Source organism: Streptomyces olivaceus, assembly GCF_000721235.1.
Taxonomy (GTDB): domain Bacteria; phylum Actinomycetota; class Actinomycetes; order Streptomycetales; family Streptomycetaceae; genus Streptomyces; species Streptomyces olivaceus.
This window is the reverse complement of record NZ_JOFH01000013.1, coordinates 57,672-173,014: the sequence shown is the minus strand read 5'-3', so window position 1 is coordinate 173,014 and position 115,343 is coordinate 57,672. Positions and strand designations below refer to the sequence as shown.

Annotated in this window: 79 protein-coding genes, 3 tRNA genes and 1 pseudogene (1 of these 83 only partly in view); 25 read left to right on the top strand and 58 right to left on the bottom strand. The window is 74.0% G+C overall.

From position 1 onward, the window contains the following. From IG94_RS0115925 to IG94_RS0115895, 7 genes and pseudogenes are all read right to left on the bottom strand, one after another. On the bottom strand, positions 1 to 6,349 hold the 5' portion of the coding sequence (locus IG94_RS0115925; protein ID WP_398106504.1) for a type I polyketide synthase. Its footprint begins 185 nt before the window's first position; the window shows 6,349 of its 6,534 coding nt (coding positions 1-6,349); it begins with the start codon at positions 6,347 to 6,349; its stop codon lies off the left edge, out of view. A gap of 116 nt (positions 6,350 to 6,465) precedes the next feature. Beyond that, on the bottom strand, positions 6,466 to 9,066 hold the full coding sequence (locus tag IG94_RS44330) for an SDR family NAD(P)-dependent oxidoreductase (RefSeq protein ID WP_428837406.1): 2,601 nt from the start codon (positions 9,064 to 9,066) through the stop codon (positions 6,466 to 6,468). Continuing rightward, a pseudogene (locus tag IG94_RS44075) lies at positions 8,957 to 21,447 on the bottom strand (SDR family NAD(P)-dependent oxidoreductase). Before IG94_RS44075 ends, IG94_RS44330 begins: the two are co-directional and overlap by 110 nt. 269 nt (positions 21,448 to 21,716) lie before the next feature. Beyond that, complete coding sequence (locus tag IG94_RS0115910; protein WP_031036156.1) at positions 21,717 to 22,775, bottom strand: 3-dehydroquinate synthase family protein; 1,059 nt, start codon at positions 22,773 to 22,775, stop codon at positions 21,717 to 21,719. Next, positions 22,759 to 23,424: an HAD-IA family hydrolase gene (locus tag IG94_RS0115905; protein WP_031036152.1), complete on the bottom strand. Its 666-nt coding sequence runs from the start codon at positions 23,422 to 23,424 to the stop codon at positions 22,759 to 22,761. Before IG94_RS0115905 ends, IG94_RS0115910 begins: the two co-directional genes overlap by 17 nt. After that, positions 23,409 to 24,473 (bottom strand): Gfo/Idh/MocA family protein, encoded by a 1,065-nt coding sequence (locus tag IG94_RS0115900; protein ID WP_031036149.1) that lies wholly within the window; start codon positions 24,471 to 24,473, stop codon positions 23,409 to 23,411. Before IG94_RS0115900 ends, IG94_RS0115905 begins: the two co-directional genes overlap by 16 nt. Continuing rightward, positions 24,470 to 25,633 carry a DegT/DnrJ/EryC1/StrS family aminotransferase gene (locus IG94_RS0115895; protein WP_031036145.1) on the bottom strand — a complete coding sequence of 388 codons (1,164 nt, stop codon included), beginning with the start codon at positions 25,631 to 25,633 and terminating at the stop codon, positions 24,470 to 24,472. The genes IG94_RS0115900 and IG94_RS0115895 overlap by 4 nt, the downstream gene beginning before the upstream one ends. 147 nt (positions 25,634 to 25,780) lie before the next feature. On the opposite strand from IG94_RS0115895, the gene IG94_RS0115890 reads away from it, so the two are divergent. The 4 genes from IG94_RS0115890 to IG94_RS0115875 all read left to right on the top strand — a co-directional run bounded on the left by IG94_RS0115890 (position 25,781) and on the right by IG94_RS0115875 (position 30,237). Next, a complete protein-coding gene (locus IG94_RS0115890) occupies positions 25,781 to 26,215 on the top strand; it encodes a type II 3-dehydroquinate dehydratase (protein WP_031036143.1) in 435 nt (144 codons plus the stop codon). A gap of 20 nt (positions 26,216 to 26,235) precedes the next feature. After that, the gene (gene mhpA / locus IG94_RS0115885; protein ID WP_043483751.1) at positions 26,236 to 27,774 is read left to right on the top strand and encodes a bifunctional 3-(3-hydroxy-phenyl)propionate/3-hydroxycinnamic acid hydroxylase MhpA; all 1,539 of its coding nucleotides are present in this window, start codon (positions 26,236 to 26,238) and stop codon (positions 27,772 to 27,774) included. A 112-nt stretch (positions 27,775 to 27,886) separates the two neighbouring features. Continuing rightward, positions 27,887 to 29,266, top strand: a complete 1,380-nt coding sequence (gene ccrA, locus IG94_RS0115880) for a crotonyl-CoA carboxylase/reductase (protein WP_031036137.1) — start codon at positions 27,887 to 27,889, stop codon at positions 29,264 to 29,266. Next, entirely contained in the window at positions 29,263 to 30,237 is a 975-nt protein-coding gene (locus tag IG94_RS0115875; protein WP_031036133.1) for a zinc-dependent alcohol dehydrogenase, read from the top strand. The genes ccrA and IG94_RS0115875 overlap by 4 nt, the downstream gene beginning before the upstream one ends. Positions 30,238 to 30,328: 91 nt before the next feature. On the opposite strand, the gene IG94_RS0115870 is transcribed toward IG94_RS0115875, so the two are convergent. Beyond that, positions 30,329 to 30,402 (bottom strand) — tRNA-Pro (locus tag IG94_RS0115870). An 85-nt stretch (positions 30,403 to 30,487) separates the two neighbouring features. On the opposite strand from IG94_RS0115870, the gene IG94_RS0115865 reads away from it, so the two are divergent. Next, positions 30,488 to 31,504 (top strand): bile acid:sodium symporter family protein, encoded by a 1,017-nt coding sequence (locus tag IG94_RS0115865; protein ID WP_372459459.1) that lies wholly within the window; start codon positions 30,488 to 30,490, stop codon positions 31,502 to 31,504. Between the two features lie 36 nt (positions 31,505 to 31,540). Here the strand turns inward: IG94_RS0115865 and IG94_RS0115860 are convergent, their stop codons facing one another. The 6 genes from IG94_RS0115860 to IG94_RS0115835 all read right to left on the bottom strand — a co-directional run bounded on the left by IG94_RS0115860 (position 31,541) and on the right by IG94_RS0115835 (position 37,254). Next, positions 31,541 to 32,857, bottom strand: a complete 1,317-nt coding sequence (locus IG94_RS0115860; protein ID WP_043483721.1) for an MFS transporter — start codon at positions 32,855 to 32,857, stop codon at positions 31,541 to 31,543. Positions 32,858 to 33,058: 201 nt separating this feature from the next. Continuing rightward, positions 33,059 to 34,009, bottom strand: a complete 951-nt coding sequence (locus IG94_RS0115855; protein WP_031036126.1) for a VOC family protein — start codon at positions 34,007 to 34,009, stop codon at positions 33,059 to 33,061. Next, positions 33,990 to 35,102: a 4-oxalomesaconate tautomerase gene (locus tag IG94_RS0115850; protein WP_031036124.1), complete on the bottom strand. Its 1,113-nt coding sequence runs from the start codon at positions 35,100 to 35,102 to the stop codon at positions 33,990 to 33,992. The genes IG94_RS0115855 and IG94_RS0115850 overlap by 20 nt, the downstream gene beginning before the upstream one ends. Next, positions 35,099 to 35,806 (bottom strand): 4-carboxy-4-hydroxy-2-oxoadipate aldolase/oxaloacetate decarboxylase, encoded by a 708-nt coding sequence (locus IG94_RS0115845; protein WP_031036122.1) that lies wholly within the window; start codon positions 35,804 to 35,806, stop codon positions 35,099 to 35,101. The genes IG94_RS0115850 and IG94_RS0115845 overlap by 4 nt, the downstream gene beginning before the upstream one ends. Then, positions 35,803 to 36,555, bottom strand: a complete 753-nt coding sequence (locus IG94_RS0115840) for a PIG-L deacetylase family protein (RefSeq protein ID WP_031036120.1) — start codon at positions 36,553 to 36,555, stop codon at positions 35,803 to 35,805. Before IG94_RS0115840 ends, IG94_RS0115845 begins: the two co-directional genes overlap by 4 nt. A 48-nt stretch (positions 36,556 to 36,603) precedes the next feature. After that, positions 36,604 to 37,254, bottom strand: a complete 651-nt coding sequence (locus IG94_RS0115835) for a GntR family transcriptional regulator (protein ID WP_031036118.1) — start codon at positions 37,252 to 37,254, stop codon at positions 36,604 to 36,606. Positions 37,255 to 37,484: 230 nt separating this feature from the next. Between IG94_RS0115835 and IG94_RS0115830 the strand changes: the two genes are divergently transcribed. Together IG94_RS0115830 and IG94_RS0115825 are read left to right on the top strand one after the other, a co-directional pair. Further along, positions 37,485 to 38,642: a Gfo/Idh/MocA family protein gene (locus tag IG94_RS0115830; RefSeq protein WP_031036116.1), complete on the top strand. Its 1,158-nt coding sequence runs from the start codon at positions 37,485 to 37,487 to the stop codon at positions 38,640 to 38,642. Positions 38,643 to 38,869: 227 nt separating this feature from the next. Beyond that, positions 38,870 to 39,874, top strand: coding sequence for a Gfo/Idh/MocA family protein (locus tag IG94_RS0115825; protein ID WP_031036113.1), 1,005 nt, complete (start codon positions 38,870 to 38,872; stop codon positions 39,872 to 39,874). Positions 39,875 to 39,907: 33 nt separating this feature from the next. On the opposite strand, the gene IG94_RS0115820 is transcribed toward IG94_RS0115825, so the two are convergent. From IG94_RS0115820 to IG94_RS0115800, 5 genes are all read right to left on the bottom strand, one after another. Further along, positions 39,908 to 40,321 (bottom strand): VOC family protein, encoded by a 414-nt coding sequence (locus IG94_RS0115820; RefSeq protein WP_031036112.1) that lies wholly within the window; start codon positions 40,319 to 40,321, stop codon positions 39,908 to 39,910. A gap of 115 nt (positions 40,322 to 40,436) precedes the next feature. Beyond that, positions 40,437 to 41,339, bottom strand: a complete 903-nt coding sequence (locus IG94_RS0115815; protein ID WP_031036108.1) for a sugar phosphate isomerase/epimerase family protein — start codon at positions 41,337 to 41,339, stop codon at positions 40,437 to 40,439. A gap of 1 nt (position 41,340) precedes the next feature. Continuing rightward, positions 41,341 to 42,414, bottom strand: coding sequence for an ATP-binding cassette domain-containing protein (locus IG94_RS0115810; protein WP_224326335.1), 1,074 nt, complete (start codon positions 42,412 to 42,414; stop codon positions 41,341 to 41,343). 5 nt (positions 42,415 to 42,419) lie between these two features. Further along, the gene (locus tag IG94_RS0115805; protein WP_031036104.1) at positions 42,420 to 43,496 is read right to left on the bottom strand and encodes an ABC transporter permease; all 1,077 of its coding nucleotides are present in this window, start codon (positions 43,494 to 43,496) and stop codon (positions 42,420 to 42,422) included. Beyond that, on the bottom strand, positions 43,496 to 44,518 hold the full coding sequence (locus IG94_RS0115800; RefSeq protein ID WP_031036101.1) for a sugar ABC transporter substrate-binding protein: 1,023 nt from the start codon (positions 44,516 to 44,518) through the stop codon (positions 43,496 to 43,498). The genes IG94_RS0115805 and IG94_RS0115800 overlap by 1 nt, the downstream gene beginning before the upstream one ends. A gap of 238 nt (positions 44,519 to 44,756) precedes the next feature. On the opposite strand from IG94_RS0115800, the gene iolC reads away from it, so the two are divergent. From iolC to IG94_RS0115770, 6 genes are all read left to right on the top strand, one after another. Further along, positions 44,757 to 45,719 (top strand): 5-dehydro-2-deoxygluconokinase, encoded by a 963-nt coding sequence (gene iolC, locus IG94_RS0115795; RefSeq protein WP_031036096.1) that lies wholly within the window; start codon positions 44,757 to 44,759, stop codon positions 45,717 to 45,719. A gap of 14 nt (positions 45,720 to 45,733) precedes the next feature. Beyond that, the gene (locus tag IG94_RS0115790) at positions 45,734 to 46,630 is read left to right on the top strand and encodes a Cgl0159 family (beta/alpha)8-fold protein (protein WP_031036080.1); all 897 of its coding nucleotides are present in this window, start codon (positions 45,734 to 45,736) and stop codon (positions 46,628 to 46,630) included. Positions 46,631 to 46,718: 88 nt separating this feature from the next. Next, on the top strand, positions 46,719 to 47,615 hold the full coding sequence (gene iolB / locus IG94_RS0115785; protein ID WP_031036078.1) for a 5-deoxy-glucuronate isomerase: 897 nt from the start codon (positions 46,719 to 46,721) through the stop codon (positions 47,613 to 47,615). Next, the gene (gene iolD, locus IG94_RS0115780) at positions 47,612 to 49,483 is read left to right on the top strand and encodes a 3D-(3,5/4)-trihydroxycyclohexane-1,2-dione acylhydrolase (decyclizing) (RefSeq protein WP_031036076.1); all 1,872 of its coding nucleotides are present in this window, start codon (positions 47,612 to 47,614) and stop codon (positions 49,481 to 49,483) included. The genes iolB and iolD overlap by 4 nt, the downstream gene beginning before the upstream one ends. 61 nt (positions 49,484 to 49,544) lie before the next feature. Continuing rightward, the gene (locus IG94_RS0115775; RefSeq protein ID WP_031036072.1) at positions 49,545 to 50,330 is read left to right on the top strand and encodes a GntR family transcriptional regulator; all 786 of its coding nucleotides are present in this window, start codon (positions 49,545 to 49,547) and stop codon (positions 50,328 to 50,330) included. 155 nt (positions 50,331 to 50,485) lie between these two features. Further along, the gene (locus tag IG94_RS0115770) at positions 50,486 to 51,847 is read left to right on the top strand and encodes a hypothetical protein (protein ID WP_031036070.1); all 1,362 of its coding nucleotides are present in this window, start codon (positions 50,486 to 50,488) and stop codon (positions 51,845 to 51,847) included. A 21-nt stretch (positions 51,848 to 51,868) separates the two neighbouring features. On the opposite strand, the gene IG94_RS0115765 is transcribed toward IG94_RS0115770, so the two are convergent. The 24 genes from IG94_RS0115765 to IG94_RS0115650 form a co-directional block, all read right to left on the bottom strand. Beyond that, entirely contained in the window at positions 51,869 to 52,660 is a 792-nt protein-coding gene (locus IG94_RS0115765; RefSeq protein WP_031036067.1) for a dimethylarginine dimethylaminohydrolase family protein, read from the bottom strand. Positions 52,661 to 52,760: 100 nt separating this feature from the next. Next, positions 52,761 to 53,708: a methionyl-tRNA formyltransferase gene (locus IG94_RS0115760; RefSeq protein WP_031036065.1), complete on the bottom strand. Its 948-nt coding sequence runs from the start codon at positions 53,706 to 53,708 to the stop codon at positions 52,761 to 52,763. 71 nt (positions 53,709 to 53,779) lie between these two features. Further along, positions 53,780 to 54,835 carry a 3-deoxy-7-phosphoheptulonate synthase gene (locus tag IG94_RS0115755; RefSeq protein WP_043483719.1) on the bottom strand — a complete coding sequence of 352 codons (1,056 nt, stop codon included), beginning with the start codon at positions 54,833 to 54,835 and terminating at the stop codon, positions 53,780 to 53,782. Further along, positions 54,835 to 56,259 carry a DHA2 family efflux MFS transporter permease subunit gene (locus IG94_RS0115750; RefSeq protein ID WP_078892316.1) on the bottom strand — a complete coding sequence of 475 codons (1,425 nt, stop codon included), beginning with the start codon at positions 56,257 to 56,259 and terminating at the stop codon, positions 54,835 to 54,837. Before IG94_RS0115750 ends, IG94_RS0115755 begins: the two co-directional genes overlap by 1 nt. Then, a complete protein-coding gene (locus tag IG94_RS0115745) occupies positions 56,256 to 66,356 on the bottom strand; it encodes a non-ribosomal peptide synthetase (protein ID WP_031036057.1) in 10,101 nt (3,366 codons plus the stop codon). The genes IG94_RS0115750 and IG94_RS0115745 overlap by 4 nt, the downstream gene beginning before the upstream one ends. Before the next feature lies 1 nt (position 66,357). Then, positions 66,358 to 67,143: an ABC transporter ATP-binding protein gene (locus tag IG94_RS0115740; protein ID WP_031036054.1), complete on the bottom strand. Its 786-nt coding sequence runs from the start codon at positions 67,141 to 67,143 to the stop codon at positions 66,358 to 66,360. After that, on the bottom strand, positions 67,140 to 68,162 hold the full coding sequence (locus IG94_RS0115735) for a FecCD family ABC transporter permease (protein ID WP_052410705.1): 1,023 nt from the start codon (positions 68,160 to 68,162) through the stop codon (positions 67,140 to 67,142). Before IG94_RS0115735 ends, IG94_RS0115740 begins: the two co-directional genes overlap by 4 nt. After that, positions 68,159 to 69,175 (bottom strand): FecCD family ABC transporter permease, encoded by a 1,017-nt coding sequence (locus IG94_RS0115730; protein ID WP_031036048.1) that lies wholly within the window; start codon positions 69,173 to 69,175, stop codon positions 68,159 to 68,161. Before IG94_RS0115730 ends, IG94_RS0115735 begins: the two co-directional genes overlap by 4 nt. Positions 69,176 to 69,180: 5 nt before the next feature. Then, positions 69,181 to 70,191 carry an ABC transporter substrate-binding protein gene (locus IG94_RS0115725; protein ID WP_031036044.1) on the bottom strand — a complete coding sequence of 337 codons (1,011 nt, stop codon included), beginning with the start codon at positions 70,189 to 70,191 and terminating at the stop codon, positions 69,181 to 69,183. 177 nt (positions 70,192 to 70,368) lie between these two features. Continuing rightward, positions 70,369 to 71,295, bottom strand: coding sequence for a siderophore-interacting protein (locus IG94_RS0115720; RefSeq protein WP_052410703.1), 927 nt, complete (start codon positions 71,293 to 71,295; stop codon positions 70,369 to 70,371). Next, the gene (locus IG94_RS0115715) at positions 71,292 to 71,606 is read right to left on the bottom strand and encodes a phosphopantetheine-binding protein (RefSeq protein WP_078892315.1); all 315 of its coding nucleotides are present in this window, start codon (positions 71,604 to 71,606) and stop codon (positions 71,292 to 71,294) included. The genes IG94_RS0115720 and IG94_RS0115715 overlap by 4 nt, the downstream gene beginning before the upstream one ends. 110 nt (positions 71,607 to 71,716) lie before the next feature. Beyond that, positions 71,717 to 72,913 (bottom strand): isochorismate synthase, encoded by a 1,197-nt coding sequence (locus tag IG94_RS0115710; protein WP_031036036.1) that lies wholly within the window; start codon positions 72,911 to 72,913, stop codon positions 71,717 to 71,719. A 142-nt stretch (positions 72,914 to 73,055) separates the two neighbouring features. Next, complete coding sequence (locus tag IG94_RS0115705; protein ID WP_031036033.1) at positions 73,056 to 73,274, bottom strand: MbtH family protein; 219 nt, start codon at positions 73,272 to 73,274, stop codon at positions 73,056 to 73,058. A 73-nt stretch (positions 73,275 to 73,347) separates the two neighbouring features. Then, positions 73,348 to 74,736, bottom strand: coding sequence for a lysine N(6)-hydroxylase/L-ornithine N(5)-oxygenase family protein (locus IG94_RS0115700; protein ID WP_031036029.1), 1,389 nt, complete (start codon positions 74,734 to 74,736; stop codon positions 73,348 to 73,350). 165 nt (positions 74,737 to 74,901) lie between these two features. Then, on the bottom strand, positions 74,902 to 75,534 hold the full coding sequence (locus tag IG94_RS0115695) for an isochorismatase family protein (protein WP_031036026.1): 633 nt from the start codon (positions 75,532 to 75,534) through the stop codon (positions 74,902 to 74,904). 16 nt (positions 75,535 to 75,550) lie between these two features. Beyond that, positions 75,551 to 77,236, bottom strand: a complete 1,686-nt coding sequence (locus IG94_RS0115690) for a (2,3-dihydroxybenzoyl)adenylate synthase (protein ID WP_078892314.1) — start codon at positions 77,234 to 77,236, stop codon at positions 75,551 to 75,553. 118 nt (positions 77,237 to 77,354) lie between these two features. Then, complete coding sequence (locus tag IG94_RS0115685; RefSeq protein WP_031036021.1) at positions 77,355 to 78,158, bottom strand: 2,3-dihydro-2,3-dihydroxybenzoate dehydrogenase; 804 nt, start codon at positions 78,156 to 78,158, stop codon at positions 77,355 to 77,357. Positions 78,159 to 78,525: 367 nt separating this feature from the next. Then, positions 78,526 to 78,599: transfer RNA gene (locus IG94_RS0115680), tRNA-Pro, on the bottom strand. A gap of 67 nt (positions 78,600 to 78,666) precedes the next feature. Further along, the gene (locus IG94_RS0115675) at positions 78,667 to 80,118 is read right to left on the bottom strand and encodes a class I adenylate-forming enzyme family protein (RefSeq protein ID WP_031036018.1); all 1,452 of its coding nucleotides are present in this window, start codon (positions 80,116 to 80,118) and stop codon (positions 78,667 to 78,669) included. Continuing rightward, positions 80,111 to 81,658 carry an NAD(P)-binding domain-containing protein gene (locus IG94_RS0115670; protein ID WP_031036014.1) on the bottom strand — a complete coding sequence of 516 codons (1,548 nt, stop codon included), beginning with the start codon at positions 81,656 to 81,658 and terminating at the stop codon, positions 80,111 to 80,113. The genes IG94_RS0115675 and IG94_RS0115670 overlap by 8 nt, the downstream gene beginning before the upstream one ends. Before the next feature lie 19 nt (positions 81,659 to 81,677). After that, positions 81,678 to 83,012 carry a cation:proton antiporter gene (locus tag IG94_RS0115665; RefSeq protein WP_052410702.1) on the bottom strand — a complete coding sequence of 445 codons (1,335 nt, stop codon included), beginning with the start codon at positions 83,010 to 83,012 and terminating at the stop codon, positions 81,678 to 81,680. Between the two features lie 424 nt (positions 83,013 to 83,436). Next, entirely contained in the window at positions 83,437 to 84,936 is a 1,500-nt protein-coding gene (locus tag IG94_RS0115660; RefSeq protein WP_078892317.1) for a cytochrome P450, read from the bottom strand. Next, positions 84,933 to 86,003 (bottom strand): alpha-hydroxy acid oxidase, encoded by a 1,071-nt coding sequence (locus IG94_RS0115655; RefSeq protein ID WP_031036008.1) that lies wholly within the window; start codon positions 86,001 to 86,003, stop codon positions 84,933 to 84,935. The genes IG94_RS0115660 and IG94_RS0115655 overlap by 4 nt, the downstream gene beginning before the upstream one ends. After that, the gene (locus tag IG94_RS0115650) at positions 86,000 to 87,664 is read right to left on the bottom strand and encodes an NAD(P)-binding domain-containing protein (RefSeq protein ID WP_078892312.1); all 1,665 of its coding nucleotides are present in this window, start codon (positions 87,662 to 87,664) and stop codon (positions 86,000 to 86,002) included. Before IG94_RS0115650 ends, IG94_RS0115655 begins: the two co-directional genes overlap by 4 nt. A gap of 62 nt (positions 87,665 to 87,726) precedes the next feature. On the opposite strand from IG94_RS0115650, the gene IG94_RS0115645 reads away from it, so the two are divergent. Continuing rightward, the gene (locus IG94_RS0115645; protein WP_031036004.1) at positions 87,727 to 89,253 is read left to right on the top strand and encodes an aromatic amino acid ammonia-lyase; all 1,527 of its coding nucleotides are present in this window, start codon (positions 87,727 to 87,729) and stop codon (positions 89,251 to 89,253) included. Here the strand turns inward: IG94_RS0115645 and IG94_RS0115640 are convergent. Next, positions 89,234 to 90,490 (bottom strand): sensor histidine kinase, encoded by a 1,257-nt coding sequence (locus tag IG94_RS0115640; RefSeq protein ID WP_224326337.1) that lies wholly within the window; start codon positions 90,488 to 90,490, stop codon positions 89,234 to 89,236. The genes IG94_RS0115645 and IG94_RS0115640 overlap by 20 nt on opposite strands. Further along, positions 90,487 to 91,167, bottom strand: a complete 681-nt coding sequence (locus tag IG94_RS0115635; protein ID WP_031035998.1) for a response regulator transcription factor — start codon at positions 91,165 to 91,167, stop codon at positions 90,487 to 90,489. Before IG94_RS0115635 ends, IG94_RS0115640 begins: the two co-directional genes overlap by 4 nt. Positions 91,168 to 91,386: 219 nt before the next feature. Here IG94_RS0115635 and IG94_RS0115630 point away from each other — a divergent pair, with 219 nt between their 5' ends. The 3 genes from IG94_RS0115630 to IG94_RS0115620 all read left to right on the top strand — a co-directional run bounded on the left by IG94_RS0115630 (position 91,387) and on the right by IG94_RS0115620 (position 94,967). After that, complete coding sequence (locus tag IG94_RS0115630; RefSeq protein ID WP_052410701.1) at positions 91,387 to 91,938, top strand: DUF309 domain-containing protein; 552 nt, start codon at positions 91,387 to 91,389, stop codon at positions 91,936 to 91,938. A 62-nt stretch (positions 91,939 to 92,000) separates the two neighbouring features. Beyond that, on the top strand, positions 92,001 to 92,774 hold the full coding sequence (gene cobF / locus IG94_RS0115625; RefSeq protein ID WP_031035994.1) for a precorrin-6A synthase (deacetylating): 774 nt from the start codon (positions 92,001 to 92,003) through the stop codon (positions 92,772 to 92,774). Between the two features lie 72 nt (positions 92,775 to 92,846). Next, the gene (locus IG94_RS0115620; RefSeq protein ID WP_031035992.1) at positions 92,847 to 94,967 is read left to right on the top strand and encodes an MDR family MFS transporter; all 2,121 of its coding nucleotides are present in this window, start codon (positions 92,847 to 92,849) and stop codon (positions 94,965 to 94,967) included. Here IG94_RS0115620 and IG94_RS0115615 read toward each other — a convergent pair. The 3 genes from IG94_RS0115615 to IG94_RS0115605 form a co-directional block, all read right to left on the bottom strand. Further along, complete coding sequence (locus tag IG94_RS0115615) at positions 94,894 to 95,703, bottom strand: sulfite exporter TauE/SafE family protein (protein WP_031035990.1); 810 nt, start codon at positions 95,701 to 95,703, stop codon at positions 94,894 to 94,896. The genes IG94_RS0115620 and IG94_RS0115615 overlap by 74 nt on opposite strands. Positions 95,704 to 95,765: 62 nt before the next feature. Next, positions 95,766 to 97,295 carry a long-chain-fatty-acid--CoA ligase gene (locus tag IG94_RS0115610; protein WP_031035987.1) on the bottom strand — a complete coding sequence of 510 codons (1,530 nt, stop codon included), beginning with the start codon at positions 97,293 to 97,295 and terminating at the stop codon, positions 95,766 to 95,768. Positions 97,296 to 97,391: 96 nt separating this feature from the next. Beyond that, complete coding sequence (locus tag IG94_RS0115605) at positions 97,392 to 98,579, bottom strand: thiolase family protein (protein WP_031035985.1); 1,188 nt, start codon at positions 98,577 to 98,579, stop codon at positions 97,392 to 97,394. Between the two features lie 142 nt (positions 98,580 to 98,721). On the opposite strand from IG94_RS0115605, the gene IG94_RS0115600 reads away from it, so the two are divergent. The 8 genes from IG94_RS0115600 to IG94_RS0115555 all read left to right on the top strand — a co-directional run bounded on the left by IG94_RS0115600 (position 98,722) and on the right by IG94_RS0115555 (position 105,361). After that, positions 98,722 to 99,531, top strand: coding sequence for an alpha/beta hydrolase (locus tag IG94_RS0115600; RefSeq protein WP_031035983.1), 810 nt, complete (start codon positions 98,722 to 98,724; stop codon positions 99,529 to 99,531). A gap of 187 nt (positions 99,532 to 99,718) precedes the next feature. Further along, a complete protein-coding gene (locus IG94_RS0115595) occupies positions 99,719 to 100,051 on the top strand; it encodes a DUF3140 domain-containing protein (protein WP_031035980.1) in 333 nt (110 codons plus the stop codon). Between the two features lie 2 nt (positions 100,052 to 100,053). After that, complete coding sequence (locus tag IG94_RS0115590) at positions 100,054 to 100,704, top strand: HhH-GDP family DNA glycosylase (RefSeq protein ID WP_031035978.1); 651 nt, start codon at positions 100,054 to 100,056, stop codon at positions 100,702 to 100,704. Between the two features lie 683 nt (positions 100,705 to 101,387). Then, on the top strand, positions 101,388 to 102,188 hold the full coding sequence (locus IG94_RS0115580; RefSeq protein WP_031035976.1) for an SAM-dependent methyltransferase: 801 nt from the start codon (positions 101,388 to 101,390) through the stop codon (positions 102,186 to 102,188). 372 nt (positions 102,189 to 102,560) lie between these two features. Further along, positions 102,561 to 103,019 (top strand): peptidoglycan-binding domain-containing protein, encoded by a 459-nt coding sequence (locus IG94_RS39670; RefSeq protein ID WP_031035974.1) that lies wholly within the window; start codon positions 102,561 to 102,563, stop codon positions 103,017 to 103,019. A gap of 398 nt (positions 103,020 to 103,417) precedes the next feature. Beyond that, complete coding sequence (locus tag IG94_RS0115565; RefSeq protein ID WP_157852257.1) at positions 103,418 to 103,606, top strand: hypothetical protein; 189 nt, start codon at positions 103,418 to 103,420, stop codon at positions 103,604 to 103,606. 1 nt (position 103,607) lies between these two features. After that, entirely contained in the window at positions 103,608 to 104,753 is a 1,146-nt protein-coding gene (locus IG94_RS0115560) for an amidohydrolase family protein (protein ID WP_031035970.1), read from the top strand. 80 nt (positions 104,754 to 104,833) lie between these two features. Further along, positions 104,834 to 105,361: an NUDIX hydrolase family protein gene (locus IG94_RS0115555; RefSeq protein ID WP_031035968.1), complete on the top strand. Its 528-nt coding sequence runs from the start codon at positions 104,834 to 104,836 to the stop codon at positions 105,359 to 105,361. Positions 105,362 to 105,391: 30 nt separating this feature from the next. Here IG94_RS0115555 and mnhG read toward each other — a convergent pair whose 3' ends face one another. The 10 genes from mnhG to IG94_RS0115505 form a co-directional block, all read right to left on the bottom strand. After that, positions 105,392 to 105,763: a monovalent cation/H(+) antiporter subunit G gene (gene mnhG, locus IG94_RS0115550; protein ID WP_031035966.1), complete on the bottom strand. Its 372-nt coding sequence runs from the start codon at positions 105,761 to 105,763 to the stop codon at positions 105,392 to 105,394. Continuing rightward, entirely contained in the window at positions 105,760 to 106,047 is a 288-nt protein-coding gene (locus IG94_RS0115545) for an MrpF/PhaF family protein (RefSeq protein WP_263435399.1), read from the bottom strand. Before IG94_RS0115545 ends, mnhG begins: the two co-directional genes overlap by 4 nt. 26 nt (positions 106,048 to 106,073) lie before the next feature. Next, on the bottom strand, positions 106,074 to 106,673 hold the full coding sequence (locus tag IG94_RS0115540; protein ID WP_031035962.1) for a Na+/H+ antiporter subunit E: 600 nt from the start codon (positions 106,671 to 106,673) through the stop codon (positions 106,074 to 106,076). Continuing rightward, complete coding sequence (locus IG94_RS0115535) at positions 106,670 to 108,352, bottom strand: Na+/H+ antiporter subunit D (RefSeq protein ID WP_031035960.1); 1,683 nt, start codon at positions 108,350 to 108,352, stop codon at positions 106,670 to 106,672. Before IG94_RS0115535 ends, IG94_RS0115540 begins: the two co-directional genes overlap by 4 nt. Further along, on the bottom strand, positions 108,349 to 109,113 hold the full coding sequence (locus tag IG94_RS0115530) for a Na(+)/H(+) antiporter subunit C (RefSeq protein WP_031035958.1): 765 nt from the start codon (positions 109,111 to 109,113) through the stop codon (positions 108,349 to 108,351). The genes IG94_RS0115535 and IG94_RS0115530 overlap by 4 nt, the downstream gene beginning before the upstream one ends. After that, positions 109,110 to 112,055, bottom strand: coding sequence for a Na+/H+ antiporter subunit A (locus IG94_RS0115525; protein WP_031035956.1), 2,946 nt, complete (start codon positions 112,053 to 112,055; stop codon positions 109,110 to 109,112). Before IG94_RS0115525 ends, IG94_RS0115530 begins: the two co-directional genes overlap by 4 nt. 116 nt (positions 112,056 to 112,171) lie before the next feature. After that, positions 112,172 to 112,245, bottom strand: a tRNA-Pro gene (locus IG94_RS0115520). Between the two features lie 114 nt (positions 112,246 to 112,359). Further along, a complete protein-coding gene (locus tag IG94_RS0115515) occupies positions 112,360 to 113,718 on the bottom strand; it encodes an MFS transporter (RefSeq protein ID WP_043483713.1) in 1,359 nt (452 codons plus the stop codon). A 191-nt stretch (positions 113,719 to 113,909) separates the two neighbouring features. Then, complete coding sequence (locus IG94_RS0115510; RefSeq protein WP_031035951.1) at positions 113,910 to 114,269, bottom strand: MmcQ/YjbR family DNA-binding protein; 360 nt, start codon at positions 114,267 to 114,269, stop codon at positions 113,910 to 113,912. Between the two features lie 125 nt (positions 114,270 to 114,394). Further along, positions 114,395 to 115,297 (bottom strand): LysR family transcriptional regulator, encoded by a 903-nt coding sequence (locus IG94_RS0115505; protein WP_031035949.1) that lies wholly within the window; start codon positions 115,295 to 115,297, stop codon positions 114,395 to 114,397. Positions 115,298 to 115,343: the final 46 nt, after the last annotated feature.

Here is a 115,343-nt window from a genome sequence, read left to right as displayed (position 1 = left end):
TCAGGCGGTCCAGCTCGGCCAGCAGGGTCTCCGTGCCGTCCGCCCCGGCGCCCAGCTCGCCGAGCAGGAAGCGGGTGATCGCGGCCGGGGTGGGGTGGTCGAACACCAGGGTGGCGGGCAGCCGTACGCCGGTCCGCCCGGTCAGCCGGTTGCGCAGCTCCACGGCGGTCAGCGAGTCGAACCCGATGTCGCGGAACGGCCGGTCCGGCTCGACCAGGTCGGGCGAGCCGTGGCCGAGGATCGCCGCCGCCTCCTGCCGTACCAGGCCGAGTACGAGGTGTTCCCGCTCGGCCGGGCCGGACCGGGCCAGCAGGGCGGCCAGCTCGTCCACGTCCGCGGCGGCGCTCCGGGCGGCCCGCCGCCCCGGCCGGACCAGCGTGTGCAGCAGGGCGGGCAGCGCGCCGGAGGCCGCCTGCGTGCGCAGCGCCCCGAAGTCCATCGCCGCCGGCACCAGTACGGCGTCGGGTTCGGCCAGCGCGGCGTCGAGGAGTTCCAGTCCCTCGGCCGCCGTCAGGCCGGTCATGCCGCCGCGGGCCATGCGTTTCTGGTCCACGTCGTCCAGGTGGGCGCTCATCTCCGTGACCTGCGACCACAGGCCCCAGGCCAGCGACGTGGCCGGAAGGCCGGCGGCCCGCCGCTGCTGGGCCAGGGCGTCCAGGGCCGCGTTGGCGGCGGCGTAGTTGCCCTGACCCGGCGCGTCGAAGGTGCCGGCCGCCGAGGAGAACAGGACGAACCGCGCGAGGCCCATGTCCCGGGTGAGGTCGTGCAGGTTGCGCGCGGCGTCGATCTTCGGCCGCAGCACGGCGGCCAGCCGCTCGGAGGTGAGCGCGGTGAGTACGCCGTCGTCGAGGAGCCCCGCGGCGTGCACGACCCCGGTCAGCGGGGCGTCGGCGGGAAGCGACGCCAGCAGGCCGGCCAGCGCCGTGCGGTCGGCGGCGTCGCAGGCCACCACGCGCGCGGTCGCGCCGAGGGCGGCCAGTTCGGCGGTCAGCTCCGCGGCCCCCTCGGCCGCCGGGCCGCGCCGGCCGGCGAGTACCAGGTTGCGCACCCCGTGCTCGGTGACCAGCCGTCGGGCCACCTGCCGCCCCAGCGATCCGGTGCCGCCGACGACCAGTGTCGTGCCGTCGGGGTCGGGGTCGCGCGGCAGCGTGAACACGTTCTTGCCGATGTGCCGGCCCTGGCTCATGTGGCGGAACGCCGCCGGGGCGAGCCTGGCGTCCCACACGGTCAGCGGCAGCGGGGTCAGTACCCCCTGCTCGAACAGGGCGACCAGTTCGCCGAGCATCTCGCCGATGCGGTCGTTGCCCGCCTCGAACAGCGAGAACGCCGAGTAGTCCACGCCCGGGACGGAGGCCGGGTCCCGCAGGTCGGACTTGCCCATCTCCAGGAACCGGCCGCCCTCACCGAGCAGCCGCAGCGAGGCGTCCACGAAGTCGCCGGCCAGCGAGTTCAGCACCACGTCCACGCCCCGGCCGCCGCTGGCGTCGCGGACGCGTTCCTCGAAGTCCAGGCTGCGGGAGCCGGCGATCCGGCCCGGGTCGACCCCGCACGCGGCCACGGCCGCCCACTTGCCCGGGCTCGCCGTCGCGTAGACCTCCACGCCCCAGTGCCGGGCCAGCTGCACGGCCGCCATGCCGACGCCGCCGGCCGCGGCATGCACCAGCAGCGACTCGCCCGCGGCGACCTCACCGAGGTCGCGCAGCGCGTAGTAGGCGGTGAGGAACGCCATCGGCACCGAGGCCGCCTGCTCGAAGGTCCACTCCCGCGGCATCCGGGCCACCGTGCGGTGATCGGCCACGGCCAGCGGTCCGACGGCGTCCGGGAACAGCCCCATCACCCGGTCGCCGACGGCCAGTCCGGCGACGTCCGGCGCCACCTCGACCACGATGCCGGAGCCCTCGTTGCCCAGGCCCGCCTCGTCCCGGACCCCCAGGGCCACCAGGACGTCCAGGAAGTTCAGTCCGGCCGCCCGCACCTCGACCCGTACCTGTCCGGGGTCCAGCGGCGCCGTCGCCGCCGGGGCCTCGACGGCCGCCAGGTGTTCGAGGGACCCGTCGCCGCCGGGCCGCAGCCGCCACGGCGCCGGCCCGTCCGGGACGCGCAGCCGTTCGGGACCGGCGGCCCGCACCAGCCGTCGCGCGTACGCCTGCCCGTCCCGCAGGGCCAGTTGCGGTTCGTCGGTGCCGGCGGTCGCCGCGAGAGCGGTGGCCGAGGCAGGTGTCCCGTCGCTGTCGACGATCACGACCCGGCCGGGGTTCTCGGCCTGCGCGGAGCGCAGCAGCCCGTACGCGGCGGCGGTGGCCACGCTGGTCAGCTCGCGTTCGTGGTGCACCGCGACACCGCCCTCGCCGAGTACGAGGAGGCGGCTGTCGTCGAGCAGCGGCTCCGCCAGCCAGGCCTGGAGCAGGCCGAGGACGCGGGTGGTCAGCGCCGTCACGTCGTCGCCGGGTCCGTCGCCGGGTCCGTCGCCGGGTCGGTCGCCGGGGAGTTGGAGCAGCAGCAGTTCCGGCAGTCCGAAGTCGGCGGTCTCGGCCAGTTCCCGGATGTCGTCGGCGCCGTGCACCGGCACGGGGTCGAACGCGGCGTCGGCCACCGCGTCGGGCGCCCCGGCGGCGACGGGCTCCCACCCGACCCGGAACATGCGCTCCCGCACCGGCTGCGCTTCGGGCGCCGCCTGCTCGACGGCGCGCGACACCACGGCCCCGACGGTGGCCACCGGCGCGCCGGTGGCGTCGGCCAGGCGCAGGGTCGCCGCGTCGGTGCCGGCGTCGGCCGGGGCGATGTGCACCCGCAGTGCCGCGGCCCCGCCCGCGTGCAGGGCGACGTCCCGGTACGCGAACGGCAGCGCCAGGCGGGCGTCGGCGCCGGGCCCGAAGGCGATCGCGTGCATGGCCGCGTCCAGCAGCGCGGGGTGCAGTCCGAAGGCCGCCGCGTCCCCGCGGACCGCCTCGGGCAGTTCGACCTCCGCGAACACGTCGGCACCGGCCGTCCACACCGCCTTCAGGCCCCGGAAGGCGGGCCCGTAGCCGTAGCCGAGCGCCGCGAGTTCCTCGTAGGCGCCCGTGACGCGGTCGCCGTCGACCGGGACCGCCCCGGCGGGCGGCCATTGTTGGAAGCCGGTCCCCGGCCGGGGTGCCGTCGCGGCCAGCGTGCCGCCGGCGTGCCGGGTCCAGGCGGCGCCGGGTCCGCCGTCCTCGGGCCGCGCGTGCACGGTCACCGGCCGGCGGCCGTCGGCCTCGGGTGCGCCGACCGCGATCTGCAGCCGCACCGCGTCCCGGGCGCCGAGGACGAGTGGCGCCTCCAGCACCAGCTCCTCGACGACTCCGCAGCCCACCTCGTCACCGGCGCGCACCACCAGCTCCACGAAGGCCGCGCCGGGCAGCAGCACGGTCCCGGCCGCCGCGTGGTCCGCCAGCCACGGATGCGTCCGCAGCGACAGCCGCGACGTCAGCACCACACCGCCGGACTCGGGCAGTTCGGCGACCGCGCCCAGCAACGGGTGCCCGGCGCCGCCGAGTCCGAGGCCGCCCGCGTCCACCGCGCCGCCGGCCGGTTCCAGCCAGAGGTGCTGACGGTGGAAGGCGTACGTGGGCAGCTCGACGCGCCGGCCGCCGCCGAGCACCGCCGCCCAGTCCACCGGCAGACCGCGTACGAAGCCCTCGGCGAACGAGGTCAGCAGCCGCCGGGCGCCTCCCTCCTGGCGGCGCAGCGAGCCGACCGCGACGGCTTCCGCGCCGAAGTCCTCGGACGTGGCCTGCGTCGCCACGGTGAGCACCGGGTGCGCGCTGCACTCGACGAAGTGCTGGTGCCCGTCCGCCAGCAGGGCCCGGACGGTGCGGTCGAACTCGACCGGGAAGCGGGCGTTGCGGAACCAGTACTCGCCGGTCAGCGACTCGGTGTCGACCTCGGCGGCGTCGACCGTCGAGTAGAAGGGGACACGCGCCGGCTTGGGGGCGATGCCGGCCAGCATCTCCACGATGCGGTCGTGCAGCGGGTCGACCTGCGCGCAGTGCGAGGCCACCGTGGAGCCGACGACCTGCGCGCGGATCCCGTCGGCCTTGCACCGCGCGACGAACTCCGTCAGGGCCTCCGTGTCGCCGACGACGGTCGAGGCGGCGGGGCTGTTCCGGCCGCCCAGCGCCAGCCGCCCGTCGTGGGCGGCGATCCGCCGCTCCACCTCCTCGGACCCCAGGGCCACCGAGACGACCGCGCCCCTGCCGACGAGTTCCGCGGCGAACAGCGCGCTGCGCAGCACGACGGTCCGCGCCGCGTCCTCCAGGCTCAGCGCCCCGGCCACGAACGCGGCGGCGACCTCGCCCTGGCTGTGCCCGACGACGGCCGCCGGTTCGACACCGGCCGCCTGCCACACGGCGGCCAGTGAGACGTTGACGGCGAACAGCACCGGTTGCAGGATCTCGATCCGCTCCGGTGACGGGGCGCCCGCGGCACCGGTCACCACGTCCAGCACCGACCAGTCGACCAGTTCGCCGACGGCGCGGTCGCACTCGGCCATCCGGTCGGCGAACACCGGTGATTCGTCCAGGAGTCGGGCTGCCATGCCGGGCCACTGGGAGCCCTGCCCCGGGAACACGAACACCACCTGCGGATCGGCGTCGGGGGCGCTGCCGGGCACGAGGGACGGCGAGGGAGTGCCCTCGGCCAACGCGGTCAGTGCGGCCAGAGCCTCGTCCCGGTCGTCGGCCAGCACCACCGCCCGCCGGTCGTGCACGGCGCGGGTGGTCGCCAGCGACCAGGCGACGTCGCCGAGTTCGACGCCACCGGGTTCGAGGCCACCGGGGCCGAGGTCACCGGGGCAGACGTCCGACGCGCCGTCCGGACGCGGGTCCGGGTGCGGGTCGAGGTGCGTGTCGAGGTGCGCGTGCAGGCGGCGGGCCTGGGCGCGCAGCGCGGACTCCCCGCGGCCCGACACCAGCAGCGGGGCCGGCGCGGTGGCGAACACCGGCCGGTTGTCCGCCGGTTCGGGACCGGCCGGACCGGGCGAGACCGGTTCCGCGACGGCGGGTCCGGGAGCGGCGGGTTCCAGGGCGGCCGGTTCGGGAGCGGCGGGTTCCGGGGCGGCCGGTTCGGGCGCCTGCTCGACGATCACGTGGGCGTTGGTGCCGCTGATGCCGAACCCGGAGATCCCGGCCCGGCGCGGCCTCCCGGTCGCCGGCCACGGCTGCTGCTCGGTCAGCAGCTCCACGTCGCCGGCCGTCCAGTCCACCTGCGGGGTCGGCTCGTCCACGTGCAGGGTCCGGGGCAGCACCCCGTGCCGCATCGCCAGCACCATCTTGATCACGCCGGCCGCGCCCGCCGCCGCCTGGGTGTGGCCGATGTTCGACTTGAGGGAGCCCAGCCACAGCGGCCGTTCCCGGTCCTGGCCGTAGGTGGTCAGAATCGCCTGTGCCTCGATCGGGTCGCCGAGCGCGGTGCCGGTGCCGTGCGCCTCGACGGCGTCCACCTCGGACGGTTTCAGACCGGCGCCCGCCAGCGCGCGCCGGATGACCCGCTGCTGCGACGGGCCGTTGGGCGCGGTCAGGCCGTTGGAGGCGCCGTCCTGGTTCACCGCGGAGCCGCGTACCACCGCCAGGACGTCGTGTCCCAGCCGCTGGGCGTCGGAGAGGCGTTCCACCAGCAGGACGCAGGCGCCCTCGGCGAACCCGGTGCCGTCCGCCGCCGCGGCGAACGCCTTGCACCTGCCGTCCGGGGCGAGCCCGCGCTGCCGGGAGAAGCCCACGAACGCGTCGGAGGCGGCCATCACCGTGACGCCGCCGGCCAGCGCCATCGAGCACTCGCCGGAGCGCAGCGCCTGTACGGCCAGGTGCAGGGTCACCAGCGACGACGAGCAGGCGGTGTCCAGGGTGACCGCCGGTCCCTCGAAGCCGAAGACGTAGGAGACGCGGCCGGACAGCACGCTGCCCGCCCCGCCGGTGAGCACGAACCCCTCAAGGCCCTCGGGCACCGCCGAGAGGTCCGCGCCGTAGTCGTGGAACGCGATCCCGGAGAACACCCCGACGTCCTTGCCGCGCAGCGCCGTCGGGTCGACGCCGGCCCGTTCGAAGACCTCCCACGAGATCTCCAGCATCAGCCGCTGCTGCGGGTCCATGGCCAGCGCCTCGCGCGGCGAGATCCCGAAGAAGCCCGGGTCGAACTCGCCGGCCCCGTGCAGGAAGCCGCCCTCGTCGGCATAGCTGGTGCCGGGATGGTCGGGGTCGGGGTGGAACAGGTTGTCCAGGTCCCAGCCCCGGTTGTCCGGGAAGCCGGTGATGCCCTCGCCGCCGCTCGACACCAGCCGCCACAGGTCCTCCGGCGACTCGACACCGCCGGGCAGCCGGCAGGCCATGCCCACGATCGCGACGGGCTCGGCCGCGGCGGCCCGCAGGCTGTCGTACCGGTGCGTGAGCCGCGCGTTCTCCTTCAGCGAGGCCCGCAGGGCGTCGACGAGCTGTGCGTTCTCGGTGGTGCTCATGGCTGCGTGCCCTCCAGCGCTTGTTGCAGCAGGTCCGCGACGTCCATCCGGTCGATCTGCTCGATCTTGTCCGTCACCTTGTCCACCACCGCCCGGGCGGGGGCCGGTGCGCCGTCGGTGCGGGCCAGGTCCAGCAGGACGTCCAGCACACCGGCCTCGCGCAGCCGGCTCGCCGGTACGGTGGCCAGCGCCCGGCGCAGCTCGGCCTCGTCGACCTCGGCCTCCGGCGGCCCGGCCAGTTCGGTGCGCAGGTGCTCGACCAGCGCGGCCGGTGTCGGGTGGTCGAAGACGAGGGTGGCGGGCAGGCTGATGCCCAGTGCCGCGCCGAGCGCGTTGCGCAGGCTCACCGCGGCCAGCGAGTCGAACCCCATCTCCTGGAACGCCCGGCGCGGGCCGATCGCCCCGGCGCCCTGGTGTCCGAGCGCCGTCGCGGTGGTCTCGCGCACCAGTCGGGTGAGCGCCCGGTCCCGTTCCGCCTCGGGCAGATCGGCCAGGCGCCGGGCGGCGCCCTCGTCCGGTTCCGGCCGCGCGGCCTCGATCGCCGCCCGCACGCCGGGGATGTCGCCGATCAGCGGGCTCGGCCGCAGTGAGGCGAACGCGGGGGCGAACGCGGGCCAGTCGATCCGCGCCATCGCCACCACCGGGTCGCCGCCGGTGACGTGGGCCAGCGCGGCGACCGCCGCTTCGGGAGCGATCGGCAGCACACCGCGGCGGCGCAGCTGCTCCCGGGCTTCGGGGTCGGCGGCCACCCCGAACCCGTCGATCACTCCCCAGGCCACCGACGTGGCGGGCAGCCCGCGCGCCCGTCGGCGCCGCATGATCGCGTCGACGACGGCGTTGGTGGCGCCGGGCGTGCCCTGGCCGCCGCCGCCCCAGACGCCGGCCACGGAGGAGAACGCCACGAACAGCTCCGGCGGCCGGTCGCCGAGCGCGTCGTCGAGGGCGGTCAGCCACCCGGTCTTGGCGGTCAGTACGGCGTCGAGTTCGGCCGTGGTGATGCCGGTGACCGGGCCGGTGCGGACCAGGTCGGCGGTGTGCACCACCCCGGTCACTCCCCCGTCCAGCAGGGCTGCGACGGCCTCCCGGTCGGTGGGGTCCGCGGTCGTCAGCGTCACGCCGACGCCTCGTTCGCCGAGTTCGTCCGCCAGGGCGGCCACGTCCGGCGCGCCCGGGTCGCCGTCCAGCGTCAGCACGAGGTGTTCGGCGCCCGCGCCGGCCAGCCACCTGGCCACGTGCCGCCCCAGGCCCTCGGTACCGCCGGTGACCAGCACGGTGCCGTGGATGTGCGCGGGCGGGGCGGTGGGTTCCGCCGGCGCCGGCACGACGCGCCGCACGTGCAGGCCGGTCGTCCGGACGGCCACCTGGTCCTCGTCGGCCAGGCCGGCGAGCGCGGCGACCAGCGCCCGTGCCGACCGGTCGTCCAGCCGGGCCGGCACGTCGATGAGGCCGGCCCAGCGGTCGGGGTGCTCCAGGGCGGTGGCGTGGCCGAGGCCCCAGACGAGCGCCTGCTCGACGGCCGGCGCGGGGTCGTCGGTGCCGACGCTCACGGCGCCGCTGGTGACGCAGCACAGTCGTTGCCGGGCCTTGAGCTCCGCGAGGGCCTGGACCAGTTCCAGTGTCGCCGCCGTGCCGACGGTCAGCAGGGGCGATCCGGGTCGCCTGCGGTCGTCCAGGGCCAGCAGGCTGAGCACACCCGTCACGGTGTCGTCGGCCAGCGCGGCGCCGAGCTGTTCGGTCAGCGGACCGGCGCCGGGTTCGACCTGCACCGTGACGGTGCGCAGGCCCTGCCGGGCCAGCAGCGGCGCCGGGTCCTCCACCCGCGCCGTCGTGACCACGAGCCAGGTGCCGTCCGGCGCCGCCGGACCGTTGCCGCGGTGCGGTTTCCAGCTCACCCGGTAGCGCAGGTCGTCCACGGCGGACCGTTCGGCGCGGCGGCGCCGCCAGTCGGCCAGCACGCCGATGGCCGGGGCGAGTTCGGGGGCGGCGTCGACGCCGAGCGCCTCCGTCGCCGCGGCGAGGTCCTCCGCCTCCACCGCCGCCCAGAAGCGCCCGTCGGTGTCGTCGGTCCGCCGGGCCTCCGGTGCGGCGGGCTCCAGCCAGTACCGGTCGCGCTGGAAGGGGTAGGTCGGCAGTTCGAGCGCGTCCGCGGGGCGGACGGAGCCGCCGAGCAGGGCCGGGACGTCGATGTGGCGTCCTCGCGCGAGCAGCGTGCCGACGGCCGCCAGCAGGGTGCGTACGCCGTCGCCGGTGCGACGCTGCGCCGCCGCGAACACGACGTCCTCGTCGGGCTGCCCGGTCAGGCAGTCCGGTCCGGCCGCCGTCAGCACCGCGTCCGGCCCCAGTTCGAGAAAGGTGTCGACGCGTTCGTCCAGCAGCGTCCGGATGCCGTCCGCGAACCGTACCGGCGCCCGCACGTGCTCGGCCCAGTAGTCGGCGGTGAAGCGACCGGCCCCGGCGATCCCGCCGGTCACGTTGGACACCACCGGCTCACCGGCCGCCACCGCCGCCATCGCCCCGCCGCCCGGCAGAGCGTCCATCAGCCGGCCCCGCGCCGCCACCAGCACCGCCGCGTCCGGCAGCGACAACACCCCGGCCACGTGCGCCGCCGTCAGCTCCCCGAGGGAGTGCCCGGCCACGTAGTCCGCACACGTCGTCGAAGGCCGCGCGGAACACCGGGTACCGCTCGTACAGCGCGCGGCCCATGCCGACCCGCTGACTGCCCTGACCGGTGAACAGCACCGCGGTCGACCCCCGGGTGACGGAGCCGCGCACGGTGTCCGGCGGCGTCTCGCCGCGGGCCAGCGCCGCCAGCCGGTCGCGCAGTTCGGCCCGGTCGCCGGCGAGTACGACCGCCCGCTGGGGCAGCGTCGCCCGCGACGCCGCCAGCGCCCTCGCCAGGGCCGCCGGATCGGCGTCCAGGGCCAGCAGCCGCTGCGCCTGGGCCGCCACCGCCGCCGCGCCCTTGGCCGACACCACGACCATGGCCGGTTCGGTCGCCGCCGGTTCACCAACGGCCGGTTCGGTCGCCGCCGGTTCTGTGGCCACCGGCTCGGCCACCACCGGTTCGGGCACCGCCTGTTCGGGCACCGCCGACCCGCCCGCCGCCGGTTCGGTGGCCGTCGGCCCGCCCGCCGCCGGTGCCGGCGCCGCCTGTTCCAGGATCACGTGCGCGTTGGTCCCGCTCACCCCGAACGCCGACACCGCCGCCCGCCGCGGCCGGTCCAGCTCCGGCCACTCCCGTTCCTCGGTCAGCAGTTCCACCGACCCCGCCGACCAGTCCACCTCGGCCGTCGGCTCGCCGACGTGCAGGGTGCGCGGCAGGACCCCGTACCGCAGCGCCTGCACCGTCTTGATCACCCCGGCGACACCGGCCGCCGCCTGCGCGTGCCCGATGTTCGACTTCAAGGACCCCAGCAGCAGCGGCCGTTCGCGGCCCCGGCCGTAGGCGGCGATCAGGGCCCGCGCCTCGATCGGGTCGCCCAGCGCGGTGCCGGTGCCGTGCGCCTCGACGGCGTCGACGTCGGCCGGTTCCAGTCCGGCCGTGGCCAGGGCGCGGCGGATCACCCGCTGCTGCGCCGGACCGCTCGGCGCGGTCAGGCCGTTGGAGGTGCCGTCCTGGTTCACGGCCGAGCCGCGGACGACCGCCAGGATCCGGTGGCCCAGCCGTTCGGCGTCCGAGAGCCGCTCCACCAGCAGCACTCCGGCGCCCTCGGACCACCCGGTGCCGTCCGCCGACGAGGAGAACGACTTGCACCGGCCGTCCGGGGACAGGCCGCGCTGCCGGGAGAACTCCACGAAGGCGTCCGGGCTCGGCATCACCGTCACGCCGCCGGCCAGCGCCATGGAGCACTCGCCGGCCCGCAGCGACTGCGCCGCCAGGTGCAGCGCCACGAGCGACGAGGAGCACGCCGTGTCGACGGTGACGGCCGGCCCCTCCAGGCCCAGTACGTAGGAGATCCGGCCGGAGAGGACGCTGCCCGCGCCGCCGGTCATCAGGTGGCCCTCGGCCTCGGCGGGGACACGGCCGGCGCGCACCCCGTACTCGTGGTTGACCACACCGGCGAAGACGCCGACGTCGCTGCCCCGCTTGGAGGTCGGGTCCACCCCGGCGTGCTCGAACGCCTCCCACGCGATCTCCAGCATCAGCCGCTGCTGCGGGTCCATGGCCAGCGCCTCGCGCGGCGAGATCCCGAAGAAGTCCGCGTCGAACCCGGCGGCGTCGTGCAGGAATCCGCCGGTGCGGGCGTACGTCGTGCCGGGGTGGTCCGGATCGGGGTGGAACAGGTTCTCCAGGTCCCAGCCGCGGTCCGTCGGGAAGTCGCCGATGCCGTCCCGGCCGTCGAGCACCAACCGCCACAGCTGGTCGGGGGATTCGACACCGCCCGGCAGCCGGCAGGCCATGCCCACGACGGCGACCGGTTCGTCGGCTGCGCCGGCCGGCGCCGGTACGGCGGCGGCGTCCCCCTCCCTCTCGCTCCCGCCGTCGCCGTCGGCCAGGAACGCGGCGAGCGCGGCCGGTGTGGCATGGTCGAACGCCAGCGTGGTCGGCAGGGAGCGGCCCGTCTCCTCCTGCAGCCGGTTGCGCAGCCGCACCGCGTTCAGCGAGTCGAACCCGAGGTCCTGGAACGACCGGTCCAGGTCGATGTCCCGGCCGTCGCCGTGCCCGAGCACCTCGGCGACCAGGGCGGGCACCAGCTCCGGGCCCGTCCGCCGGGGCCCGGTCCGCTTGGCCGTCTCCGGCGCCGGAAGCACCGCTTCGGCCCGCGCGGGCAGCACGTCGCCCGGCAGGTCGATCCAGTACCTGCGGTGCTGGAAGGCGTAGGTCGGCAGGTCGACGTGGGGCGCGGGGCCGCCGCCCAGGAACGCCGGCCAGTCGACGTCCACGCCGCGCACGTGCAGCCGGGCCAGCGCGGTGACGAGGTCGAGCGCCTCGTCCTCGGCGCGGTGCAGGGCCGGGACGAACGCCGCCCGGTCGCCGTCGGCCTCCTGCGCGACAGCGGTCAGTACGCCGCCGGGTCCCAGCTCCAGGAAGGTGGCCGCGCCGGCCTCCCGCAGCGCCGTGACGCCGTCGTGGAAGCGCACCGCCGCCCTGACGTGCTCGGCCCAGTAGTCGGCGGTGAACCGGTCCGCCCCGGCGATCCCGCCGGTCACGTCGGACACCACCGGGATCCTCGGCTCGTGGAAGGTGAGCCCGGCCGCCACCGACCGGAACTCGGCGAGCATCGGCTCCATGCGCGCGGAGTGGAAGGCGTGGGAGACCGCCAGGCGCGCTCACCGGCCGCCACCGCCGCCATCGCCCCGCCGCCCGGCAGAGCGTCCATCAGCCGGCCCCGCGCCGCCACCAGCACCGCCGCGTCCGGCAGCGACAGCACACCGGCCACATGCGCCGCCGTCAGCTCCCCGACCGAATGCCCGGCGACGAAGGCGGGCCGCACGCCCCAGCACACGTCGTCGAAGGCCGCGCGGAACACCGGGTACCGCTCGTACAGCGCGCGGCCCATGCCGACCCGCTGACTGCCCTGACCGGTGAACAGCACCGCGAGCTTCCCGGGCACGGCGACGCCCCGGACGACGCCGTCGTCCAGCGACCGCAGCAGCTGCTCCCGGTCGGCGCCGACGGCGACCGCCCGGTGCCGGAGCACGGCGCGGGTCTCCACCAGGGCGCGTGCGACGGCGGCGGGACCGACGTCCGGGTGTGCGGCCGCGTACGCTGCCAGGCGCTCGGCCTGGCCGCGCAGTGCCGCCTCCGACCGGGCCGACAGCACCCACGGCACGATCGCCGTCCCCGTCGCGGCCTCCCCCGCGTCGCCCTGCTCCGGTCCGGTGCCGGCGCCCTGCTGCTCCGGGCCGGTGCCGGCCGCCTGCTCCGGTACGGCGTCGGCCGCCTGCTCCAGGATCACGTGCGCGTTGGTCCCGCTGACCCCGAACGCCGACACCGCGGCCCGCCGGGGCCGGTCCCGCTCCGGCCACTCCCGTTCCTCGGTCAGCAGTTCCACCGACCCGGCCGACCAGTCCACCTCGGCCGTCGGCTCGTCGACGTGCAGGGTGCGCGGCAGCACGCCGTGGCGCAGGGCCTGCACCGTCTTGATCACCCCGGCGACACCGGCCGCCGCCTGCGCGTGCCCGATGTTGGACTTCACCGACCCCAGCCACAGCGGCTCGGGCCGCTGCTGCCCGTAGGTGGCGATGAGGGCCTGGGCCTCGATCGGGTCGCCGAGCACCGTGCCGGTGCCGTGCGCCTCGACCGCGTCGACGTCCGCCGCGGAGAGCCGCGCGTTGGCCAGCGCCCGGCGGATCACCCGCTGCTGCGCCGGACCGCTCGGCGCGGTGAGGCCGTTGGAGGCGCCGTCCTGGTTGGTCGCCGAACCGCGCACCACCGCCAGCACCCGGTGGCCCAGCCGCTCCGCGTCGGAGAGCCGCTCCACCACCAGCACGCCGGCCCCCTCGGACCAGCCGGTGCCGTCCGCCGACGAGGAGAACGACTTGCAGCGGCCGTCCGGGGACAATCCGCGCTGACGGGAGAAGTCCACGAAGGGATCGGCGCTCGACAGCACCGTGACACCGCCGGCCAGCGCCATCGAGCACTCGCCGCCGCGCAGCGCCTGCGCCGCCAGGTGCAGCGCGACCAGCGACGACGAGCAGGCCGTGTCCACGGTCAGCGCCGGGCCCTCCAGACCGAACTCGTAGGCCACCCGGCCGGAGAGCACGGCGTTCGACGCGCCGGTGATCCGGTGTCCCTCCACCAGTTCCGGCGCGAGGTGCAGGCGCAGCGCGTAGTCCTGGACGTTCACGCCGGTGAACACGCCGACGGGGGTGCCCCGTACCGCGGTCGGGTCGACTCCGGCGTGTTCCAACGCCTCCCAGGAGATCTCCAGCATCAGCCGCTGCTGCGGGTCCATGGCCAGCGCCTCGCGCGGCGAGATCCCGAAGAAGTCCGCGTCGAATCCGGCGGCGTCGGCCAGGAAGGCACCCTTGTCGGTGTAGCTGGTGCCCTCGTGGTCCGGGTCGGGGTCGAACAGGGTGGCGGTCGCCCAGCCCCGGTCCTCGGGGAACGGTCCCACGGCGTCCCGGCCGTCCCGTACGAACCGCCACAGGTCGTCGGGGCCGTCCACACCGCCGGGGAACCGGCAGGCCATGCCGACGATCGCGATCGGCTCGTCGGCCGCGTCACCGGCGGAGATGCGGTGCCCGGCGGCCGGGGCGGGCTGCTCGGCGGGCGACTCGGCGGCCGTGCCGGTCAGCCGGGCGCCGAGGTGCCGGGCCAGCCGGAGCGGGTCGGGATGGTCGTAGAGCAGGGTCGCGGGCAGGCGCAGGCCGGTCGCGGCGACGAGCCGGTTGCGCAGCTCCACGGCGGTCAGCGAGTCGAAGCCCGCTTCCCGGAACGGCCGCCGGGCCGGGACGGCGGTGCCGTCGGTGTGGCCCAGCACCTGCGCGGCGTGCTTGCCGATGAGGCTGAGCAGCGCCTCCTCGTCCAGCACCGCGTCCGCGGCGGGCCGCACCGCGCGGGGGCGGGGCGCGACGAGTCCGCGCAGCAGCGCCGGGACCTCGTCGCGCGGCCGGAGCAGGTCGAGCTTCGCGGCCACGACCGTCCGCCCGCGCTCCGCCAGGGCGGCGTCGAACAGCGCCAGCCCCAGCTCGTCGGAGAGGGCGAGCATGCCGGTGCGGCGGGTCCGTTCGAGGTCGGTGTCCGTGAGCCGCGCGGTCATCCCGGACCGGTGGGCCCAGAACCCCCAGGCGACGGACGTGGCCCCCCATCGGACCGCCAGCGCGTCCAGGGCGGCGTTCGCGGCGGCGTAGTTGCCCTGGCCGGGGTTGCCGAACACCGACGCGGCCGACGTGAAGACGACGAACGCGTCGAGGTCCAGGCCCGCGGTCAGGTCGTGCAGGACGGTCGCCGCGTCGGTCTTCGCCCGCATGACGGCGTCGATCCGGTCCGGGGTCAGCTCCGTGATCACGCCGTCGTCCAGGACGCCGGCCGCGTGCACGACCGCGCTCAGCGGCGGTTCGACCGTGGCGAGCAGGCGGGCGGTCGCGTCCCGGTCCGCCGCGTCGCACGCCACCGTGCGTACCGAGGCGTCGAGGCCGGCCGCGAACTCGGCGGCCCCCGGGGCGTCCGGGCCGCTGCGGCTGACCAGCAGCAGGTTCCGGACGCCGTACGTCTCGACCAGGTGCCGGGCCACCAGGCGCCCCAGCGTTCCGGTGCCGCCGGTGACCAGTACGGTGCCGGCGGGCGGGCGGACGTCCTGGGCCGCCGCACGGGTGCGGGCCAGTCGCGGCACGGTGAACTGCCCTGCGGTGAGGGCGAGTTGTGGCTCACCGGTGGCCACGGCGCGGGCGGGTACGTCGGGCCCGGCGGGCGCGTCGGCGGCGACCAGCACGAACCGGTCCGGATGCTCCGACTGCGCGGACCGGACCAGCCCCCAGACCGCGGCGCTCGCCGGTTCGGTGACCGGCGGCGTCAGGATGACGAGCGGGTCCTCCGCCTGCCCGGCCAGCCTCTGGCGCACCACCGCCAGCGCCCGGTGCGCGGCGTCCCGGACGTCCGGCGACCCGGTGCTCAGGTCGACGGTGTCGAACGCGCGCGGCGGCCGGGCGGCGTCGGCGACGGGCTGCCACACCACCTCGAACAGCGCGTCGCGCAGGTCGACGCCGCCCTCCGGCTCGCCCGGCCGCACGGCCTCGGCGTACGCGACGGTCTCGTCCCCGGTGTCCGTCAGCCACAGCGCGCCGCCGGCGCCGCGTACCCGCACCCTGGCCGCGCCCGTGGCGAGGACCCGCACGCCCCGGAACTCCGCGACCGGGCCGAGGAGTTCGAGCGCGGAGGCGAACAGCCCGGAGTCGACGTCCGCCTCGCCCAGTACCTCACCGGCCGGGGCCGGGGGCGGTGCCGAGCCCGCCGCGCTCGCGAGTGTGCCGGTGGCGTACCGGACCCAGCCGTCCTCGGCGGAGGGCCGGCCGTGCACGGTGACCGGCCGGCGGTCCCGTTCGTCGGCGGCGCCGACGACCACGCGTACCTCCGCGCCCGCCGGGTCCGGCGCGTTCTCCACGACCAGCTGCTCGACCAGCGTGCTCCCGGCCCCGTCCCCGGCCCGGACGACCAGGTCGAGCAGGCGCGCCGTACCGGCCGACGGCGGCAGGGCCGAGGTGAGCACGGCCCCGTCCGGGAGCGCCAGGACGGCGTCGGCACCGGCCGGGGCCAGCCAGTAGTGCTCGTGCTGGAACGCGTACGTCGGCAGTACGTGCGTCCGCGGGCTGCTGCCGAACGCGGCGCGCAGGTCGGTGCCGACGCCCCGCACGTGGAGTTCGGCCAGCGACGTGAGGAACCGGCGCAGGCCGCCGTCGTCGCGGCGCAGCGTGCCGGCCACGGTCACCGGCCGCTCGTCGCCGTCGAGCAGGTCCAGCACGCTCGTGGTCAGCACCGGGTGCGGTCCGACCTCGACGAAGACGTCGTGCCCCTGGTCGGCCAGTGCCCGGACGGCCGGGGCGAACCCGACGGGCCGCCGCAGGTTCTGGTACCAGTACCGCGCGTCCGGCACGCCGGTGTCCAGCCACCCGCCGGTCACCGTCGAGTAGAAGGGCACCGTCGCGGGGCGCGGGGCGATCCCGTCCAGCGCGGCCAGCACCTCCCGCTCGATCCGCTCGACGTAGGAGGTGTGCGAGGCGTAGTCGACCGGGATCCGGCGCGCCCGTACGCCCCGCCGCCCGCAGACCGCCAGCAGCTCGTCCAGTGCGGCCGGGTCACCGGCCGCCACCACGGCGGCCGGTCCGTTCACGGCGGCCAGCTGCACCGCTCCGTCCCACTGTCCGATCAGCGTCGTCGCGTCCTCGGGGCTCAGCGCGAGGGACACCATGCCGCCGAGCCCGGAGAGTCCGGCGGCGATCGCGCGGCTGCGCCCCACGACCACGGTCGCGGCGTCGCGCAGCGACAGCGCCCCCGCCACGCAGGCCCCGGCGATCTCGCCCTGCGAGTGCCCCAGCACCGCGTCCGGCACGATTCCCACGGACTCCCAGAGCGCGGCCAGTGCCACCATCACCGCGAACGAGGCCGGCTGCACCACGTCCACGCGGTCCAGCGACGGCGCGCCGGGCGCCCCGGCCAGGACGTCCAGGAGCGACCAGCCGGTCAGCTCGTCGAGCACTGTCGCGCAGTCCCGCAGCTTCGCCTCGAACACCGGGGATTCGGCGAGCAGTTGCGTGCCCATGCCGGTCCACTGGGCGCCCTGGCCGGGGAACACGAACACCGTGCGGCCGGTCTGCTCGGCCACGACCCCCGTCACGACGCCGGCCGCCGGTTCCGACGCCGCCAGGGCGTCGAGGCCGGCCAGCGCCTCGCCGTGGTCGGCGGCGACGACCACGGCGCGGTCGGACAGCGCGGCGCGACCGGTCGCCAGCGACCAGCCGACGTCGGCCAGGGAACGCTGCGGCCGGGTGGCGAGGAAGTCCCTCAGCCGCCGGGACTGGGCGGCGAGCGCCGCCGGCCCCTTGGCGGATAGCAGCAGCGGCACCGCGCCCCCGGCTGCGGGTGCCTGCCCCGCTTGACCGACCGGCTCCACCGGGGCTACCGGCTGCACAGGCTCCACCGGCCCCGCCTGCTCCAGGATGACGTGCGCGTTGGTGCCGCTCACGCCGAAGGCCGACACCCCGGCGCGGCGCGGCCGGTCCAGCTCCGGCCACTCGCGCTGGGCCGTCAGCAGCTCGACCGCGCCCGCCGGCCAGTCCACCTGCCGCGTCGGCTCGTCGACGTGCAGGGTCCGCGGCAGCACGCCGTGGTGCAGGGCCAGCACCGTCTTGATCACACCGGCGACGCCGGCCGCCGCCTGCGCATGACCGATGTTCGACTTCAGCGACCCGAGCCACAGCGGCCGGTCCGCCGGCCGGTCCCGGCCGTACGTCGCCAGGAGCGCCTGCGCCTCGATGGGGTCGCCGAGCACCGTGCCGGTGCCGTGCGCCTCGACCGCGTCGACGTCCGCGGCGGAGAGCCGGGCGTTGGCCAGCGCCCGGCGGATGACCTGCTGCTGTGCCGGACCGCTCGGCGCGCTCAGGCCGTTGGAGGCGCCGTCCTGGTTCACCGCCGTCCCGCGCACGACGGCCAGCACCCGGTGGCCCAGCCGCTCGGCGTCGGACAACCGCTCCACCACCAGGACGCCGACGCCCTCGGACCACCCCGTGCCGTCCGCCGACGAGGAGAACGACTTGCACCGGCCGTCCGGGGACAGGCCGCGCTGCCGGGAGAAGCCGACGAACGAGTCGGGCATCGCCATCACCGTGACGCCGCCGGCCAGCGCCATCGAGCACTCGCCGTTCCGCAGCGCCTGTGCCGCCAGGTGCAGCGCCACCAGGGACGACGAGCACGCGGTGTCGACCGTCAGCGCCGGTCCCCGCAGGCCGAGCGCGTACGACACGCGCCCGGACAGGACGCTCTCGGACAGCCCGGTCGGCAGGTAGCCCTCGACGCCGTCGGTGGCCGCGCCGACCCCGTAGTTCTGGTGCATCGCGCCGGTGAAGACGCCGACCGGCCGGCCCCGCAGCGAGGCCGGGTCGAGACCGGCCCGCTCCACGGCCTCCCAGGACACCTCCAGCATCAGCCGCTGCTGCGGGTCCATCGCCAGCGCCTCACGCGGCGAGATCCCGAAGAACGCCGCGTCGAACCCGCCGGCGCCGTCGAGGAACCCACCGTGCCGGCTGTAGCTCGTGCCGGGGTGGTCCGGATCCGGGTGGAACAGCGCGTCCAGGTCCCAGCCGCGGTCCGCCGGGAACTCGCCTATGGCGTCACCGCCGGCCAGCACCAGCTCCCACAGCTGTTCCGGCGACTCGATGCCGCCGGGCAGCCGGCAGGCCATGCCGACGATCGCGACCGGCTCGTCCGCGTCGGCCGGCGGCAGCGGGGCGTCGGCGGTGTGCTCCGGCTCGCCGCCCAGTCGCCGGTGCAGGAACTGGGCCAGCGCGTCCGGGGTCGGGTGGTCGAAGGCGACGGTCACCGGGAGCCGCAGCCCGGTGGCGTCGCCCAGGCCGTTGCGCAGGGCCACGGCGCTGAGCGAGGTCAGCCCCAGCTGGGTGAAGGCCGTCGTCGCGGCCACCGCGCGCGGCCCGTCCAGCCCGAGCAGGGCCGCCGTCCGTTCCCGTACCAGGTCGAGGAGTTCGCGGGCCCGGTCGGCCGCGGCGAGGTCGGCCAGCCGGTCCCGCAGCTCCGCCGGGTCGGGGGTGTCCGCGGACGTGCCGGGCGGGTCCGCCACGTCCCGCAGTACGTGCGGCACCCGGTCCCCGGCCGGGGGGCCGGTGTCCGGTTCGGCCGCGATCAGGTGCGGCCGGTTCAGGGCCAGGGCGGTGTCGAGCACGCCGAGGCCCCGGCGTACGTCGAGCGCGGCCGCCGTGTCGTCCGGCCCGTGTTCCCGCGTCTCCCAGGCCAGGGAGGACGCCGCCACGCCGCGGAAGCTGAGCCGCTGTGCGTAGGCGTCGAAGTAGGCGGCGACGGCGGCCGACTCCCAGGACTCCGGGGCTCCGAGCACGCCGCCCGCGGCGGAGAACACCACGAACGCCCCGGACCCCGGCCGGGCCACCAGCTCTCCGAGGGCCCGGACCTCCGCGACGGCCTGCTCGACCGGGGCACCGCCCTGCGGATCCCACGCGTGCAGGACGAGACCCACCGGTCCGCCGCCCCTGGCCACCGCCCGTCGCAGCTGCGGCCGGTCGGACAGGTCGCACTCGACCACGTCCACCGCGGCCCCGGCCTCGGCCAGCCGGGTGCGCAGCTCCGCGGTGAGGTCGGCCGTCCTCGGCGGCACGATCAGCAGCAGCCGGCGGACACCCCGGGCCGCGACCAGGTGGTGTGCGACCGCCGTGCCCCGCTCGGTGTGCGCGCCGGTGACGATGGCGCCACCGGCCGGCTCGCCGGCGTCGTCGCGCCCGGCCGCGTTGTCCACCAGCAGCCGGTGCAGCCTGGGCACGAGCACGGTGTCCGGGCGGACGGCGGCCTGGCCCTCCCCGCTGTGGAGGACGAGCGGCAGCTTCGCCACCGCAGCCGCGTCGTCGTAGTCGTCCAGGTCCACCATCACGACCCGGTGGCCGCCGGCGGCCTGCGCCGACCGGAGCGCACCCCACAGCGCCGCCTGGTCCAGGTTCCCGACGACCTCGCCCGCGCCCGTGGCGACCGCGCCGCTGGTCAGCACCAGCACCGTGGCCGCCTCCGGGCGGTCCTCGGCGAGTGCCGCGCGCAGCCACGCCACCTGTCCGGCGGCCGGTGCCCGGTCGTCGGCCACCAGGACCACGACGTCCGGCCCGGCGTCCGTCGACACCTCGACGCCGGCCGCCCGCAGGCCGGCGGCCAGACCGTCCGGTGCGTCGCCCGGGACCGACCAGCGGCCGGGCGCGGGCGGGCCGCCGGACACGGACGGCAGCGGGACCCAGTCCAGCTGGAGCAGGGCCTCGTGGTAGACGTTGCCCACCGCACGCAGCCGGGCCGGGCCGTCCAGCAGCCTGCGCCGGGTGACCTTGCCGGACGCGGTGCGCGGCACCTGCTGGATCTCGTAGAGCTCCTCGGGCACCTTGAAGTAGGACAGCCGCTCCCGGCACAGCGACAGCACCTGCGCCGGGTCGAAGCCGTTCGGGCCGGGCACCACGTACGCCACCGGCACCTCGCCGAACACGTCGTGCGGCTTGCCGGCGACGGCGACGTCCGCCACTCCCGGCGCCCGCCGGACCACCTCCTCCACCTCGCCCGGGTGGATGTTCTCACCGGCCCGGATGATCAGCTCCTTGATCCGGCCGGTGACGGTGAGGTGGCCGGCCCGGTCGCGGCGGGCCAGGTCGCCGGTGTGGTACCAGCCGCCGGCCAGCGCCTCGGCGGTGGCGGCGGGCTGGTTGTGGTAGCCCACCATCACGTTCGGACCGCGGACCCAGACCTCGCCCTCCGCCCCGTCGGCCACGTCCTGCCCCGACGCGTGGTCCACCAGGCGCACCGCCAGTCCCGGCACGGGCAGCCCGCACGAGCCCTCCGGCCGGGCCCCGGTCGGCCAGTTGATGGCGATCGAGCCCGCGGTCTCGGTGCTGCCGTAGGCGTCGACGAGCGGCGCGCCGAAGGCGTCCTCGAAGGACCTGCGCAGCGCGGCCGTGGCCACCGCGCCGCCGACCAGGCCGACGCGGACCGGGGGTGCGGTGAAGCCCGGGGCCCCGGCGGCGCGGGCGAGGTAGTGGTAGAGCGTCGGCACACCGGCGACGACGGTGGACTCCTCCTCCCGCCACACGTCAAGGACGTCCGCGGCGGACAGGCCGTCGGTGATGCGGGCCGTCGCGCCGACGGAGGTCACCGCCAGCACACAGGCGATGTGCGCGAGGCTGTGGAACAGCGGCAGCGGCCACAGCACGCGGTCGGCGTCGGTCAGGCCCAGCGCGGGTACGTAGGAGGCGGCCACCGACCAGAGGCAGCTGCGCTGCGTGGTCAGCACGCCCTTGGGCTTGCCGGTGGTGCCCGAGGTGTAGAGCATCCACGCGATGTCGTCCAGGCCCTGGTCGTCCGGGGCCGGGACGGCCGGTTCGGTGGTGGCGAACCGCTCGTACGAGAGGCAGCCGGGCGGCGTCGGTCCGTCTCCCACGACCAGGACGGTCATCCTGTGGTGCAGCGACGGGAGACGGGCGAGCCAGGCCCGGTCGGTGACGATCACGGTGGCGCCGCTGTCGGTGAGGATGTGCTCCAACTCGGCGACGGAGACCTGCGGGTTGACCGGCACGCCCACGCCGCCGGCGCGGACCACCGCGAAGTAGCTCTCCACCATCTCCACGCGGTTGCCCAGCAGCATCGCCATCCGGTCGCCCGGCCGCAGTCGCGCCTGCGCGAGATGTCCGGCCAGGCGGCGGGTGCGCGCCTCCAACTCGGCGTAGCCGACTGCCCGGTCGGCGTCCCGGAAGGCGGTCTTGTCGCCGAATCGAGCGCTCTGGTCCCGCAGGAGTTCGTGGAGAGGACGGATCAACTCGGCGCGCAGCATGCCACCCACACTTTTCGTCGAGATGCTTGAGTCGAGATGCTTGAATCGAGGTGTTGCGTCGAGGTGTTGCGTCGAGGTGATTGGCATTTGTGGACGAAGCCGGCCGGGAATTCCATCGGCCACCGAATGCTAACTACGGGCACCGCGGGGACAGCCACCCCTCATTTCCGCTTCCGCACCCCCTACCCCTCGAAACCGGCAGCTCAGGCGCGTGCCGGAGGGCAGCCCTGCGGCGCCCGCCGACTGCCTTCCGGACTGCCTCCCGGAATTCACCGGCGCTTTCCGGCTGCCTTTTCGGCGCGTGGCATCGCGGCCAGCGCTTCGGTGACCGCCCGTTCGGGCACGCCGCGTACCAACTCCGCCCCGTCCGGGCCGTCCAGCACGAACGCCAGACCCACGGTCACCTTCTTGTCCTGCCGCATCAGGTTCACCAGCGCGCCATCGTCCACGCCCGCCGGCAGTGCGGTCGGCAGCCCGTAGTGGCCGACCACGGCCTCGTGTTCGGCCACCCGGTCGGGCGGGACGCGGCCCAGTACGCCGGCGAGCCGGCCCGCGAACACCGTGCCGATCGCGACGGCCTCGCCGTGGCGCACCGCGAAGTCGGTCGCCTTCTCGATCGCGTGCCCCAGGGTGTGGCCGTAGTTCAGCAGGTGGCGCAGGCCGCCGTCGCGTTCGTCGGCCGCCACCACGGACGCCTTCAACCGCACGCTGCCCACGATCTGCTCCGGCAGCGGCAGCCCGCGCAGGCCGTCGGCGCCGATGAAGTGGCAACGGGCGATCTCGCCGTAGCCGTTGAGCAGTTCACGGGGCGGCAGTGTGTCGAGGAACTCGCTGTCGCACAGCACCGCGGCCGGCTGCCAGAACGCGCCGACCAGGTTCTTTCCGGTGGGCAGGTTGACGGCTGTCTTCCCGCCGATGCTCGCGTCCACCTGGGCCAGCAGCGAGGTCGGCAGGTGGATGACGGCCGTGCCGCGGTGGTAGAGCGCCGCGGCCAGACCGACCACGTCGGTCGTGGTGCCACCGCCGCACGAGACGATCACGTCCGAGCGGGTCAGGCCGAACTCGGCGAAGCGCCGGCACAGCCGCTCCACCTCGGCGAGCGTCTTGTGGTGCTCGCCGTCCACGGCGTCGAGCCGCAGCGTCGGCCGGCCGCAGTCGGGGACCCAGCCCTCGGGCCGTGCCGACACCACCGCCACCCGGCGCGCGCCGGTGCCGGCGACGAGGTCCGGCAGCAGCCCGCGCACGCCGGGACCGATGTGCACGTCGTACGAGCGGTCGCCGAGGTCGACGGCGACCCGCTCGGCAGTCCCGTCACGCGAGGGGACCACCCCCGCACAGCGCGACCAGTTCACCGGGCTTGTGCAGGACCGCGTCCGGCTCGGCCGCCAGCAGGTCGGAGGGATCGCTCTCGCCCCACAGCGCCGCGACGGCCGTGACGCCCGCCGCACGGGCGCTGGCCAGGTCGGTCACCGCGTCGCCGATCATCATCGTCTCGTCCGGGCCGGCACCGAGCAGTTCCATCGCCCGCAGCACGATGTCCGGCGCCGGCTTGGCGTTCGCCACCTCGTCCGACCCCAGCACGTGCTCGAACTGCTTCAGCACGCCGAGCCCGTCCAGCAGGGACCTGGCCCGCGGCCCGCTCTTGCCGGTCGCCACCGCCAGGCGGTACCCGTCGGCCCGCAGCGAACGCAGCAGGTCCGGCACGCCGTCGAACATCCTGACCCGGTGGGCCAGCCGGTAGCTCTCCCGCACGAACGGTTCCTGCAGGGCGAGCGGCAGCCCCATGATGCGCATGATGTCCGGGAAGTAGCGTCCGAGGTGCTTGCTGTACTCGGCGAACGGCGGCTCGCCGGGTCCGACGACCTCGCGGTAGGCCACCGTGAACGCCTCCCGCATCACGCCGACGCTGTCCACCAGCACACCGTCCAGGTCGAACACGATCGCCCTGGTGGGCAGGGGGGTCAGGCCACCGCGCATGACGTCCTCCCCCGTGCCGACGCGTAGAGCCGTTCGATCAGCCGCACCGTCCAGCGTGCGTCGTCCACGGCCCGGCCCCTGCTCGCCGGGTCCGCGAGGAGCGCGGTCAGCGCGGCCACCTGCCGGTCGTACTCGGCGCCGACGGGCTCCGCCGCGAAGGGCACCGCGTCGCTCGCGCCGTCCCGGGTCAGCGTGAGTACCGGCTCGGCGACCCGGTTCGGACTGAAGCCGAAGGTGCAGGTCAGCCTGGCCGTACCGGCGTTCCCGTGCAGTTCGACGGTGGTCGTGTCGCGCGTGGCGTGGGACGCCCAGCTCGCGTGCAGCGCGACCGACGTGCCGTCGGCGGCGACCAGGAAGCCGCGCACCGTGTCCTCGACGTCGGCGACCGCGCCCGTGGCGGCCGCGTCCTTCCAGGCCGCCTGTGCCGAGGAGCGGCCGACGAAGTCCGTGCCGGTCGTGCCGACCACGTCGTCGAACTCCACGGGGCCCAGCACGGCCAGCAGCACGTCGAGCAGATGCCAGCCGAGGTCGACCAGTACGCCGCCGCCGGACAGGTCCTGCCGCGTGAACCACCCGGTGCCGGGGACTCCACTGGCGCGCACCCAGTCCAGGCGGACGTGCCGGATCGGGCCGATGTCCGCCGCCAGCCCGCCCAGCGCGCGTACGTCCGGGCGGTGCCGGGCGGCGCTGCCCGCGATCAGTACGGCGCCGCCCTCCTTCTCCGCCGACGCCAGCTCCTCGGCCTCCGTCTCGGTCAGGCACACCGGCTTCTCCAGGAAGACGGCGATGCCGCGGCGCAGCAGGGCGGCCGCCACGGCGCAGTGGGCGTGGTTGGGTACGGCGACGACCGCCAGGTCGACGTCGGCCGCGGACAGGGTGTCGGGGCGGTCGAGCACCGTCCCGACTCCGTCGTCCTCGGCCGCCGCCCGGGCCGCCGCGTCCGGGTCGACGACCGTCGTCACCGCCAGGCCCGGCTGCCGCCGCAGTCGCGGCAACCAGATCGAGCGGGCCGCCCAGCCGAAGCCGACCATCGCGAGCCGCAGCGTCACGACGCCGCCAGCGCGTCGGAGACGACCTCGGCGACGGCGTGCATCTGCTCCTCGGTGCCGAGCAGGGTCCGGTGGTGCAGCCAGACGCAGTCGGTGGACAGCGCCTCGCTGTTCGGGCACCGACGGGCGATCGCCTCGACCGGTTCGTCGGGCGCCCCGGTCTCCCAGAACGCCTTGGTGCGATGGATCGCGCGGAACGCCGCGAAGGCCGGCAGGCCGCGGGCCACCAGCGCGTCGACCAGTTCGTTGCGCCGCTGTTCGGAGATGCCGGGCACCCGGAACATGGCCATGTAGTGCGGGTTGCGGGTGCACCGGTCGTCGGTGGCCTGCGGCAGCACGCCCGTGATCCGCGCGAGTTGTCCGGCCAGCACCGGCCAGCGCTGCTCCCGGGTGTCGATCTGGCCGTCGAGCCGGGCCAGTTGGGCGCGCAGCACGCTCGCGGTGAACTCGTTCATCCGGAAGTTGGAGCCGGAGGTCTGGTGCCGGTAGGTGCGGTCCGTGCGGGGGCGGCCGCAGCTGTGCCGGAGGAACGCCGTCTCGTACTGCTCGATGTCCGGGAAGGTGACCGCTCCGCCCTCGCCCGCGGTCATCAGCTTGCCGTTCTGGAAGCTGAACGCCGCCATCGTGCCCAGCGCCGACACGCCCTGGTCGCGCCACCGCCCGCCGTGCGCGTGCGCGGCGTCGTGCAGCAGCGGGACGCCGGAGTCCGCCGACAGCTTGCCGAGGGCGTCCATGTCGCAGATCTGACCGGCCATGTGCACCGGCATGATCGCCGCGGTGCGCGGCGTGATCGCCGCCGCCACCGCCTCGGGGTCCAGGCAGTACGTGTCCAGGTCGACGTCGACCGGGACGGCCACCGCGCCCAGTCGCTGCGCGGCCTGCGACGACGAGATGAAGGTGAACGCCGGCACGACGACCTCGGTGCCGGGGCCGACGCCGAGCACCTGCAGTGCCAGTTCCAGGGCGTGCGTCCCGGTCGTCACCGCGAGCGCGTGCGGGGCACCGTTCGCCTCGGCGAACTCGCGCTCGAACTCGTCCACCTCACTGCCGCCGATACGCCACCACTGTCCCTGCTCCAGGGCACGGACGAGCCCGGCACGCTCGGTGTCGTCGTACTGCGGCCACGCCGGGAAATCCAGGTCGAGTTCCTTGTCCAGCATTGTTCGCCAGCCCTCCTCGAATGATTCTCGGCCCGCACGATAACCAGGGTGAAAACCTCTCGTCATGCCCCCTTACCTGCCCCCGTAAGACCCCCTGTTCCATGCAGTCCCGGCATTTCGAGGACAGCCGGGTGCTACGTTCACGGGGTGCGCAAATTACTTCTTCTCAACGGACCCAATCTGGGAATTCTCGGCCGCCGGGAACCCGAGGTGTACGGCACGGACACACTGGCCGACATCGAGGACGCGGTGGCCGAGGTCGTGTCGGAGCGCGGTTGGAAGGTGCGGTCGCACCAGTACGACTCCGAGGGTGATCTGGTGCGGACCGTCAACGCGAATCCGGACACGGCCGGCGCCGTGGTCAATCCGGGGGCGCTGATGATGGCCGGCTGGAGCCTCCGGGACGCGCTGGCCGCCTATCCGCGGCCGTGGATCGAGGTGCACATCTCGAACGTCTGGGCGCGGGAGCAGTTCCGGCACGCGTCGGTGACCGGTCCGGTGGCGTCCGGTGTGATCTTCGGGCTGGGCACCGAGGGCTACCGGCTGGCCGCGCGGGCGCTGCTCGGCCTGGTCGCCGACTGACCGCGGTGCGGGACCGCGGGGTGGACGCCGACGTGGTGGTCGTCGGCTACGGACCGATCGGCCAGACCCTGGCGCTCCTGCTGGCCGGCGCCGGGCGGCGGGTGGTCGTGCTGGAGCGGCAGCGTCGGCCCTACCCGCTGCCGCGCGCCACCAGCTTCGACGGGGAGACCGCGCGCAGCCTCGCCCGGGCCGGCGCGGGCGGGGCGTTCGCGCGGATCGGCGAGGCCGCCGACGGCTACGACTGGCGCACCGCCGACGGCCGGACGCTGATCGGGGTGGACTTCGCCGCCACCGGCCGGTACGGCTGGCCCGACGTGACGACCATGCACCAGCCCGCCCTCGAGGCGGTGCTGCGCGAGCGTGCCGCCGCGCTGCCCGGCATCGAGGTCCGGACGGGGTGCACCGTCACCGACGTCACCGAGGACGGCGAGGTCACCTACACCGCCGCCGACGGCGCGACCGCCGGCGTCACCGGTTCCTGGGTCGTGGGGTGCGACGGCGCCAACAGCACCGTGCGGCGGCGGACGGGCGCCGGCGTCACCGACCTCGGCTTCTCCTACGACTGGCTGCTCTGCGACGTGGTCCTGGCCGCACCGCGGACCTTCTCCCCCACCAACCTGCAGATCTGCGACCCCGCCCGCCCCACCACCGTCGTCGCCAGCGGGCCCGGCCGGCGGCGGTGGGAGTTCATGCGGCTGCCCGGAGAGGACCTCGGCGACCTGGACCGTGACGAGACCGCCTGGCGGCTGCTGAAGGCTTTCGACGTCCGGCCGGACAACGCCGCTCTGGAGCGCAGGGCCGTCTACCGGTTCCGGGCGTCGTGGGCGGACCGGTGGCGCCGCGGGCGCGTACTGCTCGCCGGCGACGCCGCCCATTCCATGCCGCCGTTCACCGGGCAGGGCATGTGCTCCGGCATCCGGGACGTCGTGAACCTGGCATGGAAACTGGACCTGGTGCTGCGCGGCGTCGCCTCCGGCGCGCTGCTGGACACCTACGCGGAGGAACGCGTCCCGCACGTCCGCGCCACCGTCGAGACCGCCGTCGCCCTCGGGCGCGTCGTCTGCGTCACCGGGGAAGCGGACGCCGCCCACCGCGACGCCGCCCTCGTGCCCGGCCCCCGGTCCGGCGCGCCCGAGCCGGTCCCGCTCCGCGCCGGTGTGCTCCATCGCGCGCCCGGCGGCGCCTCTCCCCCACCGGTCGGCGAGCCGGTGCCGCAGGGCCGGGTCACCGCCGGCGCCGTCACCGGCCTCTTCGACGAGGTCGTGGGCCACGGCTTCGTCCTGCTCAGCACCGCCGATCCGGTCCCGGCGCTCAGTGACGCGGACCGCGCGTTCCTCGCCGCGATCGGGGCCCGCGTCGTCGTCCTCGCTCCGGCCGGAACGTCTTCCCCGGACCCGGTCGACACCGACGGAACGTATTACGCCTATCTGCGGTCGGTCCGAGCACGCGCCCTTCTCGTCCGCCCCGACCACATCGTTTTCGGCGCCGCTCGCACCGTTTCCCAGATTCCGGGAATCATCGGCCGCCTGCGCGATCTCCTTCATCTCGCCGAGGCCTGAATCACCGGCGCGGATCAACAGCGCGGAAAAGCGAAAAGAAGGGGGTACCCCCTCAGCGGGCCGATGAGGACTGGGGTTCACACGGCGGCGGCGCCTCTCTAGTGTTCCCGGCGTGAACGAATTGACCAGCGCGATCCTCACCGAGGGCGTTTCCGGGCGGGACTGGCTCGGTGTGCGCCTTCCCGAATTCGCTCGCGGTGTCGTCATCCGGAAGGATGAGACCGGAATCTTCGAGGGCACGGCCTCGGCCGAGAAGGATCCGAGGAAGTCGCTGCATGTCGAGGAGGTACCGGTTCCCCGGCCGGGACCGGGCGAGGCCCTCGTGGCCGTCATGGCCTCCTCGGTCAACTACAACACCGTGTGGTCGGCCCTCTTCGAGCCACGGCCGACCTTCGGCTTCCTGGAGCGCTACGGCAGGCTGTCCGCTCTGGCCAAGCGTCACGACCTGCCGTACCACGTCCTCGGCTCCGACCTCGCGGGTGTGGTGGTGCGCACGGGGCCCGGCGTGAACGCCTGGCAGCCCGGTGACGAGGTGGTCGCCCACTGCCTGTCGGTGGAGCTGGAGTCCGCCGACGGCCACGGCGACACCATGCTCGACCCCGAGCAGCGCATCTGGGGCTTCGAGACCAACTTCGGCGGGCTGGCGGAGATCTCGCTGGTGAAGTCCAACCAGCTGATGCCCAAGCCCGCCCATCTCACCTGGGAGGAGGCCGCCGCGTCCGGACTGGTGAACTCCACGGCCTACCGCCAGCTCGTCTCCCGCAACGGCGCCGGCATGAAGCAGGGCGACAACGTCCTGATCTGGGGCGCGAGCGGCGGACTCGGCTCGTACGCCACCCAGTTGGCGCTCGCCGGCGGCGCCACTCCGGTCTGCGTCGTCTCCAGCGAACGCAAGGCCGCCGTCTGCCGCAGCATGGGCGCCGAGCTGGTCGTCGACCGCTCGGCCGAGGACTACCGCTTCTGGAAGGACTCCCACACCCAGGACCCCAAGGAGTGGCAGCGCCTCGGCAGGCGCATCCGCGAACTCACCGGGGGCGAGGACCCCGACATCGTCTTCGAGCACCCCGGCCGCGACACCTTCGGCGCCTCCGTCTACGTCGCCCGCAAGGGCGGCACCGTCGTCACCTGCGCGTCCACCACCGGCTACGAGCACACCTACGACAACCGCTACCTGTGGATGTCCTTGAAGCGCATCGTCGGCTCCCACTTCGCCAACTACCGCGAGGCTTGGGAGGCCAACCGCCTCATCGCCAAGGGAAGAATCCATCCCACGCTCTCCGAGGTCTACCCCCTGGCGGACACCCGGCAGGCCGTGTACGACGTCCACCGCAACCTCCACCAGGGCAAGGTCGGTGTCCTGTGTCTCGCTCCCGAGGAGGGCCTGGGCGTGCGCGACGAGGAGATGCGGTCCCGGCACCTCGGGGCCATCAACCGCTTCCGGGTCCCGCAGGAGGGGACGGGGACGACGACGGCACCGCGGGTGGCGCCGTGAGGGCCGCCGTACTGACCGGGCCCGGCGCGCTGTCGGTGGTGTCCGTGCCGGAGCCGGCCTGCGGCCCCGGTGAGGTGCTCGTCCGCATGCGCGGCACGGGGCTGTGCGGCTCCGACCTCGCGGTGTACGCGGGGCGCAGGCCGGCGCCGTACCTCCCGTGGATCCTCGGTCATGAGGGGACCGGCCGCGTCGAGGCGGTGGGCGCCGGGGTCGGTGGCCTGCGTGCCGGTCAGGACGTGGTCGTCGAACCGGACTACTGCTGTCTGGCCTGCGCCGACTGCCTGGCCGGGAGGACGTCGGCCTGTGCCGGCCGGGCCGCGGTCGGACTGACCGTCCCCGGTCTGCTCAGCGAGTACGTCGTGGCTCCCGCGGAGTTCGTGTGGCGGGTCCCCGCGGGCCTGCCGCCGGAGGACCTGGTCTGCGTGGAACCCGCGACCGTGGCCCGGGCGGCGCTGCGCCGCTCGGGCATCTCCCCCGGGCAGAGCTGCCTGGTGACCGGTGCCGGCTCCCAGGGCCTGCTGCTGTGCCGGGCCCTCGTCGAGCACGGTGCGACGGTCTTCGTCCAGGAGCCCAACCCGGCCCGGCTGGACCGCGCCCGCGCACTGGGAGCGACACCGCTGCCGCCGGACGGGGACGGCGTCCCCTACTTCTTCGAGACGTCCGGTGCCCCCGGGGTCGCCGAACAGGGACTGCGGCGACTCGCCCGGCAGGGCACCGCCGTGCTCATCGGGATGAACACCGCACCGCTCGGTGTCTCCCCCCGCGACGTGGTGGCGGGGCAGCTCAGGATCGTCGGCAGCATGATCTATGACCACCCGGGTGACTTCGCGGGCACGATCGCCGCCCTCGGGTCCGGCACACGGCCCCGGCTGGGCGCGGTGGTCAGCGACCGCTACCCCCTGGACGACGTACGGGCAGCCTTCGAGGCCGCCGCCGACGCGCCAGGGAAGGTCTGGATCGACCTCTCCTGAGGTGCCTCGAAACACTCCGGGAACCCCGGGAAAGGCGAGAGGTCCGGTTTCGGATGTCTCCGAAACCGGACCTCTCCGCGACCGTCTCCAGTCGGGACGACAGGATTTGAACCTGCGACCCCTTGACCCCCAGTCAAGTGCGCTACCAAGCTGCGCCACGTCCCGGTGCGCGATCCGCGTTCCGCCGTGATCGCGCTGGTCAAGCCTACCCCATCCGGTGCGCGGGACGGGCCCCCGCGGAACCCGGTGGATGATCACATCGCGAGACGGCTTTGCGTCCCGCCGTCCGGAGGCGTTACCTCGCACGGTGCGAACCGAACGACCCGAACGCCCCAGTAACGACGTCACCGCCGACCGCAACGCCCGGCGGGCCGTGACCGTCTTCCCGATCCTCGTCCTGGTGGCCGGCGCCCTGGGCCTCCTCCTCCCCGGGAGCTTCAAGGGGTGGAGCGAGTCGGTGCCGTACCTGCTGGGCGTCGTGATGTTCTGCATGGGCGTCACCATGACCCCGGAGGACTTCCGCGGGGTCGCCAGGCGTCCCTGGGCGGTGGCCCTGGGCCTGGTCGCCCACTACGTCATCATGCCGGGGCTCGGCTGGGCCATCGCCCACCTGCTCGACCTGCCCCCTCAGCTCGCGGCCGGTGTGATCCTGGTCGGCTGCGCGCCCAGCGGCACGGCCTCCAACGTGGTGACCTACCTGGCCCGCGGCGACGTGGCCCTGTCGGTCTCCGTCGCCACCGTCTCCACGCTGGTCGCCCCGCTGGTCACCCCGCCGCTGACGCTGCTGCTGGCCGGCGAGTACCTCCCGGTGGACGCCGGGTCCATGGTGACCGACATCCTGAAGACGGTGCTGCTGCCGGTGCTGGCCGGTGTCGTCGTACGGCTGGTCGCGGGGCGGTACGTGCAGCGGGCGCTGCCGGGGCTGCCCTGGCTCTCCGCGCTGACGATCGCCGTGATCGTGGCTGTCGTGGTGGCGGGCAGCGCGGACGCCATCAAGTCGGCCGCCGGACTGGTCTTCGTCGCCGTGGTGCTGCACAACGGCCTGGGCCTCGCCCTCGGGTACGGGGCGGGGCGCCTGGGCCGGCTCGGCGAGCCCGGCAGCCGCGCGATGGCCTTCGAGGTCGGCATGCAGAACTCGGGCCTCGCCGCGTCGCTGGCGACGGCCCACTTCAGCCCGCTGGCGGCGCTGCCGGCCGCGGTCTTCTCGGTCTGGCACAACGTCTCCGGCGCGGTGACGGCCGCGTGGCTGTCCCGCCGGGGGCGGTGACCCGCGGCCGGCCCGTCGGGGCGGGCGCCGTCGCGCTCAGTGGGCCGGGGCGAGCTTCGGCCCGGCGGGGCCGGCGGCAGCCGTGCGCAGGGCCGCCACGCCGATGAAGACCATCGAGGAGAGCCCGGCGAGCGCGAACGCGGTGAAGCCCCAGTCGCCCTTGTCCGCGGCGAGCAGCTGACCGCCGAGCCAGGGGCCGAAGACCGCGCCGAAGCGGCCCATGCCGGAGGTCCAGCCGACCGCGGTGGCACGGTGGGCCGGGGCGGAGCCGATGGAGACGGTGGCGTAGATCATGGTCTGGGCGCTGTTGAGGAAGACGCCGGTGAGGAAGACGACCGCGAAGGTCAGCGCCGGCGGCATGTGGACGCTGAGCAGGAAGACCCCGGCCGCGGTCAGCGCGAACCAGATCGCCGAGATGCGCGGGGCGCCGAACCGGTCCGAGGCCCGGCCCGCGACCAGCATCCCGACGATGCCGCCGAGGTTGAACAGGACGACGAAGGTGAGCGCCGAACCCAGTTCGTAGCCCTCGCCGCGCATCAGGGTGGGCAGCCAGGTGGCGACACCGTAGACGAGGAGCAGTCCGCCGAAGGACGCCAGCCAGTACAGCAGGGTCTGGATCCACTCGCGGCCGCGGAAGAGGCCGGCGAGGCTCTCCCAGCGGGCGGTGGCGGGCCGGCCGGCCGGTGCGGCGGGGAGTTCGACGTCGTAGCGGCCGGCCAGCGCCCGGGCCTCCTCGGTGCGGCCCCGGGCGAGGAGGAAGCTCAGCGACTCGGGCAGGTACCTCAGCAGCACCGGGACGAAGAGCAGCGGAACCACGCAGACCCAGAAGGCGGCGCGCCAGCCGAGCGGCTCGACGATCCACAGGGCCACGTAGGCGGAGAGGATGCCGCCGGCGTGGTGGGCGGTCATCAGCAGGCCGATGGTGAGGGCGGCCCGGCCCCGGGGGGCGTAGTCGGAGACCATGCTGATCGCGGTCGGCAGCAGGCCGCCGAGGCCGACGCCGGCCAGGGTCCGGCCGAGGCCGAAGACGGCGACGCCGCCCGAGACGGCGCAGAGGCCGGAGGCCAGTGAGAAGAGCGTGACGCAGGAGAGCATCAGCTTCCTGCGGCCGATGCGGTCGGCCACCGTACCCGCCGCCAGTGCGCCCACCAGCATGCCGAACGTGGCGTAGCTGCCGAGGTCGCCGGCCCGGCCGGACGTGAGGCCGAGCGCCTTCTGCTCCAGCATGTGGGGCAGCACCGAGCCGTAGATGAACATGTCCAGGCCGTCGAAGAGCACGGCCAGCCAGCAGAGGCCGACGACCAGCAGAGCCAGTCCGCTGCCGCGGGCGGAGAGCGCGGGTGAGGAGGACATCGTTGTTCCCTCTCGCCGGGGACGTGTGATGGAGCGACGCTAAGGACCCCGCGGGAGAGTGTCAACGCTTTTGTTGACAATCGTTGCGGCCATGCAGGGGCGACAACGGAGGGCGGGTCCCCGCGCGGTGGTGTGCGCGGACCCGCCCCTCGTCGAGGTTGGTCGTGGCCCGTCGGCCCGGTGCCTTGTCGGCCGGCCGGTTCAGTCGACCGGCGGGGTCCCGTGCGTGTGGAAGGACCGGATGGTCTTCAGGCCCCAGGCCTGGCCCTTGGCGCGCTCGGCCTCGGTCCAGGTGACGAGCGGCCAGTCGGGTGCCAGCACCAGCCGGGTGAGCGGGTTGCACAGCTCGATCCGGTTGCCGCCGGGCTCGTAGACGTACAGGAAGAACGTCTGCTGGATGGCATGCTTGTGCGGGCCCGTCTCGATGAACACGCCCGTGTCGATGGCGAGATCGGCGGCGCGCAGGATGTCCTCGCGGGTGTCGGTGGCGAACGCGATGTGGTGCAGCCGCCCCGACGATCCGGTCCAGTCCTCGGTGTAGACGACGTCGTACGACTTGTTGGTGAAGGTCAGCCAACGGCCCGCGATCCGGCCGGAGTCGAGCCGGATCTGCTCGGTCGGGCGGGCGCCCAGGAGCTGTTCCTGGAACTCGGCGTTGGCGAGGACGTCGGCGGCGAGGAAGTTGACGTGGTCGAGGCGGCGTACGCCGACTCCCCGGTTGGGCTTGGCCTGCGGCTGGTTCTTCAGCGCCGGCCTCAGCGCGTCGGGGGCCCGGTAGTGCTCGCTCTCCCAGTACAGGGCGTGCTCGTGCCCGTCGGGGTCGGCGGTGAGGTAGAGCCTGCCGATGCCCGGCTCGTCCTCGACCCACTTCCCGGGCCGCCCCGCGGCCTCCAGGGCCGCCACCCGGCGCCCGAGGGCCTCCTCGCTCGACGTGCGCAGCGCGAGACGGCCGAGGCCGGGCCGGTCGCGGGCGGTGAGGACCAGGCTGTGGTGCTCGTAGTCGTCGTAGCTGCGCAGGTAGACCGTGTCGCCGTCCCGGCCGTTGACCGTGAGGCCGAGGTAGTCCGTGCAGAAGGCGGCACTCGCGTCCAGGTCGGGCGTGAACAGCTGGGCGTGGCCGACGTGGGCGATGTCACCGAGCGGCGGGGTCATGGTCGCCTCCGGAGCGGGTCGCGGGGGCCGCCGTCGCGGCGGGCCGGGGGAAGACGGTGCCGTCGAAGATCTTGCGCGCGGTGCGTACGACGGCGGTGCGCCGGACCACGGGGGAACTCGGGTCGAGGTCGACGTCGACCTCCAGGAACCCGGTGGGGTGCTCCACCCGCACGCGGTCCCCGGAGCCGGGGAGCCGGGCGATGCCCTCCCCCACCCCGCCGGTCACCCGCAGGCCCGCGGCCACGCTCGCGGCGCCCAGGACGCCGATCGAGGTGTGGCAGCGCACGGGGATGAAGGTGCGGGTGGCGACCGCGCCGCCGTCCCGGGGCGGGGCGAGCAGGGTCAGTTTGGGCACGGTGGAGTTCTCGACGTCGCCGAGGCCCATGAGCCGTCCGGCGGCCAGCCGGATCTCGCGGAGGCGGCCGGCGAGCGCCGTGTCCTGCTCCAGGTCGGCGGGCGTCCCGTAGCCGTCGGCACCGAGCGCGGCGGCGGGGATCAGGACGACCGGCATGCCGTTGTCGACGCAGGTCACCTCGGTGCCGGCGACGGTGTCGCGGACGTTGCCGGTGGGCAGCAGAGGGCCGGCCCCCTGCGGGAACTCGATGACGACCGCGGCGGCGGTACCCGGCACGCCGGATATGGCGGCTTCTCCGGTGTAGTCGACGCGCCCGCCCGGGGTCGGGAAGGTGGCGACGGCGAGTTCACCGGTGTTGCGCATGCGGATGCGTACGGAGGTCTCGGTGTCGCCGGCCGGGACGAGTCCGCGTTCGACGGCGAACGGGCCCACCCCGGCGAGGATGTTGCCGCAGTTCTGCCGGTCGGTGACCTCGGGGGCGTCCACGGCGACCTGGAGGAACAGGTAGTCGACGTCCGCTTCCGGGTCGGCGGAGCGGGAGACGACGGCGACCTTGCTGGTCAGCGGGTGGGCGCCGCCCAGGCCGTCGATCTGGCGCGGGTCGGGGCTGCCCATGATCCGCAGGAGCAGGCCGTCGCGGTCGCCCGGGTCGGCGGGCAGGTCGCCGGCGAGGAAGTAGGCGCCCTTGGAGGTGCCGCCGCGCATCAGCGTGCAGCGCACCTCCCCGGTGCCGGTCACGACCGCTCCCCGGCGGTGTACTCGTCGTACGACTGGTAGGTGACGCCGAGTTGCTTGAGCTTCTCGCGCAAGCCGTAGCGGTCCAGGCCGAGTTGGCCCTCCACGAAGGCGGCGCGGGTGGCGGCCTCCTTCTGTTCGCGGGCCTCGGACGCCTCGGCGACCTGCCGGGCCTGTTCGCGGGGGACGACCACCACGCCGTCGTCGTCGGCGACGATCACGTCGCCGGGGCGGATCACCCGGCCGTCGACGGCGACCGGCACGTTGACCGAGCCGCCGGTGGCCTTGACCGTGCCTTGCGCCGAGACGGCCCTGGACCAGGCGGCGAAGCCCATCTCCCGCAGTTCCTGGGTGTCGCGGATACCCGTGTTGATGACGATGCCGCGGACACCGCGCCGCTGGAGCGCGGTGGCGAACAGTTCGCCGAACAGGCCGTCGGTGGACGGGGAGGTGGTGGTGACGACCAGGATGTCGCCCTCGCCGCACTGCTCGACGGCGGCGTGGATCATCAGGTTGTCGCCGGGCCAGCCGAGCACGGTGACCGCGGTGCCCGCGGTCCGTACGCCCTGCTGGACGGGGCGGATGCCGGGCCCGAGCAGGCCGGTGCGGCCCATGGCCTCGCTGACGGTGGCCACGCCGTAGGCGGCGAGCGCCTCGACGTCCTCGGCGGACGCCTTGGGCGGGTTGGTGACGATGACGCCGCTCATGCCAGCTCCTTCGTGATCTGCGGGTACGGGCGCATGTACGCCTCGGCCAGGGTGGTGTGGGCGAGCCCCAGGTTGGGGCCCGCGTTGCGCCTGAGCTGCACGCCGCGGCGGACGGCCAGGTCGGTGTAGTAGTCCCAGAGGTGCCGCTGGGCGGCGAGGCACTCCATCGCCGCGCGCTTGGTCTCCCACACCTCGGTGATGTCGAGCAGCACCTCGGGCCGGAAGCCGCTCATCTCGGGCTGGTGCGGCTCGAAGCAGAAGACGGGCGGGGCGCCGATGACTCCGCCCTCGCCCGGGTAGCCGACGGCCTGGGCGAGGATGCGGGCCTGCAGCGCCATGCGGTGCGCGGCCGGGTGGTCGCCGTTGTAGGGGTCCTCGGCCGGGTGGGTGAGGACCACGTCGGGCTGGGTGGCGCGGTAGACGCCGACGAGCCGGTCGGTCAGTTCGGCGGTCTCGGTCAGCGGGTAGTCGCCGGCGTCGAAGAAGCGGACCTCGGCGCCGAGGACCGCGGCGGCCCGCTCGGCCTCGTCCCGGCGCAGTGCCTTGATCTCCTCCAGCTGCCTGCCCTCGCGCCAGGCCTTCGCGGACTCGCCGCGCTCGCCGAAGGTCAGGCACGCGAGGGTGACCTTCTCGCCGCGCGAGGCGGCCAGGGCGACGGCGCCGCCGGCCCGCCACACGAAGTCTCCGGCGTGCGCGGTGACGACGAGGGTCGAGCGCGGGACGGCGGCGGGCGCGTTGCCGTGCGTCATGCGTGAAATCTCCTTGGTGGACAGGTGACGCCCGCCTCGTCGCGCGGGTCAGTCCCGCAGCGCCTCGATCACGCTGGTGAGGTGGGCGCGGACGGCCGCCTCGGCCGCCTGCGGGTCTCTGGCCTCGATCGCCTCGACCATGGCCAGGTGCTCCTTCAGGGACTGCTGCGGACGCCCCGGGCGCAGCGCCAGCTGGAAGCGGTGCCGCACCAGTTGGGCGTTGAGGCGCTCCAGCAGTTCCACGGCCGTCTGCTGGCCGGAGAACTCCCGGATGCGGGCGTGGAGTTCGTGGTTGAGGTCCGAGTAGGTCAGCGGCTCCCCGGCGGCCACGGCCGTGCGCATCGCCGAGCCCAGGTCCCGCAGCCGGGCGACCTGTCCGTCGTCGACGGCGGCGGCGGCCTTGGCCGCGCACAGCCCTTCGAGGACCAGCCGGCATTCGGTGATGGCGACCGCCTCCTCCACGGTCACCACCCGCACCCGTGAACCGCGGTTGCGGATCCGCTCGACGAGCCCCTGGGCCTCCAGGTCGATCAGCGCGGCCCGGATGCTGGCCCGGGTCACACCGAACTGCTCGGCGAGTTCGTTCTCCACCAGCCGCTGCGCGGGTGCCATCTCGCCGCGCAGGATCGCCTGCCGCAGCTGCCCGAGCGCAAGCTGTTTGGCCTGCTCCCCGGTGCCCGGACGGGCCTGGTTCGGCATGGTTGCCCTCCCTGAGTGAGTGCCTGACGAACGTAAATCTAGCCAGACAGAATTGTCAACAATTTTGTTGGCGAGGCGGTCGGCGGCAGGATGGGCGACGAGACCTGCGGGTGAGTGACCGGCGAGAGAGCAGTGCGGCAAGTTTGTCCTGTCAAACGGTTGACATGATGCCGTCGTCCGAACAGGGTTGCCTGGACAGAATCACGGACCGGTCCGAAGAGGGGCTCTCAATGGTCGATGCGCTCGGTGTCGCCGTCGTCGGGTTCGGCTGGATGGGCCGGGTGCACACGCAGGCGTACGCCCGTGTCCGGCACCACTACCCACGGCTCGCCCTGCGGCCGGAGCTGGTGGCGGTCGCGGAGGAGGTGCCGGGTCGGGCCGAGGAGGCCGCCGAGCAGTTCGGCTTCGCCTCGACGACGCGCGACTGGCGCGAGGTGGCCGCCGATCCCCGGGTGGGCGCGGTCAGCATCACCGCGCCGAACTTCCTGCACCGCGAGATCGCCGTGGCGATGGCCGAGGCCGGCAAGCACATCTGGATCGAGAAGCCCGTCGGCCTGAGCGCCGAGGACGCCCGCGCGGTCGCGGACGCCGTCGCCAAGGCCGGTGTCCAGGGCACGGTCGGCTTCAACTACCGCAACGCACCCGCCGTCGAGGCCGCCCGGGACCTGATCGCCGCCGGTGAGATCGGCGCCGTCACGCATGTCCGCATCCGCCTCTTCAGCGACTACGCGGCCCATCCCGAGTCCGCCCTGACCTGGCGCTACGAACGTGCACGCGGCGGCAGCGGCGTCCTGGGCGACCTGGCCTCGCACGGCGCCGACCTGGCCCGCTTCCTGCTCGGGGACATCGCGTCCCTGACCGCGGACACGGCCGTCTTCCTGCCTCGGCGGGCCCGCCCCACCACCGCGGCCGCGGGCCACTCCCGTGCCGCGGGGGGCGAGTTGGGCCCGGTCGAGAACGAGGACTACGTCAACTGCCTGCTGCGCTTCGCCTCCGGCGCGCGCGGCGTCCTGGAGGCGTGCCGGGTCTCGGTCGGCGAGCAGAACAACTACGGCTTCGAGGTGCACGGCACCCGGGGCGCGGTGTCCTGGGACTTCCGCCGGATGAACGAGCTGGCCGTCAGCCGCGGCACGTCGTACCAGGACCAGCCGGTCAGCACCGTCTACGTCGGCCCGGAGCACGGTGAGTTCGCCGCCTTCCAGCCGGGCGCCGCGAACGCCATGGGCTACGACGACCTCAAGGTGGTGGAGGCCTACCGCTTCCTGCGCTCGGTCGCCGAGGGCACCCCGTACGGTGCCACCCTGTCGGACGCCGTGCACAGCGCGGCCGCGCTGGACGCGATGGCGCACTCGGCGGAGCGGGGCGCCTGGGCCGAGGTGCGCCCCTAGGGTCTGTCGTCACCTTCCCGTCTGCCCGGCGGCGCCATGCACGCCGAGAGCGGCACCCGACGCCGCCGGGCCCGCCCCTCGGGCGGACGACGGGAAGGTGACGACAGACCCCGGGCGTGAGGGCGCAGCACCCGGCGGAGTGCCGCCGCAACCGTCCCCGCACCGCGCGGCGCGACCCGTTCCGGTCACTCGCCGGGCGGACGGACCCATCAAGGAGCACAGCACGCATGCGTATCGGAATCCTCGGCCTCGGCCGCATCGGCGCCTTCCACGCCGAGACCCTCTCCGCACTGGACGCCGTCGGCTCGCTGGTCGTCGCCGACCCGTTCGCGGACGCCGCGCGGGCCGCCGCCGAGCGGTTCGGTGCCGAGGTCGCCGACTCGCCGGAGGCGGTGCTGGCCGCCGGAGTGGACGGCGTGGTGATCGCCGCGGCCACCGACGCCCACCCGGCCCTGATCCTGGCCGCCGTCGAGGCCGGGGTGCCGGTCTTCTGCGAGAAGCCGGTCGCCCGCACCATCGCCGAGGGCGTGGACGTGCTCAAGGCGGTCTCGGGCCGTGACGTGCCGGTCCAGATCGGCTTCAACCGCCGCTTCGACGCCGGGTTCGCCGCCGCGCGGGCGGCGGTGCGGGGCGGTGAGCTGGGCAAGCTGCACACCGTGCGGTCGACGACGCTGGACCCGGCGCCGCCGCCCGCCGCGTACATCGCCGCCTCCGGGGGCATCTTCCGGGACTGCTCCGTGCACGACTTCGACGTCGTCCGCTGGGTCACCGGCCGCGAGGTGAGCGAGGTGTACGCCGTCGGGGGGAACCGGGGCGCCGACTTCATCCGGGAGGCGGGCGACGCGGACACCACCGGTGCGGTGCTCACGCTGGACGACGGCACGATCGCGGTGATCTCCAACAGCCGCCACAACGCGCGCGGCTACGACGTCCGCATGGAGATCCACGGCTTCGACGACTCCATCGCCGTCGGCCTGGAGGACAAGCTGCCGCTGCGCTCGGTCGAGCCGGGCACGGCCTTCCCGGCGGGCACCCCGCACGACTTCTTCATGGACCGCTTCGCGGCCGCCTACCGCGCCGAGCTGACCGCCTTCACCGAGGTCGTCGCGGGCGCCCGTCCCTCGCCCTGCACCATCGAGGACGCGCTGGAGGCGGGGTGGATCGCGGAGGCCTGCACCCTGTCGCTGCACGAGCACCGTCCCGTGACGATCGCGGAGGTACGGCGCGGGTGAGAGGGGCGTGCGCGGGGACCGCGGGCCGGACGGTCAGCCGGCCGGCTCGCTGATGTTCACCATCCAGGGGATGCCGAAGCGGTCCCTGCACATGCCGAAGACGTCGCCCCACATCTGCTTCTCCAGCGGCACGTCGACCGTGCCGCCGGCGGACAGCTTCTCCCAGTAGCCGCGCAGCTCGGCGGCGTCGTCGCCGCTGAGGCTCACCGAGAAGTTGCTCCCCGCGCCGTGCTCCATGCCGGGCGGGGTGTCGGCGCCCATCAGGGTGAAGCCGCTCGGCGTCTCCAGCATGCCGTGCATGATCTTGTCGGTGTACGCGCCGTCGGGCATGCCGGCCGCGCCGAAGGTGTTCAGCGCCAGGGTGCCGCCGAACACCTGCTCGTAGAACTCCATCGCCTGTCGGGCGTCGCCGTCGAAGCTGAGGTACGGGTTGAGACGCGAGGTCATGACTGCCTCCCGGGACGGGGCGAAGTGCCAGTACCGGGAACGCTAGCGCGCACCACCGACAACGGCCCGCCGGGCGGTGCGCCGGCGGGCCCCGTCCTCCGCCGGCGCGACCGGCTCAGGCGCCGCAGGAACGCAGGAACTTCCGGGTGCGCACCGCGATGGGCAGGGGCTTGTCCGGCTCGCAGGGGTACATGTCCTGCTCGACGATGGCGAACAGGTCGACGCCGAGGTCCTGGGCGGCCGTGAGGACCGGGCCCAGCTCCGGCACTCCCTCCGGCGGCTCGCACATCACGCCGCGCTGCACGGCCGGCCCGAACGGCACCCCGCCCTCCCGCACGCCGGCGAGGATCTCCGGGTCGACCTGCTTGAGGTGCAGGTAGCCGATGCGCTCGCCGTAGGTCTCGATCAGCTTGACGCTGTCGCCGCCGCAGTAGGCGTAGTGGCCGGTGTCCAGGCAGAGGTTCACGAGGCCGGAGTCGGTGGCGTCGAGGAAGCGCTCCACGTGCTCCTCGGTGTCGATGTGGGTGTCGGCGTGCGGGTGGACGACGATGTCCAGGCCGTAGGTGTCCCGCACCTCGCGGCCGAGCCGCTCCATGCCCTCGGTCAGGTGGGTCCACTGCTCGCCGGTCAGCTCCGGCGGCTCCAGGATCTCGGCGGTCTTGTCGTCGCGCCAGAAGGACGGGATGACGACCAGGTGCCCGGCGTCCATGGCCTTGGTCAGGGCGGCGACGCGGCTGACCTGTTCCCAGGTCGCGTCCCACTCGGAGGGGCCGCGGTGCAGCCCGCAGAAGATGGTGCCCGCGGAGACCTTGAGGCCGCGCCGGGTCACCTCGTCGGTGAGCCGGGCCGGGTCGGTGGGGAGGTAGCCATAGGGGCCCAGCTCGATCCAGTCGTACCCGGCCTCGGTGACCTCGTCCAGGAACCGTTCCCACGGCACCTGCTGGGGGTCGTCGGGGAACCAGACGCCCCAGGAATCGGGGGCCGAGCCGACGCGGATGCGATCGAGGGCAGAGGGCATGTCAGACCTTCCCTTCGGTACCGGATGTGGCGTTGTCGGGCTTCTCGGTTTCGGAGGGCGTGTCGGAGGACTTCCCGGAGCCGGAGGACTTCCCGGAGCCGGAGGACTTCCCGGAGCCGTCGGGCTCCTCGGTCCCGGAGGTCCGCTCGGTGCCGTCGGCCTTCCCGGCGGCCGGCCTCCCGGCGTCGGCCGGCTCGGACGCGGCCCGCGCGTCGTCCGGGAGCGCGCCCGTGTCGACCCCGCCGACCTGCGCCAGCTCGTGCTTGAGCGCCGCGAGCTCGGCCCCGCCCGCCATGTGGTTGGTGAGTTCCTCCAGGGTGATGTCGGCGCGGGGCGCGCTCAGTTCGAGGGTGCCCAGGCGCAGCACGCTGAAGTGGTCGCCGACCATGTAGGCGTGGTGGGGGTTGTGGGTGATGAAGACGACGCCGAGGCCGCGTTCGCGGGCGGCGGCGACGTACTTCAGGACCACGCCGGACTGCTTGACGCCGAGCGCGGCGGTGGGCTCGTCCAGGATGAGGACGCGGGCGCCGAAGTAGACGGCGCGGGCGATGGCGACGGACTGCCGCTGGCCGCCGGAGAGCGTGCCGATGGGCTGTTCGAGGTCGTCCAGGACGATGCCCATGTTGCGCAGTTCCTCGTCGGCGGTGCGCTTCATGCGGGCGATGTCGAGGCGCCGCACGGGCCAGGGCCCCTTGGTCATCTCGGAGCCCAGGAAGAAGTTCCGCCACACCGGCATCAGCGGGATGGTGGCGAGGTCCTGGTAGACCGTGGCGATGCCGCGGGCGAGGGCGTCGCGCGGGGTGGCGAAGCGCACGGTCTCGCCGTCGACGAGGAACTCGCCCTCGGTGTGCTGGTGCAGCCCCGAGATGATCTTGATGAGGGTGGACTTGCCGGCGCCGTTGTCGCCGAGCACGCAGGTCACCCGGCCGGGACGGACGGCGAGGTCGACGCCGTGCAGCGCGCGGACGTTGCCGTACGCCTTGCCCGCGCCGCGCAGTTCGACGAGCGGACTCTCCTGCTCGGGCGCGGAGTCGGCGAGGACGGCGCCGTGGGTGCCGGGGGTCTTGCTGGTCACTGCGATCACCTCCGGGTCGCGGCGCGGCGGACGTACAGGTTGATGAGGACGGCGCCGAGGAGCATCACACCGAGGAAGGCCTTGAACCAGTCCGGGTTCCAGCCCGCGAAAACGATGCCCTGGTTCACCATGCCGAACATGAAGGCGCCGAACACCGGCCCGATGGCGGAGCCGTAGCCGCCGGTGAGCAGGCACCCGCCGATCACCGCCGCGGCGATGTAGATCAGCTCCTGGCCGACGCCCTGCCCCGACTGCACCGTGTTGAAGGAGAACAGCTGGTGCATGCCGACGAACCAGGCGCCGAAGCCGACCAGCATGAACAGCGTGATCTTGGTGAAGGTGACGGGGACGCCGACCGCGCGGGCGGACTCCTGGCTGCCGCCGACGGCGAAGATCCAGTTGCCGTACTTGGTGCGCAGCAGCACCCAGGTGGCGAGCGCGGCGAAGACCACCCACCACACGACCGTGATGTTCACCTGGACCCCGCCGACGTCGAAGGACGAGGCGAACAGGGCCTTGGCCTGGTCGAAGCCGTCCATGTCGCTGATGTCGTCGGTGGCGACGTTGCCGGTGACGAGCTTGGTGACGGCGAGGTTGACGCCCTGGAGGATCAGGAAGGTGGCGAGGGTGACCAGGAAGCTGGGCAGCCCGGTCTTCACCAGCACCCAGCCGTTGAGGGCGCCGACCGCGAGGGAGACCACGAGGGCGACGGCCACGCCCATCCAGGCGTTCAGCGTCAGTTGGTAGCTGAGCATGCCGGCGGTGAGCGCCGAGGCGGTCACGGCGACACCGGCCGACAGGTCGAACTCGCCGCCGATCATCAGCAGCGCGACGGGCAGCGCCATGAGGCCGATGGTGGACGACTGGTACAGCACCGTCGCCATGGAGCTGCCGTCGCGGACCGCGGGGGCGGCGATCAGGAAGAAGACGAACACCGCGACGGCGCCGAGGAAGACCCCGACCTCGGGGCGGGCGAGCAGACGCAGCGCCACGGGGCGCTCGCCGGTCCGCCCGTCGGTCTGCCGGGGGCCGGGGGCCGGCGGTGTGGTCACCGCCGGTTCAGCCTGTTGGGTCATGCTCATCACCGGGTGCCCTTCGAGGCGAACTCGGCGACGGCCTTCACGTTGGTCTTGTCGACGAAGGCCGGGCCGGTCAGCACCGGCTGCTCACCGCCGCCGCTGTAGTTGCCGTTGTTCTGGTAGAGCCACAGGCCGTCGACCGCGAGGTAGCCCTGGAGGTAGGGCTGCTGGTCGACGGCGAAGGCGATGTCGCCCTTGTCGATGGCGCCGGTCAGCTCCTTGTTGAGGTCGAAGGTGGCGACCTTCGCCTCGCTGCCGGACTCGTCCACCGACTGCACGGCCGTCATGGCGAACGGCGCGCCCAGCGTGACGAGATGGTCGATGTCGGCGTCCTGCTTGAGCTTGGCGGTGATGGTGGACTTCACCGAGGGCATGTCGGTGCCGTCGACGTAGAGGTTCTCGATCGAGCCCTCGAAGGTCTTCTTCACGCCGTCGCAGCGCTGCGTCAGACCGACGTTGCCCTGCTCGTGGAGGACGCACACGGCGTTCTTGGCGCCGTCCTCGTTGAGCCGCTTGCCGAGCGCCTCGCCGGCCACGGTCTCGTCCTGGCCGAAGAACTCCATCAGGCCGAGCTTCTTCCAGTCCGCCACGCCGGAGTTGAGCCCGACCACGGGTATGCCGGCCTTCTGGGCCTTGCCGAGGACGCTGCGCAGGGCGTCCGGCTTGGCCAGGGTGACGGCGATGCCGTCGACCTTCTGGTCGATCGCGTTCTGCACCAGGTTGGCCTGGCTGCCCGCGCTCGGGTCGGCCGAGTAGACGAGCTTGACGTTGTCCTTGTCGGCGGCGGCCTGGGCGCCCTTGCGGACGATGTCCCAGAAGGTGTCACCGGCCCCCGAGTGGGTGACCAGGGCGACGGTCATGCGCGGAGTGTTCGCCTTGCCCGCGGAGGCACCCGAGTCCGCCTCCTCGTCGGCCTTCTTCCCGCCCGAGCTGCTGGAGCAGCCGGCGAGGGTCAGGGCCGCCGCGGCGGCGAGGGCCACGGCAGGGGCGAATCTGCGGGAGCGGGCGTGCGAAGAGCGGTCCATCTTTTCCTGCACCTCACTGTGCGACTGTGCGACGGGGAAGGCCGTGGGCCAGACCGGGAGAACGGCTGTTGCTGCGCTGGGACCGGATACAAGTCCTTGAGACGCGTGCTGTCAATGGTTTGTCAAGACATCATTTCACTCTCAGGTCCGAATGTAAGTACAAAGTATTGACAGCGTCGTCCAGGAGTCATACACCTGGGAGGCGGCAGGCCCCCGCCCAGCCCGAGGAGCGTCGCACATGGCCGAGTCAGTCCCCCATTTCGATCTGATCACGATGGGCCGCATCGGGGTCGATCTCTATCCCTTGCAGACCGGTGTACCTCTGGCGGAGGTGGAGACCTTCGGCAAGTTCCTCGGGGGTTCGGCCAGCAACGTGGCGGTCGCCGCGGCCCGGCTGGGCCGCACCTCGGCCGTCGTCACCCGCACGGGCGACGACCCGTTCGCAGCCTATCTGCACACGGCGCTCAAGGAGTTCGGGGTGGACGACCGGTGGGTCACTCCGGTCGCCGCCTACCCGACGCCCGTGACGTTCTGCGAGATCTTCCCGCCGGACGACTTCCCGCTCTACTTCTACCGCCGCCCCAAGGCGCCGGACCTGGAGATCCACCCGGAGGAACTGGACCTCGACGCGATCCGGGCGGCCTCGATCTTCTGGATGACCGGCACGGGGCTGAGCGAGGAGCCGAGCCGTACGGCGACCCTGGCCGCCCTCGCCCACCGCGCGAAGTCCGGCACCACGGTCTTCGACCTCGACTGGCGCCCCATGTTCTGGGCCGACCCGGACCAGGCCCGCCCGCACTACGCCGAGGCGCTGCGGCACGCGACCGTCGCCGTCGGCAACGTGGCGGAGTGCGAGGTGGCGACGGGCGTGCGCGAACCCCGGGCCTGCGCCGAGGCACTGCTCGCCGCCGGCGTGGAGCTGGCCGTCGTCAAGCAGGGCCCGAAGGGCGTGCTGGCCGTGCACCGCGACGGCCGGTCGGCCGAGGTGCCGCCGGTGCCGGTGGACGTGGTCAACGGCCTGGGCGCGGGCGACGCGTTCGGCGGCGCCCTCAGCCACGGCCTGCTCGCGGGCTGGGAGTTGGAGCAGATCATGCGGTACGCCAACGCGGCCGGCGCCCTCGTCGCCTCCCGCCTCGCCTGTTCCTCCGCGATGCCCACCGGGGCCGAGGTCGACGACCTCCTCGCGCGCACGTCTGCCTGAACGGAGCTTTCGCCTTGTCCCCCACCATCCCCAGCATCCCGGACCTCACCTCGGTCAGAGTCCGGCATCCGGAGGCGATCGCCGAGGCCGCGGCCCGCCGGGTGCGCCGACCGCTGATCGGCGACTCCGGCCGCCTGATGATCGTGGCCGCCGACCATCCGGCGCGCGGCTCGCTCGGCGTCGGCGACCGCCGGCTCGCCATGGCCAACCGGGCCGACCTCCTGGAGCGCCTGTGCACCGCGCTGTCCCGGCCGGGCGTCGACGGGGTGCTCGCCACCGCCGACATCCTCGAGGACCTGCTGCTGCTCGGGGTGCTGGAGAACAAGGTCGTCATGGGTTCGATGAACCGCGGCGGTCTCGCGGGCGCCGCCTTCGAGATGGACGACCGCTTCACCGGCCACCGCGCCGAGGACATCGCCCGCCTGCGCTTCGACGCGGGCAAGCTGCTGCTGCGCATCGACTACGACGACCCCGGCTCGCTGGCCACGATGGAGGCGAGCGCCCGTGCCGTCGACGCCATGGCCGCCCGCGGACTGCCGGTCTTCGTCGAGCCGTTCCTCTCCCGCCGCGTCGAAGGCCGGGTCCGCAACGACCTGTCCGCCGAGGCCGTCACCCGCTCGATCGCCATCGCGTCGGGCCTCGGCGGCACCTCGTCCCACACCTGGCTGAAACTGCCCGTCACGCACGATCCGGACGACATGGCCGAGGTCCTGGAGACCTCCACGCTCCCCGTGGTCCTGCTCGGCGGCGACATAGGGGGCTCCCCCGCCGACCAGAGCGCCGCCTACGAACGCTGGCGCAAAGCCCTGCGGCTGCCCACCGTGCAGGGCATGGTCGTCGGCCGCTCGCTGCTCTACCCGGCCGGGGGCAGCGTGGAGGAGGCGGTGGACACCGCCGTCGGACTGCTGTGACCGGGCAGGGGCACGGGAGAGACACCGGAAGAGACCCGACGGACAAGAGGCGCGAGAAGAGACGCGCAGGGACGCCGAGGAGCAGACGATGACGTACCACCTTCCCGCGGGCAGGGCCGCGGCGGACGCCCCGTACGCCGTGGACGTGACGCCCGAGAGCGCCGGCTGGGGCTACAGCGGCCTGCGCGTGGTGAACCTGCCGCCCGGCGGCAGCCACCGCTTCGACAGCGGCGAGAGCGAGTGGATCGTCCTGCCGCTGAGCGGCGGCTGCACGGTCTCCACCGCCGACGACTTCGGCCGGGACACCTTCGAACTGACCGGCCGCGACAGCGTGTTCGACGGCGTCACCGACTTCGCCTACGTGCCGCGCGACGCCCGTACGACGGTGACGTCCGCCGGCGGCGGCCGGTTCGCCCTGACCGGCGCCCGCTGCACCCGCCGGCTGCCGGCCCGCTACGGCCCGGCGTCCTCGGTCCCGGTGGAGCTGCGCGGCACCGGATCCTGCTCGCGGCAGGTCAACAACTTCGGCGCGGCGGGCGTGTTCGAGTGCGACAGGCTCATCGCCGTCGAGGTGCTCACCCCCGGCGGCAACTGGTCCTCCTTCCCGCCCCACAAGCACGACGAGCACCGCCCGGGCGAGGAGTCGGTGCTGGAGGAGATCTACTACTTCGAGTTCGCGGACCACGACGGCACTCCCGGCCTCGGCTACCAGCGGGTCTCCCCCTCCGGGCAGGGGCGCGGCACGGACGTGCTCGCCGAGGTGCGCGACGGGGACGTCGTACTGATCCCGGACGGCTGGCACGGCCCGTCGATGGCGGTCCCCGGCCACCACATGTACTACCTCAACGTCATGGCCGGTCCGGAGCCCGAACGCGCCTGGCTGATCTGCGACCACCCCGACCACGCCTGGATCCGGGACACCTGGTCCGGCCGCACGGTCGACCCCCGACTCCCGCTCTACACCGCACCGGAGAGGTCCGCATGAGCGCCGCCACCCGCCGACTGACCACCGCCCAGGCCCTGGTGCGCTTCCTGGCCGCCCAGTACACCGAGCGGGACGGCGTACACCACCGCCTGATCACCGGCACCTGGGGCATCTTCGGCCACGGCAACGTGGCCGGTCTCGGCCAGGCCCTCGTCGAGTACGCGGACGTGATGCCGTACCACCAGGGCCGCAGCGAGCAGGCGATGGTGCACGCGGCCGTCGGTCACGCCCGGCAGCTGAACCGCCTCCGCGTGCAGGCGGTGACGACGTCCATCGGCCCCGGCGCCACCAACCTGGTCACCGGCGCCGCGCTCGCCACGGTCAACCGCCTGCCGGTCCTGCTGCTGCCCGGCGACTACTTCGCCTCGCACGCCGCCGACCCGCTGCTCCAGCAGCTGGAGCACCCCGTCGAGGCCGACGTCTCCGTCAACGACGCCCTGCGGCCCGTCTCCCGCTACTTCGACCGCGTCACCCGCCCCGAGGCCCTCGTCGCCTCCGCGCTGAAGGCCGTACGGGTCCTCACCGACCCGGCGGAGACCGGCGCGGTCACCCTGGCGCTCCCGCAGGACGTGCAGAGCGAGGCCCACGACTGGCCCGAGGAGTTCTTCGCCGACCGCGTCTGGCACGTACGCCGCCCCGCGCCCGACCCGGAGGAGCTGGCCGAGGCCGTCCGGGCGGTCCGCGCCGCCGAGCGCCCGCTGATCGTCGCGGGCGGCGGCGTCCACCACAGCGAGGCCGAGCAGGCCCTGAAGGCGCTCGTGGACGCCACCGGCATCCCGGTCGCCTCCACCCAGGCGGGCAAGGGCGCGCTGCGCCACGACCACCCGGCCGACCTCGGCGGCATCGGCCACACCGGCACCGCGGTGAGCGACGAACTCGCCCGCACCGCCGACCTGGTGATCGGCGTCGGCACCCGCTACTCGGACTTCACCACCGCCTCCGGCACCCTCTTCCAGCGCCCGGACGTCCGCTTCCTGAACCTCAACATCACCGCCTTCGACGCCCACAAGCTCGCCGCCCGCACCCTGGTCTGCGACGCCCGGTCCGGGCTCACGGCACTGGCGGAGGCGCTGTCCGGCCACCGCGTGGACGCGGCGTACGAGGCGGAGTACCGCGCGGGGAAGGCCCGGTGGGAGGAGACGGTCCGGGCGGCCCTCCGGGCCGACGACGACGGCGCGGTGCCGACCCAGACGCAGGTGCTCGGCGCCCTGGACGCGGTGGTCGGCGACGAGGACGTGGTGATCAACGCGGCCGGTTCGCTCCCCGGCGACCTGCACAAGCTGTGGCGGGCCCGGTCCCCGCGCCAGTACCACCTGGAGTACGGCTACTCCTGCATGGGCTACGAGATCCCGGCCGCGCTCGGCGTCCAGCAGGCCGCTCCGGACACCCCGGTGTGGGCCCTGGTGGGTGACGGCACGTACCTGATGAACCCGACGGAGATCGTCACGGCCGTCCAGGAGAACCTGCCGGTCAAGCTGGTCCTGGTGCAGAACCACGGCTACGCGTCCATCGGCGGCCTGTCCGAGTCGGTGGGCGCCGAGCGCTTCGGCACCGACTACCGCCACCGCGCGGCCGACGGCTCCTTCACCGGTGCTCCGCTCCCCGTCGACCTCGCCGCCAACGCGGCCAGCCTCGGCATGGACGTGCTGCGCGCCAAGACGGTGCGCGAGCTGCGCGAGGCGCTGGTCGCGGCCCGCGCGGCGACCCGCCCGACGTGCGTGTACGTCGAGACGGCGCCGCCGTCGGCGGCGCTCCCCGCCGAGGCCTGGTGGGACGTGCCGGTGGCCGAGGTGTCCGCCCGCGAGGCCGCCACCGCCGCCCGGACGGCCTACGAGCGTTCGGTCGCCGACCGCCGCCACCACCTCTGACGCCGCCCCGGACTGCCCGGATTCCCGGACAGCCAGTCGCCTACGCAAGGGAGGTCCGTCCATGGCGAAGACCGGCGGCCCCGCACGTGCCGTGACCGCTCCCGCGCTCAGCACCCTGGACTTCGCCCTGGACCGGAGCACTCCGGTGCCGCTCTACCACCAGCTCGCCCAGCAGTTGGAGGCGGCGATCGAGCACGGCGTCCTCGCCCCGGGCAACCTGCTGGGCAATGAGGTGGACCTCTCCGTCCGCCTGGGCCTGTCCCGGCCGACCGTCCGCCAGGCCATCCAGTCGCTGGTCGACAAGGGGCTGCTGGTCCGGCGTCGGGGGGTGGGCACCCAGGTGGTGCACAGCCAGGTCAGGCGCCCCCTGGAGCTGAGCAGCCTGTACGACGACCTGGAGAAGGCCGGGCAGGGCCCCGGCACCCGGGTGCTGCGCCACGAGACCGTCCCCGCACCCGCCGGCGCGGCGGCCGCGCTCGGCGTCGCAGAGGGCGCCGAGGCCGTGGTCCTGGAGCGGCTGCGGCTCACCCACGGCCGGCCCGTGGCGCTGCTGTGCAACTACCTTCCGGCGGGCCTGCTGGAACTCGACGACGCCCGTCTGGAGTCGACCGGCCTGTACCGCCTGCTGCGCACCTCCGGCGTCGTCCTGCACAGCGCCCGCCAGACCGTCGGCGCCCGCGTCGCCGACGGCGAGGAGGCCGCCCGCCTCGACGAGCCGGAGGGCGCCGCGCTCCTCACCATGAGCCGCACCGCGTACGACGACACCGGCCGCCCGGTCGAGTACGGCACGCACATCTACCGCGCGTCCCGGTACGCGTTCGACTTCCAGCTGCTGGTCAGATCCTGACCACAACCGGTCACTCCCGTCACTCCAGCCACTCGATCGGGTGACTTCCCGAGAGCCCCCGCAACCGCACAACATCTCCACAGGTCGTACCTGCGAGCGCGACAGGCGCTCCGTCCGACGCGGGGCTCGGACGGCCGTCGACGGGAAACGACTCTGTGGCAATCACCACCGGCACCACCGGCACGAAGCGGCGCAATGCCGTGCTGGGTCTGTACGACAGCCCGCTGCACAGGGACTGGGCGTTCTGGATGACGTCCGGCTGGGGTGTCCTCACCGGCCTGGCCATCGGCACGAGCGACGAGCCGAGAACGATGCCCGCGTGGCTCGACACATCACTCGCCGTCCTGATGTTCGCCGGCCTCTTCGGCGTGCTTCCGAGCTGGATCCGGCGGCTGTTCCGGCAGTGGCGGGCGCGCGGCCGCCGCCGCGCGCCGCACGCCCGGGTCCGTACGCACGCCGGTACGGCCTCCGGCGCACCCGGACCGCCCGAGCCGCCCGAGCAGCCCTTCCTGCCACCGCCCCGGCCCCCGGGCCCGCGGCAGGCACCTCCGGCGGGCGGCCCCGACGGAACCCGGGCGAGGGGTGCGGCTGCGGGCGGCGGCGAGGACACGACGCTCTCCGCCTCCGCGATCCTGGCCCGGGCCCGGAACACCATGCCCCACCCCGTGGCCCGCGCCGTGCGCACACTGCAGCAGGCGCACTCCGGCAAGGAGCAGTACGAGGCACTGCTCGACGCGGCCGAGACGCTCTCGATCTGCGTCGGTGTCACCACCGCGGCGCTGCTGCGGGCCCGGGGCGAACAGAGCGGCGACGGTGCCGTGCCGGGGGACGAGAAGGCCCTCCGGCAGGTGTCGGCGCTCCGCGGTTCGCTGCTCAGGAGCAGTGCCACGTTCGGCACCTGGACCAACTGGCTGGAGGCCGTCGTCCGCCTCGCCGTCAGCCGCCCCGCCGCGATGCCCGCGGCGCTCACGGCCCTGTACGACGGCACGTCCGGACCGGCCCTGGTCGGGCATCTCAACGCCCTGCGCGTCGAGCGGAATCGGGCCGCGCACGGCGACAAACCCCAGAGCAGGGGCGAGTCCGCGCTGCGCGTGCGCGAGATCAGGCCCCACTTCGAGCAGGCACTGGTGCGGGCTGGATTCCTCACCGAGTCGCCCTGGGTACTCACCGTCTCGTCCTCGTACCGGCCGGCGACGCGCACCTTCGACGTCGTCGCGCGCGACGTGATGGGCGACCACCCCGACTTCGAGCGACGGAGGTTCACCTGGGCCGAGCCCGTGGCCACGGAGGTGTTCTACCTTCTGTCCGCCGGTACTCCGGTGATCCTCTCCCCGTTCGTGGCCAGCCTGTTCTGCCCGCAGTGCCGGCAGATGGAGGTCTGTTACGCCGCGTGGGCGGGCAAGGACACCGGACCGGCGCACCTCAAGAGCTTCGACCGCGGCCACACCGTCCACTCGCCGGAGCTCGGCGACGAGATCCGCGCCCTGCCCGGCCTGAGGCGGGACACCGCCGGCTGACCGGGTCCCGTGTGCTCGCACTCAGGGCCCGTCCAGCGTCAGCGCCGTGCAGCGGATACCGCCGCCGCCCTTGGCCAGTTCCGTGGTCGCCAGCTCGACCACCTCGAGTCCGCGGTCCCGCAGCTCGGCCGCGAGCCGTGGGGCGCCTCGTGCCATGGTCACCGTGGTCCCGTCGCTCACGAGGTTGAGGGCGAACCGCCCGGCCTCCTCCACACCCACCTCGACGAGGTCGGCGCCCAGGGCCCGCAGGGTGTCCCGGCTCCGGGCGTCGAGGGCCTCGGGGCAGTACGCCAGGGTGCCGTCACCGATCACCCCGACGGCCAGGTCGAGGTCGTACCACCGCGCGCCGGCCGTACGCAGGGGCACCACTTCCCGGCGGAGCTCGCGGGCGAGCACGGGGAGCATCCGCTCGTCCGTCCGCTGCCCGTGCCCCACGAGGAGCAGCGGGCCGAAGGCGAGGGCGTCGCCCTGGCCGCTAAAGGCGTAGGGCGCCTCGACCGCCTCGATCCCGCGGCCGGTCAGCCACTCCCGGAAGTGCGGTATCTCCGCCCGGCGCTCCGGCGGAGGGCTGCCCAGCACGGCCCGGCCGCCGCCGACCGCGGCGGCGTTCGCCGTGAACACCATGTCGGGGCACTCGGGCACCGACGGCAGGTACTCGACCTTGCGGCCGGCCGCGAGGTGCGCGGCCACGATGGCCCGGTGCTCCGCCGCGGCCGCCTCCGGCCTGGGCTGCGCCCCGATGTGCATGTAGGGGTTGATCTCGTAGTCGACGCGGAAGTGTGCCGTGTCGGAGACGAGCAGCTCGCTGTTCACGATGCCTCTCTGCGGTCTGCCGGGGCCCGCGGGGTGTGCGGGCGCCGGCGGTGTCCCGGGACGGGGCGTGGTACGGCCCGGCCCGGCTTCCCGGCGGTGGTCAGGGGCGGTCGGTGAGGTATCCGCCCATCCTGGTGAAGTACTCGGCGGCGGGCAGCTCCCGGCCGTCCTCGGTGCGTACGCGCGTGACGGCGAGGCCGTGGTTCCGGCCCGTCCGGGCGTCCGCGCCGGCGACGATCACGACCCCTTCGCCCTCCCGGTAGAAGATGCGGCCGGGGGTCCCGCCGTAGCGCTTCTCGGAGACCACGGCGGCGAGGATCTCCAGCCGCTTGCCCTTGTGGTGGGTGAAGGCCGCGGGGTAGGGCGCCGACTGTGCCCGGATCAGCCGGTGGAGCTCCTCGGCCTGCCGGCTCCAGTCGATCCGGATGTCGTCCTCGGCGCGCTTGTGGAAGAAGGTGGCCTGCGACCGGTCCTGCGGGGTGAACTCGGTGCGCCCGGACGCGATCAGGTCCAGGGAGCCGACGGTGACCGGGGTGATGAGGTCGACCGTCTTGTGGAAGAGGTCGGTGGCCGTGTCGTCGGGGCCCACCGGGACGGAGCGCTGGAGGACGATGTCGCCGGCGTCCAGTTCCTCGTCCATCAGGTGCCCGGTGACCCCTACCTCGGACTCGCCGTTGATGAGCGCCCAGATGATCGGCGAGAAGCCCGCGTACTTCGGCAGCAGGGAGTCGTGGACGTTGAGGGTGCCGTGCCGGGGCAGGTTGTAGACGCGCGGTGGGATCCAGGTACGCCAGTTGTTGGCCACGATGATGTCCGGGTCGGCGTCCTTCAGGAGCTGGAAGAGCTCCTCGTCGTCCGGCCGGTCGCGGATGACCACCGGCACGCCGTGCTCGGCGGCCAGGTCGGCGACGGAGTCGCTCCAGATCCTCTCGTAGGCGTGCTCGCTCTTCGGATGGGTCACCACCGTCACCACTTCGTGCGGGGAGTCGAGCAGTGCCTGCAGGGTGCGGTGGCCCCAGGTCTGGTAGCCGAACATGACGACGCGCATCAGGTCGTCCCTTCTGAATGTCTGAATGGTGCGGATACATGTGGGGGGGAAGGTGCGGTGGGGCCGTCGTCTCAGACGGGTGCCGCGGTGGCGAGCGTCGCTGTGGGCGTGTTCCGGCCGCGGTGCCGGGAGGCCAGGGCCAGGGCCAGGGCGTCGAGCATGGGTTCCGTGCGTGCCCAGCCCAGGCAGGAGTCGGTGACGCTGAGGTCGCGGCGCAGTGGCTCCGCGGTGGGCTCCTGCCGGCCGTCGGAGAGGTAGGACTCGATCATCACGCCGGTGAGGGCCGGTTCCCCGGCGCCGACCCGCCGGGCCAGTTCGGCGACCACCTCCGCCTGGCGGTTGTGGTCCTTGCCGCTGTTCCCGTGGGAGGCGTCCACCACGACGGTCCGCGGCAGGCCGGACGCCGCGAGCAGCTCCGCCCCTCTCGCCACGTGGTCCGCACCGTGGTTGGGGCCGGCGCCGCCCCGCAGCACGAGGTGCGGGTGGGGGTTGCCGACGGTTTCGGTGACCGTGAGCCGCCCCTGGGGGGAGAGCATCGGCAGGCTCTGGGGGTGGGCGGCGACCCGGGCAGCGGCCACCGCGGGGGCGAGGTCGCCGGAGACGCAGTTCTTCATTCCGACCGGCATGGGCAGCCAGGAGGCCAGGCCCCGGTGCGGCTGGCTGGCGACGGTCCGGGCGCCGATGGCGGCCCAGGAGACGGTGTCCGCCACGTACGGGGCGAGTACCGGGTCGACGAACTCGTAGGCGAGGGGCAGTCCCCGGCCCGCGGCCTCGACGAGGAAGGAGCGGCCGGTCCGCAGTCCCGTGGCGAGGTCGCTCTTCCCGTCGAGGGAGGGCGCGTCGAGCAGGCCCCTCCAGCCGAGCCCGGTCCGGGGCTTCTCCAGGTAGGCGCGGAGGACGATCACGAGGTCGTCGGCGAGACGGCGCGCGGCGCCGGCGAGCAGGTCGGCGTAGTCCAGGGCGGCCTGCGTGTCGTGGACCGAGCAGGGGCCGACGACCACGAGCAGCCGCGGGTCCCGGCGGTCGAGGACCGCGGCGACGGTGTCCCGGTGGGCGGCGACGGCCTCGGCCGTGGCCGGCGGGAGCGGAACGGCCGTGTGGAGCTCGGCCGGGGTGGGCAGCAGCATCACGTACTACTCCTGACGGCATGGGTTCTGGGCAGCCGGGTGGTCCCGGCCGCGGCGAGCAGCCCGAGACCGACCACCCACCAGAAGGTGTCGGAGAACGCCGCGGTGGCGTCCTGGTGCCGGGCGTCGAGGCGGCTCTGCAGGACCACGGCGAGGGCCGCGGTGCCGAGCGAGCCGCCGACGGTGTTCAGCAGGTTGAGGGCGCCGGAGGCACGGGCGACGTGTGCGGACTCCATCCGGCTGTAGACGATGTTCATCAACGGGGCGCTGATCATGGCCATTCCGAAGCCGCGCACCGCCAGGGAGGCGATCAGCACGGCGTCCGGCAGTCCGTGGTCGAGCTGGGTGAACGGGACGGTCCCGGCGAGGACCAGGCCGACCCCGGTGACGACCAGGGTCCGGGGAGGCACGGCGTTGACGGTCCGGTTGACCAGTACGGCGCCCGCCGCCGCGCCCACGCCCTGCGGCGCCAGCACCAGCCCCGCCTGCCAGGCCGACAGCCCCTCCCCCGTCTGCAGGTAGAGCGGGAGCAGGAAGGCCGTGCCGAACACCGAGGCGCCGAGGACGAGCAGGGCGAGCGCGGCCGGCCCGAACGGCGGACGCGCGAAGAGCCGGGGGTCGATCAGCGCGGTGCCTCGGGTCCGCAGTCCGTGCGTCACGAACGCGGCCAGCATCAGCGCGCCCGCGCCGATGCCGAGGACGGCCGGCAGCCGGCGTCCCTCGGCGGCCTCGGTCAGCCCGTAGACGAGGGCGGCGAGGCCCGGAGAGAGCAGCAGCGCGCCGCGTACGTCGAAGGGCACGCCCTTGGCCGCGGGCGCCACGACGGGTACGTACCGCCGCGCGAGCAGCAGGGCGAGCGCGCCGATCGGCAGGTTGACCAGGAACAGCCACTCCCAGGACGCCGCCGCGAGCAGCGCGCCGCCCGCCACGGGGCCGAGCACCGGGGAGAGCAGCGGCACGACGGCCACGACACTGATCACCTTCCCGATGCGGGAGGGGCCGGCGATGCGGGCGAGCAGTGCCTGTCCGGTGGGCGGCAGCAGTCCGCCGCCGAGGCCCTGGACCACCCGGAAGACGATCAGGCTGGTCGCCGACCAGGACAGGGCGCACAGCGCGGAACCGGCCAGGAACAGGGCGACGGCGGCCAGCCAGACCCGCCGGCCGCCGAAGCGGTCGGCGAGCCAGCCGGAGGCCGGCACCGCGGTGACGACGGCCAGCAGGTAGGCGGTGCCGACCCACTGGATGTCCCCGACGGTGGCGTCGAACTCCCGCGCCAGGGTGTCGATGCCGACGTTGACGATGGTGGCGTCCAGGGTGGCCATGAAGGTGCCGAGCACCAGGACGAAGGCGATGCGCAGCAGGCCCGTGCCGGTCTCCTCCGCCGCCGGCGGCGGGGCTTCGGGCGGCCCGGGCGGCTTGCTCACTCTCCCTCCAGCAGGGTGCGGATGTCGCGGTCGAGGTGGTCGCCGAGTGAGCGCAGCGTGGTGAGGAACTCGTCGGCGAGCGCCTGCGCGTCCACCCCGGCCCGGTGGCCCAGGACGCAGGTCCAGCCCTCGCCCTCGGGCATGACGGTGAGGGTGACCGGGTGGTGGGTGGCCTCGCGGAAGCGGGTGCCGACGAGGGTGAGGCCGGGGGCGGGTTCGCGCAGTTTCTCCCGGTCTACGGGGTAGTTCTCGAAGACGACCATGCTGTCGAAGAGCCGCTGCCTGCCCGTCAGCCGCTCCAGCTCGTGCAGGGCGACGTGCTGGTGGTCCAGCAGCGCCCGCCGGCCGTCCTGGAGGGCGGTGAGCACCTCGGCGACGGTGCCGGTGAGCCTGGCCCGTACCGGGACGGTGTTGGCCAGCAGGCCGATGACCTCCTCGACGCCCTCCAGCTCCGGAGGGCGGCAGGCGACCATGGCACCGAAGCAGACGTCCGGCCGGCCGGCGTGGCGGGCGAGTACGACCGACCAGGCGCCCTGCACCAGGGTGTTGGGGGTCCATCCGCGTTCGGCGGCCAGCCGGCCCAGCTCGCCGACCGGCCCGGCGCCGAGGGTGACCACCGCGGGCTCCTGCCGGGCGGGGCCCGGCGCGCCCGTGCCGAAGTGGTCGCCCTCGGGCAGGTCCGCCAGTTCCCCGGCCCAGGCGGTGAGGTCGGGACGGTGCGCGGCCCGCCAGTCCAGGTACCGCGTGAACGGCACGGGCTCCGGCAGCCGTGCCTTCTCCCCCGTCGCGCGGGCGGTGTAGAGGGCGAACAGCTCGGTGAGGATGCGCGGTGCCGACCAGCCGTCGGAGAGGACGTGGTGGGTGGTCAGGACCAGGTCGAAGCGGTCCCCGCCCTGCCGGATCACGGTCAGCCTGACGAGCGGCCCGGCGCCGAGGTCGAAGGGCTCGGCCAGGTCGGCGGCGAGGACGTCCCCGGCCGGTTGGTCGAGGACCCGGAAGTCCGGCCGCGCCGACTGCGGGACGAGACCGAGATCGCCGGGGAACACGGCCCCCAGGTTCGGGTGCCGGGCCAGCAGGTCCGCCCCGGCCTCCCGCAGGGCGTCCGCGTCGAGCGCGCCGGTGAGGGAGAAGCAGGACTGGACGGTGTACGGGTCGGGGCGTTCGGTGCGGGAGTGCCGCAGCATGACCGCCTGCAGCGGGGAGAGCGCCTGCACCTCGGCGACCCGGCGGCCGTCGCCGAGGGAGACGAGGTCCTCGACGGCCGCGGCCGTGTCCCGCAGCGCGGTGTGCAGGTGCCCGGCCAGTTCCTCGATCTCGACGGCGGTGAACAGCTCACCGGGCCAGGTGAGGCGGACGGCGAGCCGGTCGTCCCGGACCAGGGCGTTGACCATCAGGGCGTGCGGGAGCGGCAGTTCGTCGGTGCCGCCGGAGCCGAGCGGGTCCGCGTCCGGCGGGGACTGCCAGGGGGTCTCCCGTGCGGGGGGACCGGCGTAGCGGCCGAGGTAGTTCCAGGCGATCTCCGGGTGCACCGGGTCGAGGAGTCCGGCCGTGGTGAGGATGCCGTGTCCGAGTCCGTCGCCCTGGGCGCGCAGCCGCTCCGCCACCGCCGCCGGGCCCTCGGCGGCGTCGAGCAGTACGGGATGGACGGCGGTGAACCAGCCCACGGTCTGGGACAGGTCCACGTGTCCGGGCCGGCCGTGGCTCTCCAGGGCGACCAGCAGACGGGGGTGGTCCCGCCATGCGTGCACCGCCCGGGCGAGGGCACTGAGCAGTCCGGCGTCGGGGGTGGCGCGCAGGGCGCCGGGCAGGGTGGTGACGAGCGCGCGGGTGGACTCGGCGTCCAGGCGGATCTCGTGGTGCACGGCGGTGGCGACGGTGTCCCGGGCCGGGTCGAGCGGCCGGGCCGCCAGTGCCGGGGTGGGCGTGATCCGCCGCCAGTGCGGGAGTTCGGACCGCCGGTCGGCCTCGCACAGGGAACGCGCCCGGGCGAGGAACGACAGACCGTGCCGGGCCGGGGAGCCGCCTTCGTAGGCGTGCCGGAGGTCGTCGACGAGTATCCGCCAGGAGACGCCGTCCACCAGGAGGTGGTGGGCGATCAGGACGAACCTGCCCGGTGCCGAGGGTCCGGCGTCCACCCAGAGGGCGCGCAGCAGCGGGCCGCGGGCGGGTGCCATCTCCGCGCGGGCCCCGGCGGTCCACGCGTCGATCAGTGCGCGCAGCTCCCCGGCGGGCAGGTCTCCGCGCACGGGGATGCGGTGGAGCACCTCGGCCGCGGTGACGGCGCCGGCCGGCGGGATGCGCAGCAGGTCGCCGGCGAGGTGGGCGCGGAGCACGTCGTGCCGTTCCAGTACGGCGTCGAGGGTGCGGAGCCAGCGTTCCTCGTCCCCGCCGGCGGGGACGCCGATCTCCGTCCACTGGCAGAAGCCGTCGGCCGCCGTGCCCGCGCGGCGCAGCAGGTCCCGCATCACGGGGGTCAGCGGGGCGTCGCCCACCGCGGGGGCCTCCGCCTCCTCCAGGGGGCGGGCGCGGGCGGCGATCCCGGCGATCGTCGCCCCTTCGAAGACGTCGCGGGCGCGCAGTCCGAGCCCTTGCCGGCGGGCCCGGGAGACGACTTGGAGGGAGACGATGCTGTCTCCGCCGACGGCGAGGAAGTCGTCCTCGGGGCCGATCTCCTCGGTGCCGAGGATGTCCTTGAGGACGGCCAGCAGCACGGCCTCGGCCGGGTTCGCGGCCTCCCGGCGCCGGGTCGCGGCGGTCTCGGGGGCGGGCAGCGCCGAGGCGTCCAGCTTGCCGCTGGGGCTCAGCGGCAGCCGGTCGATCACCACGAGGGCGGTGGGGACCATGTGGTCCGGCAGCTGCGCGGCCAGGTGGGCGCGGACCTCGGTGACGTCGGGGGTGGCGCCGTCGGCGGGGATGAGGTAGCCGACGAGGCGGCCCTCGCGCATGACCGCGGCACCGGCGCGTACCTGCGGGTGCCGTGCCAGCGCGGACTCGACCTCGCCGAGTTCGACGCGGAATCCGCGGATCTTCACCTGGTGGTCCACCCGCCCGAGGAAGACGAGTTGCCCGTCCGGACGCCACTGGACCAGGTCTCCGGTGCGGTACATCCGCTCGCCGGGCGGTCCGAAGGGGTCGGCCACGAAGGCGGCCGCGGTCAGCGCGGGCCGCCCCAGGTAGCCCCGGGCCAGGCTGGGGCCGGCGAGGTGGAGTTCACCCGTGACGCCGGTGCCGACGGGCTGCAGCCCCCGGTCGAGGACGTAGGCGCGGACGTTGGGGTCGGGCCGGCCGATCGGCAGCGGCCCGGCGTCGTCCGGGTCGTACTGCCAGGTCACCGAGTTGATGGTGACCTCGGTGGGGCCGTAGGCGTTGAAGAGCGCCCGCCGGCCCTCGCCCCAGCGGCGGGCGAGTGCGGGGTCGAGCCGTTCGGCGCCGACGACGAAGAAGACGTCGGGGTCCACGGTGCGGTCGTCGGGCATCGCCGCCAGGAAGGACGGCAGCAGGTTCACGCCGGTCACCCGGTGCTCGACGATGTAGTCGAGGAGTTCGTCGCCCGGTACGCGCACCTCCTCGGGGGCGATCACCGAGGTGCCGCCGGAGAGCAGCGGGACCATGGTCTGCCAGAACGCCACGTCGAAGCCGGTCGAGGCGAAGTGCAGGTAGCGGTCGTGCTCGGTGACGCCGACGACCTCCTCCTGGAGGGCGACCAGGTCGGGCACCCCGCGGTGGGTCACGCCGACGCCCTTGGGACGGCCGGTGGTTCCGGAGGTGTAGATGACGTACGCCAGGGAGTCCTCGGTCAGCCCGGCCCGCGCCTCGGCCGGGTCGGTGTCCGGCACCCCGTCGAGGGTGGCCGGATCGTCGAGCCGCAGTACGGGGATCTCGCGTGCCGTGGGCAGGGCGGCGCCGGTGGTGACGGCGGCCGCCGGGGCGAGGTCGTCCAGCATGTACGCCAGCCGGTCCGCGGGGTAACTCGCGTCCATCGGCACGTACACCGCGCCCGCCTTGGCGATCCCGAAGAGCGCCACGGTCATCTCCACGTCCCGGCCGAGGAAGACGGCGACGGGGTCCTCGGGCCGTACTCCGCGGCGCAGCAGCGCGTGGGCGAGCCGGTTGGCCCGCCGGTCGAGTTCCTCGTACGTCAGGCTGCGGTCGCGGCAGACCAGGGCCTCGGCGGTGGGCTTGCGGCGGACCCAGGAGGCGAAGACGTCCAGCCAAGGGCCGTACTCGCGGGCGGGGACGGCTCGGGTGCCGGTGCGCAACATCCGCCGCCGCTCCTCCGGCTCCAGGATTGGCAGGGCGAGCGCCGGCCGCAGCGGGTCGCGGACGATCTCCCGCAGCAGGTGGTGCAGCCGGCGGCCGATGTCGCGCACCCGGGACTCGGTGAAGGCGCTCGGCTGGTAGCCGAGACCGAGGGTGATCGCCTCGTCGGGGAGCACGATCACGGTGAGCGGGTAGTGCGTGGCGTCGGTGATGTCCACCGCGGCGAGGTCGAGCCCGGGGGCGAAGGGGGTGCGCCTGCGGCTGGAGAGCGGGAAGTTCTCCATCACCAGCATGGTGTCGAAGAGTTCACCGCCTCCGGCGAGGCGCTGGATCTCGGGCAGGCCGAGGTAGTGGTGCTCGGCGAGCCGGACGCTCTCGGTGTGCACCTCGGTGAGGAGGTCGCGGGCCGTCTGGTCCTGGTGGTGGCGTATCCGGACCGGGATGGTGGTGCCGAGCTGGCCGATCATGGACTCCACGCCTTCGACCTCGGCGGGCCGGCCGGACACCGGTCCGCCGAACACCACGTCGGTGCGTCCGGTGAGCCGGCCGAGGAGCAGGCCCCAGGCGGTCTGGAGGACCGTGGTCAGGGTGACGCCCTGCTCGCCGGCGAAGGCGCGCAGCCGCTCGCTGAACTCCGTGCCGAGGTCGACGGAGATCCGCGCGGGCCGCTCCACCGCGGCGCCGGCCGTGGCGGGGGCGAGCCGGGTGGCCCCGTCCACCCCGTCCAGGGCCCGCAGCCATGCCTCCTGCGAGGCGGTGCGGTCGCGTGCGGCCAGCCAGTGGTGGTACGCGGACAGGTCGGCGGGCGGCGGCAGGGCGGGGCCGCCGCCCAGTTCGGCGTAGAGACCCAGCAGGGCGCGGCCGACCAGCGGCATGGACCAGCCGTCGAGGAGCGCGTGGTGGTTGGTGATGGCCAGCTTGTGCACGTCCGGGCCGGTCCGGGAGAGCAGGAAGCGGATCAGCGGCCCGGTGGTGGGGTCGAAGGGGCGCGCCAGTTCCTCGCGTGCGGCGGTCTCGAAGTCGTCGTCCTGCCGCCACTCGGGCACGGCCTCGGCGGGCACCACCTGCACCACCTCGTCGCCCGGGGAGGCGAGGTGGATCCTGAGCGAGGGATGGCGGCGCAGCAGTTCCTTCGCCGCCTCGGCCATGCGCGCCGGGTCGAGGGCGCCTTCGAGGGTGGTGACGGCCTGGACGACGTACACGTCGGTGTCGTCCTCGTCACGGAGTTCGGTGTGGAAGGCGAGGCCGACCTGCAGCGGGGTGGCGGGCCAGACGTCCGCCAGCGGGCCGCGGCTCTCCAGGGCGGTGACGGTGTCCTGGTCGAGGCGGACGAGCGGCAGGTCGGAGGGGGTGAGTCCGCCGGTGGCGTACTGCGCGTGCTCCGTCAGGGCGGTCAGGGCGCGGTCCCAGGCCCGCTGCAGCCGGGCGAGGTCCGGGGCGCCGAGTATCCGGCCGGCCGCCGTCCACTCGACGGCGAGGCGCGGCCCGCCGTCCTCGTGGACGAAGCAGTTGAGGGCCAGCACCTGTTCCAGTGCCTTGGCTCCGGGTTCGAGGACGGAGAAGGCGTCCTTCTCGGGCAGCCGCCAGCCGTCGCCCGAGGGGGCGGTGAACCGGCCCAGGTAGTTGAGGAGCACGTCGGGGGCGGGGACGGCGGCGAGCGGGGCGCCCTGCGGGTCCAGGTGGCGCAGGACGCCGTAGCCGAGTCCGGTGCCGGGGGTGTGGCGCTTGGCCTCCTTGGCCGCGCGCAGCACGTCCGCCGGGCCGCCGGCCGCGGGCACCCGCACCGGGTACTCGCTGGTGAACCAGCCGACCGTGCGGGAGAGGTCGAGGTCCTCGCGGCCGTGGCCCTCCATCGTCACGGTGACCGTGCCGGCGACGCCCGTGCGGCCGTCCTGGTTCCCGGTCTCGCGGAGTGCGAGGACGAGCGCCGCGAGCAGCACCTCGTCCACGCCGGCCCGGTAGGCCGCGGGCAGCGTGGTCAGCAGGGCACGGGTGGCCTCCGGGGAGGCGTGGGTGACCGAGCGGTGGGCCGTGGCGACGGTGTCCCGCGCCGGGTCGAGGGTGCGGGGGCCGAGTCGGGTGGCGGAGGCCAGCACGGACTGCCAGTGGGCGAGTTCCGCGCGGCAGGCGCCGGTCCGGGCGCGCTCGGCGAGGAGTTCGGCGTGCCGCCGCCAGGAGGCACCGACCGGCTGCGGCTGCCCGCCGGTCGAGGCCGGCTGGGACTGCCGGCCGGTGGAGGCCGACTGCGGCTGCCCGCCGGTCGAGGCCGACTGCGACTGCCGACGGGTCGAGGCCGCTTCCAGGTCGGGGACGAGGATGCGCCAGGAGACGCCGTCCATCGCGAGGTGGTGGACGACCACGACCACTTCGTCGGGCCGGCCGGCTCCGGTGCGGATCAGGGCGGCGCGCAGCAGGTCGCCGCGGCGGGGGTCGAGTTCGCCCGCCAGTCGCTCGGCGACGCTCCCGGGGTGCTCGCCGTGCACCTCGGTGACCCGCGCGGAGACCGTGCCGCGCGGCAGCACCTCGGTACCGGAGTCGCCGGCGGACAGGCGCAGGGCGTCGTGCCGGTCGAGGACGGTGCGCACGCCGGAGCGGAGGTCGTCGAGGGCGAGTTCACCGACGCGCAGGGCGGTCCACTGCGCGTAGCCCGCGACCACGTCCACGTCGGGGTGGAGGTCGAGCAGCTGGCGGACGATGGGCGGGGCGGTCACCGGGCCGGTCGGCTCGTCGGCCGGTTCGGCGGCGGAGACGGCCTCGGTGGCGGTGGCCGCGAGGGCGGCGAAGCTGCGGCGGGCCAGCAGGTCCCGGGGGCGCAGGGTGAGGCCCGCGGCGCGCAGCCGGCTGCTGACGGTGATCGCGCTGATGCTGTCGCCGCCGAGGGCGAAGAAGTCGTCGTCGACGCCTACCCGTTCGGTCTCGAAGACCTCGGCCAGCACCCGGCAGAGCACGCGTTCCTTCTCGGTGCTCGCCTCCCGGCCGCCGCCCGCCGCTGCGGGGGCGGGCAGGGCGGCCCGGTCGAGCTTGCCGTTGGGGGTCAGCGGCAGGGCGTCGAGCACCACCACGGCGGCGGGCACCAGGTGGTCGGGCAGCCGCTCGGCGAGGGCGGCGCGGACGCCCTCGGGGGTGAGGGGACCGGCCCCGGTGGCGGGCACCACGTAGCCGACCAGCCGGGCGGCGCGGACGTCCGCTCCGGCGGCGCCCACGCCGGGCAGCGCGGTCAGCGCGGACTCGACCTCGCCGATCTCCACCCGGTGGCCGCGCACCTTCACCTGGCCGTCGGCGCGGCCCAAGTAGTCCAGTCCGCGTCCGGGCACCCAGCGGACCAGGTCGCCGGTGCGGTACATGCGCGAGCCCGGCGGACCGTAGGGGTCGGCCACGAAGCGTTCGGCGCTCATTGCGGGCATGCCGAGGTAGCCGCGGGCCAGGTGCGGGCCCGCCAGGTACAACTCGCCCGTGGTGCCCGGGGGCACGGGCTGAAGGGCGTGGTCCAGTACGTGGACCCGGGTGCCCGCGAGGGGGTGCCCGATGGTCGGCTCCGTACCGGACAGGACGGCGGCGGTGCTGTCGACGGTGGCCTCGGTGGGGCCGTACATGTTGCGGGCGTTGATCCCGGCGGTGGTGATCCGCTGCCAGAGGGCGGGCGGCGTGGCCTCGCCGCCGAGCACGAGCAGCGTCGGCCGCAGGTCGAGCAGTCCCGCGTCGAGCAGCGGTACGGCCATCGAGGGGGTGGTGTCGACCACGTCGACGCCGTCCGCCGCGCAGGCCGCGAGCAGCAGGTCGGCGTCGCGGACGGTCTCGGCGTCGTAGACGTGGAGTTCGTGTCCGCACAGCAGCCAGACGAGGTGGTCGAAGGCGGAGTCGAAGGCGAAGGAGTACGTGTGGGCGACCCGCAGCGGCCGGCCCGCGGAGCGTTCGGCCTCGGCGACGACGGTGGAGCGCTGGTGGTGGAGCAGGGCGGCGAGTCCGCCGGACCTGCCGAGCACGCCCTTGGGGCGGCCGGTGGAGCCGGAGGTGTGGATGACGTAGGCGAGGTGCTCCGGGTGCCGGGCGGCGGCGAGTTCGGCGGGCGCCAGCGGCGTTCCGGGGAGGCCCTCCGCCTCTTCCAGCAGGATCTTCCAGTCGGTTCCCTCGACGCCGGCCGACCCGCCCGAGGTCACCACGAGCGCGGGGCGGACGTCGTCGACGAGGGTGCGCAGCCGCTCGGGGGGATGCGCGGCGTCCAGGGGCAGGAAGGCGGCACCGGCGTCGAGCACCGCGAGCAGCGCGGTGACCGTCTCGGCGGAGCGGGGCAGCGCGAGGGCCACCACGTCCTCGGCACCGATCCCGCGGGCGCGCAGGGCTCGGGCCAGCCGGTGCACGCGTTGTGCCAGTTCACCGGCGGTCCAGCGGTCCTCCCCGCAGACCAGGGCGGTCCGCCCCGGGTCGGCCGCGGCCAGCGACTCCAGCGCCTTGGGGACGGACAGTCGGGTGCCCGGCAGGGCGGGCGGCGCCCACTCGGCCGGGGGGCCCGCGGGGTTCAGGGGGACGCGCCCCACCGGGAGGCCGTCGACCAGCCCCGTCAGCAGGGCGCGCAGTCCGGTCAGTTTGCCGTCCACGGCCGACTGGTCGTTGTCCCGGGCGTCCACCTCGAAGCCGAGGAGGAGTCCGCCGCCGGCGGTGGGCAGCACCGACAGGCCCATGTCCTCGGGCGGTCCGCCGGCCACGTTGCGCATCACCGCCCGCGCACCGGCGAAGTCCGTCGTCAGGTCGAAGGCCTTGAGGTTGATTCCGCGGCCGTGCAGCAGCGCGCCGGCGCCCGGTACCGCGAGGTCCCGCGGCAGGTCCTCACCGCGGTAGCGCTGGTGCCTGCGCATCTCGCGCAGGATGCCGGCGACCCGCCGGGTCAGTTCGGCGAGTGAGTCGCCGGGGCCGACCCGGGTGCGCAGCGGCAGCACGTTGACCCCCATGGAGGGGGTGCGCAGCTCCACCGCGCCGGTACGGCACATCAGGGGCAGTGCGAAGACGACCTCGTCGTCGCCCGTCACCCGGTGCAGGAAGGCGGCGTAGCAGGCGATCACCGCCTCGCCCCAGGTGACGTTCTCCCGCTGGGCGAAGGCGTGCAGCCGCTCCGTCTCCTCGCGGCCCAGTTCCGCGCGGGCGGTCAGCGAGCGGCCGGAGGGCTCGGCGAGTGCCGCCGCCCCGCCCAGCTCGGGCAGCGGGGTGAAGCGGTCCACCCAGTACGCCCGGTCCCGCTGCGCGCGCTCGCTCTCCCGGTACTCCCGGTCGGCGGCCACCAGGGCCGCCATGGTGCCGAAGGTGCAGGACGGGGCCTCGGTGCCGCGGACCAGGGCGGTGTAGTGGGCGGCGGTGCGGCGGACCAGCATGGCGCCGCTGTAGCCGTCGAAGACCAGATGATGACCGAGCTGGGTGTACCAGACCTCGCGGTCCGACAGCCGGATGACGACGGGCGCGTACAGGGGACGGTCGGTCATCGGCCGGCAGTGTTCGGCGGCCCGGGCCCGTTCGTCCTCGACCAGTGCCTCGGCCGCGGCGGCCGGGTCCTGCCGGTCGCTCAGGTCGACGACGCGGGGCAGCCGCACCGGCTCCGCGCTGACCCACTGGCGGGGTCCGTCCGGGGTGTCGTGCACGCGCAGTCGCAGGCTCTCGGCCTCCTGGACGGTGGCGCGGACCGCCCGGGCCACGGCGCGGGCGTCCACCGGTTCCGGGCCGGATATCTCCACCACGTCCCCGACCAGGTAGTACGGGGAGTCGGGTTCCAGGCGCTGGGCGTTCCAGATGCCCCACTGGGCGCCGGTCAGCGGAAGCAGCCGGTCCGCGGGAACGTGTGGCGTGGTCACTTCAGTCTCCTTGCAGGGTGGGGACGACCATCGGAGTACCGGCCACCGGGTCGGGGACGATCACGCTCGGCAGGTCGAACACGTCCTTGATCAGCGCCGCGTCCACGATGTCCCCGGGGCTGCCCTCGGCCACCACCTTCCCGTCGCGCATGGCGACGAGGTGGTCCGCGAAGCGGCAGGCCTGATTGATGTCGTGCAGGACGGCGACGACGGTGCGGCCCTGGTCGCGCAGCCGGGCCAGCAGGTGCAGCAGTTGGTACTGGTGGGTGATGTCCAGGAAGGAGGTCGGCTCGTCGAGCAGCAGGTAGGGGGTCTCCTGGGCCAGCGCCATGGCGATCCACACACGCTGCCGCTGGCCGCCGGAGAGTTCCTGGACCGGCCGGTCGGCCAGCTCGGTGACCTCGGCCGCCGCCATGGCCTCCCGCACCGCCGACTCGTCCCGTTCCGACCTCGGCGACAGCAGCGTCCGGTGGGGGAAGCGGCCTCGGGACACCAACTGGCGGACCTTGATGTCGTCCGGAGCGAGCGGGTCCTGCGGCAGGAAGCCGACCTGCCGGGCGAGTTCCTTGGAGGGGTACGAGCCGACCTCCCGCCCGTCCAGCACGACCTGCCCCTCGGTGGGCCGCAGCAGGCGGACGAGGGCGCGCAGCAGCGTGGACTTGCCGCAGGCGTTGGGGCCGACGACGGCGGTGAAGGAGCCGTCGGGCACGTCGAGGCTCAGCCGGGTGGACACCACACGGTCGCCGTAGCGCAGGGTGATCTCCCGCGCGGTCAGGCGTGCGCTCACGCGCGCCTCACCTCCTTGGTCAGCAGCCAGATCAGGTAACAGCCGCCGACCGCGGTGCTCACCACGCCGACGGGCAGTGCCTCGGGCGCCAGCAGCGCCTGGGCGAGCAGGTCCGCGCCCTGCAGCAGGACGGCCCCGGCCAGCGCGGCCGGAAGCAGGGGGGTGCCGGGCGAGCCGGTGAGGCGGCGGCCGATCTGCGGGGCGGCCAGCGCGATGAAGGCGATCGGTCCGGCCACCGCGGTGACGGTCGCCGTGCAGCCGACGCCGACCAGCACCATCAGCAGGCGGAGCCGGCCGAGTCCGACGCCGGTGGTGATCGCGAGGGCGTCCCCGAGCAGGGTCTGGTGGAGGGCGCGGGTCCGCAGGGAGATCACCGCGAGCAGCAGGGCGATGATCCAGAACGGGATCCGCAGGTCGGCCCAGTCGACGCCGTTGAGGGAGCCGGCGCTCCAGCCCACCGCGGCGATGGCCGTGTCGGTGTCGGCGCGCAGGACGATCCACGAGTTGAAGGCGGTCACCATCGCGTTGACCGCGATGCCGATGACCACCAGGCGGAGCCCGGAGAAGCCGCGGTCGAAGGAGAGCAGGTACACCGCCAGGGTGGCGAGGAGCCCGCCGAGTACCGAGAAGGCGGCCAGCTGGGTTGCGGTGCCGGTCAGCGCGTAGAGGGCGAACAGGGCGCCGGTGTAGGCGCCGGAGTCCAGGCCGATGACGTCGGGGCTGCCCAGCGGGTTGCGGGTCAGGTTCTGGAAGAGGGCGCCGGACACGCCGAGCGCCGCCCCGAAGACCAGGCCGGCCGCCACCCGCGGCAGCCGCCACTCGGTGATGACCACGGAAGGGTCGGTACCGGCGAGCGCGGAGAACACCTCGGCGGGGGTGGACCAGGAGGCCCCGTAGCAGAGCCCGGTCACGCCGAGCGCGACGCTCAGGACGCCCAGCGCCGCGCAGACCAGCAGCGGCCGCCGCTCCGCCCGCAGGCCGAGGGGGAGGCCGACCGTCCCGGGTGTGTACGTGCTCACAGCGCCCCCGCCCCGTACTTGCGGACGGTCCAGATCAGCATCGGGCCCCCCAGGAAGGCGGTGACGATCGCCACCGGCACCTCGCCGGTGGGAAGCAGGACGCGGGCCGCGGAGTCCGCGGCCAGCAGCAGGACGGGACCGAGCACCATCGAGTGGAGCAGCAGCCAGGGGACCGACCCCTGCGCGAGCCTGCGGACCAGGTGCGGGACGATCAGCCCGACGAACAGGATCGGCCCGGCCACGGCGGTGGCGGCGCCGCAGAGGACGGTGATCAGCACCAGCGTGAGCGCCCGGGTCCGTGCCACGCCCACGCCGAGGGCGCGGGCGACGTTCTCGCCCAGGCTCAGCGCGTTCAGCCCCCGGCTGATCGTGAGGGCCAGCACCAGGCAGAGCGCGATGCCGGTCAGCGGCAGCGCCAGCGGTTCCTGCTCCCGCCCCGCCAGGGTGCCCACCGACCAGAACCGGTAGGTGTCGAAGGTCTCGGGGTCCATCAGGCGCAGGCCCAGGGCGAGTCCGCCGAGGACCGCGGTGAGGGCGGTGCCGGTGAGCACCAGCCGCAGGGGCGAGGTGCGTCCGACCGCCGCCACGAGGAGGGCGGCGAGGACGGAGCCCGCGATCGCCCAGAGCAGCTGTCCGCCCTGGCCGGCGGCGAGACCGAGACCGGCGCCGACGGTGATGGCGAAGCCGGCGCCCGCGGTGACGCCGAGGACGCCCGGCTCGGCCAGCGGATTGCGGGCCAGGGTCTGGATCAGTGCCCCGGCGGCGGCGAGCGCGGCCCCCACGGCCGTCGCCAGCACGGCCCGCGGCAGTCGGATGTCCCGCACGATCACGTGGTCGTCGTCGCCCGCGTGGTAGTCGAACAACGCGCGCAGCACCTCCCCGGGGGACACCTGGTGGGCGCCCACCCCGAGGCTGAGCACGGCGACGGCGGCCAGCAGGACCAGTCCGCCGAGGAGCGGGGCTGCCTGCGGCAGGCTCCGGCGGCCTGCCGGCCTCTCGACGGGACGGTCCACGGCGGTCACTTGTCCAGCAGGGGCGCGAACGACTTGTCGATCGCGTCGAGGGTCTTCATGGCGTCGCCGTAGGTGGCGGCCTCGGTGAAGGCGACGGGGAGAGCCCGCCGGTTCTTCACGGCCGGCAGGTTCTTCCACAGCTTGGAGTCGAGGACGGCCTGCACCGCGTCGGGAACGCTGCCGTCGGTGTTCACGGAGTAGGTGATGACGTCCGACGCACCGAGGGAGTCCGACAGCTCCTCGAGGGAGGGGTACTCACTCACGGACTTGGAACCGGGGCCCGGTTCCTTGGGCTTGCCCACGTAGTCCGCGCCGACGTCCTGGGCGGCGTTGGTGCCCCAGGAGCCGTTGAACTCGCGCTGGAAGGTGCCCTTGGAGGTGTCGCCGTACGAGCCGACGTGGCCGAACTTCAGTCCGTCGAGCGCGTTTGCGTACTTCTTCTTGAGCTCGGCGGCCTTGGCGTCGTACGCGTCCTCGGCCTTCTCGTAGGTGGCCAGGACCCCGGCGGCGTCGGCGTGCTTGCGGGAGACCTCCCGCCACTCGGAGGGCACCATCGGGCCGACCGCGACGACCGGGGCGATCGACTTCAGACGGTCCATGTCGATGTCACCGAGCACCGGGACCGGAACGCCGAGGACGATGAGGTCCGGTTCGGCCTCGGCGATCGCCTCGTAGTTGGTCTCCGAGGCCAGCTCGCCCGCGACCTTGGGCAGCTCGTCGTAGGCGGCCTTCTCCTCGCTGTCCATCATCGGCTCGCCCCGCTTCCACGAGGAGATGCCGACCAGCGGGGCGTCGGCCTGGATCAGGGTCGGCACGGCGTACCCGGTGGCCACGACCCGCTCGGGGTCGGCCGGGATGGAGACCTTCTCGTCGCCCACGGTGAACTCGCGGGTCTTCTGCCCCGACTTGTCCGACGCGTCGCCGGCCGGCGAATCGCTGTCCGAGGACCCGCAGGAGGTCAGGGCCACGGCGAGTGCCACGGCACCTGCCAGGCCCGGGATTCTGCGAGCGAACATGGTGCGACTCCTTCTGCTGTGCGAGGCCGGCCCGCCGGTGGGTGCGGGGGCTCTGCTCGGTCTGTGAACTCCCCGGCGGTCACCGGGGAGAGTCGGGGTGTACGGGGCGTGCGGGGCGGCGGGTCGAGTGTGTCCGGGTGGGGAGGCGCGGGGAGGGGCAGGGGGTGCGGGGCGGTCTCAGTGCCGGTGGTCGTCGTCGTGCCCGTGCTGTCCGTGCGGCGCGTGGTCCTGCGATGCGTGGTCCTGCGGCGCGTGGTCGTGGTCGTCGTCGAAGTCGGCGACGCCGCGCTTCCAGTAGCCGGAGATCTCGTGGTCCGGGCGCGGCAGGCGCAGCACGTCGCGGACCCAGCGGCGCAAGGGCTTGATCTGCCCTGCCTCGCCGGCGATCCAGGCGTACAGGCGCTCGCCCTCGGGCACGGCGATCGCGGTGACGGAACGTTCCAACAGGTCGCCGGTGCCGGCCGCGCGGGTACCGCGGTGCAACCAGTGCACCTCCATTCCCTCCGGGGCGGCGAGCGGGATCTCCTGCGTGGCGTCGGCGACTTCGACGAAGGCCCAGCCGCGGGCGTCCCGGGGCAGCTGCTCCAGCCAGCAGGCGACCGCGGGCAGTGCCGTGATGTCACCGACCAGCAGGTAACGGTCGTAGACGGGGGGCACGATCAGCCCGCCGGGCGGGCCCGCGACGTGGGCGACGGCACCGGGGGCCGCCTCCTGGGCCCAGCCGGAGGCCAGTCCCCCCGGGTGCGGGGCGATGTCGATGTCGATCTCGCCGGCCACGGGGTCGTGGCGGCGCACGGTGTACTCCCGCGAGGTGGGGGCCGGCCGCGGCCAGCGCAGCAGGTCGCCGTCCGGCTCGGGAAGCCGCAGCGAGCCGTCCGGCTCCGGGAAGATCAGCTTCACGTGGTCGATCGGCGAGTGCGATTCGAAGCCCTCGACGCCGGAGCCGCCGAGGGTCAGCCGCAGCAGCCCGGAGCCCACCATGGCGGTGCGCACGACCCGTGTCTCCCGGACGCGGATGGGGTAGCGGACCTTCTCCGGGACGTTCCCCGCCCGGACCTGGGCGATCCGCTCCAGGTGGCGGTGCCCGTGGTCGGTGCGCGTCACTCCTTCTCCCCCGTCAGCCTCTCTCCCGCCGGCTCCTCCCCCGTCGGCTTCTCTCCCGTCGGCTTCTCCCCCGTCGGTTTCTCCCCCGTCAGCACGGTGATCCAGTGCGCGACTTCGGGGCGCTCGGCCAGGTCGGGCAGCTCCAGTCCGGGCGCACCGGCGGACCGCCACCGCTCGACCAGGGTCATCAGCCGGACCGAGTCGAGGCCGAGGTCGAAGAGATCGTCACCGGGGCCGATCTCCGAGACGTCACAGCCGATGATCTCGGCCACGTCCGCGCGGATCCGGTCGGACGTCAGTGACTGGTTCACCTGTGGGCTCCTGGGAAGTGTCTGCGCAGGCCGGGCGGCCGGCGAGGCGGGTGGGGAGGGGGCGGGATCGTCGGCGCGGACGGCGTGGACGCCCTGCGGGTGTGGCAGGCTCACGCCACGTCCGCCAGGCCGAGCGCCTCCAGCAGGGTGCGGAACTTGGCGGTGGTCTCGGCGAGTTCCGCTTCGGGCCGCGAGTCCGCGACCACGCCGGCGCCCGCGAACACGCGGACCGTCCGGTCGCTGACCTCGGCGCTGCGGATGGTCACGGCCCATTCGCCGTCGCCGTTCAGGGCGTTCCAGCCGACCATTCCGGCGTAGTAGCCGCGGTCCTCGGGCTCGATTCCGGCGATGGCGTCGAGGGCCTCGGCGGTGGGCACCCCGCCGACGGCCGGGGTCGGGTGGAGCGCCTCCGCCAGGGCGAGCGAGGAGGAGGCCGGGTCCTCGGCATCGCGCAGCCGGCCGGTGATGCGGCTGGACAGGTGCCACATGGTCGGGGTGCCGACGACCTCGGGTCCGGAGGGAACGTCGAGGTCGGTGCAGAACCGGCCGAGGACCTCCGCCACCTGTGCGGCGGTGTGGGCGTGTTCCCCGAGGTCCTTGGCCGATCCCCGCAGTCGCGCGATGCGTTCGCGGTCGACGGCCTCGTCGCCGGAGCGCGGTGCGGAACCGGCCAGCGGATTGGCGCTCACGGTCGTGCCCCGCCGGGACACCAGCAGTTCGGGGCTGGCCCCGACCACGGTACGGAAGGCGGAGTCACCGGGCGCGGTGACGTCGGCGGCGAAGGCGTAGGCGGCCGGGTTGGCGCGCGCCAGCCGGGTCAGCAGCGAGGGCACCCGGACGGGGGCGTCGGCGGTGAGTTCAAGGCAGCGGGCGAGGACCACCTTGCGGAGCCTGTCGTCCCGGATGAGGTCCACCGCACGGCGGACACCGTCGGCGTAGCCCTCGGGCCTCGGCAGCGGCCGCACCCGCCAGCCCGCAGCGGTCCGGGGTACGGGAACCGGCCGGTACTCGGGGGCGCCTGCGCGCCGCACCACGGCGGGCACCACCAGGGAGGCCCGCGCCTCGGGCCGGAAGCCGACGGCTCCGACCACCACGGGGTCCGGCAGCCCCACCGCGGCCGCCGCCTCCAGTTCCCGGGCGGCTGCCGCTGCCCACGGCCCCGGGCCCGCCCCGACCCGGGAGTGCACCCCGTCCGCCAGCATCGTGCCGTGTTCGGAGGAGAAGTAGAACGATCCCGTCAGATAGGCCGCCAGCAGGTCGGCGGCCTCGTACACGGGCTGGGGGCGCACCGAGGTGGATATGGACACGTCCGCGAATCCTTTGCTCCGGCGTGGCGGGTGAGGCGTGAAACGGGCTGATCGGGCTGCTGGTCGGGGTCGGGGCGGTCGGCACGGGCCCGGGAGCGGGCCCGGTGGGGAGACCCGGAAAGGAGGCTCCGCCGCCGGCACCTCAGCGGGTGCGTTCGGCGTGCGCCACCAGACTGGCGGGACGCATGTCCGTCCAGTGCTCCTCCACGTGGGCGAGGCAGGCGGCGCGGGAGTCCTCGCCGTGCACGACCTCCCACCCTCCGGGTACTTCGGCGAACGCGGGCCACAGCGAGTGCTGGTTCTCCTGGTTGACCAGGACGAGGAAGCGGGCCTCGTCGTCCTCGAACGGGTTGGCGCCCATGGGGTCTCCTTGTGGGGGATGCCGGGAGGGGTGGAGCGTCGGCGGCGGTACGGCGGTTCCGCGTGTCCGGGGCTCAGTCGGCCGTGACGGCGAGGTCCTCGGCCGGCTCCGCCCCGACGGGCGTGACCGGCACGCTCCGTCCGGCACGGTCCAGCAGCAGGGCGTCGCAGATCTCGCCGGAGCGGACGGCGAGCGTGGAAAGGAGCGAGGACGTGATGCCGTGCGTGTGCTGGGAGACCGCGCCCTGCACATAGATTCCCGCGCGTATCCGCGTCGTGGTGAGGACCCGGTGGTCGCGGCTGATCCGCAGCCGCCCCCGGCCGTCCGTCAGGCACTCCTCGGCCAGTGGACCGAGCAGGGTGCGCGGGTCGGCGGGCCGGTACCCGGTCGCCATCACCACCGCGTCGCAGTCCAGGGTGTACGGCTCGCCCCCGACCAGGGGGCGCAGGTGCAGCCGCACGTCGCCCTCGCGCTCCTCGACGGCCGTGAGGGACGTCGTGTTGAGGAAGCGCAGCCGCTCGGCACCGGCGATCTTCTCCTGGTAGGAGGTCCGGTACAGCTGCTCGATGAGGTCGGGGTCGACGACGGAGTAGTTGGTGTTGGAGTGGTAGTCCATCAGGGACTGCTTGACCTCCTCCGGCGCCGAGTAGAAGTGGTCCACCGCGTCCGGGTCGAAGATCCGGTTGGCGAAGGCGCTGTCGTCCGAGGGGCTGTACCCGTACCGGCTGAAGACCGCGCAGACCTCGGCGTCGGGGAACTCCCGGTGCAGGAACTCGGCGGTCTCCGCCGCGGACTGGCCGGCGCCGACGACGGCGAAGCGGCGGTGCGGGCGGTCGGTCAGCGAACGGTGGTACGGCAGGAGGTCCCGGTTGTGCCACACCCGCGGGCCCGGTTCGACGCCCTCGGGGAAATGGGGGGTCAGTCCGGCGCCGACGACGAGGTTCCGGGTCCGCAGCGCCTCGGCCTCGGCCTCGGGATCGTCCGCCGGGCGGGAGAGCACCTCCAGGACGTCGCCGTCACCCGGCAGCCGTACCGCGTGGGCCTGCCGGCCGTAGCGCACCTGTTCCCCCATCGCGGCGGCGCACCAGCTCAGGTACTCGTGGAACTCGATCCGGGTGGGGAAGAAGGTCTTCTGGTTCATGAAGTCCACGAGGCGGCCCCGCTCGTGCAGGAACCTCAGGAAGGTGAAGCGGCTGCCGGGGTCGCGCAGGGTGGCCAGGTCCTTCAGGAAGGACACCTGCATGGTGGCGCCGGCGAGCAGCATGCCCCGGTGCCACCCGAACTCCCGCTGCCGTTCCAGGAAAGCCGTGCGGAGCGCGCGGGCGCCGCCGCTGTGCGCGTTGTGCTCCGCGACGGCGATGGCCAGTGCGAGGTTGGCCGGGCCGAACCCGATGCCGACCAGATCGTGGACCGGCTGCTCGTCGTACCGCTCCGCGCCTGCGTCTGCGTGCCCTGCTGACATCCTCTTCCTTCGCTCGGGGGCCCGACAGGGCCGTCTTCTTCGGTCCTGTCCGAAGTTTCTTAGGTAAGGCTATCCTAACTTTTCTCATCGCCGACACGGTGTCAAGCCCGCTCGGCCCCCTGGTCTCCTGCAGCCGTGGCGCGAGGTCCACCGGCCGACGGGCACTCAGCAGCCCGCGAACACCCGGTCCGTGGTGGTCACCACCGCGCAGCGCCCCGCCGACCAGCGCAGGGCCATCGCGTGTTCCTCCGGTGAGAAGTCCGCCGTGGCATCGGCGACCACGAAGGACTGGATGTCACGCGTCCAGGCGTCGCAGGCCGTCGTCATCACACCAATGTGCGCGTACACCCCGACGATCACCAGTTGGTCGCGGCCCCAGCCGCGGATCCGTTCCTCGAGGTCGGTACGGGCGAACGCGCTGTACTTCCACTTGGTCAGCACGGTGTCCCCCGGCGCCGGAGCCACCGCCGCGGGCACCTCCAACATCGCCGGGTCGTCGGCCGCTCCCGGCCCCCAGAAGTCGAGTTGGAGGCCCCGCTGCTCAGGGGTCTGCCCGCCGATCTGGGTGGAGTACACGACCGGCACGCCGAGGGCGCGCGCCCGTTCGAGGAGCCGGGCGGTGTTGGTGAGCATCCCGGTCAGCGGCTGTTCCCCGGCCGGGAAGGCGGACAGGAAGTGCTGCTGCAGGTCGTGCACGAGGAGCACGGACCGCGCCGGGTCCGCCGTCCAGGAGACCCGGTTGTCGGGCAACTCGTCGGGGGCGGGGAGCGGGTGGGCGGCGATGGCGGGAAGTGCCATGGGGGGGGCTGGCCTCTCAGTGCTGTTCGGGGGCGGCCGCGGCGGAGCGCAGGCCCTTCTTGCTGACCTTGCCGACGCCCGTCTGCGGGAAGGCGTCCACGAAGCGGACGAGATCCGGGACCTTGTACGCGGCGACCCCGCGGGAGCGGACGAACGCCTTGACGTCCGCGGGCCGCAACGGCTCGGCGTCCTCGCGCAGGATCACGTGCGCGAGGGTGCGTTCGCCCAGGAACTCGTCGGACACCGCCACGAGGGAGACGTCGTGGACGGCGGGGTGGGCGAGGATGATGTTCTCCACCTCCTCGGGGGCGATCTTTTCGCCGCCCCGGTTGATCTGGTCCTTGGCCCGCCCCTCCACCACCAGGTGACCGGTGGGGGCCCGGCGCACGATGTCACCCGTGCGGTAGAAGCCGTCCGAGGTGAACGACCGGGCGTTGTGCTCGGGAGCCCGCCAGTAGCCGCGGATGGTGTACGGGCCGCGGGTGAGCAGATGGCCGAACTCCCCCTCGGGCACGTCCCGGTCGGTGTCGTCGACGATCCGGATCTCGTCGTCCGGCGAGATCGGCAGGCCCTGGGTGGCGACGACGGTCTCCGTCTCGTCGTCGAGGCGCGTGTAGTTGACCAGCCCCTCTGCCATGCCGAAGACCTGCATCAGCCGGCACCCGAGGGCCGGCTCCAGCCGCCGCGCCGCCTGTTCGCTGTACTTGGCACCGCCGACGAGGACCAGACGCAGCGAGGTCAGGGCGTACTCACCGCGTGCGGCCGCTTCCGTCCAGAGCAGTGCCAACGGGGGAACGAGCCCGGTGAGGGTGACGGCCTCGCTCTCGATCAGCGGGAAGGCGACGGCCGGCTCCGGCCCGGGACACAGGACGACCGTGCCGCCCGCGTAGAGGGCTCCCAGCCAACCGGGCGAACTCATCGGGAAGTTGTGAGCCGCCGGCAGCGTCACGAGGTAGCGGGTGTCCCCGTCGACCCCGCAGATCTCGTTCGACCCGCGCAGCGAGTAGAGGTAGTCGTCGTGGGTACGGGGTATCAGCTTGGGCACTCCGGTGGTCCCGCCCGAGAGCTGGAGGAACGCCAGCTCGTGCGGCTCGGGGCCGGGCAGCGGACCGGAAGGCTCGCGGGGCACATCGGCGAGCGCCGTGTGCTCACCGGGGTCGCCCAGCACGAACACCTCCCTCAGCAGCGGGCAGTTCTTCCGGACCCGGGAGGCGAGCGCGCGGTGGTCGAAGCCGGCGAGCTCGTCCGGGACGACGTACGCCACGGCCTCACTGAGGGAGCAGATGTGCTGCACCTCGGTGTCGCGGTGGGCCGGCAGCGCGAACACCGGCAGGGCGCCGATCCTGAACAGCGCGAACACCACCTCGACGAACTCGGCCACGTTCGGGAGCTGGACGACGACGCGGTCGCCCCGTCCGATCCCCCGTTCCGCGAAACCGGCCGCCAACCGGTCGGCCGCCTCGTCCAGTTCCCGGTAGGTACGCGTCCTGCGCCGGGGCGCGGGGTCCACCAGCGCGATCCGGTCGGGGTGTGCCGCGGCTCGCTCGCGCAGCACTCCGCCGAAGGTCTCGCCGCGCCAGTAACCCCGTTCGCGATAGCGGTCGGCGAACTCGACGGGCCAGGTGGGGGCGTCCAGGCCCGGGGTGAGCGCGTCCGGCGGACGCGCGGCGGCCGACCGGGCGGGGAGCTGTTCAGCGGTCACGGCAAGGCTCCGAGGTGGTACGGAAGGTGGTCAGGGCGAGGCGGGACGACGGCGTCGGGGCATGCGGGAGCGGCTCGTGGGGTCCGCGTCCGCGCACCGGCGGCAGGGCGCCGCCGAGTCAGGCGCGCAGGGTGGCGCCACCGTCGACGTACAGGTCGTGCATGGTGATGTGCCGGGCCCGGTCGGAGGCCAGGAACACCACGGCGTCCGCGACGTCGGCGGGCTCGGCGATCCGGCCGAGCGGGATACCCGTCCGGTACGCGGCGAGGTCTCCCTCGATGACGCCCCGGCGCCCGGCACCGGCACCGCCCGGGGCGTGCTCCCACATGGCCCGCTGCATCTCCGTCAGGGTGGAACCCGGCGAGACGGTGTTGCAGCGCACGCCGAGGGGCGCGACCTCCAGACCGAGGCACTTGGTGAACATCACCGAGGCCGCCTTGGACGCCGCGTACGCCGCCATTCCGGCACGCGGGACGCCTGCCGCGTTGGAGGCCACGGTGACGACGGCACCCCGGCCCCGGGCGGCCATCCCCCGGACGACCGCCCGCGACACGTGCATCACGCCGTCAGTGTTGACGGCGAACACGGCGGCCCAGTCGGCATCGTCCAGTTCGAGCACGGGCCCGCCCCGCAGGACGCCCGCCACGTTCACCAGGAGGTCGAGCGGCCCGAGTTCGCGCTCGACCCCGTCGACCAGGCGCTCCACGGCGTCGACGTCGCTCACGTCGAGCTCTCGTGCCACGACGCTGCCACCGGCCTCCGCGTGCGCCTTGGCGACGGCCTCCACCGCGCCTGCGTCCACGTCGGTCGCACACACCCGGGCCCCCTGTCCGACCAGGGCGTCCACCACGGCGGCGCCTATGCCTCGGCCCGCGCCGGTGACCAGGGCCGACCGACCCTCCAACTCCCGCACCCGGCTCACCCGTCTTCCGCCGTCCGCGCCGCGGACCCATGGTGCGGTGCGGCGCCGCGACAGCGCCCGGACTCCCGAGAAGGACTTGGCAAACGGTTGGATGACAGCGACATGGCTGAAGAACTCCCGCGGTCTGTACTCCGGCCGCACATGACAGGCAGCCCTCAACGACACTTAGGTTAGGCTAACCATAGCTACTGCGCCGAGCGATCACCAGAGGGCAGTTCCGGCCGAGATCCCCTCACGGACCGGCCACGAGCGTCGGTCACCCGCTGACGCCGGCCACGGAAAGCCGGTCCCCGCTCGACCCCCGGAAACGACTCAGGGCCGGTCTCGGATGTCTCCGAAACCGGCCCTGAACTGCGACTGTCTCCAGTCGGGACGACAGGATTTGAACCTGCGACCCCTTGACCCCCAGTCAAGTGCGCTACCAAGCTGCGCCACGTCCCGATGCGGCCCCGCGCGGTGAGCCGCGCGATCACGCGCACAGCACTTTACCGCACCGACCGGACCGCTCCTAACAGGACCCGGCGCGGGCGGCGAGCTGCCGCTTGTCGGGTTTTCCGGCGGGAGTGACCGGTACCTCCTCGATCACGGTCAGCCGGGTCGGCGCGCCGGCCTCCTCCAGTTCCGCGGTGACGAGCGCGCGGAGTTCCGTCAGGTCGGGGACGTGCCCGGCGGTGGGCACCACGAAGGCGTGGACGGCCTCGCCGGTGTCGTCGTCGGGCGCGGCGACGACGTACGCCTCGGCCACCGAAGGGTGGGTGGCGAGCAGCCGCTCGACGGGCCCGGCGTAGTACACGTTGGCGTTGACGATGATCACGTCCCGGGCCCGTCCCGTGAGCCACAGCCGGCCCTCCGCGTCGAGACGGCCGAGGTCGCGGGTGCGCACCCAGCCGTCGACGAAGACCTCGGCGCTGAGGGCGGGCTCCCGCCAGTAGCCCTCCGCCTGCGCGGCGGTGCGGACGAACACCTCGCCGTCGGTGCCGGGCGGGACGGGCCGGCCGGAGTCGTCCCGCACCTCCAGGCCCACGGGCGGCACGCCCAGGGAGCCCGGCACGTCGCCGGGGGTGGCCATGGAGATCATGCCGGTCTCGGTCTGGCCGTACCCGTGGAAGACGACCGGGCCGAGCACCTCCGCGGCCTCGCGCAGCCGTCCGGGCTCCAGCGGGGACCCGGAGACCATCAGCGCGCGGAGGCTGCCGAGGTCCGCGGGTTCCTTGCGCTGGCTCCGCACGAGTTGCGTCAGGCGGGCCACGGTGATGACGCTCGCGGTCGCCCGGTGCCGCACGATGCTGTCGGGGAAGCCCGGCCGCTCGGCGGTGACCAGGGTGCCGCCGGCGGCGAGGGTGAGCAGTCCGTAGTCCATCATCACCTGGCTCGCCAGCGTGCCGAAGACCAGGAACCGGTCGAGGCGCGCCGCCAGTTCGCGGACGGCGGGCGGCCAGGCGTCCGGTCGCAGGGCCCACGCCGCGGTCATCGCCGCGTAGGTCTGGGCGCACGCCTTGGGGACGCCGGTGCTGCCGCTGGTGTGGATGAGGCGGGCGATGTCCCGCCCCCGCGCCGCCACGGTGGGCCGCAGGCCGTCGTCCGGCGCGGACAGCAGGTCGTCCAGTGCGAGGACCTGCCCGGGGCCGGCGTCCGTGCCCGGCCCGTCGGTGACGGTGAAGGCGGTGTCCGCGAGCAGGTGCCCGCGCTGCTGCTCCGTCAGGCCGGGGCGGACCCCGACGACGCGGGCGCCGACGGTGTGGGCCGCGACGACGGCGGCGAATGCCTCCGGGCCGACACCCAGCAGCAGGGCGACGCCGTCGCCGGGCCGCACGCCGCGGTCGCGCAGCCCGCGGGTCACGCGCCGCACGGCGCCGAGGAGTTGCCGTCCGGTGACCGCCCGGTCTCCGTGCTCGAAGACCGGGCGGTCGGCCGCCGCCTCCAGCAGGTCCAGCAGACGGCCGGGGAACTGCTCAGCCAAGGCTCTCCTTCACGAACGCGGCCAGCGGCTGCTGGTGCACCGGCGGGATGTCCCACTCGTTCTCGAGGTTCTCCGCCAGGTGGTGGGTGCCGGCGAGGACGCCGTCGCGGTAGTGGCGGACGACGGGGTGCAGGTAGCTGGAGTCCATGGCGTGTTCGACGTCGTTCTCGGTCACCCGCGGGACGTTGATGTCGAACGGGTCCACGCCGTCGTGGTCGGGCCCGTACTCCAGGTCGACGACGAACCGGTGCGCGGCGGGCCCCAGGCCGCCGTCGACGGCGTAGGCGAGCGGCACCTCCTCCTGGTACACGGCCCGGTCCCCGTCCACGTCGACGACGTCGCCGAGGACGGAGAACTGCTGCCAGAGGCCGGAGGACCGGTTGACGCGGGCGACGACGGCGTCGGCGACCGCCTCCGGAGCCGCGGTGATCGGCCGGGCGGGCCAGGGCGTGTCGTGGTGGCGGGCGTCGAGCACGCGGTGCAGGGCGCGGGTTCCGTAGCGGTAGCCGTGGATGAAGCCGTTGGTGCCCCGTTTGAAGTCGAGTTGCTGGGTCAGCGTGCCGGCGAAGTACAGGCCCGGTACGTTCACCGACTCGTAGGACGAGGTCTGTTCGGGGAAGCGGTCGTTGATGGCCAGGGCGGGGCGGCAGGTCTCGTCGAAGACGCCCGCGTCGAAGCGGAAGCCGGCGCACAGGATGACCCGGTCGTAGTGGAGTTCGCGGAGCCGTTCCGTGGTGCGGGCGTACCGGAAGGTGACCCGGAACCCGCCGTCGTCCGTCTTCTCGACGTTCTCCACGGTGCCGTCCAGGACGGCGTTCTGCGACTTCAGCTGGTAGCTGTCCAGGAAGTTGTTGTTGACCGCGCGCAGGTGGCCCACGAAGTGGGTCTTCCAGGCCAGTCTGAGCGAGTGCGGGCCGGCCACGTGGATGACCGCGGCCTTCGCCAGGAGGGAGTCGGCGGTCTCGAAGGCGGAGTTGCCCTTGCCGACGATCAGGACCCGCTGGTTGGTGAAGGTGGCCGGGTCGGTGTCGAACTCGTCGTAGCGTTCGGCGAGTTGGATACCGGGGATCGGCGGCTCGTTGAGCCGGGAGACGCCGGTCGCCACGACGAGCCTTCTGGCCCGCCACTGCCGCCCGGCGGCGTCGGAGACGGTGAAGAGGCCGTCGTCCGCGCGGGAGACGCGGACGACCTCGGTGCCGTACTCGACGCGGACGCCGGTGCGGTCGGCGAAGTCGGCCAGGTAGCGGACGAAGTCGTCGGCGTGGGGGAAGTACTCCTCGCTGTAGCGGGAGAACAGCAGCTCGGGATCGTCACTGAGCAGGGAGTTCCAGTCCATCCGGAGGTCGAGTTCCGGGTCGGTGTACCCGGTGTGGACCTTGTTGACCGATATCAGCTGTCGATGTCTGGGGTACTTGGTGAAGAACGTGCCGGGTCCGCTCCCCCGCTCCAGGACGAGGTAGTCCCGTCCGTCACGTTCCAGAAGAGCGGCGAGCTGAAGTCCGGCCGGTCCGGCCCCGATGATCAGGTAATCGCGCACCATGGACGGAACGCTAACGGCGTCACATCAGAAGGCTCTGAGATTGCGACGCCTCGGCCGGGGCCGGCGGGGTACTCGGGGCCATGCGGCGTTCGAGGCGTTCGGGCAGGGCCCAGCGGTACAGCGGCACGGCGCCCGCGGTGGTGATCACCGCGACCAGCACCAGCATCGAGAAGACGTCCTTGGTGATCATGCCCTGGGAGAGGCCGATGTTGATGAAGATGAGGATCATCAGGCCGCGGGCGTTCATCAGACCGCCCACCGCCCAGGACTCCCGCCAGCTGAAGCCGGTTCCGCGCATCGCGAGCGCGCACCCGACGTACTTGCCGGTGAATCCGGCCACGAGGATCAGCAGGAACGGCCCGATCATGCCCCAGCCGGCGACGCCGCCCAGTTCGGTGTTGAGGCCGGAGAAGGCGAAGAAGATGGGCAGGAGCAGGACGCAGACCAGGTCCATCATGCGACTGTGCAGGGCCTCGCGGAAGGCGGGGTCGCGGGGCATGGCGAGCCCCGCGATGAAACCCCCGAAGACGGAGTAGATCCCGATGTAGTCGGTGAACAGGCCGGCGAGCAGGACGATGCCCACGACGACGTACATCTGGTCGAAGCCGAACCGGCCGGTGCGCTGCACCCAGGCGCCCATCGGGCGCAGGAGCCGGGCCACCAGGGTGAGCATGACGAGGCCGAAGACCGCGGTGAGGCCGATGGTGCGCAGGACGTGCGGCGCGCCGGCGCCGGAGTGCATCGCGGACAGCACGGCGAGGAAGCACCAGGCCGCCGCGTCGTCGACCGAGGCGCCCAGGAGGGTCATGCGGCCGAGCGGGGAGTTCTCCAGGCCGCGTTCGTAGAGGATGCGGGCGAGCATCGGGAAGGCGGTGATGGACAGGGCGCCGCCGACGAAGAGGGCGAACTCGAAGGGCGACACGTCGGGCCGCGAGAGGCGGTCGTGGAGCAGGTAGCCGCACGCGGCGCCGAGCGCGAGGGACGGGACGATGCCGGAGACGGCGAGGACGGCCGCGTTCCTGGTGTCCTTCCTGCCGTTGCCGCCGCCGTGGTCGAGGCCGGCGCCGACCAGGAACATGAACAGGGTGAGGCCGATGGTGCTCAGTACGTAGAGGATCGGCTTCACCTCGGCGGGGAAGACGGCTCTCTGCGCCTCGGGGAAGAGGGCGCCGAACAGCGTGGGGCCGAGGAGGACACCGGCGACCATCTCGCCCAGCACGCGTGGCTGCTTCACCAGGAGGGCGAGGCGCCCGCAGACGGCGGAGGCGGCGAGGATGACCACGATGGCGGGCAGGACCCGCAGGACGAGTTCGAGGTTCTTGTCGGTGGCGGCCAGGTGGAGGGTGGGCGGCACGGGGGTCTCCTGTGGGCGTCTACGGGGGTGGGGTGGCGCAGGTCGGCGGGTCGACGTCGCGGAACCGGGCGTGCCGACGCCGGTGTTGCGGCAGGAGGAGGCTCGGCGGCGGAACAGGGGGTCGGGCTGCCGTCGAGCGATGGGCTGTGCGCCGTGCGGTGGCGCGACCCGGATGCGTGGTCCGCGGTCGTGGCCGGTGGGCCGAAGCCGTAAGGCGAAGTCGTGAGGCGAAGTCGTGAGCCGAATCCGTGAGGGGGTGAAGTCGTGGGCCGACGTCGTGGGCCGGCGGGTGCCGTTCCGCCTGTCGGCGGCCACGAGCCGCTAGGAGGGCGGGACTTGGGCGGGGCGCGCCGCGCGGCGCCGGGACCGAGGGCCGCGCGTCCTCGCGCGTACCGCGGCGGCCGTCGCCCCGCCGCGTGCACCGTCAGTCCCGGCGGCGCTCGGTGGGGTGCGCCGACGCCGGACAGTGCGCCGGTGGCTGCTCCCGCTCGGGGCGCGGGGGCGGCGGTCCCGCCGCGGGCTCGTGTTCCGTGGGGGCGCCCCCGGCCTGCGCGTCCCCCGGGTGCGCGACCGGGCAGCCGCCCGCCGGCTGCTCGGCGAAGTAGCGCGTGGCCAGCCGTTGGTGACGGGCGTGCAGGACCATGGCGGTGCCGAGCACCAGTTGCCGTACCCCCCGCGTGACGTCCTCCACCCCGTCCCGGACGCGGACGAAGCTCCGCAGTGCCTCCAGGCGGCGCGGCGGGAACGGCAGGCCGCGCGGGACGAGCAGGCAGGGCGCGCGGTGCGGGATGGACCGGGTGTGCGAGGCCGTCGAGTCGAGGCGGAAGCGGCGCAGCACCTCCCGGACCGCGGCGCGCATGACCAGCGGGGACAGCCGCCACGCCGGGCAGGGGCGGTTGGCCGCCGCGCCGAACGGGATGTGGTGGGCGTCCTTGGCGGAGAGGGCGGCCCAGCGGTCCGGGTCGAACGCGTCGGGCCGGTCGTAGCCGGTGGCGTGGTAGCCGGGATAGCTGAAGCAGACCACGGACCCGGCCGGCAGCACGGTGTCCTCGTCCAGAGGGACCTCGCCGGTGGTGATGCGGTGCGCGATGCCGAACAGCGGGTACAGGCGCATCGTCTCGTCGAGCACGTGGGCGAGGTACCGGTCGTCGTCCCCGGAGTCCTCCGCCGCACGCCGCTGGACGTCGGGGTGGCGGGCCAGGGCTAGCAGGACGTGGGCGGTGGCCTCGGACAGCTGCACGACGGCCGTGTTGAACATCGTCCCCTGCAGGTAGTGCACCTGCTCGGCCGGCGAGAGCGAGGCCGGCAGCGCGTGCGGCACGTCACCGGCCGCGACCCGGTCGCGCAGGTACGCCGTCAGCCTGGCCCGGCGCCTGGGGTGGCGCAGCCCGGTGCACTTCAGGGCGCTGATCACGTCCTCGGCGTGGCCGGTGATCAGGTCCCGGACGCGCGGCGGGCACGGTTCCTTGAACACGAGTTCGTAGCAGAACTCGGCCCACGCGGGCATCACCAGGTCCCGCAGCCGGACCAGACTGACGCGGGTGTCCGGCACCGTGTCGAGCACGCGGGCGAAGGCCCGGGTCGCCGCTTCCGCGAGGTCGGCGGAGCCTCCGACCAGCATGCGCCGGGTCGCGGCGGCCACGTCCTCGTAGCGCTCGCCGGGCTCCAGGTGCTCCTGGTGCACCTCGGGCCCCGGTGCGAGCCAGTACCAGAACAGGTCGGACAGGCCCGCCCCGGCGCTGCGGCCGTCCACCGCCGGGTGGGCGTAGACCCGCTCGAACACCTCGGGTCCGTGGGAGGCGTTGGGCAGGGTGACCGTGTGGTCGCCGTTGACCTTCTCGAAGATGCGCACCCGCAGGGCCACCACCCCGCGCGGCAGCCACCACGTGTCCGCCGCGGCGGCCGGCCTCGTCCCGCTCCTCACCACGTCCCACCCTTCCGGACGACCATGTCCTGCGTCAGATCTGCGTTGCGGCGCCCGCCGCACAGGGCGAGCGTGTGGTCGTACTGGTCGCGCAGCGTCGCCAGCACGGTGCGGGCCCCGGCCTCGCCCCCGGCGGCCAGGCCCCAGACCACCGGGCGTCCCACGCCGACGGCCGCCGCGCCCAGGGCCAGGGCGACGGCGACGTCACTGCCGCGGCGCACCCCGCCGTCCAGCAGGACCGGCACCCGGCCCGCGACGGCGCCGACGACCGCGGGCAGGCAGTCCACCGCGGCCGGGACGGCGTCGCACTGGCGGCCCCCGTGGTTGGAGACGATCACCCCGGACGCACCGTGCTCGACGGCCAGCCGGGCGTCGGCCGGATGGAGGACTCCCTTGACCAGCACCGGAAGTGCGGTCATGCGCGGTATACCGGCGAAGTCCCGCCAGGAGAGCGCCGGGGACATCGGGATGTCGGTGAGCGAGCCGGGCGGGGCACCCGGCAGGTCCCGCATGTTCTCCGCGGCGTAGCCGGGCGGCAGGTCGGTGAAGCCGTTGCGCAGGTCCCTGGTGTGCCGACCGAACACCGGCGAGTCGACGGTGACCACCAGCGCCGTGCAGCCCGCCGCCTCGGCGCGCAGCACGAGTGCTTCGGTGACCTCCCGGCGCGGGTGCGGATAGAGCTGGAACCACACGGCGGGGTCCGGGGCGGCCTCGCGGGCCGCCGCGACCACGGCGTCGACCGCGGTGGTGGCGGCGGTGCCCGTCACCAGGACCGCGCCCTCGGCGGCGGCCGCGCGGGCCGTGGCGCGCTCGCCGTCCGGGTGCATCAGCCGGTGGAACGCGGTCGGCGCGACGATCACCGGCGCCGCCTGCCGGGCGCCCGGCAGATCGACGGCGGTGTCCCTGGTCTCGCTGCCGCACAGCACCCGCGGCAGCAGCCGGTACGACTCGAAGGCCTGCTCGTTGGCGGCGAGGACGCGTTCCTCGCCGGCCCCGCCCGCCACGTAGTCGTAGCGGACGGGGTCGAGCGCCTCGCGGGCCGCGTCGTGCAGCGCGCGCAGCGTCACGGTGCCACCGGAGCGGAAGCGCCGTCCGAGGCGGGGGTGCCGCCCGGGGCAGGGGCGCCGTCCGGGACGGGGGTGCCGCCCGGGGTGGAAGAGCCCGACGTGGCGGAGGAGCCGAGGTGTTCGGTGAGGAACGCGCGCAGCGGGGCGCGGTGGAACTCCTCGCTGTCCCACTCGTTCTCCAGGTTCTCCGTGACGTGGTGCTCGGCGACGAACTCGCCGCCCCGGTACCAGCGGACGACCGGATGCAGGTAGCGGCCGTCGAGGCCCCCCACGTCCTGCTGCGACTTGCGGGAGGCGGTCACGTCGAAGGGGTCCACCCGGTCGTGGTCCGCGCCGTACTCCAGGGTGATCACCGCGTGGGCGGCCGTCTCGCCGAAGTCGCCGGCGCGCACGGCGTCCGGCACATGGCGCACGGGAACCTCCTCGGCGTAGCGCAGGGTGCCGTCCGGGCCGACCAGCAGGACGTCGCCGAGGACGGCGAACTGCTGCCACAGCGCGGAGGAGCGGTTGACGCGGGTGACGACCGCGTCCACGGAGCGCTCCGGGTCGCCGCCCAGCTCCGTCACCGGCCAGGCCTCGCCGTGGTGACGTGCGCGCAGGGCCCGGTGCAGGGCGCGGACCGAGTAGCGGAAGCCGTGGATGAATCCGGTGGTGGACTTCTTGAAGTCGGGGCCCTGCATCAGCGTTCCGGCGAAGTACAGGCCGGGCACGTTGGCCGACTCGCCGACGGGCGTGAGGGCCGGGAAGCGGCCGTCGACGATCAGGTCCGGCGTGCAGGTCTCGTCGAAGAGCGAGGTGTCGATCCGGAACCCGGTGGCGGCGATCACCCGGTCGTAGTGGAGGTCCTTGACCACCTCGTCGACCCGTTCGAACGACACCGGCACGCTGAAGCCGTCCCCGTCCCGGCGGATCTCCAGCACCCGGCCGTCGAGCAGCGCGTTCTGCGACTTCAGCTGGTAGCTGTCGAGGAAGTTGTTGTTCACCGCGCGCAGGTGGCCGACGTAGTGCGTCTGCCACGCGAGCCGCAGGGAGCCAGAGCCGACGACGTGGATGACCGCCGCGTTCTCCATCAGGCTGTCGGCCGTCTCGAAGGCGGAGTTGCCGCGGCCGATGATCAGCACCCGCTGGCCGGTGAAGGACTCCGGGTCGGTGTCGAAGGTGTCGTAGCGTTCGGCCAGTTCGATGCCCGGGACGTCGGGCAGGTTGGGCTGCGACACCCCGGTGGCCACCACCAGGCGCCGGGCCCGCCACGCCGTACCGGCCCCGTCGGTGACGGTGAAGCCGTCGGCGTCGCGGGAGACCTTCTCCACGGTGGTGTCGTACCGCACCCGCACTCCGGTGCGGGCCGCGAAGTCCGCCAGGTAGCGGACGAGGTCGTCGGCCGGCGGGAAGTAGCGCTTGCTGTACCGGGTGAACAGCAGCTCGGGATCGTCGCTCAGGATGGAGTTCCAGTCCATCCGCATCCGCAGTTCCGGATCGTCGTATCCGGTGTGCACCTTGTTGGTGGAAATGAGTTGGCGGTGCCGGGGGAAGCGCGTGAAGAACGCGCCCGGAACGCTGCCGCGTTCCAGGACGACGTAGTCCGCACCGTCACGCTCCAGAGAGGCGGCGAGTTGCAGTCCCGCGGGCCCCGCTCCGATGATCAGGTAGTCGTGCGCCATGACCGGGACGCTATCCACCGGTTTTCAGAGCGTTCTGAGATTCACCGCCTATGTTCTCCGGCGTGCTCACCACCACAGACACCGTCTCGCTGACCGGCCCGCTGGACTCCGCCGTCCTGCGCCGTGCGGCGGCGCCGCTCACCGTCACCGTGGACGACGAGGCCCGCGCGCGCATCGACCGCGGCCGGAGCCTCTTCCACGGGCTGCGCCACGGCGACGGCGGCGAGGAGCGGAAGATCTACGGGGCCACCACGGGGTTCGGCGCCCTCGTCGGCTACGCCGGCCGCGCCGACGAGGCGGACCAGTGCGACAACACCCTCGCGCACCTCGGCGCCGGCCAGGGCCCGGACCTGCCGCACGGGATCGCCCGCGCGGCCCTGCTGCTGCGCGCCCGGTCACTCGCCCAGGGGTACTCCGGCGTGTCCGCCGAGGTGGTGGAGCGGCTCACCGCGATGTTCGCCACGACCTTCGTCCCCGCCGTCCCGCGCTACGGCTCGGTCGGCGCGAGCGGCGATCTGATCCCGCTCGCCTACGCCACCCAGGCCCTGCGCGGCCGCGGTCACGCCTACCTGGACGGCCGGCGCATGCCGGCCGCCGACGCGCTGGAGGCCGCCGGGCTGCGCCCCCTGGCCCTGGACGGCCGCGACGCCCTGGCCCTCGTCAACGGCACCTCCGTCACCACCGCTGCCACGGCCCTGGCCCTCGACGCCGTCCGCGGCGCGCACCGTGCGCTGACGTCCCTCACCTGCCTGCTGGCCGACCTCCTCGGCTGCGACCCCGGCTTCCTCGACGAGGACCTGCTGCGTGCCTACGGCCACCCCGGAGCCGTCGTCGTCGGCGCCCGCATGCGGCGCACGCTCACCGGCGTCACCCCCTCCGGCACCCGGCCGCTGCAGGAGCCGTACAGCATCCGCTGCGCCCCGCAGCTGCTCGGCGCCGCGGAGGACGCCCTCCGCTACGTCGACGGCGTGGTCGCCGCCGACCTGGGCGGTGTCAGCGACAACCCCCTCTTCTTCGAGAACGGGACGCGCGAGAACGGCACGGGCACCGGCAAGGTGGTGCACGGCGGCAACTTCTTCGGGCAGCCCGCGGCCTTCGCGGCCGACCTGCTCGCCTCCGTCACCGCTCAGCTGGGCAACCTCGCCGAGCGGCAGCTCGACCTGCTGGTGGACCCGGCGCGCAACGGCGGCCTGCCGCCGATGCTGGCCGTCGAGCCGGGCGCCCAGCACGGGCTGCAGGGCGTGCAGTTGGCCACCACCGCGTTCGTCGCCGAGATCCGCCGCGCCGCGGTCCCGGCCGGGATGCAGAGCCTGCCGACGAACCTGCACAACCAGGACGTCGTCCCGTTCGGCACCCAGGCCGCCCTGCGCTCCTACGACATGGCCGAACTGCTCGGCCTGCTCTGCGGGTCGCTCGCGCTCGGTCTGCGCCAGGCCGCGCACGTCGGCGCCCGGCGCCCGACGGCTCCCGGATGCGGCGAACTGCTCGACTCCCTGGTCGAGTTGATCGAACCGGTCGAGCCGGACCGTCCGCTGGACGCGGACGTCCGCGCCGCGGCGGACCTGTTGGTCAGGGGCGACCCGACTTGACCGGTTGCGCCGCGGGCCGGGCGAGGGGCCCGGTGCCCTGCGGGAGGCGGATGGTGAAGCGGGCGCCCCGGCCGGGCCGGCCGGTCGCGGTGAGCGTGCCGCCGTGGTGCGTGACGACCTCCCGCAGCAGCGCGAGTCCCAGCCCGTACCGGCCGCCCCTGCCGCTGCGGTGGAACCGCTCGAACAGGCGCTCCGTCTCGGCCGGGTCGAACCCGGCGCCGGTGTCCGTGACGGTCAGCTCCACCGCGCCGCGTACGCCCGCGAGGGCGACGGTGATCCGTCCGTGCGGCGGAGTGTGTCCGATGGCGTTGGTCAGCAGCTCGCCCACGGCGCGGCGCAGCGCGGACTCGATGCCGTCGACGAACAGGGGGTGCGGCGGGGCGTCCACCGTGATGGTGAGGCGGTTCTCCCGCGCGCGGTCCGACTCCTCGGCGACCACGGACCGGGCCAGCTCCGCCAGGTCGATCGGCCCGCGTTCGGCCCGCCGGGCATGCCCGGCCGTGAGGCTCGCGGACAGCAGCAGGTCGTCGAGGACTTCGCCGAGCCGACCAGCCGAGCCGACCAGCCGGGCCAGCTCGTCGCGGTGCCGGGCCGGCAGGTTCTCGGCCCTCGCCTGCCGCGACAGCACCTGCGCCCGGGTGTACACCTGGGTGACGGGGGTGCGCAGTTCGTGGCTGGCGTCCGTGACGAAGCGGCGCTGGCGGGCGAGCGCCTCCGCCAGCGGGGCGACCGCCCGGCGGCCGAGTACCGCGCCGGTGACGGCCGCGGCGACGAGCCCCACGACTTCGGCGATGCCCAGGGCGCCCCACAGGTATCTGCGGTCGGCGAGCTGGAAGCGCATGTCGAACACCGCCTGCACCACGTCCCCGTCGGCTCTGACCTGACTGCGCACCAGGTAGACGGTGTTGTCGCGGCGCACGGTGCGCTCCACCGCCTCGTGGGTCGCGCGCACCCGGTCCAGGTCGGCGCGGACCGGGAAGCCGCCCGGGGCGTTGGCGAGCCGGGGCACGCCGGGGGCGTACAGCCAGGTGCAGCCCGGCGGGCTCGACAGGTCGCCGCGCGCCGCGCCGTACCGCAGTTCGCGCCACACCTGGTCGTTCTGCGCCTGTGTCATCACGGTCTGGGCGATGCCGCCGACGACCGTGACCAGCAGCGTGATGATGGCACCGGTGATCACGGAGATCCGCAGGCGGGCCCGGCGCACCGCCGCCAGCTCCGCGCGGGTCGACGACCTCACAGCGCCCCCAGCCGGTATCCGAGGCCGCGGACGGTGTGCACCGCCTGCCGGCCCAGCTTGCGGCGCAGGTAGTAGACGTAGGTGTCGACGATGGAGGACGCGGGCGCCTCCTGGAAGACCGCCCGGCGCAGCTCCGCCCGCGAGTACACGGTGCCGGGGCGCGAGGCGAGGACCCACAGCAGCGCGAACTCGCGGGCCGCGAGGGCGATCCGCTCGCCGTCGGCCGTCTCGACCTCCCGCGGGCCGACGTGGAGCTGCCCCGAGCCGATCCTGAGCACGTCGGCCCGGTCGAGCGCCCGTCGGCACAAGGCCCTTAATCGGGCGCTGAGTTCGTCCAGCTCGAACGGCTTGACGAGGTAGTCGTCGGCACCGGCGTCCAGACCGTCGACCCGGTCGTGGACCGTGCCCATCGCGGTCAGCAGCATGACCGGCGTACGGACCGCGCGGGAGCGCAGCCGGGCCAGCACGTCGAGGCCGTCGAGGGCGGGCAGGCGCCGGTCGACGACGAGCACGTCGTACTGGCGGGTGAGGCCGAGGTGCAGGCCCCGCTGCCCGTCGGTCGCCGTGTCGACCTCGTACCCCTCGTCCCGCAGGACCTCGGAGAGCATGGTGACGATGTCCGGGTCGTCCTCGACGAGCAGCAGCCGCCAAGGGTTGTGCGTGTCCTCCTGAGCCAACGTCCCACTCCGCCCACCCCCGTCACCCGTTGACCGAACGAGATTTCGATCGGCGTGATCACGCTAACGCGCGGCCGGGGCGCACGGGCCGGAGAGTGCGAACTCGGTTGCGTACTCGGCTCCTTACTGTCCGTGTCGTGGCGTTTCGTCTCGGGTGACCGGGGCCGCGCGTGCCGGCCGGCCGCGACGCGGGGGACGGGGCGGGGGACAATCGGTGCCATGGACAGCCCTGCCGACAATCCTGCCGACGACCCCGTGGAGAGCACCGGCCCCGACCGCCCGGCCGACGGGCGTGACCGCGACGACGAGGGGCGGGCCCGCAACGCCCGGCCCCGGGACGGGCTCGGGCGGCCGCTGCCGTACGGCGCCGAGGGCGTCCCCCGGCAGCCCGAGGGCGTCGTGCGGGCCCCGGACGACACCGTCGCCGAGGCGCAGCGGCTGCTGGACGGAGGGCAGCCGTTCCACGCGCACGAGGTCTTCGAGGACGCCTGGAAGTCGGGGCCCGACGGCGAGCGCGAGCTGTGGCGGGGCCTGGCCCAGCTGGCCGTGGGGCTCACCCACGCGGCCCGCGGCAACGCCACCGGCGGGGCGCGGCTGCTGCGGCGCGGGGCGGCGGCCGTGACCGGGTGGGCGGCGTCGGAGTCCGGGCGGGGACGGCCGTACGGGATGGACCTCGGCGCGGTCGCCGGGTGGGCGCGGGGGCTGGCCGGTGAGGTGGAGGCCGGTGTGCGCGTGGACGCGGCGGCGCGGGCGCCCCGGCTGCGGGGCTGAGACCGGGGCGCGGGCGGCGGCCCGGACACGACGCGGCCGGTGGCGTACGGCAGACTCGGGACGTGCGGACAATCCATGTGATCGGTATCGGCGCGGGCGACCCCGAGCAGCTGACCCTGCAGGCGGTGCGGGCGCTGCGCGGCACCGACGTGTTCTTCGTCCTGGACAAGGGCGAGGTCAAGGCCGACCTGGTGCGGCTGCGCCGGGAGATGCTGCGGACGCACGTGCCGGAGGGGACGTACCGGATCGTCGAGGCGCGCGACCCCGAGCGGGACCGCGGCGCGGACGGCGCGGCCTACTCCCCCGCCGTCGGCGACTGGCGCAGTGCCCGCGCCGGGATCTGCGAGCGGCTGATCGCCGAGGAGCTGGGCGAGGACGAGAGCGGCGCGTTCCTGGTCTGGGGCGACCCCGCGCTGTACGACAGCACGCTCGGGATCCTGGAGGAGATCCTGGCGCGCTCCACGGTGACGTTCACGTACGACGTCGTGCCCGGCGTCAGCAGTGTCTCCTCGCTGGCCGCCCGGCACCGGACCGGGCTGAACCGGGTGGGGCGCCCGGTGCAGATCACCACGGGGCGGCGGCTCGCCGAGGGCTTCCCCGCGGACGCCGACGACGTCGTCGTGATGCTCGACGCCCACCAGGCCTTCCGGCAGTACGCGGACCAGGACATCGACATCTACTGGGGCGCCTACCTGGGCACTCCGGACGAGATCCTCGACTCCGGTCCGATCGCCGAGGCCGCGCCCCGCATCGAGCGGCTGCGCGCCGAGGCCCGGGAGCGCAAGGGCTGGATCATGGACACCTATCTGCTGCGGCGCAATCCCGGCGCGCGCTGACCGGGCGTCCGCGCGCACCCGGGCGGACCGTCCCCGCATGCGTGGCCGGTGCACCGGTGTGATCGTGACCGTGTGACAGTTGCCGAGGGAACGCCACGGACCGCCGCCGCCCAGCCGCCCGTGCTGGACCGGCGGCGCCGCAACGTCGTCTTCGTCACGATCATGCTGGGCATGCTGCTCGCCGCCCTGGACCAGACGATCGTCGGCACCGCGCTGCCCACGATCGTGTCGGACCTGGGCGGCGCCGCGCACATGTCGTGGGTGGTGACCTCGTACCTGCTCGCGGAGACCGTGGCGACGGTGCTGGTCGGCAAGTTCGGCGACCTGTTCGGGCGCAAGGTGGTCTTCCAGGTCTCGGCGGTCGTGTTCATCACGGGCTCGTTCCTGTGCGGGCTGGCCACGAACATGCCGCTGCTGATCCTGTGGCGGGCGATGCAGGGCGTCGGCGCGGGCGGCCTGATGGTGACGGCGATGGCGCTGATCGCGGACGTCATCCCGCTGCGGGAGCGCGGCAAGTACCAGGGCGCCATCGGCGCGGTGTTCGGGGTCTCGACCGTCATCGGCCCGCTGCTGGGCGGGCTGTTCACCGACCACCTGTCCTGGCGCTGGGCGTTCTACGTCAACGTGCCGATCGCGATCGTCGTGGTGATCGCCGCCGCCCGCACCATCCCGGTGGTGAAGTCGGCGGCGCGTCCCGTCATCGACTACCTGGGCATCGCGCTGGTGGCGGTCGGTGCGAGCGCGCTGATCCTGGCGACGAGCTGGGGAGGCAACCAGTACGCGTGGGGCTCCCCCGTGATCCTCGGCCTGTTCGCGGGCGGGCTGCTCGCGCTCGCGCTGTTCTGCCGGGTGGAGACCCGGGCGGCCGAACCGATGCTGCCGATGCGGCTGTTCGCCAACCCGGTGTTCACGGTCTGCTCGGTCCTCAGCTTCATCGTCGGCTTCGCGATGCTGGGCGCGCTGACGTACCTGCCGACGTATCTGCAGTACGTCGACGGCGACTCGGCCACCGTCTCGGGGGTGCGGACGCTGCCGATGGTGGCGGGGCTGCTGATCGCGTCGGTGTTCAGCGGCAACGTGGTCAGCAAGACGGGGCGCTACCGGCTGTTCCCGATCGCGGGCTCGCTGGTGATGGGCGCCGGCCTGTTCCTGATGTCGCGGATGGGTCCCGCCACGGGCGCGGGGCTCGAGTCGCTGTACATGTTCGTGCTCGGCACGGGCATCGGCCTGTCCATGCAGGTGCTGACCATCGTCGTGCAGAACACCGTGGTCTACGCCGACCTGGGCACCGCGACCTCGGGGGTCACCTTCTTCCGCACCCTCGGCAGCTCCTTCGGCACCGCCGTCTTCGGCACGATCTACGCCAACGCGCTCGGACCCAACCTCCGGGACGGCGTCGCGGCGGCCTCCCGCACCGGCGCCGCCGATCCGTCGGTGATCGCGCGGGCGGCGTCGAGCCCGGAGGGGGTGCACGGGCTGCCGCCCGAGGCGTCGGTTCCGGTCGTCGGCGCGTACGCGGACACCCTCCAGACCGTGTTCCTGTGGACGGTGCCGGTCGCCGTGCTGGGCTTCGTCGTCGCCCTGTTCCTCAGACAGGTCCAGTTGCGCGACAGTGCCCGCGCGGGCTCCACGGACCTGGGCGAGGGCTTCGCATCGCCGCACGACGCCAGCAGCAGGCGCGCCCTGGAGGCGTCCGTCGGCAAGGTCATCGGCAGTACGGAACTGGACACCGCGCGCCGGATCATCGCCGGCAGCGACACCCGGCTCGACGTCGCGGGCGCCTGGGCGGTGATGCAGGTGGAGCTGTTCACGCGGCTGGTCGGACACGCCAGCCTCGGGCTGATCGCGGCCCGGCGCCGGATGCCGCCGGAGGTACTGCTGCCGGTCTTCGACCGGATGGTGGAGGAAGGGTTCCTGACCCGCGACGGCTCGCTGCTCTCCCACACCGCGGCGGGCGCCCGCGAGGCCCTGGTCATCGGCCGGGCGTGGACGGCCTGGCTGGAGGACCGGGTGGCGCAGGACATCGGCCGCCCCACGGACGCCGAGCTGCGCGCCGCCCTCGACTCGATCGCCAAGCGCCTGCTGGTGGAGGACCTCGGCAACGGCCTCCCGCAGCGCCTCAGGCAAGCAGGAGCTGAAGACCGCCCACGATCGTCGCCGCGATCACCAGACGTTCGAACAGGCGTTGGTTGATCCGGGTCACCGCCCACTTGCCCAGCAGTGCGCCGGGCACCACGAAGACGACGAGTACGGCGTCGAGGAGCAGCGAGCGGCCGTCGATCAGGCCGAGGCCCGCGCTGAAGGGCAGCTTGGAGACGTTGACGATCAGGAAGAAGAACGCCGACGTGCCCAGGAAGCCGAGTTTCCGGAATCCGGCGGAGAGCAGGTACATCGACATCACCGGGCCGCCCGCGTTGGCGACCATCGTGGTGAACCCGCCGAGGACGCCGTACGAGCGGGCCTTGACCCGGCCGGCGCGGGAGGCGCTCCCGTCCGGCCGCCCGGCGCCGTCGGAGTCGTCGGCGGAGTCGGTGGCGGCGTTGGCGGTGTCCCGGCGCCTGCGCCACACCGTCACCCCCGCCATGAACAGCAGGATCACACCGATCGACGTACGGACGATCGCGTCGTCGGCCCACACCAGGAACAGGGTGCCGACGACCACCCCCACCGCGACGGCCGGGAACAGCCGCCACAGCGTGGGCCAGTGGGCGTGGCGCCGGTAGGTGAGGACGGCCAGGACGTCCCCGGCGATCAGCACCGGCAGCAGGATGCCGGTGGAGGCGCGGGCGGGCAGGACCGCGGCGAAGATGGCGAGGCTGACCGTGTTGGCCCCGCTCACCGCGGTCTTGGAGAAGCCGACGAGCAGGGCTGCGAAGGCGAGCGCGGCGAATTGCCAGCCGGTGAGGTGCCAGAGCGTCATGGTGTCCATTGCGGCCACCGATGCTATGCGCACCCGACCGGCACCGTAAGCACTGTCTCGCCCATCGGTCCTTAGCCGGTGACGGTCACGGGGCGGTCGGCGTAGCGGGCCCGCAACTCGCGCTTGAGGACCTTCATGCTCGGCCCGAGCGGGAGCGCGTCCGCGAACTCCACCCGCCGCGGGTACTTGTGCCGCCCGAGGTGCTCCTTGGACCACTCGGTGACCTCGCGGGCGTCCGGGGCCGCGCCCTGGGCCGGTACGACGACGGCGCAGACCTCCTCGCCGTGCAGGTCGTCCGGGAGCCCGATCACGGCGACCTGGGCGATGCCGGGATGGCGCGCCAGCACCTCCTCGACCTCCCGCGGATAGACGTTGTAGCCGCCGCGGATGATGACGTCCTTCTTCCGGTCGACGATCCTGAGGAACCCGTCGCCGTCCTTGGTGCCGAGGTCCCCGGTGCGGAACCAGCCGTCGACGAGCGCCTCGGCGGTGGCCTCGGGACGGCCGAGGTAGCCGGAGAAGACGTTGTGACCGCGGACGACGACCTCGCCCAGTTCCCCGGGCGGCAGCAGTTCCACGGCGTCCTCGGTCTCCGAGCGGGCGATCTCCACGTCCACGCCCCACAGCGGGTGGCCGATGGTGCCGGGCCGGGCGCCGAAAGCGGGCTGGTTGACCGCCGCCGCGGGCGAGGTCTCGGAGAGCCCGTACCCCTCGTAGATCCTCGCGCCGAACGCCTTCTCGAACCGTTCCAGGACGGCCACCGGCAGGGAGGCGCCGCCGGAGACGCACACGCGCAGCCCGGGCAGCGCCCCGGCGTCGGCTGCCGCGGCGGCGAGGGCGACGAACATGGTCGGCACCCCGTGGAAGGTGTTGACCTTCTCCCGCACCATCAGCTCGATCGCGCGCCCCGCGTCGAAGCGCGGCAGCAGGACGAGCGTGGCGCCCGCCCGCCAGGTGGAGTTCAGGGAGACGGTCTGGCCGAAGGCGTGGAAGAGCGGCAGCGCGCCCAGCGCGACGTCGTCGGGCCTGATGTCGTTGGCGTCGAAGGCGTTGACCGTCGCGTTCATCACCAGGTTGAAGTGGCTGAGCACGGCGCCCTTGGGGACGCCGGTCGTGCCGCTGGTGTAGAAGACGACGGCCGGGTCGTCGGCGTCCCGGGTGACGTACGAGGTCAGGGGCTCGGCGTCCGCGGCGAGCCCGCCGAACTCCTCGCCGAGCGTGAGCGTCCGTACGCCGGCCTCCCGCGCGGCGGCCGCGCCGGTCCGGGCCTGCGCCGGGTGGCAGAGCAGCAGGGTGGCGCCGCTGTCGCGCAGGACGTGCTCGACCTCGGCGGCCGACAGCAGCAGGTGCACCGGCACGACGACGGCGCCGGCCGCGGCGATCGCGTAGTACGCCTGCGGGAAGTCGGCGGTGTTCGGTGCCATCAGCGCGACCCGGTCCCCCGGCCGGACGCCCAGGCCGACGAGGGCGCCGGCCTGGGCGCGGGCCCGCCGCCACACCTCGCCGAAGGTCAGCCGCAGGTCGCCCTCGACCAGCGCCTCCTTGTCGGGACGGCGCCGGGCGTTCTCGGCGAGGACGGCGGCGACGGAGAGGGTTGCCATGGGATGTGGCTCCGTTTCCTTGTTGCGGCCCCGCGCTGCGGCTCTGCGGCGGGGCGGGGGGCGTGCGTCGGGCGGACGGGAATTGTCAGACAGGCCCTAGTGCCGCTCGACGAGGACCGCGCTGCCCTGCCCCACGCCGACGCACATCGTGGCCAGCCCGCGGGCCGCTCCCGTGCGGCGCATGCGGTGGAGAAGGGTGGTGAGGATGCGGGCGCCGGAGCAGCCGAGCGGGTGACCCAGCGCGATGGCGCCGCCGGTGGGGTTGACCAGGTCGGGGTCGATGCCGAGCCGGTCCACGCAGGCGAGGGCCTGGGCGGCGAACGCCTCGTTGAACTCGGCCGCCGCGAGGTCGCCGACGCTCCAGCCGGCCCGGGCGAGCACCTTGCGGGTGGCGGGGACCGGGCCGATGCCCATGACGTCCGGGTGGACGCCGGCCGACCCGCCCGCGACGTAGCGGCCCAGCGACTTAAGGCCCAGGTCGTTCAGGGCCTCCTCGCCGACCAGCAGGAGGCCGGCGGCGCCGTCGTTCATCGGGGAGGCGTTGCCCGCGGTGACCGTGCCGCCGGGGCGGAAGACGGGCTTCAGGCGGCCCAGCTTCTCCAGCGAGGTGTCCTCGCGGACGCATTCGTCGGTGTCGACGACCACGCCGTCGGGGCGCTCGACGGGGAGGATCTCGTCGTCGAAGTGGCCGTGGCGGCGGGCCTCGGCGGCGAGGCGGTGGCTGCGCAGGGCGAACGCGTCCTGGCGCTCGCGCGGGACGCCGTACCGCTCGGCGACCTCCTCGGCCGTCTCTCCCATGGCGAGCAGGCCGTGCAGGTCCTTCATCGCCGGGTTGACCAGGCGCCAGCCGAGCCGGGTGTCGGCGGTCTCGATGCGGTGCGGCAGCGCCTCGTCGGGGCGGGGCAGTACGAAGGGGGCGCGGCTCATGGACTCGGAGCCGCCGGCGAGCACGATGTCGGCCTCGCCCGCGGCGACGGTGCGCGCGGCGAGGGTGACGGCCTCCAGGCCGGAGGCGCACAGCCGGTTCACGGTGGCGCCGGGCACCGTGTCGGGCAGGCCCGCGAGCAGGGCGGCCATCCGGGCGACGTTGCGGTTGTCCTCGCCCGCCTGGTTGGCGGCGCCCCAGTACACGTCGTCGACGCGGGCGGGGTCGAGCGCGGGCACGTCGGCGACCAGGCCCCGGATCACGGTGGCGGCGAGGTCGTCGGGCCGCACGGCCGACAGGGCGCCGCGCAGCTTGCCGATCGGGGTGCGGCGGGCGGCCGCGAAGTGGACGGGACGCACGAGGGGGCTCCTGACCGTCGTCGCTCGGTACCGGACATTGAACCGAACATTAATTAGCACTGCTAGTTTTGGACTATAGACCGCCGGGCCGCCCCCTGGGAAGATCCGTGGGGCGCCCTTCACCGACGCAGCCGGAGGCAGCATGAGCGAGGCCCGCGAGCACGACCTGACCGGCACCCGCGGACGCGTCACCGCCCGCGAGTGGCCCGCCGGGCGGCCCCGGTACACGGCACTGCTCGTGCACGGATACGGCGAGCACAGCGGCCGCTACGAGGAGGTGGCCGGCGTCCTGACCGCCCACGGCGCGGCCGTCTACGGCGTCGACCACACCGGGCACGGGCGCTCCGACGGCGAGCGGGTGCTGATCGAGGACTTCGAGGACGTCGTCACCGACGTGCACGCCGTGGCGGAGCTGGCCCGCGCCGCCCACCCGGGGCTGCCGTTCGTCGTGGTCGGTCACTCGATGGGCGGCCTGATCGCGGCCCGCCACGCCCAGCGCCACCCCGAGGGGCTGACCGCGCTGGTGCTGTCCGGCCCGGTCATCGGCGACTGGGAGCTGCCGCGCCGGCTGCTCGCCCTGGAGGAGATCCCCGACACCCCGATCAGCCCCGCCTCGCTCTCCCGGGACCCGGCGGTCGGGGCGGCGTACGCGGCGGACCCGCTGGTGTGGCACGGCCCGATGAAGCGCCCGACGCTGGAGGCGTTCGTCCGGACGCTGGACACCGTCGCGCGGGGCGGCGGCGTCGGCGGGCTCCCCCTGCTGTGGGTGCACGGCGAGGACGACCGGCTGGTGCCGCTGTCCGGCAGCCGCCCGGGAGTCGAGTCGCTGAGCGGCGGCGACCTGACCGTGCGGACCTATCCGGGCGCCCGGCACGAGATCTTCAACGAGACCAACCGCGCGGAGGTTTTCGCCGACGTCACCGGCTTCCTGGACGGGGTGCTCACCCGCTGACGCCAGGGGGTGTCGTCCGGATCAGGTCGGCGTTTGCCCCCGCGCCCCAGGGGCACCCGCGCCCCCAGGGAGCGGTTGCGCCGCGCCGCCCGCGTGGATGAGGCCTCCGAGCCGCACCGACTCCGGCCGACCAGTCGGCACGCACATATGCACGACGCACGACGCACGACGAAGTGAGGGGCACCTCATGGCCGACGCCCTCGAACTCGACGCGCTGTGGGAGGACTTCCACCGCGTGGTGAACATGACCTCCGCGGAACTCGCGGACTGGCTCCGGGTGCGCGACTCCGGCGAACTGACCGAGCCGCTGCCCGACGACGCGGGCCCGCCCCTCGGGCAGCATGTCCTGGCGATCCTGCAGAAGCGGCGCACCGACCTGACGGACGGCGACCTGCGTGCCATGCGCGAGGTGGTGGACACCGTGACCGCACAGACCGACGTGGAGAACGAACCCCGGTCCGACGACGCCGGGCTCAGGCACCGGCTCATGACGGTCGGTCACGACCCGCTGAAGCCGTAGCCGTGGGCCGCGACCAGCGAAAGGTCGTGCGCGAGCTCGTCGCCGCGCACGGACAGACGTACGCCGACGAGGCGGGCATCCGCCTGAAGGACACCCCGCAGCCGCTGTACCGGTTGCTGGTCCTCGCCCACCTGCTCAGCGCCCGCATCAGCGGCTCCATCGCGGTGGCCGCCGCCCGGGCGCTCGGCGAGGCGGGGCTGCGCGACCCCCGGCGCATGGCGGACGCCGACTGGCAGGAGCGCGTGGACGCGCTCGGCCGGGGCGGGTACCGGCGCTACGACGAGCGCACCGCCACGCAGCTCGGCGAGGAGGCGGAGCTGCTGAGCGACCGGTGGGGCGGGGACCTGCGTCGGCTCCGCGAGGAGGCGGACGGCGAGGTGCCCGAAGTCCGGCGGCTGCTCCAGGAGTTCAACGGAGTGGGGCCGACCGGCGCGGACATCTTCCTGCGCGAGGCACAGCTCGTCTGGCCGGAGGCGGCCCCCTTCGTGGACCGCAAGGCCCTCCAGGGCGCGGAACGCCTCGGTCTGCCTAAGGACCCGGCCCGGCTCCTCGGCCTCGCCGGAAAGACGGAACCGGCCGTCCTCGCGGCCGCGCTGGTGCGCGCGGCGGTGGACAAGAAGGTCCGCGAGGACACCCTCGCCCGCGCGAACTGAGCCCCCTCAGCCCCGTCCGGAGCCCCTCGGACGGGCCGCAGGCGTGCTGGACGGCGCTGGTGACCAGCTCGGAGACCACCGATAGCACCTCGTCGGCATCCTCACCCGCGGTCGCCCACTCCGCCAGGACACCAGTGACCCGACGCGAGCGCGCACGAGCGGGGGTGGTGGGCGAGGTCGAGGCAGGAGCGTCGGCTGGAGACGAGGGCCCCCCAAGGTGAGACCGCCGAGGTCCTCGGACAGCTGGCCGGCGCGAATCCGCCCGGGTGGTGGCGTCCGCGGCGGAACGTCCTGGACTCCTGGCAGCTCGACTTGATGAGCGTGGAGTCCGCCGCCCGCATCATCCGTGTCTGGAACCCCGCGCTCGTGCCGCTGCTCCTGCGCACCCCGCCTACGCCCGCGCGGTCGAGGACGCTCTGCGCACCGGCCTGTCACCGGCCATGCGGGAGCGGCGCACCTTGCAGATCCATCCCGAAGGCGCTCCCCCGCATCCGTTGACCGGGGTGCCGGCGTTGAGTCTGTGCCGGGCAGGCCGCCCTCCCGGACCACGTGGTCCGGGAGGGCGGCCTGCCCGGCACCGCGGACGTCTGGGACTCCCGGTACACCGTGACCGCCTACGGCATGCTGATGGACCGCTCGTGCGCCAGGGCACCCCATCCGACCAAGACGAAAGAGGTACTGGCATGACAGACCAGAAGCCGCATCTGCCTCCGGAGATCGACACCACCGTCGCGCACTCCGCGCGCGTGTGGAACTACTGGCTCGGGGGGAAGGAGAACTTCGCCGCGGACCAGGTGGCCGGGGACGCCTACCGCGAGCGGTACCCGCTCATCGGGACGTTCGCCCGGGAATCCCGGGACTTCCTGCGCCGCACCGTGACCTACCTCGCCAGCGACGCGCGTGTCGACCAGTTCCTGGACCTCGGAGCCGGCCTGCCCACGGTCAACAACACCCACGAGGTCGCGCAGCGGATCAACCCCGCCGCCCGGATCGTCTACGTCGACCACGACCCCCTGGTCCTGCTGCACGTGCATGCCCTGCTCACCAGTACGCCCGAGGGCGCCACCGACTACGTGCAGGCGGACATGCGCGACACCGACGTCGTCCTGGACGGCGCCGCCGCCACCCTGGACCTGACCCGGCCGGTCGCCCTCGTCATCAGCGACGTCCTCGGACACATCGTCGACTGGGACGAGGCCCTCTCCCTCGTACGCCGGCTCACCGACCGGCTTCCCTCCGGCAGCTACCTCGCTCTGAGCCACTCCACTGCCGGCGACGACGCCCACCGCGCCGTCCAGGAGGAGTACAACAAGTCCGGGGCGATCCCCTACATTTTCCGCGAACCCGAGGTGACAGTGGCCTTCTTCGAGGGTCTGGAGATGGTGGAGCCCGGCATGGTGTCGTGGCCGAACTGGCGGCCCGACGCCAACACGGGCACAACGACCGAGCGTGCCGGATGGGGCGCCGTCGCCCGCATCCCCTGACCACGCCGCACCACAGACCACCGCAGACAGCCCCGGCGCCCGTCGGCACCGGGGCTGTCTGCGTACTGGGGGTCGACCACTGCTGGGCTGACACCGGCCATGGCGGTCGCGCACGACCTCACCCGCAGGAGAAGGGGGAGTCACCTGCGCGCCATCTCGCGCAGGCCGCAGGTTCTGCCCGGACCCCCATGGTCCGGCCTCATTGTGCATCAGCTGTAGCGAACAGCGTCCCGCCACAGTGACTCGGCGGGCAACGTTTCAGCAGGTCAGCGAGCGGGACGTCCCGGGACGAGGCCACTTCCGCGTCAGCCGTGGCCGGACGTCGTGCCGATGCCGCAGTCTCGTTGTCAGCTACCTACGAACTGGAGAACCGTGAACAGAAACCGTTTCAAGGTCGGCGCCATCAGTGCCGTCATCGGCGTGATCTCGACGCTTCTGGTTGGTTTGACCGCGAGCCCTGCCTCTGCCGCCACCCCCGAGTGCAACAGTGCCACGATCACGACGGCAGCGCCGAACACCCCCAGCGGGCGGTATCTCTACCTGCCTAGGTACTACAAGGGCAACGGCTCCAACTACTACTGCTGGATGGCCTACGGAACCACAGGCGAGGGAGTCAAAGCGCTTCAGCAGGCGATCAACCGTTGCTACAACAACATCCCTGATCTTGAGGTCGACTGGATCTACGGGAGCGCCACCCGGGCAGCGGTACGCGCTGTTCAGGCGGAGCACCGAATCAAGATAGACGGCGAGTACGGCCCCGACACCTACTCCGCCATGAGGTTTCCGTTGTATCGGACCGTCGACAACGGGTTCTCCGGCGCCTGCATGTAGGAGCTGCGCGGATATCGTCAGCGCTGGGTGACGCAGGCCAGAACGTCGGTGGCGATCTGGCCCGGGTCACCCGCCGCGGTCTTGGACTCCTCGCTGGTGGAGGGGTTGGCTAGCCTCGAAGTTCCATGACGGGCCGCCGACGGAGTCGGTGGCCCGATTTCGCGTACGCGTCGGCACCTCCGCGCTCACCGTGACCGGCGGCGGCCTGGACGGCGGCACCCCCGCTCCGCTCCCCGGCGACGTGGACTGACATCCGCAGAAGCGTTCCCGCCCGGCGTTCACCGCGTCGTGTGCACATCCGGCGAAACCCGGACAGCGTGATCAACGGACGGCACAATGGGGCGCGTCGGACGGCCACGCACGCCTGAAGGAGCCGGTACGTGAGCGAGAGCGACCCCGTGCCCCGTAGATGCCCCGGTGACGTCGAGCGGGCCGCGGACGTCCGCCATCCCGGCCTCACCGTGCGGCGAAGGGCGTCGGGACCGGGGCCGGCCGGCGCGGTGACCGCCGTACGGCTCGGGGAGGCCGGGGCGGCCGAGGGGTTGGACGACGACGGGGTGGCGGCTGCCCACCGCTGGACGTACTGACGTGGCGGCCGGACCCGTCCACGAGCGGCTCGCCGCGCTGGAGCTGGTGGACCACCACTGCCACGGCGCCGTCACCGACGACCTGGACCGCGCGGGCTTCGAGTCGCTGCTGACCGAGGGCGAGGCGTGGCCCGGCATGTCCCCCTTCGACAGCCCCGTCGGCGTCGCCGTGCGCCGGCACTGCGCTCCCCTGCTGAACCTGCCGCGCCACACGCCCCCGGACGTCTACCTGGCCCGGCGGGCCGATCTGGGCGCCGCCGAGGTGAACCGGCGGTTCCTGCGGGCGGCGGGCACGGGCGTGTTCTGCGTGGACACGGGGTACGCCCCGCACCGCGTGACCGGTCCGGCCGAGCTGGCGCGGGCGGCGGACGCGACGGCGTACGAGGTGGTGCGGCTGGAGGGGATTGCGGAGGCGGTGGCGGCGGACGGCGTGGAGCCGGACGCGTACGCGCGCGCGTTCCGCACGGCCGCCTGGGAGGCGGTGCGAAGGCCGGGCGTGGTGGGGGTCAAGTCCGTGGCGGCCTACCGCACCGGCCTCGATCTGGACCCGGCCCGCCCCTCGCCCGCCGAGGTCACCGCGGCCGCCTCGCGCTGGCTCGCCCGCGGCGGCCGGCTCGACGAACCGGTGCTCGTGCGGCACCTGCTGTGGACCGCCGTGGACCTCGGACGGCCGCTGCAACTGCACACGGGGTTCGGCGACGGCGACATCCGCCTGCACCGGGCGGATCCCGCCCTGCTGACGGACTGGCTGCGCCTGATCGCCGGCACGATCCCGGTCCTGCTGCTGCACTGCTGGCCCTACCAGCGCCGGGCTGCCTACCTGTCGGCGGTCTTCGAGCGGGTGTATCTGGACGTGGGGCTCGCCCTGCACCACGTCGGCCCCGCCCGGGCGGGCGCCGTCCTCGCCGAGGCGCTGGAGATCACCCCGTTCCGCAAGCTGCTGTACAGCTCCGACGCCTATGGTGCGGCCGAGTTCCACCACCTGGGTGCGCTGGCCTTCCGGCAGGGGCTGGCCGACCTGCTGCAGGAGCGGCTGGACGCCGACGAACTGTCCCTGCCGGACGCGCTGCGCCTGGCACGCTGGGCCGGGCGGGACAACGCCCGCCGGGTCTACCGGCTGCCCGGAGGGCTGCTGGACGACGGCTGAGCGGGGTGGGACGGGTCACAGTCCCGGAGCGCCGCCCGGGAAGAACGTACGGCTGAAAGTATGATCAAGCGATGTCTGACATGACCGAAACCACGCCGGGCTGGCTGACGACCGACGAGCTGGAGATGGCGCGCGCCCGCATGCCGATCCTGTACGTCGAGGCGGTGCCCGTACGCGTCGACGACAGTGGCGAAGTCACCAGCGTCGGCCTGCTCCTGCGCATCGGGCCCGACGGGACGGTCAGCCGGACGCTGGTCTCCGGCCGGGTGCTGCACCACGAGCGGGTACGGGACGCCCTGCTGCGGCACCTGGAGAAGGACCTCGGCCCGGTGGCGCTGCCCCGGGTGCCGCCCTCGCTCCAGCCGTTCACGGTGGCCGAGTACTTCCCGACGCACGGCGTCACTCCGTACCACGACCCGCGCCAGCACGCGGTCTCCCTCGCCTACGTCGTGCCGGTCACCGGTGACTGCCGGCCGCGCCAGGACGCGCTCGACCTGGTCTGGTTCGATCCGCGGGAGGCGCTGTCCGAGGCGGTGCGCAGCGAGATGCCCGGCGGGCACGGGGCGCTCCTGAAGCAGGCGCTGGCCCACGCGGGCTGCGTGGTCTGAACACCCGGGGCCGGGGCGGGGTCGACGCGGCTACGGCCGCTCGCCCGCCCCGTCCCCGTCGCTCAGCTGCGGGTCCAGGTCGTCCCTGAGCAGGCCCCCGGACCCCGTCTGCCCGGTGCGGTAGGCGGAGCGGGCCACCAGGTGGGAGGCGACCGGGCTGGTGAGGAACTGGAAGAAGGCGATGAGCGCGAGGGTGCCGACGTCGGTGCCGTGGCGCAGTCTCAGCGCGACCCCGACGAGGACGAGGAGCATGCCGAGGGTCTGCGGTTTGGTGGCGGCGTGGCTGCGGGAGAGCACGTCGGGGAAGCGGAGCATCCCGATCACGCCGAGCAGGCACTGCAGGCAGCCGAGCAGCAGCAGCACCGTCCCGACCAGGTCCGCGGCCCGGGCCAGGGCGTTCACCGGTGGTCCTGCTCGCCGCCGGGCCGCACGGCGGGCCGGTCGCGGACCGCGATGAAGCGGGCGATGCCCACCGAGCCGGTGAAGCCGAGGAAGGCGAGCACCAGCATCACGGGGAAGTAGAAGGAGTCGCGGTCGTGGGCGGCCTTGACGCCGATGCCCGCGATGATGAGCGCGGCGGCCACGTCCAGGGCGACGGCGCGGTCCAGCATCGAGGGGCCGTACCAGATCCGGTACAGCAGCAGGGCGCCTGCGGCGAGGATCATCACGAGCGCGGCGCTCAGCATGGCCTCTTCGACGGCGTCGAGGGTGGTCACGACGGGGGTTCCCCTTCCGGTACGGGACGGGCGGCGTCGGCGATGTCCTCCGCGGTGCCCAGGGCGCGGGCGACGAGTTCCTCCATGCGCCAGACCCGCTCCCTGGCGCCCTCGATCTCGCCGGGGTTGGCCGCGTCGAGGACGTGCAGGAACAGGGTGGCCGTCGCCCGGCGCACCTCGATCACGGAGCCGCCGGGGACGTTGGAGACGGCGACGGCGGTGGCCGTCAGCATCAGGTCGCTGCGCACCCGCAGGGGTACGGCCACGACCGCGGCGTGGTAGGGGCCCTTGGCGAAGATCTGCCGGGTGACCTCGACGCTGGAGGAGAACATGTCGTACAGCAGGTAGGCGCCGAGCCGCAGGATGCCCACCGGCCGCAGCCGCAGGCCGATGTCCACGGCGGGCAGCGGGAAGGCCAGGCACAGGCAGACCGCGACGATGATCCCGTTGACGAGGTTGGCCCAGGACGGGGTGCCCCACAGCAGGATCCAGATGACCGTGAGCCAGCCGACGAGCGGGAGGTCGAGCACGCGCCGGCCGCGGCCCACGCGGAAGGACCAGCTGTAGGGCGAACGGTCGCGGAAGAGGTTGCTCACCGGCCGAGCACCGCCTCGATGTAGGGGGTGCGGGCGAGGAGTTCGGCGGCGGCGGCCTGGGTGAAGGTGGTGAGGGGGCCGCCGAGCACGGTGTACGACAGGCCGAGCGCGACGGCGACGCCGGTGGCCGCCAGCATGGGCCAGGGCAGTCGCTTGGTCGTCGTGATGGACTGGCCGAGGAAGCCCGCGGAGACCACGGCGCCCGCGGGCACGGGCAGTCCGCTGCCGGAGCCGGTCGCCTTTCCGGAACCGGATGTTCCGCCGCCCCCGGCCGCCCCGGCCCCTTCGGCGTCCTCGTCGTCGCCCGGCTCGTCATCCTCCGCGGACTCCAGCACCACGCCCTCCGCCTCGGCCCCGGGCGGCGCGTCGCGCCAGAACGCGAGGTTCCACACCTTCGCCATGACGTACAGGGTGAGCAGGCTGGTGGCGGCGGACCCGGCGACCAGCGCCCAGGCCCAGCCGCCGCCCGCGTCGACGCCCGCCCGCATCAGGCCGAGTTTGCCGATGAACCCGGACAGCGGCGGGATGCCGGCGAGGTTCATGGCGGGCACGAAGAACAGCACGGCGAGCAGCGGCGCCGACTTCGCCAGGCCGCCGAGGCGGGTGAGTTCCGTCGTGCCGTCGCGCCGCTCGATGAGTCCGGCGACCAGGAAGAGGGTGGTCTGCACGGTGATGTGGTGGGCCACGTAGACGATCGCCCCGCCGATCGAGCCCCGTCCCGCGAGTCCGATGCCGAAGACCATGTAGCCGATGTGGCTGATGAGGGTGAAGGACAGCACCCGTTTGAGGTCGGTCTGGGCGACGGCGCCGAGGATGCCGACGGCCATGGAGGCGAGCGCGGCGAGCATCAGCAGGTCGCCGAGGCGGTGGCCGGGGAAGAGCAGGGTCTGGGTGCGCAGCATCGAGTACACCCCGACCTTGGTCAGCAGCCCGGCGAAGACCGCGGTGACCGGGGCGGGTGCGGTCGGGTAGGAGTCGGGCAGCCAGGCCGCGAGCGGGAACACCGCCGCCTTGATCGCGAAGACCGTCAGCAGCATGGCCTCCAGCAGGGTGCGCACCCCGATCGGCACCTCCTGCAGCCGCCCGGCGAGCTGGGCGAAGTTCACGGTGCCCGCGACGGCGTAGGTCATGGCGATGGCGACCAGGAAGAGCCCGGAGGAGAAGAGCGAGATGATCACGTACGTCGACCCGGCCCGGATCCGGGTGGCGGTGCCGCCGATGGTGAGCAGGACGAAGCTGGCGACGAGCATGATCTCGAAGCCGACGTAGAGGTTGACGAGGTCGCCGGCGAGGAAGGTGCAGGAGACGCCCGCCACGAGGATGAGGTAGGCGGGGTGGAAGACGCCGACCGGTGCCTGGTCGTCGCGGTCGGCCATGCCCTGGCCGAGGGAGTACACGAGGACGAGCAGCGTGACGGCGCTGGAGACGGTGAGCATCAGGCCCGACAGCCGGTCGGCGACGAGGGTGATGCCGACCGGCGGCGCGAAGTCGCCGAGGTGCACGCTGAGCGGGCCGTGGCGGTCGGCGGCGACCATGAGGAGGACGGAGAGCACGAGGACCGCGCCGAGCACGGCGAGGCTGATGAAGCGCTGGAACCGGTGGAGCCGGGGGCCGATGACCAGCTTCAGGCCCGTGACGCACAGGGGCAGCAGGACGGGGAGCGGGACGAGCGCGTTCACCTGGTTCCTTCCGTGCCGGCGCCCCGGGGGTCGTCGGGCTGGTCGGGCGGCGCGTGGCCGGTGTCCTCGCCGGGCCGGGAGTCGGGCTCGCGGCCGGTCTCCTCGGGGTCGTTGGAGGGTCCGGCGATGCGGGCGGGTGCGGGTCCGGGGCGTCCGGCCGCGTCGGTGGAGCCCAGTTCCCGCCCCTCCCGGTAGTCCTCGGGGTCGGCGCCGAGGATGTCGTTCCAGAGGTTGCCGGACACGTCGTTGGCGCGGGCCTGGTAGGCGCGTTCCTCGCGGACCCGCCTGCGCAGCCGTTTGCGTGCGGCGCGGTAGCGGGCGCGCTGCTCCGGATCGGCGCCGCCGTCCTCGGCGCGGGCCTCGCGGTAGCGGTCGCGCAGTTCGCCGCGCCGGTCGAGGAACTCGGCGCGCAGGGCGACCTGCCGGTCCTCGGTGTCGTCGCTGATCTCGTCGGAGCCGGTGACCTGGTGGCTGCGGTAGGCCATGGCGAGCAGGAACGCGGTGGTGGCGAGGGTGATGACGATCGCGGTCAGGGCGATGGCCTGGGGCAGGGGGTCGGTGACGCGGTTGCGGATGATGTGCGGGTAGAGCAGCGGTGCGTCGCCCGCACTGCCGGTGGCGGCGAGGACCAGCAGGTTGACGCCGTTGCCGAGGACGACGGCGCCGAGCAGGATCCGGGTCAGGGACCGGGTCAGCAGCAGGGTGGCGCCGACGGCGTTGAGGACGGCGGCGGCCACCAGCAGGGAGAGGCTGACGGTCATGCGCGGCCCTCCTCCGGGCGCGGTGCGGCCCGTTCGATCTGACGGTCGATCCGGGCGCCGAGGGCCCGCACGATGTCCAGGACCACGCCGAGCACGAGGAGGTAGACGCCGCAGTCGAAGAGGACGGCGGTGGACAGGTGGGCGTCGCCCCACACGGGCAGGTGGCCGTGCCAGGTCCAGCCGTGCAGCACGGTGCCCTCGCCCAGGCCGCCCAGCGCGGTCGCGGTGGACAGGAAGAGGCCGAGGCCGGTGAACAGGCCCGCCTTGAAGCGCACGGCGTCGGCCAGTTCGTGCCGCCCGCCGGCGAGGTAGCGGGCGATGAAGGCGACGCCGGCGGTCAGGCCCGCGACGAAGCCGCCGCCCGGCAGGTTCTCCGCGCACAGCAGCAGGTAGACGGAGAGCACGAGGACGGGATGGAAGATGAGACGGGCCACCACTTCCAGGACGAGGGAGCGGCGCTCGGGGGCGAGGGTGGCGCTGGCGGCGAGCCAGGTCCGCTCCGGCGCCCCCTCGTCGCCGCTGGGCAGGCCCGCCGACTCGGACCTGCTCGCCTGCCAGGCGGTGCGCGGTGCGGTGGGCGGTGCGGTGCCCGGCTCGTCGCCGGTGCGCAGGGCGGCGTGCGGGTGGTCGCCGGGCAGCGGCAGTACGGGCTGCTCCGCGGCGTCGGTGCGGCGGTGCAGGTAGATGAGGCTGGTGACACCGACCGCGGCGGCGGCGAGCACCGCGGACTCCCCCATGGTGTCCCAGGCGCGCAGGTCGACGAGGATCGTGGCGACGACGTCCTTCAGCCCGTGGTGCGCGGTCTCCTCGACCATCGCCGCTCCCGCGCTCTCCGCCCGGCGGTGCCCCGCCATGATCCACAGGACGACGGCGACGGCGGCCCCGCCCGCGAGCGCCACCGGCATCCGCATGAGGCGCCGCCACCGGCTGAAGTTCTCCTCGAAGTACACCGGCATGCGGCGCAGCACCAGGACGTAGACGATCATCGAGACGGTCTCCACGCAGAACTGGGTCAGCGCCAGGTCGGGCGCGCCCTGCGCGACGAACAGGAGCGCGGTGCCGTAACCGGTGAGGCCGGCGAGGACGACGGCCTTCATCCGGCGCCGCACGCCCAGGCACAGCAGGGCCACGGCGCAGGTGAGCAGGGCGACTCCGGCCTGGGTGGGGTGGTCCCACAGCCGCGGGGCGGGGGTGCCGGTCCAGGGTTCGTCCACGACGAGCACGGCGATCTGCCCGGCGAGGACCACGCTCATGGTCGTCACGAGGTAGGCCGGCAGCGAGCCGCGCTGCACGAGTCCGGTGCACTGCAGGGCGGTCCGCTCCAGGGCGAGCAGCATCCCTCCGAAGACGCGGTCGGCGGAGCGCAGGGCGAGCGCGTGGCCGACCCGCAGGACGGGACCCGAGGCGAGGAAGAGCAGGACACCGCCCGCCCAGGCCGCGGCGGACAGGCCGAGCGCGAGGCCCACCCCGTGCCACAGCGCGAGGTGGTACGGGTGGTCGGGCGCGGGGAACTGCGCGGCGTAGGCGCCGAGGAGGTCCTGGAGCCACGGCACGCCGGGCCCGAGGACGAGGCAGGCCAGGGCCAGCACGGCGGGCGGCGCGAGGAAGGCGGCCGGCACGGGGTGCACGCCGGTGTCGGGGACGCCGGGCTTGCGGGCGAAGGCGCCCCAGAGGTAGCGCAGGGTGTAGGCGGTGGTCAGGGCCGAGCCGGCGACGGCCGCGGCGAGCGCCCAGCGGTCGCCGGTACTCCCGTCCAGGAGCGTCTGGAAGGCGGCCTCCTTGGCGGCGAAGCCGAGCAGCGGCGGTACGGCCGCCATGGACGCCCCGGCGAGCACGGCGACGGCGCACACGGCGGGCAGCCGGCGTCCCAGTCCGGAGAGTTTGCGCAGGTCGCGGGTGCCGGTGGCGTGGTCGACGATGCCGGTGACCAGGAAGAGCGGCGCCTTGAACAGGGCGTGCCCGAGGATCATGGCGGTGGCGGCGAGACCGGTGTCGTGGCCGCCCGCACCGGCGAGGACGGTGAGGAACCCGAGCTGGCTGACGGTGCCGTATGCGAGGACGAGCTTCAGGTCGTTCATCCGCAGCGCCCGCCAACCGCCCAGCAGCATCGTCAGCGAGCCGAGGACGAGCAGCAGCGGGCGCCAGGGGGTGATCTCGGCGAAGGCGGGGGCGAGCCGGGCGACGAGGTAGACGCCCGCCTTGACCATCGCGGCGGCGTGCAGATAGGCGCTGACCGGAGTGGGGGCGGCCATGGCGTTGGGCAGCCAGAGGCTGAAGGGCCAGATCGCGGACTTGGAGAGGGCACCGACGAGAATCAGCACGACCGCCGCGGACAGCGCGGCCGACGGGGGCGGCGGGTCGGCGAGGATCGCCGAGATGCGGTACGTGCCCGCCTCGTGGCCCAGGAGCAGGAAGCCGACGAGCATGGTCAGCCCGCCGAGCGCGGTGACCGTGAGGGCCTGCAGGGCGCTGCGCCGGTTGCGCTTGTGGTCGCTGGTCTGGCCGATCAGCAGGTAGGAGAAGACGGTCGTCAGTTCCCAGAAGATGTACAGCAGGACGAGGTCGTCGGCGAGGACGAGCCCGAGCATGGCCCCGGCGAAGGCGAGGAGGTTGCCGGCGAAGCGGCCGAGCTGACGCGAGCGGTCGTCGAAGTAGGAGGCGCAGTAGACCAGGACGAGGGTGCCCACGCCCGCGGCGAGCAGCACCATGAGTTCGGCGAGGGCGTCCAGTCGCAGGGCCCAGTCGACGTGGTAGGCGGGCAGCCAGCGCCACTCGGTGGTGTCCGTGCCGCCCGCGGCCGTCGTGCTCCACCGGGTGAGGGCCCAGACGGCCGCCGCGGCGGGCGGCAGCGCCAGCACGAGGAAGGCACGGGTCCCCCACCGACGCACCAGCGGCGCGGCGAACAGCGCGAGCGCGAAGTGGCAGAGGATGAGCACGGACACCCGACAGTGATATATCGGGCATCTCGCCCGGTCGCCCAGGCACGCCGCAGGGAGAACAATCGAGGGGCGGTTCCGGATCTCTCCGAAACCGCCCCTCGACGAACGACCGTCTCCAGTCGGGACGACAGGATTTGAACCTGCGACCCCTTGACCCCCAGTCAAGTGCGCTACCAAGCTGCGCCACGTCCCGCTGCCCGTCTGACCTGGGGTTTCCCCCGGGTGAACGCGCAGGAAAACCATACCGCACTCGGGCCGGTGGTCCGCACCGCATTTCCGGGCCGGCCTCGGGCGGTGCCGGCCGGTGTCAGCGCTCGCGCGTGCGGGACGGCTCGGCGGCAGCCGCCGTCCGGGCGGGGCCGGGCGTGCCCGTCGCCGTCCCCGTCACTGTCCCCGCCGTCGGTGCCGTCCGCGTGTCGACCCGCACCAGTCCGCGCACCGCCGGTATCAGCAGCAGGGCCGCGCACACGGCGAAGCTGGTCGCACCGGCGACGAACAGGACGTGGTCGGCGCCGAGGGCCGAGGCGGCGGGCCCGGCGAGGGCCTGGCCGACGGGCATCATCGCGAGGGAGCCCGCCACGTCGTAGGCGTGGATGCGGTTGAGGACGTCCGGCGGGACCTGGGTCTGCACACTGGTCGCCCACATCACGCCCCAGAAGGACATCCCGGCCCCGGCGACGGCTGCCCCGGCCGCCATGACAGGCACGTCGAGCCCGGCGCCGACGCTCGCCGGGAAGGCGGCGAAGCCGACGAGGGCGATCGCTCCGGCGCGGAGCATCCGGCGGGGCCGCAGCCGCAGCGCGAGGAGGCCGCCCACGACGGTGCCGGCGCCCAGGGCGGAGTTGACCAGGCCGTAGGCGCGGGCGCCGTGCTCCTGCACCACCTCGGCGGCCACCAGCGGAACGGTCGGCCCCCAGACGGCGATCATGTACACGCACCAGACGGCGATGACGCTCCAGAGCCAGCGACGCGCACGGAACTCCTGCCATCCCTGGACCAGGTCGGCGCGGAACGCCCTGCTCCCGCGGCCGGACACCGCCCTGCTCCCCGGCGCGGGCGGGGGCAGCCGGAGCAGCAGCAGGCACAGGGCGCTGAGCGCGTACGTGGTGGCGTGGGCGGCGAAGACCCCGCCGGGCGAGGCGAAGCCGACCAGGAGGCCGGCGACCGCGGGACCCGCGAGCTGGGCGGCGGACTCGGCGACGCGTATCGCGCCGTTGGCCCCCTGGACGTCGGAGGAGAGCCGGGGCACGGTGCTGGCGACACCGGGCTGGAAGACGGCACCCGCGACGCCGTTGACGAAGCCGATGGCGCAGATCTGCCAGAGCACGACGTGGCCGGAGAAGAAGAGGGCGGCGGCCAGGGCCTGGGTGCCGAGCCGTACGAGGTCGGCACCGATCATCAGCCTGCGGGTGCTGAAGCGGTCGGCGAGGACTCCGCCGAAGACGACCAGACCGGCGAAGGCGGCGGCCGTCGCGGCCATGGCGAGGCCGACCGCTCCCGCCCCGTACCCGTGCTGGAGCAGTCCTGCGGCGAGCGCGACGGGCAGCATCGTGTCCCCCAGCCGGGCCACGGCGCGGGCGGCGAAGAACAGGGCGAAGTCCCGCGACCACACGGCCCGTCCGGCCGTCGCCTCCTGCGGCGCGGACCGCGCCGGCGTCGCGTCCATCCCGTGTTCTCCCTCCCCGGCCGTCCCCCGGCCGTCCCCCGGTCGCCCCGCCGGCCTTTGGTCACGCCGCCGCCCCGCGCCACCCGGCCGCCCCGTGCGCACCGTGTGTCCGGCAGCCGGAGCCCCCCTCCGGCCCCGGCTGTCGCGTCCTCGGATCATGCCACGGGCCACTGACAGCACCCGAGGGGTTTTCAGCTCCCGGCGGGCAGCCCCAGCCGCGGATGCGCCTCCAGCAGCCGGGCCGGGGCCGCCTGGCGCCAGGAGTCGGCGAGGATGTCGCGCAGCTCCTCCTCGCCCTCCAGGGCGGCGATCCGGGCCCGCACCCACGCGAACTGCGCCTCGTGCCCGGCGATCCAGAACTTCTCCGGCTCGGCCAGCACCAGTTCGTCGCGCTCCTCCTTCGGGCAGCGCACCGCGAGGGAGGTCTCGTCCTCGGGCAGGGTGGCGAACATCTTGCCCGCGACCCGGAAGGTGGGCATGCTCCAGGCGGTCTTCTCCGCCGTGTCCGGCAGGGACAGGGCGACACGGCGTACGTCTTCAGCGTCCGGCATGTCAGGAACGCTAGCCGCAGCCACTGACAACGACCCGGCCCCGCCGGGAGACCGGGGCGGCCGGGGATCCGGGGCGGCCGGGGATCCGGGGCGGCCGGGGAAAAAAGCGGCACGTCCGCGGGCCCTCAGGAGCGGGCCGCCTCGCCCAGTGCGTCGAGGACCGGGCGGATCAGCGGGTGCTCCTCGGCCCCGCGGCGTACGGCGGCGAAGACGCGGCGGGTGGGGGCCGCCCCGTCGACCGGGCGGACCACCACGCCGGTGAGGTCGGTGCCGTGCAGCGCCGAGCGCGGGACGAGCGCCACCCCGGCGTCGGCCGCGGCGAGCGAGACCACCGCGCGGAAGTCGTCCGAGGAGTGCTCCAGGCGGGGCTGGAACCCGGCGTGTTCACAGGCCAGCACGACCACGTCGTGGCACGGGTTGCCGGGGTAGGGGCCGATCCAGGGGTCCTTGGCCAGCTCGGCGAGCGGCACCTCGTCGGCGCCGGCGAGGCGGTGGGCGACCGGGACGACGGCGTCGAAGGGCTCGGCGTACAGCGGGAGGTGGGTCAGGCGCGGGTCGTCGGCGGGCGGCGCGCCCCGGTACTCGACGGCCACCGCGACGTCGACCTGCCGGTCGAGCAGCATGGGGAGGCTGGCGTCGCCCTCGGCGTCCCGGACCCGGAGCCGGATGCCGGGTGCCGAGAGCGCCAGGCGGGAGAGGGCGGGCGCCACCACCAGGTTGATGCCGGTCGCGAAGGCGGCGACCGTGACCGTGCCGGCCTCGCCCGAGTCGTACGCGGCCAGCTCGGCCTCGGCCCGCTCCAGTTGGGCGAGGACGGCGTTGGTGTGGCTGAGCAGGATCTCGCCGGCCGGGGTCAGGCGCACGCCCTTGGCGCCGCGCTCGACCAGGCGGTGGCCGGTCTCCTGCTCCAGGGCGGCGAGCTGCTGGGAGACCGCCGAGGGGGTCAGGTACAGCGCGGCGGCGGCCGCCGTCACGGTGCGGTGGTCCGCGACCGCCCGGAGGATGTGCAGCCGCCGCGCTTCGATCACGGAACCGATTCTCTCAGGTCGACGAGGTCGACGGGGTGCTCGGGCG

Excerpts from the sequence above, each read along its gene's own strand:
- iolB (WP_031036078.1), top strand. The coding sequence starts at position 46,719 with ATGACGTACCACCTTCCCGCGGGCAGGGCCGCGGCGGACGCCCCGTAC.
- IG94_RS0115755 (WP_043483719.1), bottom strand. The coding sequence starts at position 54,835 with ATGCTGCTGCCCACCCCGGCCGAGCTCCACACGGCCGTTCCGCTCCCG.
- IG94_RS0115835 (WP_031036118.1), bottom strand. The coding sequence starts at position 37,254 with ATGCCGAACCAGGCCCGTCCGGGCACCGGGGAGCAGGCCAAACAGCTT.
- IG94_RS0115845 (WP_031036122.1), bottom strand. The coding sequence starts at position 35,806 with ATGAGCGGCGTCATCGTCACCAACCCGCCCAAGGCGTCCGCCGAGGAC.
- IG94_RS0115805 (WP_031036104.1), bottom strand. The coding sequence starts at position 43,496 with ATGAGCATGACCCAACAGGCTGAACCGGCGGTGACCACACCGCCGGCC.
- iolD (WP_031036076.1), top strand. The coding sequence starts at position 47,612 with ATGAGCGCCGCCACCCGCCGACTGACCACCGCCCAGGCCCTGGTGCGC.
- iolC (WP_031036096.1), top strand. The coding sequence starts at position 44,757 with ATGGCCGAGTCAGTCCCCCATTTCGATCTGATCACGATGGGCCGCATC.
- IG94_RS0115650 (WP_078892312.1), bottom strand. The coding sequence starts at position 87,664 with ATGGCGCACGACTACCTGATCATCGGAGCGGGGCCCGCGGGACTGCAA.
- IG94_RS0115865 (WP_372459459.1), top strand. The coding sequence starts at position 30,488 with ATGATCACATCGCGAGACGGCTTTGCGTCCCGCCGTCCGGAGGCGTTA.
- IG94_RS0115600 (WP_031035983.1), top strand. The coding sequence starts at position 98,722 with ATGAGCGAGGCCCGCGAGCACGACCTGACCGGCACCCGCGGACGCGTC.
- IG94_RS0115855 (WP_031036126.1), bottom strand. The coding sequence starts at position 34,009 with ATGACCCCGCCGCTCGGTGACATCGCCCACGTCGGCCACGCCCAGCTG.
- IG94_RS0115510 (WP_031035951.1), bottom strand. The coding sequence starts at position 114,269 with ATGCCGGACGCTGAAGACGTACGCCGTGTCGCCCTGTCCCTGCCGGAC.
- IG94_RS0115515 (WP_043483713.1), bottom strand. The coding sequence starts at position 113,718 with ATGGACGCGACGCCGGCGCGGTCCGCGCCGCAGGAGGCGACGGCCGGA.
- IG94_RS0115800 (WP_031036101.1), bottom strand. The coding sequence starts at position 44,518 with ATGGACCGCTCTTCGCACGCCCGCTCCCGCAGATTCGCCCCTGCCGTG.
- IG94_RS0115905 (WP_031036152.1), bottom strand. The coding sequence starts at position 23,424 with ATGCGCGGTGGCCTGACCCCCCTGCCCACCAGGGCGATCGTGTTCGAC.
- IG94_RS0115615 (WP_031035990.1), bottom strand. The coding sequence starts at position 95,703 with ATGGACACCATGACGCTCTGGCACCTCACCGGCTGGCAATTCGCCGCG.
- IG94_RS0115895 (WP_031036145.1), bottom strand. The coding sequence starts at position 25,633 with ATGCTGGACAAGGAACTCGACCTGGATTTCCCGGCGTGGCCGCAGTAC.
- IG94_RS0115580 (WP_031035976.1), top strand. The coding sequence starts at position 101,388 with ATGACAGACCAGAAGCCGCATCTGCCTCCGGAGATCGACACCACCGTC.
- IG94_RS0115595 (WP_031035980.1), top strand. The coding sequence starts at position 99,719 with ATGGCCGACGCCCTCGAACTCGACGCGCTGTGGGAGGACTTCCACCGC.
- IG94_RS0115825 (WP_031036113.1), top strand. The coding sequence starts at position 38,870 with ATGCGTATCGGAATCCTCGGCCTCGGCCGCATCGGCGCCTTCCACGCC.
- IG94_RS0115545 (WP_263435399.1), bottom strand. The coding sequence starts at position 106,047 with ATGCTGAGCGCCGCGCTCGTGATGATCCTCGCCGCAGGCGCCCTGCTG.
- IG94_RS0115815 (WP_031036108.1), bottom strand. The coding sequence starts at position 41,339 with ATGCCCTCTGCCCTCGATCGCATCCGCGTCGGCTCGGCCCCCGATTCC.
- IG94_RS0115830 (WP_031036116.1), top strand. The coding sequence starts at position 37,485 with ATGGTCGATGCGCTCGGTGTCGCCGTCGTCGGGTTCGGCTGGATGGGC.
- IG94_RS0115670 (WP_031036014.1), bottom strand. The coding sequence starts at position 81,658 with ATGGTGCGCGATTACCTGATCATCGGGGCCGGACCGGCCGGACTTCAG.
- IG94_RS0115700 (WP_031036029.1), bottom strand. The coding sequence starts at position 74,736 with ATGTCAGCAGGGCACGCAGACGCAGGCGCGGAGCGGTACGACGAGCAG.
- IG94_RS0115705 (WP_031036033.1), bottom strand. The coding sequence starts at position 73,274 with ATGGGCGCCAACCCGTTCGAGGACGACGAGGCCCGCTTCCTCGTCCTG.
- IG94_RS0115630 (WP_052410701.1), top strand. The coding sequence starts at position 91,387 with ATGGACAGCCCTGCCGACAATCCTGCCGACGACCCCGTGGAGAGCACC.
- IG94_RS0115820 (WP_031036112.1), bottom strand. The coding sequence starts at position 40,321 with ATGACCTCGCGTCTCAACCCGTACCTCAGCTTCGACGGCGACGCCCGA.
- IG94_RS0115530 (WP_031035958.1), bottom strand. The coding sequence starts at position 109,113 with ATGACCGTCAGCCTCTCCCTGCTGGTGGCCGCCGCCGTCCTCAACGCC.
- IG94_RS0115555 (WP_031035968.1), top strand. The coding sequence starts at position 104,834 with ATGACCGAAACCACGCCGGGCTGGCTGACGACCGACGAGCTGGAGATG.
- IG94_RS0115610 (WP_031035987.1), bottom strand. The coding sequence starts at position 97,295 with ATGGCAACCCTCTCCGTCGCCGCCGTCCTCGCCGAGAACGCCCGGCGC.
- IG94_RS0115725 (WP_031036044.1), bottom strand. The coding sequence starts at position 70,191 with ATGTTCGCTCGCAGAATCCCGGGCCTGGCAGGTGCCGTGGCACTCGCC.
- IG94_RS0115695 (WP_031036026.1), bottom strand. The coding sequence starts at position 75,534 with ATGGCACTTCCCGCCATCGCCGCCCACCCGCTCCCCGCCCCCGACGAG.
- IG94_RS0115775 (WP_031036072.1), top strand. The coding sequence starts at position 49,545 with ATGGCGAAGACCGGCGGCCCCGCACGTGCCGTGACCGCTCCCGCGCTC.
- IG94_RS0115860 (WP_043483721.1), bottom strand. The coding sequence starts at position 32,857 with ATGTCCTCCTCACCCGCGCTCTCCGCCCGCGGCAGCGGACTGGCTCTG.
- IG94_RS0115840 (WP_031036120.1), bottom strand. The coding sequence starts at position 36,555 with ATGACGCACGGCAACGCGCCCGCCGCCGTCCCGCGCTCGACCCTCGTC.
- IG94_RS0115760 (WP_031036065.1), bottom strand. The coding sequence starts at position 53,708 with ATGCGCGTCGTCATGTTCGGCTACCAGACCTGGGGCCACCGCACCCTG.